General features: G+C 73.1%; 93 protein-coding genes, 2 tRNA genes, 1 pseudogene and 1 riboswitch (1 of these 97 only partly in view). Of the genes and pseudogenes, 41 read left to right on the top strand and 55 right to left on the bottom strand.

Going from position 1 to position 114,465, the window contains the following annotated elements:
- Both E7Z53_RS14125 and E7Z53_RS14120 read right to left on the bottom strand, forming a co-directional pair.
- Positions 1–177: the 5' portion of a DMT family transporter gene (locus E7Z53_RS14125; protein WP_017832153.1), read on the bottom strand. It extends 171 nt beyond the left edge of the window; only the first 177 of its 348 coding nucleotides appear in the window; its start codon is at positions 175–177; its stop codon lies beyond the left edge, outside the window.
- A 3-nt stretch (positions 178–180) separates the two neighbouring features.
- The gene (locus E7Z53_RS14120; RefSeq protein ID WP_035926976.1) at positions 181–711 is read right to left on the bottom strand and encodes a TetR/AcrR family transcriptional regulator; all 531 of its coding nucleotides are present in this window, start codon (positions 709–711) and stop codon (positions 181–183) included.
- Positions 712–887: 176 nt separating this feature from the next.
- Here E7Z53_RS14120 and betT point away from each other — a divergent pair, with 176 nt between their 5' ends.
- The 3 genes from betT to E7Z53_RS14105 all read left to right on the top strand — a co-directional run bounded on the left by betT (position 888) and on the right by E7Z53_RS14105 (position 6,237).
- A complete protein-coding gene (gene betT, locus E7Z53_RS14115; RefSeq protein WP_176338011.1) occupies positions 888–3,029 on the top strand; it encodes a choline BCCT transporter BetT in 2,142 nt (713 codons plus the stop codon).
- Positions 3,026–4,519: an aldehyde dehydrogenase family protein gene (locus E7Z53_RS14110; RefSeq protein ID WP_176338010.1), complete on the top strand. Its 1,494-nt coding sequence runs from the start codon at positions 3,026–3,028 to the stop codon at positions 4,517–4,519. The genes betT and E7Z53_RS14110 overlap by 4 nt, the downstream gene beginning before the upstream one ends.
- 131 nt (positions 4,520–4,650) lie before the next feature.
- Positions 4,651–6,237: a GMC family oxidoreductase gene (locus tag E7Z53_RS14105; protein ID WP_109268819.1), complete on the top strand. Its 1,587-nt coding sequence runs from the start codon at positions 4,651–4,653 to the stop codon at positions 6,235–6,237.
- 93 nt (positions 6,238–6,330) lie between these two features.
- On the opposite strand, the gene E7Z53_RS14100 is transcribed toward E7Z53_RS14105, so the two are convergent.
- Positions 6,331–9,456, bottom strand: a complete 3,126-nt coding sequence (locus tag E7Z53_RS14100) for a hypothetical protein (RefSeq protein ID WP_176338009.1) — start codon at positions 9,454–9,456, stop codon at positions 6,331–6,333.
- Between the two features lie 127 nt (positions 9,457–9,583).
- On the opposite strand from E7Z53_RS14100, the gene E7Z53_RS14095 reads away from it, so the two are divergent.
- The 5 genes from E7Z53_RS14095 to purU all read left to right on the top strand — a co-directional run bounded on the left by E7Z53_RS14095 (position 9,584) and on the right by purU (position 18,879).
- Positions 9,584–12,946: a DEAD/DEAH box helicase gene (locus E7Z53_RS14095; protein WP_109222535.1), complete on the top strand. Its 3,363-nt coding sequence runs from the start codon at positions 9,584–9,586 to the stop codon at positions 12,944–12,946.
- Positions 12,947–13,154: 208 nt separating this feature from the next.
- Entirely contained in the window at positions 13,155–14,567 is a 1,413-nt protein-coding gene (locus tag E7Z53_RS14090) for a TY-Chap domain-containing protein (protein ID WP_035926964.1), read from the top strand.
- A 188-nt stretch (positions 14,568–14,755) separates the two neighbouring features.
- Positions 14,756–15,994 (top strand): benzoate/H(+) symporter BenE family transporter, encoded by a 1,239-nt coding sequence (locus tag E7Z53_RS14085; protein WP_176338008.1) that lies wholly within the window; start codon positions 14,756–14,758, stop codon positions 15,992–15,994.
- A gap of 253 nt (positions 15,995–16,247) precedes the next feature.
- Positions 16,248–17,393 carry a VIT1/CCC1 transporter family protein gene (locus tag E7Z53_RS14080; RefSeq protein ID WP_035926957.1) on the top strand — a complete coding sequence of 382 codons (1,146 nt, stop codon included), beginning with the start codon at positions 16,248–16,250 and terminating at the stop codon, positions 17,391–17,393.
- Positions 17,394–18,012: 619 nt separating this feature from the next.
- Positions 18,013–18,879, top strand: a complete 867-nt coding sequence (purU, locus tag E7Z53_RS14075; RefSeq protein WP_017832143.1) for a formyltetrahydrofolate deformylase — start codon at positions 18,013–18,015, stop codon at positions 18,877–18,879.
- A gap of 34 nt (positions 18,880–18,913) precedes the next feature.
- On the opposite strand, the gene E7Z53_RS14070 is transcribed toward purU, so the two are convergent.
- The 4 genes from E7Z53_RS14070 to E7Z53_RS14055 all read right to left on the bottom strand — a co-directional run bounded on the left by E7Z53_RS14070 (position 18,914) and on the right by E7Z53_RS14055 (position 23,116).
- Positions 18,914–19,978, bottom strand: a complete 1,065-nt coding sequence (locus tag E7Z53_RS14070) for a Gfo/Idh/MocA family protein (protein ID WP_017832142.1) — start codon at positions 19,976–19,978, stop codon at positions 18,914–18,916.
- Positions 19,979–20,063: 85 nt separating this feature from the next.
- Complete coding sequence (locus E7Z53_RS14065) at positions 20,064–20,948, bottom strand: ATP-binding cassette domain-containing protein (protein ID WP_370658532.1); 885 nt, start codon at positions 20,946–20,948, stop codon at positions 20,064–20,066.
- Positions 20,949–20,957: 9 nt separating this feature from the next.
- Positions 20,958–22,058: an ABC transporter permease gene (locus tag E7Z53_RS14060; protein WP_017832140.1), complete on the bottom strand. Its 1,101-nt coding sequence runs from the start codon at positions 22,056–22,058 to the stop codon at positions 20,958–20,960.
- A gap of 29 nt (positions 22,059–22,087) precedes the next feature.
- Positions 22,088–23,116 (bottom strand): substrate-binding domain-containing protein, encoded by a 1,029-nt coding sequence (locus E7Z53_RS14055; protein WP_109268824.1) that lies wholly within the window; start codon positions 23,114–23,116, stop codon positions 22,088–22,090.
- A gap of 191 nt (positions 23,117–23,307) precedes the next feature.
- On the opposite strand from E7Z53_RS14055, the gene E7Z53_RS14050 reads away from it, so the two are divergent.
- The 5 genes from E7Z53_RS14050 (at position 23,308) to E7Z53_RS20025 (ending at position 27,054) form a co-directional block, all read left to right on the top strand.
- Positions 23,308–24,048: a GntR family transcriptional regulator gene (locus tag E7Z53_RS14050; protein WP_176338007.1), complete on the top strand. Its 741-nt coding sequence runs from the start codon at positions 23,308–23,310 to the stop codon at positions 24,046–24,048.
- Between the two features lie 65 nt (positions 24,049–24,113).
- Positions 24,114–25,031 (top strand): 5-deoxy-glucuronate isomerase, encoded by a 918-nt coding sequence (iolB, locus tag E7Z53_RS14045; RefSeq protein WP_176338006.1) that lies wholly within the window; start codon positions 24,114–24,116, stop codon positions 25,029–25,031.
- 8 nt (positions 25,032–25,039) lie between these two features.
- Complete coding sequence (locus E7Z53_RS14040) at positions 25,040–26,527, top strand: MFS transporter (protein ID WP_176338005.1); 1,488 nt, start codon at positions 25,040–25,042, stop codon at positions 26,525–26,527.
- On the top strand, positions 26,524–26,676 hold the full coding sequence (locus E7Z53_RS20030; protein WP_217905808.1) for a hypothetical protein: 153 nt from the start codon (positions 26,524–26,526) through the stop codon (positions 26,674–26,676). The genes E7Z53_RS14040 and E7Z53_RS20030 overlap by 4 nt, the downstream gene beginning before the upstream one ends.
- 12 nt (positions 26,677–26,688) lie before the next feature.
- On the top strand, positions 26,689–27,054 hold the full coding sequence (locus E7Z53_RS20025; RefSeq protein WP_369597992.1) for an aldo/keto reductase: 366 nt from the start codon (positions 26,689–26,691) through the stop codon (positions 27,052–27,054).
- Between the two features lie 78 nt (positions 27,055–27,132).
- On the opposite strand, the gene E7Z53_RS14030 is transcribed toward E7Z53_RS20025, so the two are convergent.
- A complete protein-coding gene (locus E7Z53_RS14030) occupies positions 27,133–28,140 on the bottom strand; it encodes a sugar phosphate isomerase/epimerase family protein (protein ID WP_176338004.1) in 1,008 nt (335 codons plus the stop codon).
- Positions 28,137–29,315 carry a Gfo/Idh/MocA family protein gene (locus tag E7Z53_RS14025; protein WP_109268829.1) on the bottom strand — a complete coding sequence of 393 codons (1,179 nt, stop codon included), beginning with the start codon at positions 29,313–29,315 and terminating at the stop codon, positions 28,137–28,139. The genes E7Z53_RS14030 and E7Z53_RS14025 overlap by 4 nt, the downstream gene beginning before the upstream one ends.
- Positions 29,316–29,507: 192 nt before the next feature.
- Here E7Z53_RS14025 and E7Z53_RS14020 point away from each other — a divergent pair, with 192 nt between their 5' ends.
- A complete protein-coding gene (locus E7Z53_RS14020) occupies positions 29,508–30,515 on the top strand; it encodes a LacI family DNA-binding transcriptional regulator (protein ID WP_109268830.1) in 1,008 nt (335 codons plus the stop codon).
- Between the two features lie 102 nt (positions 30,516–30,617).
- Here the strand turns inward: E7Z53_RS14020 and E7Z53_RS14015 are convergent, their stop codons facing one another.
- From E7Z53_RS14015 to E7Z53_RS13985, 7 genes are all read right to left on the bottom strand, one after another.
- Positions 30,618–31,655 (bottom strand): Gfo/Idh/MocA family protein, encoded by a 1,038-nt coding sequence (locus E7Z53_RS14015; RefSeq protein ID WP_017832130.1) that lies wholly within the window; start codon positions 31,653–31,655, stop codon positions 30,618–30,620.
- Between the two features lie 89 nt (positions 31,656–31,744).
- Positions 31,745–33,280: a CoA-acylating methylmalonate-semialdehyde dehydrogenase gene (locus E7Z53_RS14010; RefSeq protein ID WP_176338003.1), complete on the bottom strand. Its 1,536-nt coding sequence runs from the start codon at positions 33,278–33,280 to the stop codon at positions 31,745–31,747.
- A 12-nt stretch (positions 33,281–33,292) separates the two neighbouring features.
- Positions 33,293–35,248, bottom strand: a complete 1,956-nt coding sequence (gene iolD / locus E7Z53_RS14005) for a 3D-(3,5/4)-trihydroxycyclohexane-1,2-dione acylhydrolase (decyclizing) (RefSeq protein WP_176338002.1) — start codon at positions 35,246–35,248, stop codon at positions 33,293–33,295.
- Positions 35,245–36,183, bottom strand: a complete 939-nt coding sequence (locus tag E7Z53_RS14000; protein WP_035926938.1) for a Cgl0159 family (beta/alpha)8-fold protein — start codon at positions 36,181–36,183, stop codon at positions 35,245–35,247. Before E7Z53_RS14000 ends, iolD begins: the two co-directional genes overlap by 4 nt.
- Positions 36,180–37,166: a 5-dehydro-2-deoxygluconokinase gene (gene iolC, locus E7Z53_RS13995; RefSeq protein WP_035926933.1), complete on the bottom strand. Its 987-nt coding sequence runs from the start codon at positions 37,164–37,166 to the stop codon at positions 36,180–36,182. Before iolC ends, E7Z53_RS14000 begins: the two co-directional genes overlap by 4 nt.
- The gene (locus E7Z53_RS13990) at positions 37,163–38,089 is read right to left on the bottom strand and encodes a sugar phosphate isomerase/epimerase family protein (protein ID WP_176338001.1); all 927 of its coding nucleotides are present in this window, start codon (positions 38,087–38,089) and stop codon (positions 37,163–37,165) included. Before E7Z53_RS13990 ends, iolC begins: the two co-directional genes overlap by 4 nt.
- A gap of 34 nt (positions 38,090–38,123) precedes the next feature.
- Entirely contained in the window at positions 38,124–39,083 is a 960-nt protein-coding gene (locus tag E7Z53_RS13985; RefSeq protein WP_052132931.1) for a sugar phosphate isomerase/epimerase family protein, read from the bottom strand.
- A 277-nt stretch (positions 39,084–39,360) separates the two neighbouring features.
- Between E7Z53_RS13985 and E7Z53_RS20835 the strand changes: the two genes are divergently transcribed.
- Positions 39,361–39,753: a tautomerase family protein gene (locus E7Z53_RS20835; protein WP_109222522.1), complete on the top strand. Its 393-nt coding sequence runs from the start codon at positions 39,361–39,363 to the stop codon at positions 39,751–39,753.
- A gap of 98 nt (positions 39,754–39,851) precedes the next feature.
- Here the strand turns inward: E7Z53_RS20835 and sucD are convergent, their stop codons facing one another.
- Positions 39,852–40,769 carry a succinate--CoA ligase subunit alpha gene (gene sucD / locus E7Z53_RS13975; protein ID WP_031282624.1) on the bottom strand — a complete coding sequence of 306 codons (918 nt, stop codon included), beginning with the start codon at positions 40,767–40,769 and terminating at the stop codon, positions 39,852–39,854.
- A 39-nt stretch (positions 40,770–40,808) separates the two neighbouring features.
- Positions 40,809–41,978, bottom strand: a complete 1,170-nt coding sequence (gene sucC / locus E7Z53_RS13970; RefSeq protein ID WP_017832728.1) for an ADP-forming succinate--CoA ligase subunit beta — start codon at positions 41,976–41,978, stop codon at positions 40,809–40,811.
- A gap of 262 nt (positions 41,979–42,240) precedes the next feature.
- On the opposite strand from sucC, the gene E7Z53_RS13965 reads away from it, so the two are divergent.
- Together E7Z53_RS13965 and E7Z53_RS13960 are read left to right on the top strand one after the other, a co-directional pair.
- Positions 42,241–42,990: a hypothetical protein gene (locus E7Z53_RS13965; RefSeq protein WP_035926927.1), complete on the top strand. Its 750-nt coding sequence runs from the start codon at positions 42,241–42,243 to the stop codon at positions 42,988–42,990.
- Between the two features lie 239 nt (positions 42,991–43,229).
- Positions 43,230–44,678, top strand: coding sequence for a sugar porter family MFS transporter (locus E7Z53_RS13960; RefSeq protein ID WP_017832730.1), 1,449 nt, complete (start codon positions 43,230–43,232; stop codon positions 44,676–44,678).
- Between the two features lie 179 nt (positions 44,679–44,857).
- On the opposite strand, the gene pcrA is transcribed toward E7Z53_RS13960, so the two are convergent.
- The gene (gene pcrA, locus E7Z53_RS13955) at positions 44,858–47,326 is read right to left on the bottom strand and encodes a DNA helicase PcrA (RefSeq protein ID WP_176338000.1); all 2,469 of its coding nucleotides are present in this window, start codon (positions 47,324–47,326) and stop codon (positions 44,858–44,860) included.
- A 55-nt stretch (positions 47,327–47,381) separates the two neighbouring features.
- Positions 47,382–48,110, bottom strand: coding sequence for an integrase (locus E7Z53_RS13950; RefSeq protein ID WP_109222567.1), 729 nt, complete (start codon positions 48,108–48,110; stop codon positions 47,382–47,384).
- Positions 48,111–48,259: 149 nt separating this feature from the next.
- Between E7Z53_RS13950 and E7Z53_RS13945 the strand changes: the two genes are divergently transcribed.
- Positions 48,260–48,934 (top strand): hypothetical protein, encoded by a 675-nt coding sequence (locus E7Z53_RS13945; RefSeq protein WP_176337999.1) that lies wholly within the window; start codon positions 48,260–48,262, stop codon positions 48,932–48,934.
- A 95-nt stretch (positions 48,935–49,029) separates the two neighbouring features.
- Here E7Z53_RS13945 and E7Z53_RS13940 read toward each other — a convergent pair.
- A tRNA-Arg gene (locus tag E7Z53_RS13940) sits at positions 49,030–49,102 on the bottom strand.
- 62 nt (positions 49,103–49,164) lie between these two features.
- Here E7Z53_RS13940 and E7Z53_RS20830 point away from each other — a divergent pair.
- Positions 49,165–50,556, top strand: a complete 1,392-nt coding sequence (locus E7Z53_RS20830) for a DUF4031 domain-containing protein (RefSeq protein WP_369597991.1) — start codon at positions 49,165–49,167, stop codon at positions 50,554–50,556.
- Here E7Z53_RS20830 and E7Z53_RS13925 read toward each other — a convergent pair.
- The 4 genes from E7Z53_RS13925 to E7Z53_RS13910 form a co-directional block, all read right to left on the bottom strand.
- Positions 50,474–50,740: a hypothetical protein gene (locus E7Z53_RS13925; RefSeq protein WP_017832735.1), complete on the bottom strand. Its 267-nt coding sequence runs from the start codon at positions 50,738–50,740 to the stop codon at positions 50,474–50,476. The genes E7Z53_RS20830 and E7Z53_RS13925 overlap by 83 nt on opposite strands.
- A 131-nt stretch (positions 50,741–50,871) precedes the next feature.
- Positions 50,872–51,765 carry a C40 family peptidase gene (locus tag E7Z53_RS13920; RefSeq protein ID WP_176337998.1) on the bottom strand — a complete coding sequence of 298 codons (894 nt, stop codon included), beginning with the start codon at positions 51,763–51,765 and terminating at the stop codon, positions 50,872–50,874.
- A gap of 271 nt (positions 51,766–52,036) precedes the next feature.
- On the bottom strand, positions 52,037–52,702 hold the full coding sequence (locus E7Z53_RS13915) for a C40 family peptidase (protein ID WP_035926910.1): 666 nt from the start codon (positions 52,700–52,702) through the stop codon (positions 52,037–52,039).
- 5 nt (positions 52,703–52,707) lie between these two features.
- A riboswitch (cyclic di-AMP (ydaO/yuaA leader) is annotated at positions 52,708–52,857 on the bottom strand.
- A 358-nt stretch (positions 52,858–53,215) separates the two neighbouring features.
- Entirely contained in the window at positions 53,216–53,902 is a 687-nt protein-coding gene (locus E7Z53_RS13910) for a metal-dependent transcriptional regulator (protein WP_109222516.1), read from the bottom strand.
- 234 nt (positions 53,903–54,136) lie between these two features.
- Between E7Z53_RS13910 and serC the strand changes: the two genes are divergently transcribed.
- Positions 54,137–55,276 carry a phosphoserine transaminase gene (serC, locus tag E7Z53_RS13905; protein ID WP_176337997.1) on the top strand — a complete coding sequence of 380 codons (1,140 nt, stop codon included), beginning with the start codon at positions 54,137–54,139 and terminating at the stop codon, positions 55,274–55,276.
- Here the strand turns inward: serC and E7Z53_RS13900 are convergent.
- From E7Z53_RS13900 to E7Z53_RS13890, 3 genes are all read right to left on the bottom strand, one after another.
- A complete protein-coding gene (locus tag E7Z53_RS13900; protein ID WP_017832740.1) occupies positions 55,273–56,493 on the bottom strand; it encodes an MFS transporter in 1,221 nt (406 codons plus the stop codon). The two genes, serC and E7Z53_RS13900, sit on opposite strands and share 4 nt — an antisense overlap.
- 53 nt (positions 56,494–56,546) lie before the next feature.
- Entirely contained in the window at positions 56,547–57,104 is a 558-nt protein-coding gene (locus tag E7Z53_RS13895) for a DUF3027 domain-containing protein (RefSeq protein ID WP_052132930.1), read from the bottom strand.
- A gap of 81 nt (positions 57,105–57,185) precedes the next feature.
- Positions 57,186–57,569 carry a cold-shock protein gene (locus tag E7Z53_RS13890; protein WP_017832742.1) on the bottom strand — a complete coding sequence of 128 codons (384 nt, stop codon included), beginning with the start codon at positions 57,567–57,569 and terminating at the stop codon, positions 57,186–57,188.
- Between the two features lie 154 nt (positions 57,570–57,723).
- Here E7Z53_RS13890 and E7Z53_RS13885 point away from each other — a divergent pair, with 154 nt between their 5' ends.
- From E7Z53_RS13885 to E7Z53_RS13865, 5 genes and pseudogenes are all read left to right on the top strand, one after another.
- On the top strand, positions 57,724–57,975 hold the full coding sequence (locus tag E7Z53_RS13885) for a hypothetical protein (protein WP_109222514.1): 252 nt from the start codon (positions 57,724–57,726) through the stop codon (positions 57,973–57,975).
- 3 nt (positions 57,976–57,978) lie between these two features.
- Positions 57,979–60,117: a helicase-associated domain-containing protein gene (locus tag E7Z53_RS20825; RefSeq protein ID WP_176337996.1), complete on the top strand. Its 2,139-nt coding sequence runs from the start codon at positions 57,979–57,981 to the stop codon at positions 60,115–60,117.
- Positions 60,105–61,781 (top strand): annotated as a pseudogene (locus tag E7Z53_RS13875) (DNA repair helicase XPB). Before E7Z53_RS20825 ends, E7Z53_RS13875 begins: the two are co-directional and overlap by 13 nt.
- Before the next feature lie 36 nt (positions 61,782–61,817).
- The gene (locus E7Z53_RS13870; protein WP_017832745.1) at positions 61,818–62,540 is read left to right on the top strand and encodes a response regulator transcription factor; all 723 of its coding nucleotides are present in this window, start codon (positions 61,818–61,820) and stop codon (positions 62,538–62,540) included.
- A 12-nt stretch (positions 62,541–62,552) separates the two neighbouring features.
- Positions 62,553–64,019: a sensor histidine kinase gene (locus E7Z53_RS13865; protein WP_017832746.1), complete on the top strand. Its 1,467-nt coding sequence runs from the start codon at positions 62,553–62,555 to the stop codon at positions 64,017–64,019.
- A gap of 9 nt (positions 64,020–64,028) precedes the next feature.
- On the opposite strand, the gene E7Z53_RS13860 is transcribed toward E7Z53_RS13865, so the two are convergent.
- The 7 genes from E7Z53_RS13860 to E7Z53_RS13830 form a co-directional block, all read right to left on the bottom strand.
- Positions 64,029–65,051, bottom strand: coding sequence for an RNase H family protein (locus E7Z53_RS13860; protein WP_176337995.1), 1,023 nt, complete (start codon positions 65,049–65,051; stop codon positions 64,029–64,031).
- Between the two features lie 60 nt (positions 65,052–65,111).
- Complete coding sequence (locus E7Z53_RS13855; protein ID WP_369597990.1) at positions 65,112–65,819, bottom strand: MgtC/SapB family protein; 708 nt, start codon at positions 65,817–65,819, stop codon at positions 65,112–65,114.
- A 150-nt stretch (positions 65,820–65,969) separates the two neighbouring features.
- Positions 65,970–67,601, bottom strand: coding sequence for a chaperonin GroEL (gene groL, locus E7Z53_RS13850; protein WP_035926880.1), 1,632 nt, complete (start codon positions 67,599–67,601; stop codon positions 65,970–65,972).
- Between the two features lie 250 nt (positions 67,602–67,851).
- Positions 67,852–68,451 carry a GNAT family N-acetyltransferase gene (locus E7Z53_RS13845; protein WP_095650833.1) on the bottom strand — a complete coding sequence of 200 codons (600 nt, stop codon included), beginning with the start codon at positions 68,449–68,451 and terminating at the stop codon, positions 67,852–67,854.
- A gap of 111 nt (positions 68,452–68,562) precedes the next feature.
- Positions 68,563–68,781, bottom strand: coding sequence for a hypothetical protein (locus E7Z53_RS13840; RefSeq protein ID WP_017832751.1), 219 nt, complete (start codon positions 68,779–68,781; stop codon positions 68,563–68,565).
- Positions 68,778–69,128 (bottom strand): DUF3263 domain-containing protein, encoded by a 351-nt coding sequence (locus tag E7Z53_RS20820; RefSeq protein ID WP_369597989.1) that lies wholly within the window; start codon positions 69,126–69,128, stop codon positions 68,778–68,780. The genes E7Z53_RS13840 and E7Z53_RS20820 overlap by 4 nt, the downstream gene beginning before the upstream one ends.
- Positions 69,129–69,142: 14 nt before the next feature.
- The gene (locus E7Z53_RS13830) at positions 69,143–69,850 is read right to left on the bottom strand and encodes an SDR family oxidoreductase (RefSeq protein WP_017832753.1); all 708 of its coding nucleotides are present in this window, start codon (positions 69,848–69,850) and stop codon (positions 69,143–69,145) included.
- A 110-nt stretch (positions 69,851–69,960) separates the two neighbouring features.
- On the opposite strand from E7Z53_RS13830, the gene E7Z53_RS13825 reads away from it, so the two are divergent.
- From E7Z53_RS13825 to E7Z53_RS13815, 3 genes are all read left to right on the top strand, one after another.
- Entirely contained in the window at positions 69,961–71,058 is a 1,098-nt protein-coding gene (locus tag E7Z53_RS13825) for a YihY/virulence factor BrkB family protein (protein WP_109268840.1), read from the top strand.
- Positions 71,059–71,121: 63 nt separating this feature from the next.
- Positions 71,122–71,799 carry a uracil-DNA glycosylase gene (locus E7Z53_RS13820; protein WP_176337994.1) on the top strand — a complete coding sequence of 226 codons (678 nt, stop codon included), beginning with the start codon at positions 71,122–71,124 and terminating at the stop codon, positions 71,797–71,799.
- A gap of 30 nt (positions 71,800–71,829) precedes the next feature.
- A complete protein-coding gene (locus E7Z53_RS13815) occupies positions 71,830–72,765 on the top strand; it encodes a siderophore-interacting protein (RefSeq protein WP_035927159.1) in 936 nt (311 codons plus the stop codon).
- Positions 72,766–72,875: 110 nt separating this feature from the next.
- Here the strand turns inward: E7Z53_RS13815 and E7Z53_RS13810 are convergent, their stop codons facing one another.
- Entirely contained in the window at positions 72,876–73,076 is a 201-nt protein-coding gene (locus tag E7Z53_RS13810) for a hypothetical protein (protein ID WP_176337993.1), read from the bottom strand.
- Between the two features lie 5 nt (positions 73,077–73,081).
- On the opposite strand from E7Z53_RS13810, the gene E7Z53_RS13805 reads away from it, so the two are divergent.
- The gene (locus tag E7Z53_RS13805; RefSeq protein WP_176337992.1) at positions 73,082–74,830 is read left to right on the top strand and encodes an HNH endonuclease signature motif containing protein; all 1,749 of its coding nucleotides are present in this window, start codon (positions 73,082–73,084) and stop codon (positions 74,828–74,830) included.
- Positions 74,831–74,929: 99 nt separating this feature from the next.
- Here the strand turns inward: E7Z53_RS13805 and E7Z53_RS13800 are convergent, their stop codons facing one another.
- Together E7Z53_RS13800 and E7Z53_RS13795 are read right to left on the bottom strand one after the other, a co-directional pair.
- Complete coding sequence (locus E7Z53_RS13800; RefSeq protein ID WP_109243237.1) at positions 74,930–76,888, bottom strand: threonine/serine ThrE exporter family protein; 1,959 nt, start codon at positions 76,886–76,888, stop codon at positions 74,930–74,932.
- A gap of 64 nt (positions 76,889–76,952) precedes the next feature.
- Positions 76,953–78,035 carry a lipid II:glycine glycyltransferase FemX gene (locus E7Z53_RS13795; protein ID WP_017832760.1) on the bottom strand — a complete coding sequence of 361 codons (1,083 nt, stop codon included), beginning with the start codon at positions 78,033–78,035 and terminating at the stop codon, positions 76,953–76,955.
- A gap of 303 nt (positions 78,036–78,338) precedes the next feature.
- On the opposite strand from E7Z53_RS13795, the gene murJ reads away from it, so the two are divergent.
- Complete coding sequence (gene murJ / locus E7Z53_RS13790; protein ID WP_035926867.1) at positions 78,339–79,889, top strand: murein biosynthesis integral membrane protein MurJ; 1,551 nt, start codon at positions 78,339–78,341, stop codon at positions 79,887–79,889.
- Positions 79,890–79,901: 12 nt separating this feature from the next.
- Here murJ and E7Z53_RS13785 read toward each other — a convergent pair whose 3' ends face one another.
- The 6 genes from E7Z53_RS13785 to E7Z53_RS13760 form a co-directional block, all read right to left on the bottom strand.
- Complete coding sequence (locus tag E7Z53_RS13785) at positions 79,902–81,104, bottom strand: ATP-grasp domain-containing protein (RefSeq protein ID WP_176337991.1); 1,203 nt, start codon at positions 81,102–81,104, stop codon at positions 79,902–79,904.
- 141 nt (positions 81,105–81,245) lie between these two features.
- A complete protein-coding gene (locus tag E7Z53_RS13780; RefSeq protein WP_017832764.1) occupies positions 81,246–81,524 on the bottom strand; it encodes an HPr family phosphocarrier protein in 279 nt (92 codons plus the stop codon).
- A gap of 81 nt (positions 81,525–81,605) precedes the next feature.
- The gene (gene ptsP / locus E7Z53_RS13775; RefSeq protein WP_031282639.1) at positions 81,606–83,306 is read right to left on the bottom strand and encodes a phosphoenolpyruvate--protein phosphotransferase; all 1,701 of its coding nucleotides are present in this window, start codon (positions 83,304–83,306) and stop codon (positions 81,606–81,608) included.
- A 69-nt stretch (positions 83,307–83,375) separates the two neighbouring features.
- Positions 83,376–85,499, bottom strand: a complete 2,124-nt coding sequence (locus E7Z53_RS13770) for a PTS fructose transporter subunit IIABC (protein ID WP_035926860.1) — start codon at positions 85,497–85,499, stop codon at positions 83,376–83,378.
- Positions 85,500–85,568: 69 nt separating this feature from the next.
- Positions 85,569–86,543 (bottom strand): 1-phosphofructokinase family hexose kinase, encoded by a 975-nt coding sequence (locus E7Z53_RS13765; protein WP_017832767.1) that lies wholly within the window; start codon positions 86,541–86,543, stop codon positions 85,569–85,571.
- Complete coding sequence (locus E7Z53_RS13760; protein WP_017832768.1) at positions 86,540–87,331, bottom strand: DeoR/GlpR family DNA-binding transcription regulator; 792 nt, start codon at positions 87,329–87,331, stop codon at positions 86,540–86,542. Before E7Z53_RS13760 ends, E7Z53_RS13765 begins: the two co-directional genes overlap by 4 nt.
- Before the next feature lie 227 nt (positions 87,332–87,558).
- Between E7Z53_RS13760 and E7Z53_RS13755 the strand changes: the two genes are divergently transcribed.
- From E7Z53_RS13755 to E7Z53_RS13740, 4 genes are all read left to right on the top strand, one after another.
- Positions 87,559–89,292, top strand: coding sequence for an ABC transporter ATP-binding protein (locus tag E7Z53_RS13755; RefSeq protein WP_176337990.1), 1,734 nt, complete (start codon positions 87,559–87,561; stop codon positions 89,290–89,292).
- Entirely contained in the window at positions 89,292–91,250 is a 1,959-nt protein-coding gene (locus E7Z53_RS13750) for an ABC transporter ATP-binding protein (protein ID WP_115162338.1), read from the top strand. Before E7Z53_RS13755 ends, E7Z53_RS13750 begins: the two co-directional genes overlap by 1 nt.
- Positions 91,237–91,692: a DUF3817 domain-containing protein gene (locus E7Z53_RS13745; protein WP_035926853.1), complete on the top strand. Its 456-nt coding sequence runs from the start codon at positions 91,237–91,239 to the stop codon at positions 91,690–91,692. Before E7Z53_RS13750 ends, E7Z53_RS13745 begins: the two co-directional genes overlap by 14 nt.
- Positions 91,693–91,794: 102 nt before the next feature.
- Positions 91,795–92,397, top strand: a complete 603-nt coding sequence (locus E7Z53_RS13740) for a TIGR03085 family metal-binding protein (protein ID WP_017832772.1) — start codon at positions 91,795–91,797, stop codon at positions 92,395–92,397.
- A 70-nt stretch (positions 92,398–92,467) separates the two neighbouring features.
- Here the strand turns inward: E7Z53_RS13740 and E7Z53_RS13735 are convergent, their stop codons facing one another.
- The 7 genes from E7Z53_RS13735 to E7Z53_RS13705 all read right to left on the bottom strand — a co-directional run bounded on the left by E7Z53_RS13735 (position 92,468) and on the right by E7Z53_RS13705 (position 101,674).
- Positions 92,468–94,660, bottom strand: a complete 2,193-nt coding sequence (locus tag E7Z53_RS13735; protein ID WP_176337989.1) for a L,D-transpeptidase family protein — start codon at positions 94,658–94,660, stop codon at positions 92,468–92,470.
- A 20-nt stretch (positions 94,661–94,680) separates the two neighbouring features.
- On the bottom strand, positions 94,681–95,328 hold the full coding sequence (locus E7Z53_RS13730; RefSeq protein ID WP_035930308.1) for a hypothetical protein: 648 nt from the start codon (positions 95,326–95,328) through the stop codon (positions 94,681–94,683).
- Between the two features lie 156 nt (positions 95,329–95,484).
- Positions 95,485–96,540 carry a glycoside hydrolase family 26 protein gene (locus tag E7Z53_RS13725; RefSeq protein ID WP_176337988.1) on the bottom strand — a complete coding sequence of 352 codons (1,056 nt, stop codon included), beginning with the start codon at positions 96,538–96,540 and terminating at the stop codon, positions 95,485–95,487.
- A gap of 231 nt (positions 96,541–96,771) precedes the next feature.
- Positions 96,772–99,210, bottom strand: a complete 2,439-nt coding sequence (gene opgC, locus E7Z53_RS13720; RefSeq protein WP_176337987.1) for an OpgC domain-containing protein — start codon at positions 99,208–99,210, stop codon at positions 96,772–96,774.
- A gap of 283 nt (positions 99,211–99,493) precedes the next feature.
- Positions 99,494–100,114 carry a hypothetical protein gene (locus tag E7Z53_RS13715; protein ID WP_176337986.1) on the bottom strand — a complete coding sequence of 207 codons (621 nt, stop codon included), beginning with the start codon at positions 100,112–100,114 and terminating at the stop codon, positions 99,494–99,496.
- 444 nt (positions 100,115–100,558) lie between these two features.
- Positions 100,559–100,635: transfer RNA gene (locus E7Z53_RS13710), tRNA-Thr, on the bottom strand.
- Between the two features lie 175 nt (positions 100,636–100,810).
- Positions 100,811–101,674, bottom strand: a complete 864-nt coding sequence (locus E7Z53_RS13705; RefSeq protein ID WP_035930298.1) for a DsbA family protein — start codon at positions 101,672–101,674, stop codon at positions 100,811–100,813.
- A gap of 165 nt (positions 101,675–101,839) precedes the next feature.
- On the opposite strand from E7Z53_RS13705, the gene E7Z53_RS13700 reads away from it, so the two are divergent.
- From E7Z53_RS13700 to E7Z53_RS13690, 3 genes are all read left to right on the top strand, one after another.
- Positions 101,840–103,342, top strand: coding sequence for an alpha,alpha-trehalose-phosphate synthase (UDP-forming) (locus tag E7Z53_RS13700; protein WP_440941485.1), 1,503 nt, complete (start codon positions 101,840–101,842; stop codon positions 103,340–103,342).
- Positions 103,342–104,148 (top strand): trehalose-phosphatase, encoded by an 807-nt coding sequence (gene otsB / locus E7Z53_RS13695; protein WP_035930291.1) that lies wholly within the window; start codon positions 103,342–103,344, stop codon positions 104,146–104,148. Before E7Z53_RS13700 ends, otsB begins: the two co-directional genes overlap by 1 nt.
- A 135-nt stretch (positions 104,149–104,283) precedes the next feature.
- A complete protein-coding gene (locus tag E7Z53_RS13690) occupies positions 104,284–105,423 on the top strand; it encodes an ABC transporter ATP-binding protein (protein ID WP_109222497.1) in 1,140 nt (379 codons plus the stop codon).
- 80 nt (positions 105,424–105,503) lie between these two features.
- Here E7Z53_RS13690 and E7Z53_RS13685 read toward each other — a convergent pair whose 3' ends face one another.
- Complete coding sequence (locus tag E7Z53_RS13685) at positions 105,504–105,707, bottom strand: hypothetical protein (RefSeq protein ID WP_035930283.1); 204 nt, start codon at positions 105,705–105,707, stop codon at positions 105,504–105,506.
- 168 nt (positions 105,708–105,875) lie between these two features.
- Positions 105,876–106,697, bottom strand: a complete 822-nt coding sequence (locus E7Z53_RS13680) for a MurR/RpiR family transcriptional regulator (protein ID WP_017832782.1) — start codon at positions 106,695–106,697, stop codon at positions 105,876–105,878.
- Between the two features lie 161 nt (positions 106,698–106,858).
- On the opposite strand from E7Z53_RS13680, the gene E7Z53_RS13675 reads away from it, so the two are divergent.
- On the top strand, positions 106,859–108,061 hold the full coding sequence (locus E7Z53_RS13675; protein ID WP_095650815.1) for a DUF4032 domain-containing protein: 1,203 nt from the start codon (positions 106,859–106,861) through the stop codon (positions 108,059–108,061).
- A 22-nt stretch (positions 108,062–108,083) separates the two neighbouring features.
- Here E7Z53_RS13675 and E7Z53_RS13670 read toward each other — a convergent pair whose 3' ends face one another.
- Together E7Z53_RS13670 and E7Z53_RS13665 are read right to left on the bottom strand one after the other, a co-directional pair.
- Positions 108,084–108,659 (bottom strand): TetR/AcrR family transcriptional regulator, encoded by a 576-nt coding sequence (locus tag E7Z53_RS13670; protein ID WP_095650814.1) that lies wholly within the window; start codon positions 108,657–108,659, stop codon positions 108,084–108,086.
- Between the two features lie 36 nt (positions 108,660–108,695).
- The gene (locus E7Z53_RS13665) at positions 108,696–110,954 is read right to left on the bottom strand and encodes an HAD-IB family phosphatase (protein ID WP_017832785.1); all 2,259 of its coding nucleotides are present in this window, start codon (positions 110,952–110,954) and stop codon (positions 108,696–108,698) included.
- A 147-nt stretch (positions 110,955–111,101) separates the two neighbouring features.
- Here E7Z53_RS13665 and E7Z53_RS13660 point away from each other — a divergent pair, with 147 nt between their 5' ends.
- From E7Z53_RS13660 to E7Z53_RS13650, 3 genes are read left to right on the top strand one after another with little or no spacing between them, the layout of a single operon-like run.
- A complete protein-coding gene (locus E7Z53_RS13660) occupies positions 111,102–111,890 on the top strand; it encodes an SDR family NAD(P)-dependent oxidoreductase (RefSeq protein WP_176337985.1) in 789 nt (262 codons plus the stop codon).
- Positions 111,887–112,672 (top strand): lysophospholipid acyltransferase family protein, encoded by a 786-nt coding sequence (locus E7Z53_RS13655; protein ID WP_017832787.1) that lies wholly within the window; start codon positions 111,887–111,889, stop codon positions 112,670–112,672. The genes E7Z53_RS13660 and E7Z53_RS13655 overlap by 4 nt, the downstream gene beginning before the upstream one ends.
- A gap of 40 nt (positions 112,673–112,712) precedes the next feature.
- Entirely contained in the window at positions 112,713–114,386 is a 1,674-nt protein-coding gene (locus tag E7Z53_RS13650) for an FAD-binding oxidoreductase (RefSeq protein ID WP_176337984.1), read from the top strand.
- Positions 114,387–114,465 lie beyond the last annotated feature (79 nt).

Raw genomic sequence — 114,465 nt, 5'->3', positions numbered from 1 at the left:
GTAGGCGACCCCCACCGGCATGCCGCGGCGCAGCACGGCCGCCAGGAGGGTGAACGCGGCGAGGTAGCCGGCGACGACGAGCGCGTACCAGGCGGGCTCGTCCAGAGCCGCCTTCAGCGACAGTGTGGCCGCCACCTCGGCGAGCACGGCGGCGAGCAGCAGCAGCCGGCGCAGCACGGCTCAGCCCTCCAGGAGCTCGTCGGCGACCGCCCTGACCCGGGCCCGTTCCTGCGGGTCGGGGGCGAAGACGCCCGCGGCGTCGGCGAACCACACGCCGTCGGCGAGCAGCCGCACGGCCAGCAGCCGGCTCCGGCGCTCGGCGGGCAGGTCCGCGGGCAGGTGCACCCACGGCTCCACCCGCGCGACCCAGCGCTCCTTGAGCGTGGCGCGCAGCCGCTGGTCGGTGAGCATCACGAGGTCGGTCTCGTCGACCTCCCCGGACAGGCACCAGTCGAGGTAGGCGCGCAGCCGTTCCGCCGCGGGCACCTGCTCCGGGGGGCCGGGCAGGCGGCGGGCCATCTGCGCGTCCCAGCCGTCCATCACCCGGTCCACCAGGGCGAGCATCAGCGCCTCCTTGGTGGGGAAGTGGTACATCACCCCGGGCTTGGTCAGACCCGCCTGCCGCGCGGCCGACGCCAGGGAGACCGTGCCGCCGCCCCGGATCAGCTCGAGGGCGCCGTCGAGGATGCGCTCGCGGGAGGAGGTGCTCATGAGAAAGAACTTTACCAACCGGAAGGGTGGTGACACGATGTTGAGCATCCCCGGGGCGCGGGTTTCGGCCGCCGCACCGGTCCGCGGGCACGACGACGTCCCGCCCCTGCCCGGTCCGCGCTGGACCCGGCAGGTGCTCCCCGACCCGGATCACCACTTCCAGGAGGACTCGTCCCATGACTTCCGCCCTGCACCAGTCACCGCCCGAGAGCGGCACCCCACCCGCCGGGCGCTCCCGGCCGGCCGTGAACCGGACGGTCTTCGCCGGCTCGGGCATCACCATCGTCCTGTTCTCCCTGTGGGCGATCCTCGCCCCCGACCAGGCCTCCGCGGTGATCAGCGCCGTGGTCGGCTGGATCGCGACCAACATGGGCTGGTTCTACGTCCTGACGGCCACCGTGGTGACGGTCTTCGTCCTGGTCGTGGCGTTCTCCCGCGAGGGGACCATCAAGATGGGCCCCGACCACTCGAAGCCGCAGTACAACCTGTTCACCTGGACCGCGATGCTCTTCGCCGCCGGCATCGGCATCGACCTGCTGTTCTTCTCCGTGGCCGAGCCCGTCACCCAGTACTACGGCCCGCCCGCCGGGGAGGGCGGGACGGCCGAGGCCACCCGCATGGCCGTGGTGTGGACGCTGTTCCACTACGGCGTCACGGGCTGGGCGATGTACGCGCTGATGGGCATGGCCTTCGGCTACTTCGCCTACCGGTGGAACATGCCCCTGAGCATCCGCTCGGCCCTCTACCCGCTGATCGGCAGGCGGGTGCAGGGGCGCACAGGGGACGTCGTGGACATCGCGGCGCTGCTGGGCACGATCTTCGGCGTGGCCACCTCGCTGGGCATCGGCGTGGTGCAGCTCAACTACGGCCTCTACCTGCTCTTCGGGATCGAGGAGGGGACCGCGGCGCAGATCGGGCTGATCGTCGTGGCCGTGGTGATGGCCACCGCCTCGTGCGTCTCCGGCGTGGACAAGGGCATCCGCAGGCTCTCCGAGCTCAACGTGCTCATGGCCGTGGCGCTGATCGTCTGGGTGCTCGTGGCCGGCCGGACCTCGTTCCTGCTCGACGCCACGGTGCAGAACCTCGGCGACTACGTCTCCTCGCTGCCGGGGATGACCATGGAGACGTTCGCCTACACCGGTGCGGCGGAGTGGATGGCGGGGTGGACCCTCTTCTTCTGGGCCTGGTGGATCGCCTGGGCGCCGTTCGTCGGCCTGTTCCTGGCGCGGATCTCCCGGGGCCGCACCCTGCGCGAGTTCGTGATCGCGACCCTGACCGTGCCGTTCCTGTTCATCCTCATCCTGGTCTCGGTCTTCGGCAACAGCGCCCTGGCGATCGTCACGGGCGGGGACGACGCCTTCGGCCAGGCCGCCATGAACACCCCCGAGCGGGCGTTCTACTCGCTGCTCGAGCAGTACCCGGGCGCGCCGGTGCTCATCGCGCTCGCCTCGCTGGCCGGGCTGCTGTTCTACGTCACGAGCGCCGACTCGGGCGCGCTCGTGATGTCGACGTTCACCTCGACGATCCAGGACCCCACCCAGGACGGGCCCAAGTGGCTGCGCATCTTCTGGGCCGCCGCCACCGGGCTGCTGACCCTGGCGATGCTGCTGGTGGGCGGGGTGCCGACCCTGCAGGCCGCCACGCTGATCATCGGCCTGCCCTTCTCGATCGTGATGTACCTGGTCATGATCGGGTTCTGGAAGGCCCTGCGCGCCGAGCGCTCCCAGCGCGAGGGGCGCAGCTCCACCCGCCGCTCCGCGGCCGCGTCCCGCATCCCCGGCCCGGACAGCCACTGGCGCCGGCGGCTCTCCCGGACCGGCTCGTTCCCGGGCCCGAAGGCCGTGCGCCGCTACGAGGACGAGGCGCTCGTCCCCGCCCTCGCGGAGGTCGTCGAGGAGTTCCGGGCCCAGGGCCTCGACGCCGAGCTCACCAGTTCGGTGGTCGGCTACCAGGACCTGTCCGAGCACACGCTGACCGTGCGGATGGGCGAGGACCGGGACTTCTGCTACCAGATCTATCCGGTGGCCACGCCCGTGCCGGCCTTCGGCGGGTTCCGCACCAACCCGGACTCCGACCTGTACTACCGCCTGGAGGTCTTCAACGAGACCGGCTCCCAGGGCACGGACGTCATGGACTGGAGCCACGAGCAGGTCATCAACGACGTCCTCGACAGCTGGGAGGCGCACCTGGCCTTCCTGAGCATCCACGACGGGCCGTCCGTCATCCAGGACGGCGAGCAGGGCCACCCCGACTGGTCCACCGACATCCACGACGTGCCGACGGGGCAGATCCCCGCGGCGAAGGAGGCACACCCGTGAGCAGCACCTTGTTCATCGACGGCCAGTGGCAGGCCGCCGCCGAGGGCGGCACCCGCACCATCGTCTGTCCCGCCGACGGCGCCGAGGTCGGCACCGTCGCCGAGGCGACCGCGCAGGACACCGAGCGCGCGATCGCCGCGGCCCGCCGCGCCTTCGACGACGGCCGCTGGTCGTCCGTGCCGGCGCCGGAGCGTGGGGACCTGCTGCTGCGGGTCGCCGCCCGGCTGCGCGAGCGCAAGGACGAGTTCGCCCGCGCCGAGTCCCTCGACACCGGCAAGCGGCTGGTCGAGTCCGAGATCGACATGGACGACATCGCCGCGTGCTTCACGTACTTCGGCAAGGCCGCCGCGGAGCAGGCCGGGCGCGTCGTCGACGCCGGGGACCCCACCGTGGTCTCGAAGGTCGTCACCGAGCCCGTGGGCGTGTGCGGGATGATCACGCCCTGGAACTACCCGCTGCTCCAGGCCGCGTGGAAGATCGCCCCGGCGATCGCCGCCGGGTGCACCTTCGTGCTCAAGCCCGCCGAGCTCACCCCTCACACGGCGATCCTGATGATGCAGGTCCTCCAGGAGGTCGGCCTGCCCGACGGCGTGGCCAACCTCGTGCTGGGCGCCGGCACCGAGGTGGGCGCGCCGCTGTCCTCCTCCCCCGACGTGGACCTCGTCTCCTTCACCGGCGGCGTGCTGACCGGCCGGCGGATCGCGGCCGCCGCCGCGCCCACCGTGAAGAAGGTCGCCCTGGAGCTCGGCGGCAAGAACCCCAACGTGGTCTTCGCGGACGCCGACTTCGACGCCGCCGTGGACAACGCCCTCAACGCCGCGTTCGTGCACTCCGGGCAGGTCTGCTCTGCCGGGGCGCGCCTGGTGGTCGAGGAGCCGATCGCCGAGCGCTTCGTCGACGAGCTCGTCCGCCGGGCCGAGCGGATCCGCCTCGGCGGACCCTTCGACGAGCAGGCCGAGACCGGGCCCCTCATCTCGGCGGCCCAGCGCGAGAAGGTGCACGCGTACGTGGAGCGCGCCCGCGAGCAGGGTGCGCGCGTCCGCACCGGCGGCGAGCACTCCACCGGGACGTCCGCCGACGGGTCGCTGGACCTCGGACGGGGCTTCTTCTACCCGCCCACCGTGATCGACCGCTGCACCCGCGAGATGGACTGCGTGCACGACGAGGCCTTCGGCCCCACCGTCACGGTCGAGACCTTCCGCACCGAGGACGAGGCCGTCGAGATCGGCAACGACACGATCTACGGCCTCGCCGGGGCCGTGTGGACCGCGGACGCCGGCCGCGCCCACCGCGTGGCGGGCCGGCTGCGCCACGGCACGATCTGGATCAACGACTTCCACCCCTACCTGCCGCAGGCGGAGTGGGGCGGGATGAAGCAGTCGGGCGTCGGGCGCGAGCTCGGCCCCACCGGCCTGGGCGAGTACCAGGAGCTCAAGCACGTCTACCAGAACACGGCCCCCGCCGTGACCGGCTGGTTCGCCGCACCCTGACCCGCGCCCGCCCGGCGTCGTCGTCGCCCGCACGACGACGACGCCGGCGCGCCCCCGACCCCGCACGTCCCGAGAACCGCCACGCCCCGAAAACTTCCCGAGACCTTCCCGAGACCCTCCCGAGGAGAGACATGACCACGCCCAGCACCACCCCAGCGCCAGAGACCCCGCAGGAGTTCGACTACCTGGTGGTCGGCGGCGGCTCCGCCGGCGCCGTCGTCGCCGCCCGCCTGTCCGAGGACCCGTCCGTGAGCGTCGGGCTGATCGAGGCCGGACCGCACGACCGGGACATCGACGAGGTGCTGACCCTCAGCCGGTGGATGGAGCTGCTGGAGTCCGGCTACGACTGGGACTACCCCGTCGAGGAGCAGGAGAACGGCAACTCGCACATGCGCATGGCCCGCGCCAAGGTGCTGGGCGGCTGCTCGTCGCACAACTCGTGCATCGCGTTCTGGGCCCCGGCCGAGGACCTGGACGAGTGGGAGGAGGTCCACGGCGCCGAGGGCTGGAACGCCGAGACCGCCTTCCGGCTCTACCAGAAGCTCGAGACCAACGACGACGAGGGCGCCCACCACGGCCACGACGGGCCCGTGCACCTGATGCAGATCCCGGACGACGACCCCTGCGGCGTCGCCCTGCTCGAGGCCTGCGAGCAGGCGGGGATCCCGCGCACCACCTTCAACACCGGCAAGACCGTGGTCAACGGCGCGAACTTCTTCCAGGTCAACCGCCGCGCCGACGGCACCCGGGCGTCCTCGTCCGTGTCCTACCTGCACCCGGCCGCCGACCGGGACAACCTCACGGTCCTGCACTCGACCCAGGCCAAGCGCGTGGTCGTCGAGGACGGCCGGGCGACCGGCGTCGAGGTGGTGGACAACGCCTTCGGCACGTCCCGGACCGTGCGCGCCCGCCGCGAGGTGGTCGTCTCCGCCGGCGCCATCGACACCCCCAAGCTGCTGATGCTCTCCGGGATCGGACCCGCCGAGCACCTGCGCGAGGTCGGCGTGGACGTGCTCGTGGACGCCCCCGGCGTCGGCGAGCACCTGCAGGACCACCCCGAGGGCGTGCTCCAGTGGGAGGCCCGCCGGCCCATGGTCACCGAGTCCACCCAGTGGTGGGAGGCCGGGATCTTCACCCAGGTGGACCCGGACACCGACCGGCCGGACCTGATGATGCACTACGGCTCGGTCAACTTCGACCTGCACACCTACCGGCAGGGCTACCCCACCTCGGACAACGCCTTCTGCCTCACCCCGAACGTCACCCACGCGCGCTCCCGCGGCACGGTGCGCCTGCGCTCGCGGGACTTCCGGGACAAGCCCCGGGTCGACCCCCGCTACTTCACCGACCCCGAGGGCTACGACCTGCGCATCATGACCGCCGGGATCCGCAGGGCCCGGGAGATCGTCGCCCAGTCGGCGCTGGCCGAGTGGGCCGGTGCGGAGCTGTTCCCGGGCCCGGACGTGCAGACCGACGAGGAGATCGCCGACTACGTCCGGCGCACCCACAACACCGTCTACCACCCGGCCGGGTCCTGCCGGATGGGACCGGCCGACGACCCGATGTCCCCGCTGGACCCGCAGCTGCGGGTCAAGGGGGTGGCGGGCCTGCGCGTGGCCGACGCCTCGGTGATGCCGGAGCTGACCACGGTGAACCCCAACATCACCGTCTACATGATCGGGGAGCGCGCGGCGGAGCTGATCGCCGCGGACGCCTGAGCGCCTCCCGCGCAGCACCCCCGCCGCCGGACCGGGCGCGGACGGGCCCCGGGTCGCACACCGACCCGGGGCCCGTCCGTACCGGCCGCCCGCTCAGCTCATGAGCTTGTCCACCAGGGCCTGGGCGAACTCGGGCGTGACGTCCCCGTAGTTGAGCGAGAAGTCCTCGTCCACCTTGGCGGGCAGCAGCCCGGAGCACAGGACGGCGGCGCGGGCGTAGAGCCCGGCCAGCTCCGCGCCGATGGGCACGGAGAGCAGCTCCAGCTCGGGGTCGTAGGAGACGATCGGCACCCCCGCCTGCCGGGCCGCGAAGTGCTTGCCGATGCCCGAGGCCACGAACCGGGCGTGGCCGGACTCGACGTCGGCCGGGGTGCGGAACGCGTACCGGGTCCGGTGGTGGTGGTTGATCCGGTACAGCCCCGGGCGGTTCCGGTCCTCGGTGAGCTCCCACGTGGCGTCCTCGGGGACGAAGCGCTCGGCCACCCCGTTGTACTGCATCTCCGCGCGCCGCAGCTGCTCCTCGACCTCGGACAGCGGGGGCAGGGTCTCCAGCATCGCGGGCCCGGCGTCGAAGACGACGTCGCACAGCCCCACCGGCAGCGCCTCCTGCAGCGTCCCGAGGTCCACGTCCTGCAGCAGGGTGGTCCCGTGGTCCTCCGGGGAGAGCACCACCACGGACGCGTCCTGGGCCGCGGCAGCCTCCGCGACCACGGCCTCCTTCTCCGGCGTCCAGCCGCCCGTGAGCAGCACGGAGCCGTCCACGAGCTGGGTGAGGGAGGGCCCGCAGACCTGCCAGCGCCGCACGGTCCAGTGCTCGTCGCGGACCACCTCGAGGAAGCCGAGGGCCTGCAGGTGGCCCACGAACCACTCCTCGAACCGCTCGGAGTCCTCGAGCTGGCGGGCCACGATGGACAGGCTCGAGCGCTTCCCGCCGCCCAGGAACGTGAGGGCGTCACGGAACGGCGCCCAGGACGTCGGGTACTCCCCCTCGTCCGGGCCGATGAAGCGCAGCGCCTCCACGGAGCCGGTGGAGGTGAGCGCGGAGGGCTTCGTGAGCCGGCCCGGATAGCGCTTCTGCAGCCCGCACTGGGCGCACTGCCCGAAGATCCACGGCGCCTTCGCCTTGGGCTCCATGGCCGGCAGCACGATGCGGTGCCGGCCGGTGGCCAGGCAGGAGCGCCCCTCCGGCTCGGGCAGCGCGTTGGTGCGCTCGAGCAGCAGCTGCCCCTCCGAGGAGTGCCAGCCCGGGGCGCCGGGGACCTCGTGGTCCCCGGCCGCCTCCCGTGCGGGCAGGTTGTCGAACGCGCCCTGCACGTACCGCTCGGGCAGCTCCGCCACGATGCCCGCGGTGACGGGCCACAGGGGCTCCTCCTCGACGTGCACCATCTCGCCCTCGTAGCCGAGGGAGCGCTGGGTCAGGTGGAAGGACGAGTCCCGGAGCTTGAACTCACGGCGCTGCCGGACCGTGCGCCCCGCCTTGAGGACGAGGGTGTAGTCGTTGGGCTTGAGGGTCCGGTCCGCCCGCGCCATCGGCGTGCCGTGCAGCGAGATCTGGAACGGGGGCACGCGCCCCTCCACGAGCTTGGCCTTCTCCAGCTTGAAGGAGTGCGGGTTGCGCCACTCGCACTCCACGGTGAGGGGCGCGTCCGTGTCCGAGGTGATGGTCACCTGCGGCGGGCGCAGCGCGGACCAGCGCACCACGTCGCCGGGGATCCGCAGCCCGCCGGAGAGGGTCACGGCGGGCACGAGACGGGGCACCAGGCCGGAGAAGTTGTCGTTCGCGGTCAGCTCCGGGTTGCCCGCGCGCAGCACCTGCACGTCGTCGAACATCACCCACCCCTCGGCGAGGCCGTGGCTGCCGGCCTCCACGAAGCGGTAGTCCGGGGAGGCGGAGTCGTCGAGGATCCGCTTGATCTGGGCGATCCACTCCGGCTCGTCCCGGACCATGATCCGGCACGGCCAGGCCGCGGGGATGTGGTCCACGGAGATGAAGGTGTCCGAGAACCCGTCCTTCGCGAAGATGACGACGGGGCGCGGGTGGCGCTCGAAGCGCACGTCCCCGGCGCTGAGCTGCAGGGTCCCGCCCAGCAGCGTCCCCGGGTCCATCCGCGCGGTGTAGGCGGAGACCCCCAGGAAGGCGTCCCCGATGAAGGACAGGAACACGGTGCGGGGCCCCGCCGTGGTCTCGAGCTCCACCTCCCGGCCGGAGAGGAAGCGCTTGGGCACCACGAAGCCGAGCTCGAACACGGGGTTGCCCACGTAGTCGGTGCTGTCCGTGAGGGACAGCGAGCAGGACTTCACGGCGCTGCGGCCGGGCCCCCGGCCGTTCGCGCGGACCTCGGCGCGGGCCTGCTCGCGGGACTGCTCCCAGACCGCGAGCTCCGCCAGCGCGATCTCGAGACCGGGCTCGCGGGTGAGGGGGTTCGCCCAGACCTGCTTCATGGCCTTGGACGCCTTCGTCTCGGCCATGTCGAGCCAGAAGTCGAGGTAGACCCCGAGCTCGGCGGCGGAGAGCCCCTGCGCGGTGGTCATCCCCAGGTCCTCGAACATGCGGTGCAGCTGGCGCCGCTCGGCCTCGCCGAACATCGTCTGGGACAGCGCGAGCCCGACCGGCCGCTGGTTCACCGCGTACGCCGTGGGCAGCCCGATCTCGCCGTTGCGCAGCTCGAGCCAGTAGCGCAGCGCGTCCCAGTACGCCTCGGTGTCCTTCTTGAAGGAGGACTCGAGGGCCTTCGTGTTCTCCGGGCCGGCCTGCAGGAGCACGGTCAGGGGCAGGAAGAACGTGGAGACGGACTTGTTGCCCGTGCGCGCGGCCAGGGTCGACATGTGCCGCCCGGCGAGCGCGAACAGGGCGAGCAGCGCGACGACGGGCGGCGGCGGGATCTCCGCGATGGAGTCCAGGCTGCGGCGGGTGGCGCGGTACCACTGGCCGTTGAGCCGGTTGAAGACGTCGAACACCGAGCGCCGCCCGTCCTCGGTCACCAGCAGGGGCGTCACCGAGTCGGCGAGCGCCCGCAGGGTCGAGGGCCCGTCGAGGCCGCGCTCCTCGCCGATCGCGGCGAGCGTCTTGTCGTCGAGGTCGAGGTAGATCAGCTCTCCCGCCCGGTCCGGGCCGAAGAACGCCGCGCAGACCGCGTCGTTCCAGCGGAGGTAGGCGAGCTCCTCGGCACTGTCGGCAATGGCATGGTCTCCGAGGCGGAGCCCAGCAGTGTCGGGCACGAGTCCTCCGTCCGCGGCCGCACGTGGGGCCGCTGTCGTCGTTCGAGGGGTCGCCTCGATTATAGAGAGCCCGCGGGGCCGCTCCGCACGCGCGGCGCCCGGCGCCCCGGCCCGATACGGTGGGACGATGCACTCCCCTCCCGGTCCCCTCGTGGACTCCCGGCGGCTCGTCGCCGCCTCCGGGCCCGCCGTCTTCCGCCGCGGCCAGGAGTACTTCCGCACCGGACGTGTGCGCGCCGTGCGCTGGTCCCCGGGCGCCGAGGGGTCCGGCAGCCTCTCCGCCGAGGTCGAGGGCTCCGGGTCGGTGTACTCGGTCTCCGTGCGGGTCGGGGCCGGCGGCGCCCCGGGACCGGCCTGGTGCAGCTGCCCGGCCGGCGGGTTCTGCAAGCACGCCGTGGCCACCGTGCTGCGCCACAACTTCGAGACCGCGGTCCGGGCCCACCAGCAGGGCGGGACCGCGGCGCCGTCGTCCCCGGCCGGCGCCGCGGCCCCCGAGGGTGCCGCCCCCCGGGCGGGCACCGCGCCCGGGCGACGCGGCGGGGCGCCCGACTGGAAGGACGCCCTGACCGAGATACTGGGCGGGCCGGACGCCGCGGAACCGCCCGCGGAGGAGCCCGAGGGGGTGGCCCTGGAGTTCGACCTGCGCCGGGAGCCGTACCGCTACGTGCACGGCACGGGCCGGGCGGGCTCGCCGTGGCACCTCTACGTCCGCCCGGTGCGCCGGGGCCGGCGGGGCGGGTGGATCAAGGGCGGGCTGGACTGGGAGAGCGTCACCGCCGACGCCGGCCGGTGGTCGCTGAGCCCCGCCCAGGTCGACTGGTTCGACGAGCTCCGGGCGCTGAGCGCCACCCGCTCCCCCTACGCGGTGCACGACCGGCACTGGATCCGGCTCGACTCCTACGCCTCCCCCCTCCTGTGGGGCATCCTCGCCCGGGCGGAGACCGCCGGGATCACCCTGGTCGGCCGGGAGCACGGGCTGCCCGTGACGGTCGAGGAGCCCGGACGCTTCCACGTGGACGTGCTGCGCGGGCCCGGGAAGGACCTCGAGCTGCGGCCCACGGTGGACAGCGGCGGCCGCCGGATCGCCCTGGGCACCGCCCGGATCATCGGGGACCCCGGGCACGGGCTGTTCGCCCCGGACGGGGACCCGCAGGACGTCGCCGACACCGAGGACCTCAACGTCTTCCCGCTGCGCCTCGTGCCCCTGGCCACCCGGCTCACCCGCGAGCAGCGGCGGTTCCTGGACACGGCGGGCGGTCTGCGGATCCCCGAGGACGAGGTCGAGGAGTTCTTCGACCGCTACTTCCCGCGCCTGCACCGCAGCATGGACGTGGACACCGGGGACGGGTCCATCGAGCTGCCGCAGGTCGCGGACCCGGAGCTGGTGCTCACCCTGGAGCACCAGGAGCTCACGATCCGCGCCCGCTGGGAGTGGGAGTACCAGAAGGGCCGCGACCGGATCCTGCTGCCCTTCCGCCCCGAGGACCCGCTCGCCGACGAGCCCGTGCACCGCGAGTCGTCCTGGGAGACGGCGGTCACCGCCGCCGTCCGGCACCGGGCGCCGGGGGTGGACTTCCGCCGCTCGAGCTACGTGGCGCAGGACGCGCTGGTGCTCGTGCGGGAGTGGCTGCCCGCTCTCGAGAAGGTCCCGGACCTGCGGATCGAGCACACCGGTGGGCGCATGGCCTACCAGCAGATCGCCGACCCGCCCACCATCACCGTCAGCACCGCCGCCACCGAGCGCCGCGACTGGTTCGACCTCGGGGTCACGGTCAAGGTGGGCGAGTTCTACATCTCCTTCGCCGATGTCTTCCGCGCCCTCGACCTCGGCCAGGACGTGATGCTGGCCCCGGACGGGTCCTGGTTCTCCCTGGACCGCCCCGAGTTCGACCGGCTGCGCGAGCTGATCGCCGAGGCCCGCTCGCTGCAGGAGAGCCCCGAGGGGCCGCTGCGCATCCACCGGCACCAGGCCGGGCTGTGGCAGGACTTCGAGGACGTCGCGACGGACACCGACCAGGCCGAGGCCTGGCGGGAGGGGGTGCGCTCCCTGCTCGAGCTCGAGACCCTCGAGGCGCCCCCCGTGCCCGCGACCCTGCACGCCGAGCTGCGGCCGTACCAGCGCGACGGCTACTCGTGGCTGAGCGTGCTGTGGGACCACGGCCTGGGCGGGATCCTCGCCGACGACATGGGTCTGGGCAAGACCGTGCAGGCCATCGCCCTGATCTGCCGCGCCGTCGAGCGCGACCCGGACCTCCCCCCGTTCCTGGTGGTCGCCCCGACCTCCGTGGTGCCCAACTGGACGGCGGAGATCCGCCGCTTCGCCCCGTCCCTGCCGGTCGTGGGCGTGACCGACACCCAGGCCAAGGCCGGCACCGATCTCGTGGACGCCGCCGCCGGCGCCCGTGTGGTGGTGACCTCCTACACCCTGCTGCGCCTGGACGAGGCCGCCTACCGGGGGATGTCCTGGGCGGGGGTGCTCCTCGACGAGGCGCAGTTCGTGAAGAACCCGCGGACCAAGGCGCACCGGGCCGCGAAGGACCTGGACGCCCCGTTCAAGCTGGCGATCACGGGCACCCCCCTCGAGAACAGCCTCGTGGAGCTGTGGGCGCTCCTGTCCCTGACGGCGCCCGGCCTGTTCCCGTCCCGGCGGAAGTTCACGGAGACCTACCAGCGCCCCATCGAGCGCGGGGAGGACGCCGCCGCCCTCGCCCGGCTGCGCCGCCGCGTCAAGCCCCTCATGCTCCGCCGCACCAAGGAGTCCGTGGACCTGGAGCTGCCCCCCAAGCTCGAGCAGACCATCGAGGTGGAGCTCTCCCCCGCGCACCGCCGCATCTACGACACGCGCCTGCAGCGCGAGCGGCAGAAGGTCCTGGGCCTGCTGCGCGACCTCGACCGCAACCGGTTCACGATCTTCCAGTCCCTGACCACCCTGCGCCTGCTCAGCCTCGACGCGTCCCTCGTGGACCCCACGGCGGACGTCTCCTCGAGCAAGCTCGACCTGCTCTTCGAGCACCTGCCCGAGATCGTGGCGGAGGGCCACCGGCCCCTGGTGTTCAGCCAGTTCACGAGCTTCCTCAAGAAGGCTGCGGCCCGCCTGGACGAGCTGCGGATCCCCTACGCCTACCTCGACGGCTCCACGACGGACCGGGCCAGGGTGCTCGAGCGGTTCACGTCCGGGCAGGTCCCCGTGTTCCTGGTGAGCCTCAAGGCCGGCGGCTTCGGGCTCAACCTCACCCAGGCGGACTACTGCTTCCTCCTGGACCCGTGGTGGAACCCCGCCACCGAGGAGCAGGCCGTGGACCGGACCCACCGGATCGGTCAGCAGAAGAAGGTCATGGTCTACCGGCTCGTGGCCCGGGACACGATCGAGGAGAAGGTCATGGAGCTCAAGGAGCGCAAGGCCAGGCTGTTCACCGCCGTGCTGGACGACGACAGGATGTTCTCCAGCGCCCTCACCGCCGAGGACATCCGGGGCCTGCTCACGCCGTGACCTGCGGGTTCGTCCACCGGCCGTTGCTGGACGCGTCATCAGGGGGTCACATTCCCCCGCACGCGCGACGACCGGGGAGCAGGCACTAGCATCGGAAGTGCGTGGTGTCGTGCGGCGGCGTGGTGTCGTACGGCGGCGCGGCCCCCTCGGCCCGGGCGCCTTCCCCGAGCCGATCCGACCATCTGACCATCCGACCGGAGGATCCTCCATGCCTCATGCCGTGGCGGGTCTCGCAGCCTTCGTGCAGCGCTATGGCTCCCTGATCCACGCGATGGCCGACCGCGGGATGACCCGCGGCCAGGTGCGGATGCGCTTCCAGCTGCTGTTCCCCGAGGAGTCGACCGCCCTGCTGGACGCGGCGATCGCCCACCTGGGCGAGCGCTTCCCGCGGGACGCCTCCGCCCCGGACCTCAACGACGGCGCGGTCGGCGCCGGCGTGTGGCTGGTCATGGCCCAGCACCTCGGCCTGGCCCCGGCCCCCGACTACGCGGCGCTGAACCTGAGCACTGCCCTGGTCCGCGACGTCACGGGGCTGCTCGCGGCGTCCGACGCCGACGGCTCGCTCACCCGGCGGACCCTGGGTCTGATCGGGGCCGCCCAGCAGCACTGCGCCGAGAAGGCCTCCTGCCGCCCGCTCAGCGCGCACAGCTACGAGATCGCACGGCTGGGCCTGTGCACGGAGTCCGACTTCCTGTGCGTGCTCGCCCACCACTGGCCCGTTCCCGAGCGCACCGTCTCCCAGCGCCTGGGCGGCGGGCGGTGGGACGTGGCGCTCGAGCGGATCGGGCTGCAGGCCGGCGCGGAGCCCGCCCTCGAGCACGTCTTCACGGAGGAGGAGTACGCGACCGCCGTGACGGCGTTCCTCTCCCACTGCCGCAGCACCGGCCACCACCCGACCACCGCCCGCTACGGCCGGTGGGTCGTCGAGCAGGAGGCGGGCAGCACCCGCCGCCCCTACTTCGACGGCGTCCGCCGCTTCTTCGGCTCATGGGAGGAGGCCATGCGCTTCGCCTCCGCCCGCCAGCCGGCCGGGGAGCCCGCGGGGGACGGCTTCGCCGACACGAGGACCTGGTCCGACCTGGCCACCCCGGAGGCCCAGGAGATGCTGGGCCGCGCCGGCATCGGCGTGGTCCTGCCGGACGCGGCGGCCCCGGTGGCCGGCGAGGACGTGTGGGAGGACCTGCGCCGGCTCATCGCCACGGTGCTCGCCCGGCTGCCCTGGAACGACTTCCTCGTCGTGGAGTACGAGCGCGACGACGACCGGTCGGAGGCGCCCGTCGCGTGGGCCGGGGTCGGCCCGCACGGCGTGGAGTGCGCCGTGCTCTCGGGCGGCCAGCTCGCGCACGCGGCCTGGCCCGTGGACGCCACCTTCTTCCACGAGGACGAGTGGAACGAGCCCACGGGCTGGGACCAGCCGTGGACCACGGCCCCGCTTGACTTCCCGGAGGCGGCGCAGAAGCTCGTCGAGGGCCTGCGCTTCGGCTGGGGCTGCGCCGATCCGTACCGCTTCCACTGGGGCGTGGGCTCCTTCCCCGCGGAGACCCGCGACGAGGCCTCGGTCATCGCCCCCGAGCGCCGGCAGTGGCGCACCCCGGCGGCCCCGGACACCGTCGACTCCTGACCCCGCCCGCCCACTCATATGCCGGGGGCGAAGAATCATGCAGGATCGATATTTATCCCCGGGTGAGCGGCGTCCTAGGCTGGCACGGTCCGCTGTTCCGCCACCGGGTGGCGCCGTCCGGTCCTGACGCCGCCGTCCGGTCCTGCGGCCGGACGCCGTCATCCGACCTCGCCACCCAGGAGCACCCCATGAGCCGCCACGTGCCGATCACCATCCGGCAGGACGGGCAGCCTGCCCGCGGCCTCCGGCGGGACTGGTCGGCGTCGGCGGCCCTGGCGGGTTTCGTGGCCGTCGTCGTCTCCTACTCGGGGCCCGTGCTCGTGGTCCTCGAGACCGCCCGGGCGGGCGGGCTCAGCCCGGAGCTCACCTCCTCCTGGCTGTGGGCCGTCTCGGTCGGCTCCGGCGTCACGTGCGCCCTCATGAGCCTGTGGACGCGCCAGCCCGTCATGGTGGCGTGGTCCATCCCGGGGGCGGCGCTGCTCATCACCTCGCTCGGCAGCTACTCCTTCTCCGACGCGGTGGGCGCCTACGTGGTCACGGGCGTCCTGGGCCTGGTCCTGGGCGTGACGGGGCTGATCGGCCGGATGCTGGCCGCCGTGCCGAAGCCCATCACCGCTGCCGTCCTGGCCGGCGTGCTCTTCCCCTTCGCCATCAAGGTGGCGGCGGCCGTCGTCGAGAACCCGTGGGTGGCGGGCGCCCTCGTCCTCGGCTACCTCCTGGGCCGGCGGTTCTTCCCCCGCTACGCCGTCTTCGCCGCGCTGGGCCTGGGCGTGCTGACGGCTCTCGTCCGCGGCCGGATCGAGCCCGTGGCCCTGGACCTGTCCCTCACCCAGCCGGTGCTGACCGTGCCCACGTTCTCGTGGGAGGCGATCGCCGGGATCAGCATCCCGCTGCTGATCGTGACCGCGGCCGGGCAGAACGCCCCGGGCCTGGCCATGATGCACACGGCGGGCTACGCCGCCCGCGACCGCCTGCTGCTCGGCGCCTCGGGCGTCGCGTCGGTCGCCTTCGCGCCCTTCGGCAGCCACGCCCTGAACCTCGCGGCCGTCACCGCGGGCATCGCGACCAGCCCCGAGTCCCACCCGGACCTCGGCCGCCGCTACGTGGCCGGCATCTCGTGCGGGGTCTTCTACGTCCTCTTCGGCCTGTTCGCGGACACCCTCGTCGCCGCGTTCGCGGCGATCCCCCCGGGGATGATCACGGCCCTCGCGGGGGTGGCCCTGCTGGGCGCCCTGCAGGGGTCCTTCTTCGACAGCATGCACCCCGGCCGGCACCAGCCGGCCGTCATCGAGGCGGCGCTCATCACCCTGGTGGTCACGGTCTCCGGCATCGCCCCCTACGGCATCGTCTCCCCGTTCTGGGGCATGCTCGCGGGCATCGGGTCGTACGCGATCCTGCGCCGCCCCGCGGCGGCCGCCACCCGCTGAGCACTCCCGCGCGGCTTCGGCGCACCGAATCCCGGGGCCGGCGCCCCGGGGTCTACACTCGTCGGGAAGCGAAGGGGAGTAGTTCCCGGGTGCCGTGCACCCGTCGGTCTGTCGCCATCCCGGTCTCGACGAGGAGTCCCGGCAGCCCACCCGTGCCCGCGGGCGAACGAGACCTTCCGGACGACACCGCACCCCGGTCGGACCCCGCGCGCCCCGTGCCGCCCCGGGCCGCGCCGGGCCCGAGGAAGGCCGCATGACACCCGCACCCGACGCCCACGCCCCCACGCCCCGGGGAGACCCCGCCCGCCCGGCCCGGCCCGAGCGCGGACAGATCCGCCGCTGGCGCAAGTACCTCGCGGAGGAGCGCGCCGAGGCGCGGATCTACAGCCTCCTCGCCGCCCGCAGCACCGGCCGGGAGCAGGAGATCCTGCACCAGGTCGCCGAGGCCGAGCAGCGCCACGCCGAGCACTGGGTCCGGCTGCTCGGCCCCCACGCGGAGGCCGAGGCCCGGCCGTCCCTGTACTCCCGGCTGCTGATCTTCCTCGCCACGCACTTCGGCTCCGTCTTCGTCCTGGCCCTGATCCAGCGCGCCGAGAGCCGCTCCCCCTACGACCGGGAGGAGGACGCGTCCGACGCCATGGCGGCCGACGAGGCGGTGCACGAGGAGATCATCCGCGCCCTCGCCACCGAGGGCCGGCACAAGCTCTCCGGCAACTTCCGGGCAGCGGTCTTCGGCGCCAACGACGGCCTCGTGTCCAACCTCGCGCTGGTCATGGGCGTGGGCGCCACCGGCACCTCCCCCGGGATGGTGCTCTTCGCGGGCATCGCCGGCCTGCTCGCGGGAGCGCTGTCCATGGGGGCCGGGGAGTTCGTGTCCGTGCGCTCGCAGCGCGAGCTGCTCGACGCCTCCCAGCCGACCCAGGTGACGCTGCACGTGGCGCCGAACCTGGACCTGGACGCCAACGAGCTCGTGCTGATCTACCGGGCGAGGGGCATGAGCGAGGAGGCCGCCGAGCACCGTGCGGCGGAGCGGCTGGGCTTCTTCGAGTGCGACTGCGATCCCTCCCGGTCGTTCCGCGACACCGTCGAGGACGAGCCGGCGCCGCACTCCACCGTGGCCCTCGGCACCGACCTGGGGGCCGCGGCGTCGAGCTTCTGCTTCTTCGCCTCCGGCGCGATCATCCCGATCCTGCCGTACCTGGCGGGCCTCACCGGGGTCCCCGCGATGCTCGTGGCCCTCGTCCTCGTGGGGCTCGCCCTGCTGGTGACGGGCGGCCTGGTCGGGCTGCTCTCCGGGGCCTCACCCTGGAAGCGCGGGCTGCGCCAGCTGGCCATCGGCTACGGCGCCGCCCTGGCCACGTATCTCCTCGGCCTGCTCTTCAACACGAGCGTCGCCTGACCGGTCGTCACGAAGGCAAACCGAGGCTGTCCTCACTTGAGGGGACATCCCGGGCGGCCGGTGGAGCCCCCGGCTCCGCAGCCGTCCGCGAAACCCCTGGTCGGAGCGGATTCCCTGCCGATTCCGCCGCCCCCGCGCCCCGCCGACGGGCCCACGTTCCGGGGGCGGCCGGCGGCTCAGGGCCCGCCCCGCGAATTCCCCGCGGAAACCGGGTGCGGACGCGGCACCGCGTCGGATAAGGTTGCGATCGTGGTGAGAACCACAGCAATGGGGGAAATTGCACGGATCGGACCGATTCGGACGCACTGGGGGGTGCACCGTCTGCGGCATCCGTGTTCTGAAAGCCGCTCAGCCCACGGCTCTCCTCTGTTGAGGCGTTCAACGCCTGCCGATGGCCGCGGGTCCTCCATGGGAGGCGCATCTCTCCCCGCGCCGGGCGGACTCCTACCGCCCGTTCCCGCGGCCATCGGTCTACACCGCACCACCTCCGCCCCGGTCGTCCCGCTCCGCACGCCGTCCCGGCGCCCTGCCCGCTGGGGCTAGTATCGTAGGGCCGCGCCCGCCGTCGTCGAGACCGGACCGCGCGGCGCACCCGTCATCAGCGCCGAGGAGCCCGCCCATGCCCGCCCAGGGGACCGTCGAACACGTCCTGACCGTCCACTGCCCCGAGGCCCACGGGCTCGTGAGCGCCATCACGTCCAACCTGACGCAGCAGGGCTGCGACATCTTCGACGTGAAGCACTTCTCGGACCGTTTCACCGACGAGTTCTTCATCCGCTGCCACACCGTCAGCGAGGCCGGCACCGCCACCGTGGAGTCCCTGACCGAGGGCTTCGCCCCGGTCGCGGAGCAGCACGACATGCGGTTCCGGCTGGTCTCCGTGCAGCGCCGGACCCGGGTGCTCGTCATGGTGTCCCGCTTCTCCCACTGCCTCACGGACCTGCTGCACCGCACCAGGATCGGCGAGCTGCCCATCGAGATCGTGGCCGTGGTCTCCAACCACCTCGACCACAAGAGCCTCGTGGAGTGGCACGAGGTCCCCTTCCACCACATCCCCGTCACGGCAGCGACCAAGCCGCAGGCCGAGGGCCGGCTGCTCGAGCTCGTGGACCGCTACGACGTCGAGCTGGTCGTGCTGGCCCGCTACATGCAGGTGCTCTCCGACGAGCTGACGCGGGAGCTGTCGGGGAAGTGCATCAACATCCACCACTCCTTCCTGCCCTCGTTCAAGGGCGCCAAGCCCTACCACCAGGCCTACGCCCGGGGCGTGAAGATGGTGGGGGCCACCGCCCACTACGTGACGGCGGACCTCGACGAGGGCCCGATCATCGCCCAGCGCGTCATGCCCGTGGACCACGCCCACACCCCGGCGGACCTCGTGGCGGTGGGCCGCGACGCCGAGATGCAGGCGCTGTCCCGCGCCGTGAAGTGGCACGCCGAGGGCCGCGTGGTGCTCTCCGGCAACCGCACCATCGTCCTGGTCTGACCCGGCCCCCGCGCCCCGGGGCGGCCGGGCGCGCTCATGCGCGGGCGGGCCGGCGGACCGGCGGCGCCGAGCCGTCGGACGCCCCGAGAGGCTCCACCCGGACCGGGGCGCCCGTCTCGAGCGAGTGCTGCGCGGCGTCGGCCACCCGGGAGGCGGCCACGGCGTCGCGGGCCGTGCAGGGGCTGGCGATCTCCCCGCGCACCACCCGCACGAAGGCCGCCATCTCGCGGCGGTAGGCCTCGGCGAAGCGCTCGTGGAACGTGGTGTGCGGGGGCCCGGCCGGGAACCCGACCCCGGGCTCGGCCGAGCGCATCGCCATGTGCTCGTCCATCCCCACGGCCACCGAGCCCTTCGAGCCCTGCAGCTCGAGCCGCACGTCGTGGCCCGCGCCGTTGTAGCGGGTCGCGGCCACGGTGGCCACCGTGCCGTCGTCGAGGGTGAGCACGGCCAGCGCGGTGTCGACATCGCCCACCTCGCCGATCCGGGGGTCCCCGCGGTTGGACCCGCGGGCGTACACCTCGACGACCTCGCGGCCGGTGATCCAGCGGAGGACGTCGACGTCGTGCACGGAGCAGTCCCGGAACAGCCCGCCCGAGGTCGCGAGGAACTCGACCGGCGGCGGGGTCATGTCACCGGTCATCGCGCGCACGGTGTGCAGCCAGCCCAGCTCGCCCGCGGCGTACAGCTCCCGGGCCCGGACGTAGCCGGGGTCGAAGCGGCGCTGGTGACCGATCTGGACCACGCCCTGCACGCGCTCGATCTCGTCGAGCAGGGGCAGCGCCTCCGCCACGGACAGCGCCACCGGCTTCTCGCAGAAGACCGGCAGCCCCGCGGCCAGACCCGTCCGGATCAGCTCCGGGTGCGTGGCCGTGCCGGTCGCCACGACGAGGCCGTCCACCCCGTCCTCGAGCAGCGACTCGACCGTGGGCTGCGGCACCGCCCCCGTCCGGCCGGCCACGGCGGCCGCCTGCTCGGGCACGGCGTCCACGATGCTCAGCCGCACCGCCGGCTCACCCCCGGGACCGCGCAGGGCGGCGAGGTGGGCGGCGTGCATGGCGCCGATGCGGCCGGCGCCGATCAGTCCGATCCGGACGGTCATGGCGGGGAGTCCTTTCGACGGGGAGGGGTGCGGTGGGACCGACCCCGCGCCCGGAGTTCTCCGGGGGCGCGGGGCCGGGGTCCGGTCAGGCGCGGGGGCGGGCCTGAGACTCGGCCATGTCGGCCTGGACCTGCTGCATCTGCGAGGTGTGCCCGCCGAGCTGCTCGAGCTCGTGGGTGAGCTCCTCCAGCTCGGCGCCGCCGGCCATCTGGGCGGTGAGGTCCCCGAGCAGGATGTCCTTCTTCTCGTAGTAGCCGATGGACCGCCCGCGCTTGAGCAGCAGGAACCGGTCCCCCACGGGGTAGGCGTGGTGCGGGTTGTGGGTGATGAACACCACGCCCAGGCCGCGTTCCTTGGCCTGGAGGATGTAGCGCAGCACCACCCCGGACTGCTTCACGCCCAGGGCCGCGGTGGGCTCGTCCAGGATCAGCACCTTCGCCCCGAAGTGCACCGCGCGGGCGATGGCCACGCACTGGCGCTCCCCACCCGAGAGGGTGCCGATGGGCTGGTCCACGTCGCGCAGGTCGATGCCCATGTCGGCGAGCTCCTGCTTGGTGGTCTCCTTCATCCTCGCCACGTCCAGGCGCTTGAACGGCCCGAACCCGGTGGTGAGCTCGGAGCCCAGGAAGAAGTTGCGCCACACCGGCATCAGCGGGACCACGGCGAGGTCCTGGTACACGGTGGCGATCCCGGCGTCGAGGGCCTGCCGGGGCGAGGTGAAGGTGGTCTCCTCCCCGCCGACCCGCAGGGTCCCGTCGGTGTGCTGGTGCAGTCCGGCGATGATCTTGATCAGGGTGGACTTGCCGGCCCCGTTGTCGCCGAGCACGCAGGTGACCTTCCCGGCGTCGACGGTCATGGTGACCTCGCGCAGGGCGATGATGTTGCCGTAGCGCTTGCCGACGTCCGCGAGCTCCACCAGGGGCGCGGCGGTGTCGGTGGTGGTGCCCGTGGGCGTGTTCTGCGTCGACACGGTGGTCACCTACTTCCTCTCGACGCGCTTGCGCACGTACATGTTCACGATGGTGGCCAGCAGCAGCATCAGGCCCAGGAAGAACTTGAACCAGTCCGGGTTCCACTCGGCGTAGACGATGCCGCGGGAGGCGATGCCGAAGATCAGCGCGCCCAGAGCGCCGCCGATCGCGGAGCCGAAGCCGCCGGTGAGCAGGCACCCGCCGATCACCGCGCCGATGATGTAGAGGAACTCGTTGCCCACGCCCTCCCCGGACTGAACGGAGTCGAAGGCGAAGAGGTTGTGCATGCCCAGCAGCCAGCCGCACAGGCCCACGCCCATGAACAGACCGATCTTGGTCTTCGCCACCGGCACGCCCACGGCGCGGGCGGCGTTCTCGTCCCCGCCCACCGCGAAGATCCAGTTGCCGATCCTCGTCTTGAGCAGGATGAACGTGGCGACCGCCACCAGGGCGATCCAGTAGAACACCGTGATCCGCACGTTCACCCCGGCGATGGTCACCGAGGAGGCGAAGATCGCCTTGGCGGAGTCGAAGCCGTCCATGGTGCTGATCGAGGGCGAGGAGACCGAGCCGCCGATCAGCCGGGTCAGAGCCAGGTTGAGCCCGGTGAGCATGAGGAACGTCGACAGGGTCACGATGAAGGAGGGCAGCTTGGTGCGCATCAGCAGCCAGCCGTTGATCAGCCCGATCGCCAGCGAGGTCAGCAGGGCGATGCCCACCCCGACCCAGACGTTGACGGCGAAGAACCAGCTGAACATCGAGGCGGCCAGCGCGGAGGTGATCACGGCCACCCCGGTGGAGAGGTCGAACTCCCCGCCGATCATCAGCAGGGACACCCCCACCACCATGATCCCGATGGTCGAGGCCCCGTACAGCACGGTGGAGATGGACTGGGCCTGGGTGATCGAGGGGGCGGCGACGGCGAAGAACAGCGCCACCACGATCGCCCCGACCAGCGCCCCGATCTCGGGGCGGGCCAGGAAGGTGCCCAGCAGGCCCTTGGTCTGGATGCGCTCGTCGGCCGGAGCCGCGGCGGTGGGCGTGGAGGGGGCTCCGGAGGAGCCGCGGTCCGGCGCCGGTGCGGCGGCCGGTGTACGGGTGGAGGTCATGGTCTTCTGCTCCTGGTTCCCGGGCCCGCTCAGCGGATGCCCTCGTTCGCGTACTCGAGGACGTCCTCGGCGTTCGACGAGTCCACGACGGCGGGACCCGTGAGCGTCGCCTGGCCGCCGCCGATCTTGAAGGCGCCCCGGTGGTTCTGCCACAGGGAGTCCACGGACAGGTAGCCCTGCAGCCACGGCTGCTGGTCGATGGTGAACAGCACGTCGCCGTCGACGACGGCCTGGGCGAGGTCGCCGTTCATGTCGAAGGACGCGACGGTCGCGTCGCTGCCGGCCGACTCCTTCGCCTCGAGCAGGGTCATCGTGTAGGGCGCGCCGAGCCCGATGATCGAGTCGGCCTCCGTCGAGGCCTGCAGCTTGGCCGTGGCGGTCGAGGACACCTGGGTCATGTCCGTGCCCTGCACGTAGAGGATCTCCGTCTCCGGCAGCGCCTCCTTGACGCCGGCGCACCGGGCCTCGAGGCCCACGTGGCCCTGCTCCTGGATCACGCAGATCGGGTGCTGCAGGCCCTCCTCCTTGAGCCGCTCCCCCGCCGTCTGCCCGGCCAGCTGCTCGTCGGACCCGAAGTGCGCGAACGCGCCGAGGTCCTCGAACTCGTTCTCGCCGGCGTTGAGGGTCACCACCGGGATGCCGGCCTCCTCGGCCTGGGCCAGCACGTCCCGCAGGGCGTCGGGCTTGGCCAGGGTCACGGCGATCCCGTCGACGCCCTGGTCGATGTACTGCTGCACGAGCTGGGCCTGGCGCCCGCCCTCGGGATCGGAGGCGTAGAGGAACTCCACGTTGTCCTTCGCCGAGGCCTCCTCGGCGCCCGCGCGGATCCGGTCCCAGAACGTGTCGCCCGGGGCGGCGTGCGTGATCATGGCGATCTTGATCTGCTCGGTCTGGGCCGCCTGGCCGCCGCCGCCCTCGCCCGCGGCGGTGGTCTCCCGGCCGCCCTCGGACGAGCAGCCGGCGAGCGCCATGGCGGGGACCAGCAGGGCGGCGGCCGCCAGGAGACGCCGGGGTGCCCTGGGCCGCAGGTTCTCGGGGGAAGGACGTCGTGCAGTCATGGGATGTTCTCCTCGTGTCGATGCGGGGCCTCGCGCCTCCGGGCGCCGCCTCGGCCGTCCGCTTGGGGATCATCCTGGGTGACCCGGATCACAGATGTCAATAGAATGTATGGACATATTCACATCTCGCCCTTCACAATGGAGGAAGTCGGCGGTCCCGCCCGCTCGGTTCCACTCCTTGGAGGTCCACCATGTCCTGCCCACTCCGTCTCACGGTCGACAAGACCTCCCCCGTGCCCCTCTACCACCAGGTGGCGCAGGGGCTCGAGGACGCGATCCGCAGCGGTGAGCTGCCCCCGGGAACCAAGCTGGACAACGAGATCGACCTCGCCAACCGGCTCAACCTGTCCCGGCCCACCATGCGCAAGGCCATGGACCAGCTCGTGCGCGCCGGGCTGCTGGTGCGCAAGCGCGGTGTGGGCACCCAGGTGGTGGGCAGCCAGGTGCGCCGCTCGCTCGAGCTGACCAGCCTGCACGAGGACCTCCAGCGCAGCGGGGGCAGTCCCAGCACGGACGTGCTGGACTTCGCGCGGATCCCTGCCGACGACGAGGTGGCGCTGCTGCTGGGCATCGCGCCGGGCGACGAGGTCTACCACCTCGTGCGCCTGCGCGGCACGGACGGCGAGCCGCTGGCCCTCATGGAGAACTGGATCCCCTGCGCGCTGTGCGAGCTCACGCGCGAGCAGCTCGAGCAGGAAGGGCTGTACTCCCTGATGCGCGGCCAGGGCGTCAACTTCCAGCTGGCCCACCAGCGGGTGGGCGCCGTCTCGGCCGACGCGTTCCAGGCGGAGCAGCTGGGCGTCGAGCCCGGCGCCGCGCTGGTCAGCATGCACCGCACCGCCATGGACGACCTCGGCCGGCAGGTGGAGACCGGCCGGCACGTGTACCGGGCCGACAAGTACACCTTCGAGCTGACCCTCGTCCAGCGCTGAGCGCCGGACCACCGCCGCGGCCCGAGACCACCGCACGACGACGACACCGGAAGGCACACCGACCCATGCACACCGACAGCCCCCGCCCCGAATGGGTCCACCCCAAGGACTCCGCCGCCCAGGACGGCTGGTTCGTCTCCCTGGGCGGCCACGACTCCGCCGCCGAGGTCCCCGGCTGGGCCCACACGGGCCTGCGCGTGGCCGACCTCTGCCCGGGCGGACGGATCCGCCTGGACGCCGCCGAGGAGGAGCGAATCGTGGTGCCCCTGGCGGGGAGCTTCACCGCCGAGACGAATGGTGAGAGCTACGACCTCGCCGGCCGGCCGTCGGTCTTCGCCGGCCCCACCGACGTCCTCTACACCGGGATCCGCCGGGACCTGACCGTGTCCACCGCCACCGGCGGCCGGGTGGCCGTGGCCTCGGCGCCCGCCCGCGCGGAGCACCCGACGCGGCTCGTGACCCGCGAGGAGATCCCGGTGGAGCTGCGCGGGGCGGGGAACTGCTCGCGCCAGGTGCACAACTTCGGCACGCCCGCCGCGCTGGAGGCCGACCGGTTCATCGTGTGCGAGGTGCTCACCCCGGCCGGCAACTGGTCCTCCTACCCGCCGCACAAGCACGACGAGGAGAAGGACGGGGAGACCGCCCTGGAGGAGATCTACTACTTCGAGACGCAGCTCGCCGAGGGCATGCCCGCCCCGGAGTCCGGCGGCACCGACCCGATGGGCTACCAGCGGGTCTACGCCTCGGACGACCGCCCCATCGACGTCAGCGCCGAGGTGCGCTCCGGCGACGTCGTCCTGGTGCCCTACGGCTGGCACGGGCCCGCCATGGCGACCCCCGGCTACGACCTGTACTACCTCAACGTCATGGCCGGGCCGGGCCGGGTGCGGGAGTGGCTGATCAGCGACGACCCCCACCACGGCTGGATCCGCCGGACCTGGGACGAGTCGGCCGTCGACCCCCGGCTGCCCTTCGGCCGCTGACCGGTTCCGTGCCGATCCGTCCGGGCGACCGCACCCGGACTCGTCCCCCGGACGACGGGACCGCCCGCACATGGAGCCGCCGGCTCGCGCTGCTCGTGTCCACCGTGCTGTTCATGGAGCACCTCGACGGCACGATCCTCGTCACCGCGGCGCCGAGCATCGCGGCCGATCTCGGCGTCGGCAGCGCCGAGATCGGCCTCGCGATGACCGTCTACCTCGTCACGGTGGCCACGTTCATCCCCGTGGGCGGCTGGCTCGCCGGCCGATTCGGGCCCCGGTGGGTGTTCTGCGCATCCATTGTCGTCTTCACGCTCGCCTCCCTCCTGTGCGCTGCCGGCAGCAGCCTCCCGGCACTGGTGGCGGCGCGGGTCCTTCAGGGCCTCGGCGGGGCCATGATGGTCCCGGTCGGGCAGCTCATCGTCCTGCGCGCCACGGACCGGCGCGATCTGCTGCGGGCCATCGCATGGATCACGTGGCCGGCGCTGCTCGCGCCCGTGCTGGCCCCGCTCGTGGGCGGGCTGCTGACCTCCTGGGCGAGCTGGCACTGGATCTTCCTGATCAACGTCCCGGTGGGCGCGGCGGCCCTCGTCGCGGCGCTGCGGCTCGTCCGCGACACGGAGACCGAACGCCGGTCCCTCGACGTGCCGGGGCTGCTGTGGTGCACGGTCGCCGTGTTCGGCCTGGTCGCCGGTCTGCAGCTCGTCCCGCACGCCGGATGGGCCGGCGCCGCGGTCGGGCTGCTGTGCGTCGCGGCCCTCAGCGGAGCCATCGCCGTGCGCTGGCTGCTGCGCGCCGCGAACCCCCTGCTGGACCTGCGGGTCTACCGGATCGCCGGCTACCGGGCGGCGAACTCGGGCGGCTTCGTCTACCGGGCGGTCGTCAGCTCGGTCCCGTTCCTGCTGCCGCTGCTGCTCCAGGACGGATTCGGCCGGTCGCCCGTGGAGTCCGGTCTGCTCGTCACCGCCGTGTTCCTCGGCAACGTGGGCGTCAAGCCGGCCACCACCCCGCTGCTGCGCCGGTTCGGGTTCCGCACCGTCCTCATCGCCTCCGTGTCCGGCGGTGCGGTCTGCATCGCGACGTTCCTGCTCCTGGCTCCGGGCACGCTCCTGTGGCTCGTCACCCTGCTGCTGCTGGCCAGCGGGGCGCTGCGCTCGATCGGATTCACCGCCTACAACTCCCTGCAGTTCGCCGACGTGGAACCGGCGCAGATCTCTTCGGCGAACACCCTGTCCGCCACCAGCGCGCAACTGGCCACCGGGCTGGGGATCGCCGTGGGAGCCCTCGTCCTGCAGCTGGCCTCGGCCGCTGCCGGAATTCTCCCCGAGGCCGGAGACCTGCTCCCGTACCGGGCGGCCTTCGCCGTCATGGCAACCCTGCTCCTGCTGCCCCTGGTCAGTGCGCTGCGGCTCCCACCCTCGGTGGCCGAGCACGTCAGCGGGCACGCCACCACCGTCCCGGCGCCACCCCGCACCCCTTCAGGAAAGAGGACACCATGACCGCTCTTCCCGAACGCCTGCTCAGCGACGCCACGACCCTGCCGGCCCTCGGCTTCGGCACCTTCCCGCACGAAGAGGCGGACTCCGCCGCAGTCACCGAGCACGCCCTGGACCTGGGCTACCGGCTGCTGGACACCGCCCTGAGCTAGGAGGCCACCGGGGTGACTCCGGTGGTGAACCAGATCGAGATGCACCCCTATTTCGGACAGCGCCCGCAGCGACAGTTCCACGCCGAGCACGGCATCCTCACACAGAGCTGGAGCCCGCTCGGGCGGGGCGGGGCCCTGCTGGCCGAACCGGCGCTGGAGGAGATCGCCCGCGCCCACGGCGTCGAGACCGGTCAGGTCGTGCTGCGCTGGCACGTCCAGCAGGGGGTCGTCCCGATCCGCACCTCCGCGAACCCGGAGCGACGCCGCGTCAACCGGGAACTGGATTTCGAGCTCAGTCCCGAGCAGATGGCCGCCGTCGACAGGTTGGAGCAGGGTCGCATCTGGGGCCAGGACCCCGAGGAGTACGAGGAGTTCTGAGCCCCCGCTCCACCGGCCCAGGTGCGCGACAGGGCCCCCTCCACCCGGAGGGGGCCCTGTCGTCGTCCGTGGACGGTGTCAGCGCAGGGCGCCGACGGACGCGGCGGCGCCCTTCAGGACGCCGGCGGCGATCTCGAGGCCCTCGATCCGGCCCAGGGAGACGTCCTCGTGCTCGATGTTGACGGCCATGTCCGGGTCGACCTCGTGCAGCGCGGTGAGGAACTCGGCCCAGTAGGCGGTGTCGTGGCCGCGGCCCAGTGCCACGAAGTCCCACGCGGAGTCCTTCGGCCACTCGTTGGCCCACTCGTCCCCGCCGAGGTTGGTGCGGTCCTCCTCGGCGGAGAGGCGGCGGAAGCTGTTGTCCAGCACACCGTAGAGCGCGGCGTTGTCCTGGTTGATCCGCACGTCCTTCGCGGCCGCGTGGAGGATCAGCGAGCCGAGCTCGCGGACCACGGCGACCGGGTCCATCTGCTGCCAGAACAGGTGCGAGGCGTCGAGCTCCACCCCCACGTGGGTGGCCCCGGTCAGCTCGATGAGCTTGCGGACGTCGGCGGTGTTGAAGACGACGTTCTGCGGGTGCAGCTCCAGGGCCACCTTCACGCCGTGGTCGGCGGCCATCCGGTCGGTCTCCCGCCAGAAATCGGCGACGAGACCCCACTGGTAGTCCAGCACGTCCAGGGAGGCGGAGTTCCAGGCGTTGACGACCCAGTTGGGCACGGTGGCCCCGGGCTCCCCGCCGGGCAGCCCGGACATGGTGACCACCCGGGTCTGGCCCAGCCGCTCGGCCAGCCGGATGGAGCGGCGGATGTCCTCGGCGTGCTTCTCCCCGATGGCACGCTTGGGGTGCAGCGGGTTGCCGTTGCAGTTGAGGCCGGCGATCGAGACGCCGGTGCCCTCGAAGACGGCCAGGTAGTCGTCGCGGGCGGCGTCGCTCTCCAGGATCTGGTCCATGTCCGGGACGTGGACGGCCGGGAGGAATCCGCCGGTGTTGATCTCGATGCCGGTCAGGCCGAGATCGGCGACGACCTTCAGCGCCTCCGGGAGCGGGCGGTCGTGCAGGATCGCGTTGTAGACACCGAGCTTCACAGGACGACCTTCTTTCCGTGATGGGTGGCCGACTCCACGGCCGCCTGCAGGATCTCCATGTTGTGCACGCCGTCCGCGAAGGAGGCGTTGCGCGGCAGTGAAACGGACTCGTCGAGACCTGCGACCTCCTCGAGGAAGGCGCGGGCCTGGTAGCCGAAGGCGTCGTTCTGGCCGAAGCCGACGCCGGGGGCGTCCATGGCCAGTCCCTGCGACAGGTAGGGGTGGCCGGGGCCGAGGTTGACGGTGCGGTAGCCGTTGGTGGCCTCGGGCCCCTCGCGGAGGAACAGCTCGATCTCGGCCGGGCGCAGCTGGTTGAACCGGGCCGCACCCTTCTCGCAGAACACCTCGAAGGTCAGCGTGTTGGGGTGCCCGGCCGCCACCCGGGAGACCTCGAGGCTGCCGGCGCCGGAGGCGAACTCCGCGGAGTAGGCGGCGTAGTCGTCGTTCTCGACCGGCTCGTGGACGTCGCTGACCTCCACCAGGTGGTGGCCGGTCACCGCGCCCAGGGGCAGGGGGCGTTCGGTGATGGTGGTGGCCAGGCGTCCGCCGGACACGGAGGCGATGTCGCCGCAGAGGAATTCCGCGACGTAGGCCAGGTGGCTGCCGACATCGGCCAGCGCACCGGAGCCGGGGCCGCCCTTGTAGCGCCAGCTCATCGGGGCCTTGGGGTTGAACCCGTAGTCGGTCCAGTACCGGCCGCTGAAGTGCAGGACCTTGCCCAGGGTGCCGTCCTGGATCAGGTCGCGGATCGCGGCGATGCCGGGGGTGCGCCGGAAGGTGAAGCCGATCCGGGCGACGGACTCCGCCTGCTCGGCGGCGGCGGCCATGGCGCGGGCGTCCTCGAGGGTGTCGCTGAGCGGCTTCTCGCACAGCACGTGCTTGCCCGCCTCCAGCAGGCCCTCGACCGCCCGGCGGTGGAAGCGGTTCGCGATGACGACGCTGACCACGTCGATCTCCGGGTCCTCCGCGACCGCCTCCCAGGAGCCGACGGCCTTCTCATAGCCGTAGCGGCGGGCCACGTGGCCACCGAGGGTCTCGTTGACGTCGCCGATGGCGACGTAGCGCAGCGGGGGCAGGACGGGGTCGTAGAGCGTGGGGGCCACGCGGTAGGCGGCCGCGTGGGCCTGGCCTGCCATGCCGGCGCCGATGACGGCGATGCCGATGCTGTCGGTCATGTTTCTCTCCTGGACTGGGGACGGGACGGGGACGGTTCGGGAAAGGGGACGAACACGCACGAAGAGCGGCCGTCGCTCCGGGCCCTGTGGCACCGGTCACGATTGGAGCGCTCCAACGAGCGTAGGATCTTCTGCGGACCGGGTCAAGAGATTTGTCAGGACAAATTCGGGAGAGCGATCGGGGACAATGCTGTGGTGAACACTCGACCGCCCACCATCTACGACGTCGCCCGGAGCGCGGGCGTCTCCAAGTCCTTGGTGTCCCTCGTCCTGCGCGGCTCCCCCAGCGTCTCCGAGGCCCGGCGGACCGCCGTCCTGGAGGCGGTGGAGCGGCTGGGCTACCGCCCCAGCCAGGCCGCCGCGGCGCTGGCCGGGGCGACGACGCGCACCATCGGGGTGGTCATCGACGACTGGCGGAACCTGTGGTTCGTGGAGCTGCTGCGCGGTCTGCAGGAGGGCCTGGCGCCGCACGGACTGCGGATCGCGGTCGCCGACCACACGCTCAACGCGCACGTGGAGGCGCACCCGCTGGACGGCTTCCTGTCGATGCGCGTCGACGGGCTGGTGATCGCCACCGAGCCGACCGGGGCCATGCGCGTGCCCGAGGGACTGCCCGTCGTGGTGGCCGGCCACCGGGAGGGCGTGGTGCCGGGTGCCGAGGTCGTCGCCAACGACGACCGGCTCGGCGCGCGCCTGGCGACGGAGCACCTGATCGGCCTCGGCCACCGCGGCATCGGCCACCTCACGGGCGGCGGCGGAGCGGCCCGGCTGCGGGCGGAGGGCTTCGCGGCGGCGATGGCCGCGGCCGGCCTCGAGCCCCGCACCGTCGCCGGGCACGGTGCCACCACGGAGGAGGACGGCTACGCCGCCGCGGTGCGCCTGCTCGACGCCGCTCCGGAGACCACGGCGGTCTTCGCCGCCAACGACACCATGGCCATGGGGGCGCTCGCGGCGGCCGGTGAGCGCGGGCTGCGCGTGCCGCATGAGCTCTCGGTGGTCGGCTACGACGACTCCCCCATCGCCTCCACCCATCTCCTGCGGCTGACCACCGTCGACAGCCGCAACGCGGAGATCGGCGCGGTGGCCGCCGAGCGGCTGGTGGCCCGGATCGGCGGGGGCCCGGACACGGGGGCGGCGGTCCTGCTCGAGCCGGAGCTGGTCGTCCGCGGCTCCACGGCGGCACCCCGCGCGACCGGGTGACGGCGGGGCCCCGCGAGCGCCCCGCCGCCGCGCCGGGGAAACGGGTCAGGGCGCGGCGGGGCCCTCGCCCCGCCGCGCCCTGACGCCGGCCCCCGCTGCCACTCAGGCGCGGGCGGCCACCGGTGCCGTGCTGTAGAGCTCCGGCTTCGGCTGCATCCGCACGGGCACGATCTCCCCGCTGGCCTGCGCCCGGACGCCGGCCTCGCAGCACGCGGCCGTGGCGTAGCCGTCCCATGCGGAGGGCCCGCCGATCTGCCCGCGCGCGGCGGCGTCGACCCACGCCTGGATCTCGCGGTCGTAGGCCTCGACGAAGCGCTCCTCGAAGCCCGGGGTGACGCTGCCGCCCCAGGTGCCGGCCGTGCGGACGTAGGGTTCGGTGTCGCCGCCGATGCCCACCACGCCGGTCTCGAAGGACGCCTGCGTGGCGACCTGGTAGCCGAACTGCGCGTTGACGTAGGCCTCGACCTGGGCGAGGATCCCGGACTCGGTCTCCATGAGCACCAGCTGCGGGTCCTTCTGGCCCTCCGGGGCGTTGCGGGTGGAGCGCCCGATCCGGACCTGGACCGAGGTGATCTCCTCCCCGGTGAAGAAGCGCACGGCGTCGAACTCGTGCACCACGGAGTCGTTGATGATCATCTCGTTGGTGAACCCGGGCGGGGTGGTCGGGTTGCGGTGCTGGTGGTGCAGGGTCAGCAGCTCCCCGTAGGTCTGCTCCTCGATCATCCGGCGCAGGGCGAGATAGCCCGCGTCGAAGCGGCGCATGAAGCCGACCTGGATCAGCTGCCGGCCGGCGGCGACCTCGGCCTCGACCACGCGCCAGGAGGACTCCGCGTCCGGGGTCAGCGGCTTCTCGCACAGCGTGGGCAGCCCGTGCTCGATCGCGGACAGCAGCACCTGCTCGTGCAGGAACCCGGGAGTGGCGATGAGGGCGGCGTCGATGTCGTCCCGGTCGAGCACCTCCTGGAAGTCGGTGTGGGCCACCGCGCCGGGGATGTGGGCGATGGCGGCCTCGGCCCGGGCCCGGTCGATGTCGACGACGGCGGCGATCTCGGCGCCGTTGATCCGGCGGTGGATGCGCTCGATGTGGTCGGCGCCCATGCGGCCGGCTCCGACGACGGCTACGCGCAGCGGGGTGTTCATGGTGTTCTCCTTCCGCCGCCCCTGCGGGGCGGGATGTGCGGGGCGCTCCCGCCGGTCCGGGGACCGGCGGGAGCGGGGTGGCGTGCGGGTCAGTGGTCGGACGAGGACGGGAAGGCGAAGGACGCCCCCGAGGCGTGGTGCGGCTCGGGCCACCGCTCGGTGACGGCCTTGCCGCGGGTGTAGAAGCGCACGCCGTCGGGCCCGTAGATGTGGTGGTCGCCGAACAGCGAGGCCTTCCAGCCGCCGAAGGAGTGCCAGGCGACGGGCACGGGGATCGGGACGTTGACGCCGATCATGCCCACGGTCACCTGCCGCTTGAACTGGCGGGCGTAGGCGCCGGAGGAGGTGAAGATCGCGGTGCCGTTGCCGTACGGGTTGGCGTTGATGACCTCGATGCCCTCGTCCAGGGTGTCCACGCGCAGCACCACGAGGACGGGCCCGAAGATCTCCTCCTCGTAGGCGGCCATGTCCTTCCGGACCCTGTCCAGGACGGTGGGGCCCACGAAGAAGCCGTCCTCGTGGTCCTTCACGATCAGGTCGCGGCCGTCCACGACGACGGCGGCGCCGTCCTGCTCGGCGGCGGTGACGATCCGGCGCACGCGGTCCCGGGACGCGGGGGTGATGACGGGGCCCATGTCGGAGGAGGCGTCCATGCCGTTGCCCACGGTGATGTCCTTGGCGCGGGCGGCGAGCTTGTCCACGAGCAGGTCCGCGGCCTCGCCGACGGCCACGGCCACGGACACGGCCATGCAGCGCTCCCCGGCGGAGCCGAAGGCGGCCGCGGTGAGGTTGTCGGCCGCGGAGTCCATGTCGGCGTCCGGCAGCACGATCGCGTGGTTCTTCGCCCCGCCGAGGGCCTGGACGCGCTTGCCGTGCTTGGTCGCGGTCTCGTGCACGTACTGGGCGATCGGGGTGGAGCCCACGAACGAGATGCCGTCCACGTCCGGGTGGGTCAGCAGCCCGTCCACGGCTTCCTTGCCGCCGTGCAGCACCTGGAACACCCCGTCCGGCAGTCCGGCCCGCTGCCACAGCTCGGCGATCAGCAGGGCCGGGGAGGGGTCCCGCTCGGAAGGCTTGAGGATGAAGGCGTTGCCGGTGGCGATCGCCACCGGGGCCATCCACAGCGGCACCATGACGGGGAAGTTGAACGGGGTGATGCCCGCGACCACGCCGAGGGGCTGGCGGAAGGAGTAGACGTCGATGCCGGTGGAGAACTGGTCGGAGTACTCCCCCTTGAGCTGCTCGGCGATCCCGCAGGCGAACTCGACGACCTCGAGGCCGCGGCCCACCTCGCCCTTGGCGTCGGAGAGCACCTTGCCGTGCTCGGCGGTGATCAGGGCGGCGAGGTCGTCGGTGTGGGCGGCCACGAGCTCGCGGAACTTGAACAGCACGGCGGTGCGCTTGGCCAGGGACACGTCGCCCCACGAGTCGGCGGCCGCCCGGGCCGCGGCCACCGTGGTCTGCAGGTCCTCGTCGGTGGCCAGGTGCAGGATGCCGGACACCTGCCCGGTGGCGGGGTTGTAGATCTCCTGGGTGCGGTCACCGGTGCCGGGCGTGCGGGCCCCGGCGATGAAGTGCTCGACGTGCTGGATCTGCTGGTCGGTCCTGTCGATCTGCTGGGTCATGGGACTCCTCCTTCAGTTCCCCAGCAGCGGACGCTGCCGGGCCTTGTGCTGCTGGTAGACCTCGTAGGCCTCGTTCGTGGACTCGAGGGTGGCGGTGCCCGTGACGGGCACGTCCCACCAGGACTCGGAGCTGGGCGCGTCGATCAGCGGGTCCGACTCCACGTGCACGAGCACGGGACCGGAGCCCTCGGGCACGGCCTTGGCCTCGGCCACGCACCGCTGCAGCCGGTCGATCACGCCCTCGCCGGGCTCGACCCGCAGCACGCGCACGCCGAGGGACTCGGCGTTCGTGGCGAGGTCGATCGGCAGCGTCGAGCCGTCGTCGAAGCTGTGCCGCTGCCCGTCGAGGTAGCGGTACTTCGTGCCGAAGCGCTGGGACCCCAGCTGCTCCGAGAGCGCGCCGATCGAGGCGTAGCCGTGGTTCTGGATCAGCACCACCACGAGCTTGAGCCCCTCGGCCACGGCCGTGACGAGCTCGGTGTGCATCATCAAGTAGGAGCCGTCCCCGACCATGACGACGACGTCGCGCGCGTCCTGCGGCGTCCCGGCCCGCTGGGCCTCGGCCACGGCGGCCCGCTTGACCCCGAGCCCGCCGGCGATCTCGTAGCCCATGCAGGAGAACGCGTACTCGACGTGGTAGCCGAAGGCGTCCTTGACCCGCCACATCTTGTGCAGGTCACCGGGCAGCGAGCCCGCCGCGCACACGACGACGTCCCGGTCGTCCATGGCCTCGTTGACGGCCCCGATGATCTCGTTCTGGCTGGGCAGCGGCAGGTGCCGCTCGGAGAACGCCGCGTCCACGGTCGCGTCCCAGCGCTGCTTCTCGGCTTCGACGGTCGCCGCGAGGTCCGCACCGACCCGGTACCCGCCCAGCGCCTGCGTCAGCGCGACGAGCGTCTTGCGGGCGTCGGCGACGACCGGCACGGCGGTGCCCTGCTTGTAGGCGTCGAACGCCGCGACGTTGATGTTGACGAAGCGCACGTCCGGGTGCTGGAACGCGGTGCGGGATGCGGTGGTGAAGTCCTCGTACCGGGTGCCGATGCCGATCACCAGGTCGGCGTCGGCGACCACGGCGTTGGAGGCCGTGGAGCCGGTGGAGCCGACGGCCCCGAGGCACAGCGGGTGGTCCCAGTCCATGACCCCCACGCCCGCCTGGGTGTAGGTCACGGGGATCCCGGTGGTCTCGGCGAACTCGGCCAGCGCCTCGGTGGCGAAGGAGTAGTGCACCCCGCCGCCGGCGATGACCACGGGCCGCTCGGCCGCACGGATCGCCGCGACGGCCGCGCGGACGTCCTCCTCCTCGGGCGCCGGCCGGCGGATCCGCCACTCCCGGGGGGCGAGGAACTCCTCGGGCACCTCCAGCGGCTCGGCCTGCACGTCCTGCGGGAGCGCGATCGTCACGGCGCCGGTCTCGGCCGGGTCCGTGAGCACCCGCATGCCGTTGAGCAGCGCCGAGAAGAGCTGCTCCGGCCGCCAGACGCGGTCGAAGTAGCGGGACACCGGCCGGAAGACGTCGTTGACGGTGATGTCGTTGGCGTCGGGGCGCTCGAGCTGCTGGAGAACCGGGTCCGGGCGCCGGGAGGCGAACTGGTCCGAGGGGAACAGCAGCGCGGGCAGCCGGTTCGTGGTGGCCAGGGCGGCGCCGGTCACCATGTTGGTGGCGCCGGGGCCGATCGAGGTGGACACCGCGAAGGTGGCCCGGCGCCGGGTGTGCCGGGCGTAGCCGACGGCCTGGTGCACCTGGGCCTGCTCGTTGCGGCCCTGGTAGTAGGGCATCAGGGCGGGGTCCTGGGCCTGGTACTGCTTCAGGGCCTGGCCCACCCCGGCCACGTTGCCGTGCCCGAAGATGCCGAACATGCCCGGGATCGTGCGCTGCCGGTACTCCTCGGCACCGATCCGGTCGACGGTCCACTGGTTGGCCAGGAACTCCACGAGCGCCTGGGAGACGGAGAGGGTGCGGGTGCTCATCGGGCGGCTCCTTCCTCGACGGTGTGCCCCTTAAGCAGGGACGCGGCGGTGGCCACGGCGCCGGCGACGTCGCCGTCCTCGGGATAGAGGAGGGTGCGGCCGACGGTCAGGCCCTGGACGCCGGGCAGCGCGAGGGCGGCCTCCCAGGTCGCAAAGACCTCGTCGGGCCGGCCGCTCGGGTCGCCGCCCAGCAGGACCGTGGGCAGGGTGGTGGCCGCCATGACGCGCTCCATGTCCTCGACCACGGGCAGCTTCATCCACGTGTGCGCGGAGGTTCCCCCGAGCCCCTGGGCGATCGCCACGGACTGGATCACGGCGTCGGCCGAGAGGTCGTTGACGATGCCGGTGCCGGTGATCCGGGAGATGAACGGCTCCACCATCGCGATGAGGCCGAGGGCGGCGAGGGAGTCCACCGCCCTGGCGGTGTTCTCCAGGACGGAGGTGGTGTGCGGGTCCTCGAAGCAGATGCGGGTGAGCATCTTGCCGCCGTCGGCGCCGATCCGGTCCAGGGCCTCGGCGGTGTGCCCCGTGAAGCGGTCGTCGATCTCGTTGACGAGGCCCGGCAGTCCGCCGCGGTTCATGGAGCCGAAGACGAGCTTGCCCTCGAGCGCCCCCAGCAGCAGCAGGTCGTCCAGCACGTCCGGGGAGGCGAGCACGCCGTCCACCTGGGGGTCCGCCAGGGCGATCTGCAGCCGGTCGAGCAGGCTGCGCCGGTCGGCCATGGCGTCGGCCTCGCCGCGCACCCGCAGGGCGCCGCGGGCCGCGTGGTCGGCGGCGACGACGAAGTTCTGCCGCCCGTGCACGGGTCCGGGGTGACGACGGCGGGAGTCGGCGGCGCGCTGGACGGCGCGCGGGTCCTCCAGCCGGACCCGGGTCAGGTGCTCGTAGCGGCGGGGGTCCGCCGTGTCGAGCTCGAGGGGGGTGGTCGTGGTCATCGGGTGGCTCCTTCGGGTACGGCGCGGCCGCGCTCGCGCAGCAGCTGGAAGACCTCGGCGGGGGTGGGCATGGCGTCGGAGCAGGAGATCTTCGAGGCCACGATCGCGCCTGAGGCGTTGGCGTAGTCGAGGACCTGCTCGAGGCTCCAGCCCTGGTTGATGCCGTGGCAGAAGGCCCCGCCGAAGGAGTCGCCGGCGCCGAGGCCGTTGACGGTCTCCACCGGGACGGGGGCCGAGACCACGCGCTCGTCGCGGGTCTTGGCCATGACCCCCTCGGGGCCGAGCTTGACGACGGCGATCCGCACGCCGGCCTCCAGCAGCCGGTCGGCCTGCTCGTCGGGGGTGCCCTCCCCCACGGCCACCGCGCACTCCTTGTCGTTGCCGATGGCGATGGTCACGTGGCCGAGCAGCTCGTGGACCTGCGCGCGGGCGTCCTCCTCGGACTCCCAGAACATGGGCCGGTAGTCGAGGTCCAGGATCGTGTGCTGGTCGGCCCGCAGCTGCTCGCGGGGACGGGCCTCGTGGGCGGCGAAGTGGGCCGCCCGGGACGGCTCCTGGCACAGGCCCGTGACGGTGGACCACAGGATCCGCGTGTCGGCCACGACCTCGGTGTCGATCTCCTCGGGCCGGATCTGCAGGTCCGGGGCCGTGGGGAAGCGTCCGTAGAAGTACAGCGGGAAGTCCTCGGGCGGGCGGATCGCGCAGAACGTGGCGGGGGTCTGCAGCCCCGGCACGGCGCTCACGAACCGGTCGTCCACGCCGTAGCGGGTGAGCTCGCGGTGCAGGAAGGTGGCGAACGGGTCGTCGCCGGTGCGGGTGATCACCGCGGTGGACTCGCCGTGGCGGGCTGCGGCGACCGCCACGTTCGACGGCGATCCGCCGAGGTACTTGCGGAACGTGGTCACGTCCTCGAGTCCGACGCCGATGTCGTCGGGGTAGATGTCGACGCTGATGCGTCCCAGGGTCACGACGTCGTAGCTCACGCGTGGGCCTCCGTCCTCTGCTCGGTGTGCTGCGGGGTGCCGGCGGCGGCCTTCCGGGCCGCCTCGGCGCGCTCGGTCATCTGCTCCAGCTGGTAGCGGGAGACCTCCATCGCGCTCTCGTCCTCGGCGAAGACCGAGGAGACCATCACGGAGTCCGCCCGGTCGAGGAAGCCGTTGGCGGCGAGGCCGCCGAAGAACTCGTCCCAGTCGACGTCGCCGTCGCCGATCTTCAGGTGCTGGTGCACCCGGGCGGCGTTGCCCGGGGGGTTGGTGATGTAGCGCAGCCCGTGCGAGCGGTGGTGGTCCATCGTGTCCGCCACGTGCACCACGCGCAGGCGGTCGCCCACCGCGGCCATGATCTCCAGGGGTGCGTCCTCCATGTGGAAGGTGTGCGGGGCCACGTAGGCGAAGCCGAGGTTCGGGGAGTTCACGCCCCGGATCACCCGCCACGCCGCCAGGCCCTGCTCCACGAAGTCGTCGGGGTGCGGGTCGATGGCGATGTGCACGCCCTCCGCCTCGATGAGGGGCAGGAGCTCCTCCATGGAGCGGTAGAACGCGCGCTCGGACTCCTCGGAGAGCTCGGGCCGGCCGGAGAACTCGGTGTTCATCTGCTGCACCCCGAGGTCCACCGTCATCCGGACGGCGCGCTTCCAGTACCGCACGGCGGCCTCACGGGCGTCGGGGTCCGGGGAGGACCAGCGCAGCACGGGCAGCACGGAGGCGATCTGCACCCCGGCGGCACGGCAGGCCGCCCGCAGGTCCGCGACGAGCCGGTCGTCGGCCTTGGGGTGGCCGAAGAAGGGCAGGAAGTCGGCGTGCGGCGTGAGCTGCAGGTGGTCGTAGCCCAGGTCCGCGGCGAGCTGCGGGAACTCGAGCAGGGAGTGGGTGGAATGGAACGGGGTGGGATCGAGGGCGATCTTCATGGGCGGATCTCCAGGTCTGTGGTGCGCGGACGGGTCAGCGGACGCGGGTGCGGGAGCCGCAGCCCAGCAGGTAGGAGCGCGTGCGGGTGGCGATGGGCAGCGGGACGTCGAAGGAGGAGACGGGGTACATGTCCTGCTCGACGATGCCGAAGACCGGCCGCTCCAGCTTCTCCACCTCCGCGATGACCTCCGCGAGGTCCGGCAGGCCGGCGGGCGGCTCGACCATGACACCGGCGAGGTTGGCCGCGGCCCAGGTCAGGTTCTCCCGGCGCACGCGTTCGAGGACCACGGGGTCGATCTGCTTCAGGTGCAGGTAGCCGATCCGCTCGGGGTAGCGGCGGATGAGGTCCACGGAGGACGCTCCCCCGTACTCGGCGTGGCCGGTGTCCAGGCAGAGGGTGACCAGCTCGGGGTCGGTGCGCTGCAGGAAGGTCTCGATGTCGGGCTGGCCGCACACGTGGGAGTCGGCGTGGGAGTGGAACTGCTGCTGCAGACCGAAGTCCTCGCGCAGCACCTTCCCCAGCCGGTCGTGGCCCTCGCACAGCGCGTTCCACTGCTCGGTGCTCAGGTGCTCGTTCTCGAGCGCCTGGCCCGTCACGTCGTCCCGCCACATGGCCGGGATCACCACGATGTGCTCGCCGCCCATGGCTGCAGTCAGCTCGGCGACCTTCCGCGCGGGCTCCCACGCCTCCTGCCACTGACCGGCGCCGCGATGGAACGCCGTGAAGACGGTGCCCGCCGAGACCTTCAGGCTGCGCTGGGCGAGCTCGTCGGCGAGCCGGGCGGGGTCCGTGGGCAGGTAGCCGTAGGGACCCAGCTCGATCCAGGAGTAGCCCGCCTCGGCGACCTCGTCGAGGAAGCGCTCCCAGGGGGTCTGCTTCGGGTCGTCGGCGAACCACACGCCCCAGGAGTCCGGGGCGGTGCCGATGAGAACGGGGTTCTGCTGCTGTGCCGCCGCGCCGGCGGTCGTGGAGGTCGCGCTCTGCTGCGCCATGGTGACCTGCTTTCTGGTGCTGGACCGGCGTCACGGTGCGGATCCCGTGCGCCCGGCCGATCAGTGGTCCGGATCACAACCAGAATACGACATCAGGTCAGTTTGTAAAGACATACCGTCTAACTGCGCGCCCAGCGATCCCCGAGACCCGATTCGGGGCCACCGGAGGGGGCAAGGGACGCCCATCAGGTCTTTTCTTTGTCGTAATGTCTTGACATACTTTCGAGCACGGTGGAACAGTCATCCACCACGTGCCATCCACCGGAAGGACCCACCCGTGCCCCTCGTGCGCATCGACGTCACCGAAGACCGTCGAACCCCCGAACAGCTCCGCGAGCTCGCCGACACCGTCCAGGACGTCATGCTCGACACCTTCGCGGCCCCGCCCCGCGACCGCTACCAGATCATCACCGAGCACCGGCCCGGCCAGATCATCGCCGAGGACACCGGCCTCGGCTTCACCCGCACCGACGACCTCGTCATCGTCCAGGTGGTCCAGCAGGGCCGCAGCGAGGCCCAGAAGCAGGCCATGTACCGGGCCCTGGCCGACCGCCTCCGCGCCCGCACCGGGCTGGACCCGCAGGACCTCATCGTCTCCGTCACCGAGAACACCCGCGAGGACTGGTCCTTCGGCGAGGGCGTCGCGCAGTTCCTCGAAGGCCGGCTCTGACTCCTCGGCCGGCTCGGCGCACGGGAAAGGCCCCGTCCACGGTGTTCGCGGACGGGGCCTTCCCCGGGTGCTGGGTCGACGGGCCGGAGCCCGCCGGATCACTTCGTCTCGAAGATCTCCCGCATCAGCTGGGCGGTCTCGGACGGGGTCTTGCCGACCTTCACGCCCGCGGCCTCGAGGGCCTCCTTCTTGGCCTGCGCCGTGCCCGAGGAGCCGGAGACGATGGCGCCGGCGTGGCCCATGGTCTTGCCCTCGGGAGCGGTGAAGCCGGCGACGTAGCCGACGACCGGCTTGGAGACGTTCGCCTTGATGAAGTCCGCGGCGCGCTCCTCGGCGTCGCCGCCGATCTCGCCGATCATCACGATGGCCTCGGTCTCGGGGTCCGCCTCGAACGCCTCGAGGGCGTCGATGTGGGTGGTGCCGATGACCGGGTCGCCGCCGATGCCGATGGCGGTGGTGAAGCCGATGTCGCGCAGCTCGTACATCATCTGGTAGGTCAGGGTGCCCGACTTGGAGACCAGGCCGATCTTGCCCTTGCCGGTGATGTTCGCCGGGGTGATGCCGACGAGCGACTCGCCCGGGGTGATGATGCCGGGGCAGTTCGGGCCGATGATGCGGGTGGTCTGCTTGCCGTCCGCACCGGTCCTCGACTTCGCGTAGGCCCAGAACTCGGCGGAGTCCTGCACCGGGATGCCCTCGGTGATGACGACCACCAGCGGGACCGAGGCGTCGATGGCCTCGATCACGGCGTCCTTCGTGAAGGCCGGCGGCACGAAGACGATCGACACGTCCGCGCCGGTCTTCTCGACGGCCTCGGCGACGGTGCCGAAGACCGGCAGCTCGACGCTGTTGCCGTCCTTGTCCTGGTGGGCCACGGTGGTGCCGGCCTTGCGGGCGTTGACGCCGCCCATGACCTGCGTCCCCGCCGCGAGCATGCGGCCGGTGTGCTTGGTGCCCTCGCCGCCGGTGATGCCCTGAACGATGACCTTGGAGTCCTTGTTCAAAAAGATTGACATTGCTGTTCGTTCCTTAGAAGTGTTCGTCCGGTCGGCGGATCAGTTGGCGGCGTGGGCGAGCTCGGCGGCCTTGTCCGCGCCCTCGTCCATGGTCTCGGCGAGGGTGACGAGCGGGTGGTTGGCGCCGGCCAGGATGCGCCGGCCCTCCTCGACGTTGTTGCCGTCCAGGCGGACCACGAGCGGCTTGTCCTCCTCGTCCCCGAGGATCTCGAGGGCCTTCACGATGCCGTTGGCCACGGCGTCGCACGCGGTGATGCCGCCGAAGACGTTGACGAACACGGACTTCACCTGCGGGTCGTTGAGGATCACGTCCAGGCCCGCGGCCATGACCTCGGCCGAGGCCCCGCCGCCGATGTCCAGGAAGTTGGCCGGCTTGACGTTGCCGTGCTTCTCGCCGGCGTAGGCGACGACGTCCAGGGTGGACATCACCAGGCCCGCGCCGTTGCCGATGATGCCGACCTCGCCGTCGAGCTTGACGTAGTTGAGGTCGTGCTCCTTGGCCTTCTCCTCGAGGGGGTCGGCGCTGGACTTGTCGGCGAGGGAGGCGTGCTCCGGCTGGCGGAACTCCGCGTTCTCGTCGAGGGTGACCTTGCCGTCGAGAGCGATGACCTGCCCGTCGCCGGTCTTCACCAGCGGGTTGACCTCGACGAGCGTGGCGTCCTCCTTCTTGAAGACGTCCCACAGCTTCACGAGCACGGGGACCACCTTCGCGGCGGTCTCGTCGTCGAACTTCGCCTCGCGGACGATCTCCTGGGCCTTGGCCTCGGTGATGCCCTCGGTCGGGACGACCTCGACGCGGGCGAGGGCCTCGGGCCGCTCGACGGCGAGCTGCTCGATCTCCACGCCGCCCTCGACGGAGCACATGGCCAGGTAGGAGCGGTTGGCACGGTCCAGCAGGATCGAGAAGTAGTACTCCTCCGCGATGTCCGCGCCCTGGGCGATCATGACGCGGTGGACGGTGTGGCCCTTGATGTCCATGCCGAGGATCTGCTGGGCGTACTCGTAGGCCTCGTCGGCGGTCTTGGCGACCTTGACGCCGCCGGCCTTGCCGCGGCCTCCGACCTTGACCTGCGCCTTCACGACGGTGACCCCGCCGATCTTCTCGGCGGCGGCCCTTGCTTCTTCGGGGGTGGTCGCGACGATGCCCTGGAGCACGGGGACGCCGTGCTTCTCGAACAGGTCGCGTGCCTGGTATTCGAACAGGTCCACGGGTGAATGCCCTTCTTCGTCGAAGTCGTGGGCGGCGGCGACCCGGGCAGTGTGCGGGTCGTCCTCCGACCTGGTGGTGAACGGAGCACTGCGCATCCTCCCGGCCGGGGCCGGCAGGATGCGTCCGGGCCGTTCCGCGGAGCCGTTCCGGGCGCGGGACGTACCGGTGCACTCCCTGTACGAGACTGTAGTGCATGCTGAAACTGCGGCCACAACCGGGGGCGCGCGCGTGCGGCCCGGCGATTCTTGATTGACTGGCCCCATGAGCTCTGTCGACTCCCCCGAGAACCGGGCGTTCGCCCCTGCCGATGCCGGCTTCCTCGTCTCGATCGCGACCTTCGCGTTCGTGGCCCTCGGACTGGAGGCCGTGGTCGACGGCACGGTGCTCACCTTCACCGGCGGGATCCCCGACGTCTACCCGCTGGGCTGGCAGGTCGTCACCTGGCTGACCCTCGGCGCGGCGTGGCTCGCGATCCAGCGGGGCCTCGTGGCGTGGCTGCGCCACCGGGCGGCGGACCCCGCGGTCCCTGCGCCCTCGGACCCCGCCCCCTCCTCCGCGGTCGACCACCGGCGGACCACCACGGCCCTCGTCGTCTTCGTGCTGGCCGTCCTGCTCGGGGTGATCCTGCCCGTCTTCCTCGTGGGCGAGTGGCGCGTGCAGCCGATCCAGCTCTACCTGGACCTCTACGCGGAGTACGGCGCGGGCGCGTGGCTCGGCATGGTGGGCTTCGCCGCCTACCACGTGGGGCGGGCCCTGCTCCTCGCACTGGTCCTGACGTGCGTGCAGCGGGCCGCGGAGCTGCGCCGGCCGGCCCCCTGGGCACGGGTCGCCCCGGTGGGCGGGCTCGTCCTCGGGCTCCTGCTCGCCCTGCCCGGGCTGGTCCTGGGCGGCTGGGCCTCCGTCGCCACGGCCGTGGTCTGCTGCACGCTGCTGGGCGTGGTGCACAACCTCACCGGCAGGTCGCTGCGCTGGACGGCCCCCGCGGCCGTGGCGGTGCTGCTGTTCGTCTAGCGGCGTCGGCCGGGGCCCCTGTCGCCGTGCGCCCCTCCGGCTCCGACCCGGGCAGGACCGTGGCGGAGAAATGTTGCGGCGATCACAAGAATCTGCCCGCCGGGGTTCCCCACCCCGGCCATATGTCCTAACATAATGACATCAGGACCACTGAGACGTGCGTCACGCACGGAGTGACCCGTCCGACCCGTCAGCACCGTGCAGAGCGCACCGGTTGCGTCCGAGCAAAGGAACTCCCGATGGCCACCTCCTCACCCCGGGAAGCAGCAGCCACGCTGCCTCCCCTCACGTCCGGGCCGCATCGCAAGCGCCTCGGTCTCATCTCCGTCGTCGCCTGCTTCGGCGGCCTGCTCTTCGGCTACGACACCGGCGTGATCAACGGCGCGCTCCGCCCGATGTCGGAGGAGCTCGGCCTCACCCCGTTCACCGAGGGCGTGGTCACCAGCTCGCTCGTCTTCGCCGCCGCCGTCGGCGCACTGTCCGGCGGACGACTCTCGGACGCCTGGGGACGCCGGAAGACCATCCTCCTGCTGGCCGTCCTGTTCTTCGTCGGGACCCTGGTCGTCGTGCTCACCCCCAACTACGAGATCCTCGTGCTCGGGCGCGTCCTGCTCGGCCTGGCGGTGGGCGGCGCCTCGGCGGTGGTGCCCGTCTTCCTCGCGGAGATGGCCCCGTACGAGATCCGCGGCTCGATCGCCGGACGCAACGAGGTGGCCATCGTGATCGGCCAGCTCTCCGCGTTCGTGATCAACGCGATCATCGGCAACGTCTTCAGCGACGTCACCGGCGTCTGGCGGATCATGTTCGCGATCTGCGCGCTGCCGGCCGTGGCGCTGTTCATCGGCATGCTCCGGATGCCGGAGTCCCCGCGCTGGCTCGTCGAGAAGGGCCGGCACGCGGAGGCCCTCGAGGTGCTCAAGACGGTGCGCTCCGAGGACCGTGCGATCGCCGAGCTCGGCGAGGTCGAGCACATCACCGAGGAGGAGCGCGCCGAGAACCGGATCGGGCTGGGCGCGATCCTGACCAACAAGCACCTGCTCCGCATCCTGCTCGTCGGCATCGGCCTCGGCATCGTCCAGCAGTTCACCGGCATCAACTCGATCATGTACTACGGGCAGATCGTGCTGATCGAATCGGGCTTCGAGGCCGGCGCGGCCCTCATCGCCAACATCGCCCCCGGGGTGATCGCCGTGGTCGGCGGCTTCATCGCGCTGTACATGATGGACCGGCTCGACCGGCGCAAGACCTTCATGATCGGTCTGAGCCTCACCACCACGTGCCACCTGCTGATCGGGATCGCCGCGATGACGATGACGGTGGACAACCCGCTGCGGCCCTGGGTGATCCTGGCCCTCGTGGTGGCCTTCGTCGGCTCCATGCAGACCTTCCTCAACGTCGCGGTCTGGGTGTACCTCTCCGAGGTGTTCCCCCTGCACATGCGCGGCTTCGGGATCGGCGTGTCCGTCTTCATGCTCTGGGTGGCCAACGGCGTCCTCGCGCTCTACTTCCCCTCCCTGGTCGACGCGGTCGGGATCACCGGGACGTTCTTCCTCTTCGCCGGGTTCGGCGTGCTGTCCCTGATCTTCGTCTACACCCAGGTCCCGGAGACGCGGGGACGCACCCTCGAGGCGCTCGAGGAGGACGTCTCGACCGGCGCGATCTACACGGTGAAGGCGAAGTCCTCCTAGGGAACAAGCCCGAGAGGTCAGCGGCGGGGACGCCCTGACCCGAGGAGAGCCTCCGGCCGGACGTGGTCCCTGACCACGCTCCGGCCGGAGGCTCTTCGCACGTCCCGCCCCCGCTCCGGCACGGGACCGGAGGCGGGACCACCGGTACCACCACCGCGGGCGGGCGGAACCGGGGCGGCTCAGCCGACCTTCGTCAGCGGCGCGTAGCGCAGCAGCAGCCGCTTCTCGTCGGCCCCGAAGCGCACCTTCGCCACGGTCTTGTCGCCGGCGCCCTCGAGGGACACCACGGTGCCCTTCCCGAACGCCGTGTGGTCCACGGTGTCGCCGACCGTGAGGCTGGGGATCTCCTTGTTGGGCTGGACCCGTCCGGCCGTGGTGGCCCGGGACGGTGCCATCCGCTCGAAGGCCGCGTTCGACGCCGCGGCGGCGCCCCAGTAGGAGCCCCGCATCGGGTCCCGCTGCCCGGAGCCGCCGTGCAGGGAGGAACCCCAGGACGCCGGGGCCGAGGACCCCTCGCGCTTCCAGTCGAGGAGCTCCGCCGGGATCTCGTCGAGGAACGGGCTGGCCGGGTTGTACTGGGACTGCCCCCACATGGAGCGGAACTCGGAGCGGGTGAGGTAGAGGCGCTCGCGGGCCCGGGTGAGCCCCACGTAGGCGAGCCGCCGCTCCTCCTCCATCTCCTTCTCGTCCGTGAGGGAGCGCTGGTGCGGGAACAGCCCGTGCTCCATGCCGGTCAGGAAGACCACGGGGAACTCGAGGCCCTTGGCGGTGTGCAGGGTCATGAGCGTGACCACGCCCTGGGCGCGCGCCTCGGCGACCTCCGCCGCGATCTGCTCGGCACTCGGGCCGCCCTCGGTGCCGGCGGCGGGCCGGTTCGGGATCTGGTCGGCGTCGGCCACGAGGGAGACGTGCTCGAGGAACTCGGGCAGCCCGGCGTCGGAGTGGTCCCGCTCGAACTCGCGGACCACGGCCACGAGCTCCGCGAGGTTCTCGACCCGGGACTCGTCCTGGGGGTCCTGCGACTGGCGCAGCGCGGCGAGGTATCCGGACTGCTCCAGGACGGCCTCGAGGACCGTGGCGGCCCCCGAGCCCTCGGCGACCGAGGCGAGGTCGTCCATGAGCTGGACGAAGGCCTTGACCGCGTTCAGGGAGCGGGTGGCCATGCCGGGCGCCTCGTCGGCGCGGCGCAGCGCGGCCATGAAGGAGACCCGCTCGCGCTCGGCGAGGGCCGCGGCGGCGCCCTCCGCGCGGTCGCCGATGCCGCGCTTGGGCTCGTTGACGATCCGGCGGACGTTGATGTCGTCGTCCGGGTTCACGATCGCGCGCAGGTAGGACAGGGCGTCCTTGATCTCCTTGCGCTCGTAGAAGCGGGTGCCGCCCACCACCTTGTAGGGCAGGCCCACGCGCATGAGGATCTCCTCGAGAGAGCGGGACTGCGCGTTGGTGCGGTAGAACACGGCGACGTCGCCGGGGCGGTACCCGTCCTCGTCCTGGAGACGGTCGATCTCCTCGGCGATGAAGCGGGCCTCCTCGTGCTCGTTCTCGGCGGCGTAGCCGGTGATCTTCTCGCCGCTGCCGGAGGCCGTCCACAGCCGCTTGTCCCGGCGGCCCTTGTTCTTGGCGATCACCGCGTTGGCCGCGGTGAGGATGTTCTGGGTGGACCGGTAGTTCTGCTCCAGCAGGATGGTGCGGGCCTGGGGGTAGTCCTGCTCGAAGTCGACGATGTTGCGGATGTCGGCCCCGCGGAACGCGTAGATCGACTGGTCCGAGTCCCCCACGACGGTCAGCTCGGCGGGCGGCACGGGGCTCGCCCCCGGCCCGGTCCCGGCGTCCGCCCCCGTCCCGACGAGCTCCCGGACCAGCGCGTACTGCGCGTGGTTGGTGTCCTGGTACTCGTCGATGAGCACGTGCCGGTACCGCCGCCGGTAGTACTCGGCGACCTGCGGGAACGCTCGGAGCATGTGCACGGTCTGGGCGATGAGGTCGTCGAAGTCCATGGCGTTGGCCGCGCGCAGCCGCTCCGTGTAGCCGCGGTAGACCTGGGCCACGGCGCTCTCGAAGGGGTCGGTCTCGGAGACCCGGGACAGGTACGTCTCGTCGTCGACGAGCTCGTTCTTCAGCGCGGAGATCCGGTGCTGGATGCTCTTGGGGGCGAAGCGCTTCGGATCGAGGTCGTGCTGCTTGGCCACGAGGGTGAGCAGCCGCAGGGAGTCGGCGGAGTCGTAGATGGAGAAGGTCGACTTCAGGCCCACGCTGGCGGCCTCCCGCCGCAGCACGCGCACGCAGAAGGAGTGGAAGGTGGAGATCGACATCGACCTCGCGGAGTCCCCCACCAGCTCCACCACGCGCTCGCGCATCTCGGCGGCGGCCTTGTTCGTGAACGTGATCGCCAGGATCTCGCCCTGGTGGGCGCGCCCGGTGGCCAGCAGGTGCGCGATCCGGTGGGTCAGCACCCGGGTCTTTCCGGAGCCGGCGCCGGCGACGATCAGCAGCGGTGAGCCGGAGTGCTCCACGGCTGCCCGCTGCGGGTCGTTGAGCCCCTCCACCAGGGCCTCGGCGGAGACGGTGCCCCGCCGCGGACGGGCGTCGGTGCCGGGGCGGGCCACGGAGGCGGAGGGCAGGAGCGGGTTGTCGAAGAGGTAGTCCATCGTGGACCCAGTCTACCGAGGCCCGGTGACAGCCGGGCCGGCCGGGGAACGGCCCTCAGACGAAGTGCAGTTCGAGCCGGTGCCGGCCGTTGTCGTCCTCGACCCACAGCTCCGAGTCGGCGACCGTGACCCGGACGGGCCGCTTCAGCTCGATGTCGTCGTCGAACTCGACGGAGCCCTCGGTCCCTCCGCCGTAGACGGTGTCGAGCTCCCGGCTGGCCGGGTCGAGGTGCCGGATGGCGTCGTTGCCGGTGTCGGCGATCACGATGGAGCCGTCGTAGAGGATCTGCAGGTCCTCGGGGTGGTCCAGCTGGGCCACGTCCGCGGGCCCGTCCGCGAACCCCGCGCCCGCCCGGCCGACCACGGTGCAGACCTGCGGGGAGCCGTCGGGCTTGTCGGTGTCGATCTCGATGCAGCGCAGGGACGAGGAGTCCCGGTCGATGAGCCACAGCGTGCCGTTGCCGTCCTCGGTGATGGAGACGGTCGCGGCGAACTTCGCCTGCGCCGCCTTCCCGTCCCGCCGCCCGGACTCGCCCGTGCCGGCGAACTCGTACAGCACGTCGGTGTACGGGTCCCAGCGGAAGAGCCGGTGCAGGGAGGGCACCGCCACGATCACGGCCGAGAGCTTGTGCGACCACACCATGTCGGCGATGGGGGCGCCGCCGAGGACGGAGCAGTCCACCGTGCGGCGCACCGTCTCGTGGTCCTTCTCGAACAGCGTCAGCACGTTGCCCTCGGTCAGCCGCATGAGCAGGCCGTCCGGGAGTCCGATGGACAGTTCCATGACCGGCACCTCCGTGTCGTCCTCGTCGAGCGCCCGGTCGTCGTCGGCCGGTCCGCCCCCCGTGCGGCCCGTCAGAGCCGGTGCGGGTGGCCTCAGCCTACCCCGCGGTCCCGGCGTTGGGCGGCGGGCGCGCGCCGGATAATGGGGGCATGGGACTGACACGCGCACAGAAGGCACGCAAGCACGGCGGCACCGCGGCACCCCCGGGACCGGCCCGGGGCACCCGCCTGCACGAGGCGGCTCCCGGTGAGCTCCGCCCCGAGCCCACGAGGTCGAGCTCGGGCCTCGTGGTGAGCGTGGCCATGTCCGTCTCGGCGCTCCTGTGGCTCTGGGTGCACGCCGGGGTCCTCCCCCGGTTCGGCGCCGCCGCGGCCGGCGGGCTGACCCTGCCCGAGTGGATGCCGGGCGGTTTCGACCAGGCGCACGCCCAGCGGCTCGCCGCGGCGCTGGGCGAGGAGGGACTCGCCCAGTACGAGGCGGTGCACGGCTCCTCCGGGCTGCTGGCGCCGCTGTTCGTGGGGCTGGCGTGGCTGCTGTTCGTGGCGGTCAACACGCAGTCCCGCGCCCGGCGGTGGCTGCGCTCGGCGGTGGTGCTCGGCTTCGCGGCCGTGTCCCTGGCCGGCAACGCGGCCATCGACGCCGCTCTCGCGGACCCCGGGGACGGCGCCGCCGTGACCACGGCGTCCGTGCTGGTGATCGCCCGCTGGGTGCTGCTCGTGCTGCTGCTCGCCGTGACCGGGGCCGTGGCCGTGGAGGCCCTGCGGCGCCGGTCGAGGACCGCCGGCGCCCCGCGGCAGGACCCGCGTTCCGGACAGCGGGGGTGAGCCCGGCTCCCGGTCGCGCGGAGGCCGCCCGGCCCCGCCGGTTCCGTTCCGGACAAAAGGACGCCCCGGACCGTGCGGTCCGGGGCGTCCGTGCGTGCCCCCGATTGGATTCGAACCAACGACACCGGCTTTAGGAGAGCCGTGCTCTATCCCCTGAGCTACGAGGGCGACGCGAACAGTCTAGGGGGTCCCCCGGACCCCCGCTAACCGGCCCCGTTAGGATCGGTCGCATGCCCGTCTACATCGATCCGCCGCTCTGGCCCGCCCACGGGACGCACTTCTCGCACCTGGTCTCCGACACCTCCTACGAGGAGCTGCACGACTTCGCGGACCGGCTGGGCGTGGCCCGGCGCGCCTTCGACCGGGACCACTACGACGTACCGGAGAACCTGTACCGGCGGGCGGTGGCCGCGGGCGCGGTGCCGGTCGACGGGCGGCAGCTCACGCGCCTGCTCGTGCGCAGCGGGCTGCGCGTCCCGGCGCGGGCGCGCCCGGACCGGATCGCCCGGGTCCTGCTGCGGCGGTGGACCGCCCGCTTCCCGGGGCACCCGGCGCTGGGCGAGGAGCTCGTGGACCGGTGGAGCGAGCCGCACCGGCACTACCACGGTCCCGCCCACCTGCTGGCGGTGCTCGAGGCCGTCGACCTGCTGCGGCCCGGCGTCGACCTCGATCCCGACCGGTCCGCCGCCCTGGTCCTCGCCACGTGGTTCCACGACGCCGTCTACCGGGGCCGCCCCGGGGCGGACGAGCGGGAGTCGGCGGAGCTGGCCCGCACCCGGCTGGGCGCCGCCGGCTTCGCCGCGCCGCTCGTGGCGGAGGTCGAGCGGCTCGTCCTGCTCACCCTCGGGCACCGGGTCCCCGAGGGGGACGCCGCCGGACGGGTGCTCCTGGACGCCGACCTCTCCGTGCTCGGCGCGGACCCGGACGGGTACGCCGCCTACGCGGCGGGCGTGCGGAAGGAGTACGCGCACGTGCCCGGACCGGAGTTCGCCCGGGCCCGTCTGGAGGTGCTGGAGGACCTCCGGGGCCGGTATCCGCTGTTCCGGACCGCCGCGGCGCAGGACCGGTGGGGTCCGGCGGCGGCCCGCAACCTCGACGAGGAGATCGGCCGGCTGCGCGCGGCCGCCGAGGTGTCCCCGGACGCTCCCCCGGCGGACGCCGAGGTGCTGACCATCACCGCCGTGTGCCTGCGGGACGACGACGGGGCGCTGCTGACGGTGCGCAAGCGGGGCACGGAGCGCTTCATGCTGGTGGGCGGCAAGCTCGACCCGGGCGAGTCCCCGGCGGCCGCCGCCGTGCGGGAGACCGCGGAGGAGGTCGGGCTGCGGCTGGACGCCGCCCAGCTGCGCCCGCTCGGGGTGTTCGTGGCGCCGGCCGCGAACGAGGCGGGCACGTGGGTGCGGTGCACCGTGTTCACGGCACCTCTCACGGGGCGGCCGGTGCCGCTCGCGGAGATCGAGGAGCTGCGCTGGCAGCCCGTCGACGAGGACTCCCCCGGCGCGCTGCCCGCGGACCTAGCCCCGCTGCTGCGGGAGCACGTCATTCCGGCGCTGCGCCGCGCTCCCGGCGGTCCTCGGTCACGGCCGCAGCGTGCCGCCTCCGGTGGAGCAGGATCCCGGTGATCAGGCCGAGCACGATCCCGATGCCCCCGAACACCGAGAGCCACATCGCGGCGTGCCCCACGAACGCGGCGACGACGAAGCCGGCCACGATGCCTGGCACGGCGCCGCCGATCATGCCGTAGGCCATGTAGGCGTACTCGCGGTCCAGGCTCGTGCGGGCGTTGCGGCTGTAGTCGGTGGACATGGGGCCAGTCTATCGGCCGCCGCCGGGGCGCCGGGGTGGCCGGCGCGGTGGGCGCCGGGATGACAGCGGGTGCGCGGTTCCCGTCTGGCCGACCAGGAACCGCGCACCCGAAGCGGTGCTCTCGCGTGCGGTCAGCGCACGCGGACGTAGACGGGGCCGGAGCCCACGTTGACGCTGTCGATGACGGTCGTGCCGCCGTTCCAGCCGCCGTGGACGGCCTTGCCGCCACCGATGTAGACGCCGATGTGGGCCGCACCCATGCCGCCGTCGGCGTAGTAGACGAGGTCGCCCGGCTGCGCCTGGCCGGCGGAGACCTGCGTGCCGAGGCTCAGGTAGGAGGCCGGCCAGCCGTGGTGGTTGATGCCGGCGGCGCGCAGCGCGTTGGTGACGAGCGCGGTGCAGTCCTGGCCCACGCCGAGCTGGCCCATGGCGGCGGAGGAGATGGTCGCGCCCTTGCCGGAGGCCGAGCTCTGCGGGGTGACGGTGCGCTGGGCGGCCGGAGCGGCCTGCACGGCCGGCTTCGGGGCGGGCGCGGCGGCGGGCTTCGGGGCCGGAGCCGCCTGCACGGCCGGCTTCGGCGCGGCGACCGGTGCGGGCTTCGGGGCCGGCGCGGCGGCGGGCTTCGGGGCCGGAGCCGCCTGCACGGCCGGCTTCGGGGCGGCGACCGGGGCGGGCGCGGCGGCGGCCTTCGGCGCCGGAGCGGCCACGGCGGGAGCCGCGACGACCGGGGTCTCGACCTTCTGCCGCTCGGCCTTCTTCTCGACCTTCTTCTCGGACTTCCGGTCGGACTCGACCTTCTGCACGTGGGCGACGGGCTCGAGGGACACGGCGGGCGCCGCGGCGGGGGTGGCCGCGGCCACGGCGGACAGCGGGGCGTCGGCGGAGGCGTCCTGGGCCGGAGCGGCCTGCACGGAGACGGTGGTGGCGAGGGCCAGCCCGGAGAAGGCGGCCACGGCGGCCACGGTGCGGGCCTTGCCGGAGAAGAGCGAGCCGATGCCGTTCGAGGAGGTCAGATCACGGGTCATGAGGAGTTCAGACGACTTTCTTTCGGAGCCGGGCCTGCCGGAGGGCGCGGGTGACAGCACGGATCGCCCCGGGCAGTGCGCGGGGTGGGCCGGTGTCCGGCAGGGGTGCGTTCCGGGATCGGGAACGACGGCCGGCGAGCGGAGGAGGGGGCGCCGTCCGGTCGGACAGCAGGCACCGCCGGGAACCGGGAGAGCGGTTCTCGGCGTGCGGGGTGGGGGGTGATCGGGTGCCGCCCGCGACGAGCGGGGTCGTCGCGGGCGGCGGACCGGATCAGAAGGTGTAGTAGCCGTCCAGCTGCATGGCGTTGACGGAGTGGACCTGGGTGCCCTGGGTCGGGTTGAGGGCGGAGATCATCTTGCCGCCGCCGATGTAGATGCCCACGTGGGCGCCGCCGTTCTGCGAGACGAGGTCACCGGGCTGCGGGTTGGCGGTGGGGGTGCCCGCCGCGAACTGGGACCAGGTGGTCCGGGGCAGGTCGATGCCGTTCTGGGCGAAGACCCACTGGGTGAAGCCGGAGCAGTCCCAGGCGCCGTAGGCGGTGCCGCCGTAGACGTAGCCCGCACCCTGCGCGGACATCGCGGTGCCCACGACGCCGCCGGCGGCCGGGGCGATCTCGGTGGTGGCGGTGGACTGCGGGGTGACGCTCGAGGTGGCGGCGGTCTGCTGCGGGGCCGGGGCCGGGGCCTCGTAGGCGGGAGCGGCGGGCTGCGCGGCGACCGGGGCCTGGTAGGTGTACGAGGAGTACTCGGCCAGCGAGGCGGAGGCCGGGGCCGAGTAGGCCGCGCCGGTCTCGACGGGAGCCTGGGCGAAGGCCTGGGCCGGGGCGACGGAGCCGATCATCGCGGCGCCGGCAGCGGCGGCGATGGTGGTGTTGCGCACGACGTGCGAGGTGGTCTCGGCACGGTGGCGGGCAGCGTTCAGCGTGAAAAGCGACATGGTTGAGTTCCTCCCTTTGCCTACGAGGTGAGCTGTCGGATTCGGGTGGGAGACACCCGGCCGCAGAACGCACGCGCTCTGACGACTTAACCCCAAGGACCCGGATCACCGGGACCGAAAGTGGTTCCCCCGCTTCTGCCAAGCAGTTTCTGTGTAGAGGCCACGGGCACCGGCAGAATTCGGCGATGTGCTCCGAGGGCGCCGATCCGACCAGTGATCGGCACGCGTTGAACAGTACATGACAGATTACGGAAGTGTCACGTTTTGATCACGACAGATAACAGCCGGACAACGCCGCGGGTCTCAATGAGTAGTTATTGAGAGGAAAGGTCGAATCAATTCGCACCTGTGACGAGCTGTGCAGTGTCTTCGAGCGCCCTGGGAATCCGCCTGTCACCAGGGAAGCCGCGCCTCCGGGGTCCGGCTCGGGCCGGACTGGCCGAAAGTGGCTTGTGAACGTCCCCACACCCGGGAAGAACCGTTCGCCGCCCCGCTCCGGGAGACGGCGGCGCCTCAGGGAGCGAGGACGCGGATGGCCGCGGCGGTGCGCAGGTCGATCTCCGCGGACCGCCCCGTGGCCGCCACCTCGATGCGCACGATCTGACCGTCCACCCGGGCCATGACCTCCGCCCCGGTGAGCACTCCCACGTCGCTCAGCACGCCCAGGAGGTCCGCGTCCGCCTGGACCACCTCCGGCAGCAGCGCCACGGTGTGCGACCCGTCCGGGTCGTGGCGGGCGGCGTCGAGCAGGGAGGGGTGCGCCGCTGCGGGGCTCTCTTCGACCCCGAGGGCGGCCAGACCGGGGATCGGCGTGCCGTACGGCGAGTACCGGGGGCTGTGCAGCAGGTCCACGAGCCGCCGCTCGACCTGCTCGCTCATCACGTGCTCCCACCGGCACGCCTCGTCGTGCACCTGGGCGAGGTCCAGGCCGATGACGTCGGCGAGCAGCCGCTCCGCCAGCCGGTGCTTGCGCATCACCTGCACCGCACGCTCACGGCCGGCAGGGGTGAGCAGCAGCGACCGGTCCTGGCCCACCGTCAGCAGCCCGTCCCGCTCCATCCTGGACACCGTCTGCGAGACCGTGGGCCCGGAGTGGTCGAGGCGCTCGACGATCCGCGCCCGCATCGGCGTGATCCCCTCCTCCTCGAGCTCGAGGACGGTCCGCAGGTACATCTCCGTGGTGTCGATCAGGTCGCTCATGCCTCAGTCATCCTTCGTCCGGCCGTCCCGGCCCGGGGATCCCGCCCGGTCCGGTCTTCCCGCACGAGCTTAGTGCGCGAGCCCTCCGGCCGCCCGGAGGGAGGAGGCGCCCGCGGGGCCCGCCGTCCGCGGGTGGGGCAGAATGGGCCGAGTCGCGAACGGCGCGAGCGGCCTCCGCGGCGGCCGTGCCCGTCGCGCACCACCCGCCGCACGTCACCCACGAGGGAGCGCCCGTTGCCCGCACACGTCACCATCCCCCAGCACCTGCTGCCCGCCGACGGCCGCTTCGGCGCCGGCCCCTCCAAGATCCGTCCGGCACAGGTCGAGGCCGTGTCGCGCGCCGGGGCCGGCCTGCTCGGCACCTCCCACCGCCAGGCGCCGGTGCAGGAGCTCGTGGGCTCGGTGCGGGAGGGCCTCGCGCAGTTCCTCGGCCTGCCCTCCGGCCACGAGGTGCTCCTGGGCCTGGGCGGGGCCACCGCGTTCTGGGACGCCGCCGCGTTCGGGCTGGTCGAGCGGAGGGCCCAGCACCTGGTGTTCGGGGAGTTCGGCGCGAAGTTCGCCCAGGCCACCGACGGCGCACCGTTCCTGGAGCCCTCCTCGATCGTGGAGTCCGCCCCCGGCACCCGCCCGGACGCCCGGGCGGAGGAGGGCGTGGACGTCTACGCGTGGCCCCAGAACGAGACCTCCACCGGTGTCGCCGCGCCCGTGCACCGGCCCTCCGGGATCGCGGACGACGCGCTGGTGCTGGTGGACGCGACCTCGGCCGCCGGGGGGATGGCCGCGGAGGTGGCCGCGGCGGACGTCTACTACTTCTCCCCGCAGAAGAACTTCGGCTCGGACGGCGGACTGTGGCTGGGCGCGTTCTCCCCCGCGGCGATCGAGCGGATCGAGCGGATCGGCGCCTCCGGGCGGTGGATCCCCGACTTCCTGCAGCTGACCACGGCGCTGGAGAACTCCCGGAAGAACCAGACCTACAACACCCCGGCCCTGGCCACGCTGGTGATGCTCGACGAGCAGGTCCGCTGGCTCAACGACCAGGGCGGCATGACCTGGGCCGCGGCCCGCACGAAGGCCTCCTCGGACCTGGTCTACGGGTGGGCCGAGGCCTCGTCCTTCGCGTCCCCTTTCGTGGCCCGCCCCGAGGACCGCTCCACCGTGATCACCACCGTGGACTTCGACGCCGCCGTGGACGCGGCCGCCGTCGCGGCGGTCCTGCGCGTCCACGGCGTGGTCGACGTCGAGCCCTACCGCAAGCTGGGGCGCAACCAGCTGCGGATCGCCACGTTCGTCTCCATCGAGCCCGAGGACGTCGCCCGGCTGCTGGCCTGCCTGGACCACGTCGTCGAGCAGCTCCGCGGAGGAGCCGGGCGCTAGCCGGAGTTCTCGGGCGCGGAGCGCTCCGCGCGCAGCCGCAGCCAGACGACGAAGCCCACCAGGGCCCCGCCGAGTCCCGCCGCCACGGCGACCCCCATGCCCCAGCGGGCCCCGAGGGCATCGGTGATCCAGCCGACGACCGGCGCCCCGATCGGGGTGCCGCCCATGAAGATGGCCATGTAGAGGCTCATGACGCGTCCGCGCATCACCGGCGAGGTGGTGGACTGCACGTACGCGTTGGCGGTGGTCATGATGGTCAGGGAGGACAGCCCGCAGGGGACCAGCCACAGCGCGAACAGCGGCAGGGTGGGCGCCGTCGCCGCGCCCAGGCAGCTGAGGGCGAAGACGGCGCTGCCCCCGTAGACGTAGCGCAGCCGGGCGCTGCGGCGCCGGGCCGAGAGCAGGGCCCCGGCCACCGTGCCGACCGCCAGCACCGAGTTGAGCAGCCCGAAGGTCTCCGAGCCCCGGCCGAACTCGGGTCCGGCCATGGCGGCCAGGAAGACCGCGAAGTTCAGCCCGAAGGTGCCGATGAGGAAGATGGTCACCAGCACCGCCACGATGTCGGGGCGGCCGGCCACATAGGCCAGCCCCTCCCGGATCTGGCCCCGCCCCCGGCCGGAGCGCGGCATCCCGCGCAGCTCGTCGGCGCGGATCGCCAGGACGGCGGCGAGCATCGCGCCGAAGGTCAGCGTGTTGAGGAGGAACACCCAGCCCGAGCCGATGGCGGCCACGAGCACGCCGGCCACCGCGGGCCCGATCATCCGCGCGGCGTTGAACGAGGTCGCGTTCAGGGCCACGGCGTTGGAGAGGTAGGCGTCGTCGACCATCTCCGAGACGAAGGTCTGGCGCACGGGGGCGTCGAGGGTGGAGACGACGCCCAGGGCGAGGGCGAAGCCGTAGACGTGCCACAGGGTGGCCGCGTCGGCCAGGACCAGCGCCCCCAGACCGGCCGCCAGCACCGCCATGGCCGTCTGGGTCCACAGCAGCAGGCGCCGCCGGTCGAGCCGGTCCGCGAGCACGCCGGCCCAGGGCGCGAGGAAGAGCTGGGGCAGGAACTGCAGGGCCGTCACCACGCCCATGGCGGTGGCGTCGTGGTCCGAGAGCTCGTCGAAGACCAGCCACGACTGGGCCGTGCGCTGCATCCACGTGCCGATGTTGGACACGAGCGCGCCCAGGAACCACAGCCGGTAGTTGCGGAACCGGAAGGACCGGAACATCCCGCGCGCGGGCTCCGGGGCCTCGTCCGTCCTCGCGGTCCCCGGCGGGACGGTCAGAGCTCCTCGCCCTCCTGCGGCGGGACCGGCATGTCCTCGGCCCGGTCACCGGACGCCGGCTCGCCGTCGGGGGCGCCGCCGGAGCCCTCGGGCCCGCCGGCCGCCGCGGTCTCCCCGGCCTCGTCCTCGGCCCGGTCCTGCTCCTCCTGGGCCTTCTCCTCGGCGCTGACGCGGGCGGACCACGGGACCCACTCGGGCGCTAGCAGGGCATCCTCCCCCGGCAGCAGGCCGACCTCGCAGACCGTCACCGCCTTGCTGCGCGGGGCGCGGGCCAGGCTCGCGAACCAGTTCCAGCCCCGGTACCCGGGCAGGGTGCACTCGAAGTGGTGGACGACCAGCCGGTCCTCCTCCACCGTCACCCGGTGACCGGCGCCGATCTGCGAGGGCTCCGCGATCTGCTCCACCCCGGCGCGAGCCGTGGCGACGTCGGCCACGAGCAGGGGGTCCTGCTTCGGGGCCCGGCGACGACGGGGCGCCGCCGCCACCGGTGCCGCCTGCTCGGGCGCCGGCGGCACGGCCTCGGCGGGCGCGTCCTGGACGGTCTCCTCGGTCACTGCTGGTCTCCCTCGGGTGGGTGCCGGCGGGGGCCGGCGGGTGGTTGCTCGGGATCGGTGGACGGCAACGGCGCGGCGGCCTCAGACGTCCAGGTTGTCGGCCACCGTGCGCAGGATGGCCGCGATCTTCTTCCCGTGCGCTGAGTCGGGGTAGCGGCCCCGGTGCAGCCCGTTGGACATCTCGTCCAGGAGCTTGATGAGGTCCTCCGTGATGACCGCCATCTCGTCGGCGGGCTTGCGGACGTTCTTCGCGACCGACGGGGTCCGGTCGAGGATCCGGACGGAGAGCGCCTGCGCGCCGCGCCGACCCTGGGCCACCCCGAACTCCATCCGCGTGCCCGGCTTCACCGTGGTGGCACCGGAGGGCAGCGCCGAGGAGGGCAGGAACACTTCCTGGCCGTCGTCGGCCGCCAGGAAGCCGAAGCCCTTCTTCGCATCGAACCACTTGACCTTGCCGGTGGGCACGCTGTCTCCCTCGTCCTCGTGTTCGTGGAGGGGCGGCCCGTCGGTCCCTGCCGCCGAGCCACCCTGTGGAACCTCCCATTCTAGCCCTGCTCCGGGGGCGGGGACCGCCGGGGCGCGGTCAGCGGCACACCGTTGCGCTCGGTACCCTGGAGCCATGCCTGCCTCCGACGACCGTGCGCCCGCGCCCCGCACCGCCCGACGCCCCGGGATCGACGTCCTCGGCGTCTCCGCGGTCGTGCTCGGCCTGGTGTGCGCCGTGTGCCTCGCCCTGCTGCTCGTGCTCACGGCCGTCGGAGCGGACCCCTGGGACGGGCTCACGGTGGTGCCGTGGTTCGCGTTCCCGGTGGCCTTCCTGCTGTTCTGCGCGGTCCTCGTGCGCTCCCTGCTGCGCCGCCGCCGGGCCTGATCCGTGCTCCCGGACGGGCTGCTCCGGGATCTCGCGTCCCGCTCCCCCGCCGAGCTGGGCGAGCTGCTCGCCGCCCGGCCCGACGCCGCGCGCCCGGGCACGGGGTCCCTCGAGGACCTCGCCGAGGCCCTGCTGTCCCGGGCGGGGCTGCGCCGGGCCCTCGACGCCCTCTCCCGGCCCGAGCTGGACGCCGTCGAGCGCGCCGTGCTGCTGGGCCCGCCGGAGGATCCCGCCGCGCGGCTGCTGGCCGGCCCGCCCTGGGACCGGCTGCACCGTCTGGGCCTGGTCCACCGGGACGACGACGCGCTCCGGCTCGTGCCCGGCCTGGCGGAGGCCCTCGGCCGCTATCCGGCGGGCCTGGGCCGTCCGCGGCCGGTGCTCGCCGCCCTCGCCGCCCGGCTGCGCGGCGGGGCGCCGGACGCGGCGGGGGCCGCGGCCCTGCCGCGCACCGCCGAGGACCTCGCGCAGTGGCCCGCCCCCGCGCGGGAGGTCCTCGAACGGTTCCGCTCCCGTCCCGTGGGCGCTCTGCCGGACGCCCTGCGCCGTGTCGACCCGGCCGTCGACGCCGGCGCCCGGCCCGTCGACTGGCTCCTGGCCCACGGCATCCTCCTCCCCGTGGACTCCCGCCACGTGGAGCTCCCGAGGGAGGTCGGGCTGCTCCTGCGCGGGCCCGACCCGTGGGCCGCGACCTCCCCGGAGCCGCCGGTCGGGCCGGCCCTCCGGGTGCCCGACCGGCTGCGGGACAACGCCGCCGCGGCGGCGGTCGAGCAGCTGCTGCGCCGGACCGCGGCCCTGCGCGCCGAGCTGCGGGCCCGCCCGCTGACCACCCTGCGGGCGGGCGGGATCGGCGTGCGCGAGCTGCGCCGGCTGCGCTCCGCCCTCGGGATCGAGCACTCCGAGCTCGTCCGGCTCCTCGGTCTGGGCGAACTGGCCGGGCTCGTGCGGCTGGACCCGGACACCTCGGCCTGGCGCCCCGCGCCGGCGCCCTTCGAGGACGCCGAGCGCGCCGACCAGTGGTGGCACGTGGTCCGGTCGTGGCTGGCCTCCGACGTCGTCCCCTCCGCGGTGGGCCTGCCCCTCGCGGACGGCACGGTCGTCGGGGTCCTCACCCGCGGCACCCACGCCCCGGAGGCCCCGGTGGTGCGCCGGGCGCTGCTCGCCGCCCACGCCGAGCTCGCCGAGCGGGCGCCGGGGGGCCACGGCCCCGAGGACGTGCTGGCGCTCGCCCGCTGGCGGCGCCCGCGCCTGGCCCGCGCCCTGGACCGGTGGGGCCCGGGGATGCTGACGGAGGCCGCCGAACTCGGCCTGGTGGGCGCCGACGCCCTGACCGAGCCCGGCCGGGCGCTCGCGGAGGACCGGCCCGAGGACGCCGTCCGCTCCGTGGCCGGGTGGCTGCCCGCGCCCTCGCGGACGGTGCTGCTGCAGAGCGACCTCACGGCGACGGCCACGGGCCACCTCGCCCCGGACGTGGCGCGCGCCCTCGACCGGCTCGCGGAGCCGGAGGGCCACGGGGCGGTCCCGCGGCACCGCTTCAGCGAGCGCTCCCTGCACCGGGCGCTCGACGCCGGCTGGACCCCGCCCTCGATCCTGACCTGGCTCGAGGAGCACGGCCGGGGCCCGGTGCCCCAGGCCCTGGCCTACCTGGTCGAGGAGGCCGGCAGGGGCCACGGGCGGATCCGGATCACCCGGGCGGACTGGGTGCTCACCGGCGAGGAGGAGCTGCTGGAGGCGCTCGCCGGCTCCCCGGACCTCGCGGGGCGGCGGCTTCGCCGGCCCGCCCCCGGCGTGCTCGTGGTCGACGCCGGGGAGGAGGCCCCCGGCCGGCGCCGGGGACCCGCCGGCCGGGAGAGCGGGCTCCGGGAGCTCGCGGCGGCCGTCCGGGCCACCGGCACGGAGCCGGCCCTCGACGTCGCCCCCGCGGAGCCCGCGCCGCAGGCCCCCGCCGCGGACCCGACCCTGCTGCTCGAGGTGCCCGCCCCGCGCCTGCCCGTCCCCTCCGCGGAGGAGATCGAGGACCTGGTGGACCGGCTCACCGGCCGGGACCGCGCGCGGTGCCCGCCCGAGGACCCGCCCGACGACCTGGCCGAGGACCTGATCGACGACCCGACCGACAGCGGAGGAGCCGCCCCGTGGGACCCCTGATCGTCCAGAGCGACCGGACCGTGCTGCTCGAGCTCGACCACGAGGACGCCGACGACGCCCGGCGGGAGCTCGCGGCCTTCGCGGAGCTCGAGCGCGCCCCGGAGCACGTGCACACCTACCGCATCACCCCGCTGGGCCTGTGGAACGCCCGGGCCGCCGGGCTGGACGCCGAGCAGGTGCTCGACGTCCTCCTCACCCGCTCCCGCTTCCCGGTCCCCCACGCCCTGCTCCTGGACATCGACGAGACGATGTCCCGCTACGGCCGCCTGGTGCTCGAGCAGGACCCGGTGCACGGGCTCGTGCTGCGCTGCCACGACGCCCCCGTCCTGGAGGAGATCGCCCGGCATCGGAAGATCGCCCCGCTGCTCGGTCCCCGCATCGACGGCGCCACCACGGTGGTGCACGCGAGCGCCCGCGGCCAGCTCAAGCAGCTGCTGCTCACCGTGGGGTGGCCGGCGGAGGACCGGGCCGGCTACGTGGACGGCACGCCCCACCCGGTCGCCCTGACGGAGACGGACCCCGTGACGGGCGAGGCCTGGGCCCTGCGCCCCTACCAGCGCCACGCGGTGGAGAACTTCTGGGCGGGCGGCAGCGGCGTCGTCGTCCTGCCGTGCGGCGCCGGCAAGACGCTGGTGGGTGCCGGGGTGATGGCCGCGAGCTCGACGACGACGCTCGTCCTGGTCACGAGCACGGTCTCGGCGCGGCAGTGGAAGGCCGAGCTGCTGCGCCGGACCACCCTGACGGAGGACGAGATCGGCGAGTACTCCGGAGCCGTCAAGGAGGTCCGCCCGGTGACGATCGCCACCTACCAGGTGCTGACGGCGCGCCGCGGCGGGATCCACCCGCACCTCGAGCTGCTCGACGGGCACGACTGGGGGCTGATCGTCTACGACGAGGTGCACCTGCTGCCCGCCCCCGTGTTCCGGATGACCGCCGAGCTGCAGGCGCGGCGCCGGCTGGGCCTGACGGCCACCCTGGTGCGCGAGGACCACCGCGAGGGCGAGGTGTTCTCCCTCATCGGCCCGAAGCGCTACGACGCGCCGTGGCGGGAGATCGAGGCCCAGGGCCACATCGCCCCCGCCGACTGCGTCGAGGTCCGGGTGGAGCTGCCCCTCGCGGACCGGATGGCCTAAGCCTCCGCGGAGGACGCCGACCGGCACCGCCTCGCCTCGTCCTCCGCGCACAAGCTCGACGTCGTGGCCCGGCTCGTGGCCCGCCACCGCGGGGAGCCGGTGCTCGTGATCGGGCAGTTCCTGGACCAGCTCGACGAGCTGGGCGCGCTGCTGGCCGCCCCGGTGCTCAACGGCAGCACCGGCACGGCCCGGCGGGAGAAGCTCTTCGCCGCGTTCCGGGCCGGGGAGCTGCCGGTGCTCGTGGTCTCCAAGGTCGCGAACTTCTCGGTGGACCTGCCGGAGGCCTCGGTCGCGGTGCAGGTCTCGGGGGCCTTCGGCTCCCGCCAGGAGGAGGCGCAGCGCCTGGGCCGGCTGCTGCGGCCCAAGCACGACGGCCGCCCGGCGACCTTCTACACCGTGGTGGCCCGCGACACCGTGGACGCCGACTACGCGGCCCGGCGCCGCCGCTTCCTCGCGGAGCAGGGCTACGCCTACCGGATCGTCGACGCCGCCGCCGTCGAGGCCCCCGGCGAACTCCCCGAGGACCGGTGAGCGCCGTTCAGGCGGCGTTCAGGGTGTTCCGAGAAAATGGGCGGCGTGAAGAACGACAACCCCGAAGCGAAACTGCTCGTCGTCGACGACGAGCCCAACATCCTCGAGCTGCTGGCCACATCCCTGCGCTTCGCCGGCTTCGAGGTGGTCACCGCCGCCAACGGCCGTGACGCCCTGGCCAAGGCGGAGTCCGAGAACCCGGACCTCGCGGTGCTCGACGTCATGCTCCCGGACATGGACGGCTTCACCGTGACCCGCAAGCTGCGCGCGTCCGGGCAGCACTTCCCCATCCTCTTCCTCACGGCGAAGGACGAGACCGAGGACAAGGTCACCGGTCTGACCGTGGGCGGCGACGACTACGTCACCAAGCCCTTCAGCCTCGACGAGGTCGTCGCCCGCATCCGCGCGGTCCTGCGCCGCACGCAGCCCGCCGAGGAGGACGACTCCCGGCTGCGCGTGGACGACCTGGTCCTCGACGACGACGCGCACGAGGTGTTCCGGGGCGAGCGGGAGATCGACCTGTCCCCCACCGAGTTCAAGCTGCTGCGCTACCTCATGCTCAACCCGAACCGCGTGCTGTCCAAGGCGCAGATCCTCGACCACGTGTGGGAGTACGACTTCAACGGGGACGCCTCGATCGTGGAGTCCTACATCTCCTACCTGCGCCGGAAGATCGACAACGACCCCGAGCTGCCCCCGCTGATCCACACCAAGCGCGGCGTCGGCTACCTCCTGCGCTCCCAGCACAAGAACCACTGACCCGGCCCCGGGATGCACACCCTGTCCTCCCGGTGGCGCTCGGCATCGCTGCGCTCGCAGCTCATGGTGCTCACGGGCCTGCTCCTGGCGCTGTCCATCCTGGTGACGAGCTTCGTGGCGATCTCGGTGCTGCGCACCTCGCTCCTGAACGACATCGACCGCGGGCTGCGGGACTCCGTCCGGCCGGTCTCCACCGTGCTGGTCGCCGACATGGGCGGGGCGCAGGGCGTCCAGGTGCCGCACGCCGGGTTCCTGCTCGACGCCGACGGCGAGACCCTCGCCGAGGCGGTGCACACCCCGGAGGGCGTGCTCGAGCGGCGGCCGGACCTGTCGCAGGTCGACCTCGAGCACGTGCGGGAGAACCCCTTCGAGCCGACGACCGTGGGCTCCGTGGACGCCCCGGACCGCCGGTGGCGGGTGGTCGCGGCCGAGACGGAACGGCTGAACCTCGTGGTGGCGGTCGCCGAGCCGCTCGACGACATGAACGCGATGCTCAGCGCGGTGACCCTCCTGACGCTGAGCTTCGGGGTGGCGACCCTGTTCGCGGCCATGGCGGTCGGCTGGATCCTGGTCACCCGGGCGTTCGCGCCCCTGCACCGGGTGGAGCAGACCGCCGCCCGGATCGCCGAGGGCGACCTCTCCCAGCGCATGGAGGGCTACAACCGGCAGACCGAGATCGGCCAGCTCTCGGCGTCGCTCAACGCGATGCTCGGCCACATCGAGGACGCCTTCGACGCCCGCACCCGGTCCGAGACCAAGCTCCGGCGGTTCGTGGCCGACGCCTCCCACGAGCTGCGCACGCCCCTGGTGACCATCCGGGGCTACTCGGAGCTCTACCGGCACGGCGCCCTGCAGGAGCCCGAGGACGTGGCCGGGGCGATGTCCCGGATCGAGTCGGAGGCGAAGCGGATGACGCAGCTCGTGGAGGACCTGCTGATGCTCGCGCGCCTCGACGAGCGGCGGCCCGCGGAGAACGTCGACGTGGACCTGCTCCACCTCGCGTTCGACGCGGCCGGGGACGCCCGCGCCTCCGCCCCCGACCGGCGGATCGAGGTGGGCGGCCTGGGGGGCGGGGGCCCGGTCTCGGCATGGGTGCACGGCGACGAGTTCCGGCTGCGCCAGGTCGTGGCGAACCTCGTGACCAACGCCCTGCGCTACACCCCGGAGGGCACGCCGATCGAGATCGCGGTGGGCGTGGAGCGCTCGGTCGACGACTCCTTCAACGCCGTCCTGCAGGTGCGCGACCACGGCCCGGGCATCCAGGGCGAGGACGCGGAGCGCGTCTTCGAGCGCTTCTACCGGGCCGACTCCTCCCGCACGCGCGAGACCGGCGGGACGGGGCTGGGGCTGTCCATCGTGGCCGCGATCGTCCAGCAGCACGACGGCACGGTGCGGCTCACCGAGACCCCCGGCGGCGGGGCGACGATGACCGTGCGCGTGCCGGGCATCGAGCCCGCCGACGACGCCCCGGAGGTGTGAGCGGGCCCGTCAGGACTCGTAGGTGCCCTGGTGGAAGCGCAGCTGCCAGGGCCCCAGCTCGTTGCAGGAGTCCTCCCGGACCCACAGGGAGCTGCGCAGGCTCGTGCGGTCCCCCGCCGTGAGCCGGTAGACCAGGTGCACGGCCGCGGCGCCGAGTTCGGTGGCCTCCAGCACGTGCACGTCCACCGCGCCGAGCCCGGGTTCGCGGGGCAGCCGGTCGAGGACGTCCGCCCGGGAGCGCCACGACCCCGAGGCCCCGACCTCGGCGAAGGCCTCGTGCAGCAGCTGGCCCAGCCGGCCCGGGTCCGACCTGACCTCCGGGCGGAGCAGGTCCCGCTCGAGCTCCTGGACGGTCTCCCCCGCCGTCCGGCCGCGGGCGAGCTCCTCCTCGTGGGCGAGCAGCTCGCTCAGCAGATCGGGGTCGTGCCGGTCCTCGAACGCGCCGGGATCCGTGTCCTCCCCCGGCCCTGGGGCCTCCACCAGTGGCGCGGCGTCCACCGGCTCCGGGGCGTCCAGCAGCTCCCGGGCCGGGGTCCGGGTGCCCGCTCCGTCCGGGTGCCGGGCGGCGCCGTCGAACCCGGGTCCCTCGGGCGCGGGGCGACCGGTCTGGAACGCGGTGGCCACGGCCCGGGCACGGATGTCGGCGGCCTCGTTGAGCTCGTGGCCGGCGTGGCCCTTGACCCACTCGAAGCGCACGTCGCGGCCCGCCATCGCGGCGTCCAGGGCCTTCATGAGCTCCACGTTGAGGACGGGCTTGCCGTCCCTCTTCTTCCAGCCCTTCTTCTTCCAGCCGGGCATCCACTTCGTGATCGAGTTGATGACGTACTGGCTGTCGCACAGCACCCGCAGGGGCTCGTCGGGGCGGTGTGCCGTGGCCTCGAGCAGGTCCAGGACGGCCTTGAGCTCGCCCATGTTGTTGGTGCCGTGCGGCCACCCGCCGGCCCGCCAGGTGTTGTCGTCGATGTACCAGGCCCATCCCGCGGGACCGGGATTGCCCAGCGCGGAGCCGTCGGCGGCAGCAGTGATCGTCATGGCACTCATCTTTTCACGGCGCCCGGACGCCGTGCGCCACGGGTCCTGTGCGCCTACGGCTCAGTCGCCGGGCTCCTGCTCGAGCTGCTGCTGGGCGACGTCGCGCACCCCGGCGACCCTCGAGAGCTGCACGGCCGCCGTGCGCAGGTCCGTCTTGCCCTCGAGCCGCAGGAGCAGCTCCACCTCGGTGCCCTCGGACCCCTCGACCGTCCGGCTCGAGACCACGGACGCGCTCAGCTGCAGCTCGTCGACCACCGTCAGGACCTCCCTCAGCACGCCGTGCCCGTCCTCGTAGCGCAGCCGGAGTCCCTGCGGGGCCACCATCCCGGGCAGGCGGCGGGAGAGCGGGGTCAGCACGATCGCGGAGACGAAGTGCAGGCCCGTGGCGACGACGGCGAGCGGCACGAGCCCGGCCCCGCAGGCCATCCCGATGGCCGCGGAGAGCCAGATGCTCGCGGCCGTCGTCAGGCCGTGCACCACGTCCCGGTTCGTGAAGATCACGCCCGCGCCCAGGAAGCCGATGCCCGTGATGATCTGGGCCGCCACGCGGGAGGGGTCGGGACCGGCGTCGATGCCGGGCAGGACACCGAAGCCGTAGGCGGACACGAGGGTGAACACCGCCGACCCGGTGCCGACCAGGGCGTGCGTGCGCAGCCCGGCGCTCTTGCGCCGCAGCCGCCGTTCGAGGCCCACCAGCGAGGTGAACCCGAAGGCGATCAGCACGAGCGCGACCTGGACGGGGACCGCGTCCCACACGACGACGTCCACGGCTCCTCCTCCGGCAGCTGGTGCTCACGATTGAACACCACTTCCGGCCCCGCGGCACCACGTGCGGGACGACGAGGGGCCGGGCACCTCCGCGAGGTGCCCGGCCCGTGCCGGATGCGTGCTGGGCACGCTCGACGGATCAGCCGTCGATCACATCATGCCGCCCATGCCGCCCATGCCGTCGTCGGCACCGGCGCCGGCGCCCGCGGGCTCCGGCTTGTCGGCGACGACGGCCTCGGTGGTGAGGAACAGCCCGGCGATGGACGCCGCGTTCTGCAGCGCGGACCGGGTCACCTTGACCGGGTCGTTGATGCCGGCGGCCATCAGGTCCTCGTACTCGCCGGTGGCGGCGTTGAGGCCGTGGCCCTGGGCCAGACCGCGGACCTTGTCCACGACCACGCCGGCCTCGAGGCCGGAGTTGATCGCGATCTGCTTCAGCGGGGCGTCGATGGCGACCTTCACGATGTTCGCGCCGGTGGCCTCGTCGCCGGTGAGCTGCAGCTTGTCGAACGCCTTCTGGCCGGCCTGGATCAGGGCCACGCCGCCGCCGGCGACGATGCCCTCCTCCACGGCGGCCTTTGCGTTGCGCACGGCGTCCTCGATGCGGTGCTTGCGCTCCTTGAGCTCGACCTCGGTGGCGGCACCGGCCTTGAGGACGGCCACGCCGCCGGCCAGCTTGGCCAGGCGCTCCTGCAGCTTCTCGCGGTCGTAGTCCGAGTCCGAGTTGTTGATCTCGGCGCGGATCTGGGCCACGCGGCCCTCGATCTCCTCGGCGGTGCCGGCGCCGTCGACGATGGTGGTCTCGTCCTTCGTCACGACGACCTTGCGGGCCTGGCCCAGCAGGTCCACGGTGGCGGTCTCGAGGGAGAGCCCGACCTCCTCGGTGATGACCTGGCCACCGGTGAGGATGGCGATGTCGGCCAGCTGCGCCTTGCGGCGGTCGCCGAAGCCGGGGGCCTTGACGGCCACGGACTTGATGGAGCCGCGCATCTTGTTGAGCACCAGCAGCGCCAGGGCCTCGCCCTCGACGTCCTCGGCGATGATCAGCAGGGGCTTGCCGGCCTGCATGACCTTCTCGAGCACGGGGACCAGGTCCTTGACCGCGGAGATCTTGGAGTTGACCACGAGGATGTAGGGATCCTCGAGGACGGCCTCCTGGCGGTCGGCGTCGGTGACGAAGTAGCCCGAGAGGTAGCCCTTGTCGAAGCGCATGCCCTCGGTCAGCTCGAGGTCCAGCCCGAAGGTGTTGGACTCCTCGACCGTGATCACGCCCTCCTTGCCGACCTTCTCCATCGCCTGGGCGATGAGGCGGCCGATCTCGGGGTCGCCGGCGGAGATCGACGCCGTGGCGGCGATCTGCTCCTCGGTCTCGACCTCCTTGGCGGAGGCCAGCAGCTCCTCGGTGACCGCGGCGACGGCCTTCTCGATGCCGCGCTTGAGGCTCAGCGGGTCGGCGCCGGCGGCCACGTTGCGCAGGCCCTCCTTGACGAGCGCCTGGGCGAGCACGGTGGCGGTGGTGGTGCCGTCGCCGGCGATGTCGTCGGTCTTCTTGGCGACCTCCTTGACGAGCTCGGCGCCGATCTTCTCGAACGGCTCGTCGAGCTCGATCTCCTTGGCGATGGACACGCCGTCGTTGGTGATCGTGGGGGCGCCCCAGGCCTTCTCGAGGACCACATTGCGGCCGCGCGGGCCGAGGGTGACCTTGACGGCGTCGGCCAGGGTGTTCAGGCCCCGCTCGAGTCCGCGGCGTGCCTCTTCGTCGAAAGCAATCATCTTTGCCATGTGACTTCGTCCCTCCTGGACGGTAGACAAACGGTCGACCTCCACGGTGCCCGCGACGGACGGCGCGCACGACGGCGGACTCTTCCCGACGCCGTGCGGCACCTCACCGTGGTGGTTGAGGTGTCACTCCTGTGCCGGTGGCTGCCCGGGTCGGGCCGGGGACCGAGCCATTAGCAGTCCACACGACTGAGTGCTAATCGCAATCTTGGCACTCGTCCCCGGAGAGTGCAAACCCCTGAGCCGATTCCGCTCAGCCCTGCCACTCCTCGCGCAGGACGCCGTAGACCATCCGGTCGTAGTACTCGCCGCCGACCCTGCGGGCCCGGCGGATCCTGGCCTCCTCGGTGAAGCCCAGCTTCACCGCCACGCGGCACATGCCCGCGTTGCCGCTCCACGTCTCCAGGTCGAGGCGGTGGGAGTCGGAGTGGGCGAAGAGGTAGTCGATCCACAGGCGCATCGCCTCGGTGCCGTAGCCGCCGCTCCAGTGCTCCGGGGAGTACACGGTGATGCCCAGGGAGCGCAGCGGCAGCAGGTGCGTGCCGTCACCGGGGTCCTCGGTGGGCTTCTCCGACCAGTACCAGGACACCTGCCCGATGAACCGGTCGTCGGCGGCGTCGGCGATCACCATCGTCTCGCGCGGGTCCGGCCAGTCCCCGGCCGTCACGTGCTCCCGGAGGGTGCCGAGCCAGCGCTGGGCGCCCTCGGCGGTGAAGTTCGGGTAGAACGGGCCGTCCGTGCGCTGCCACTCGTGCTCGCCGCCGCCGGCGGGCGGCATGATCCACGCCTCGTAGTCGACGAGGTCCTCCTCGGTCCAGTCGCGGACGCGGACTCGGCTTCCTTCGATCTGCACGGTGGTTCCTTCCGGTGGCGTCAGGGGTGGACGACGTCGTGGTGAACGGCGTCGGAGCGGTCGGGCTCCGGGATCGGAGCCGATGGGGGACGCCTCGAGGACCGGGCCGGCTCAGGACCCCGTGGACGTGGCGCCCGGCGCCGGGGCGGCCTCGCCCGGGGCGTTGAGGAACGAGAACACCCCGACGCCGAGGGTCAGCACCCCGGCCAGGACGATGGCGGTGAGCTCCCGGGCGCCCACGCGGACGGTCGGCCGGACACCGCGGTGGGCGCCCTGGCGGGGCCCGTCCTCGGGGACGTCGTCGAACTCGTCGTGCGGGTACTGGGTCATCCGTGGTCTCCTCGCTGCCGGCGCAGCCTGGCCACGAGCATCGGGTCGTGCTCGAGGGCGGCGCGGGTGTCGATCAGGACGTTGAGCCGCTGGTAGTAGTGGGTGGGCGAGAGGTTCAGGCGGCGGCGGATCTCCATCTCCTTGGCCCCCTGGTACTTCCACTGCTGGTTCTCGAGCGAGAGGATCTCGCGGTCCACGGCGTCCAGGCCGGTCCCCTCGCCGGGGTCTTCCCCGCCGGGGGCGGCCTCCCCGTCCGGCACCGGCTCCGCGCCGGGTGCAGCCTCCTCGGCCGACACCGGCTCCGCGCCGAGGGCGTCGTCGTCGTCGGGCCGGGCGACCTCGGGCACCGCGTCCTCGCCGGTCACCGCGACTCGGCCCGCGGCCGCAGGGAGAGGGTGGTCAGCTGCGCGTCCTCGCCCGCGTCCACGACGGCGCGCACCGCCGCGGCCACGGACTCCGGCCGGAGGTAGCGCTCCGGGACGTACTCGTGGCCCAGGCCCGCCTGGATGTCCCGCTGCATCTGCGTGTCGACCGGGCCGGGGTGCACCGAGCTGACCACGACGCCGTCGGCCTCGACCTCCTGGCGGAGCGAGTCGGCGAGCGCGCGCAGGGCGAACTTCGAGGCGGCGTAGACGGCGTCCCCGGCGCGGGCGTTGAGCCCCGAGCCGGAGTTGAGGAACACGACCTTCCCCCGCGCCGCTCGCAGGGCCGGCAGCAGGAGCCGGGTCAGCTCCGCGGGGACCACCACGTTGAGCTCGAGCTGCGCCCGCCAGTCCGCCACGGAGGCGGCCTCCACCGTGGTGCGCCCGGCCACGGCCGCCGAGTGCACCAGGACGTCGACCCGGTCCAGGCCGGCCACCACGGACGGCAGGGCCGCGACGTCGGTCAGGTCGGCGGCGCGGACGGTGACGTGCGGGAGGCCGGAGAGCTCGGCCAGCCGGCCGGCGTCGCGGCCCAGGGCCAGGACGTCGTGGTCGCGGGCGAGGTCCACCACGCACGCGCGGCCGATGCCTCCGGTGGCCCCGGTGACGACGGCGAGGGGTCGGGTCTCGGTGGAGGAAGCGCTCATGCGCCCACTCTAGCCAGTCCGCCGCCGGTCCCGCCCGACCAGGACGGAACGGGCCGGGGCGGTGGCGGCCCCGGTATCCTGGCCCGCAGCCGACCACGCGGAGGAGCCCCATGGCAGCCGACCCCCACGCCGCGGGAGATCCCGCGGCGGACCCGGACAGCGCGGAGAAGCCCTCGTCGCCGGCGCAGATCACGAGACCCTCCTGGGGCTACATCCTGCGCCGGACCGTCCACGAGTTCCGCCGCGACGAGTGCACGGACTCGGCGGCGGTGATGACGTTCTTCGCCGTGCTGTCCATCTTCCCGGGGCTGCTCACGGTGGTGTCGATGCTCGGCGTCGTCGGTCAGGCCGAGGCGACCACCAGGACCCTGCTGCGCCTGCTCGACGAGTTCGGGGTCCCGGAGGGGGCCGTGGCCGTGCTCGAGGGCCCGATCGGCGAGCTCACCGGCTTCCCGTCCGCGGGCCTGGCACTGGTCACCGGTCTGGTCGGCGCCCTGTGGACGGCCTCGGGCTACGTGCGGGCCTTCGGACGGTCCATGAACCGGATCTACGAGGTCGAGGAGGGCCGCCCCGTCTGGAAGCTCTACCCCCTGATGATCGCGGTGACGCTGTCCCTGGTGGTCCTGGTGGTGGGCATGATGCTGCTCCTGCTGCTCTCCGGGCCGGTCGCCGAGCGGCTCGGCGGGCTGATCGGCCTCGGCGAGGCGGCGCTCCGGCTCTGGCAGGCCGCCCGGATCCCGGCCCTGCTGCTGCTGCTCGTCTTCGTGATCGCCCTGCTCTACTACGCCACCCCGAACATCCGGCAGCCGAGGTTCCGGTGGCTCAGCATCGGCTCGGTGGTCGCCATCCTGGTCATGAGCGCTGCGACCACCGGGTTCAGCTTCTACGTGTCCAACGTCAACGACTACAACGCCACCTACGGTGCCATCGGCGGAGTGATCGTCCTGCTGCTGTGGATCTGGATCATGAACATCGTGCTGCTCGCGGGCGCCGAGCTCAACGCCGAGATCGAGCGCGGACGCCAGCTCCAGGCCGGGATCGAGGCCGAGGAGAACCTGCGGCTGCCGCCGAGGGACCTCCGGGGCGTGCGGCGGATGCAGGCGAAGGAGCAGGAGCTCGTCGAGGAGGGCCGCGCGCTGCGCCGTCGGCACGCCGGTCCCGACCCCACGGAGCACGCCCGCGCCGGGGACGGCACGGCACCGGCCTAGAGTGGTGCACGGCGCACCCGTTTTCGCACCCGCATCGACCCCGCACCCGCACCGAGGAGCACCGTGAGCGAGACCCAGCCCCTGGACAGGATCATGGCCCCCGACTGGGCGGAGGCCCTGGCCCTGGTGGAACCGCAGATCCGGCGGATGGGGCAGTTCCTGCGCGAGGAGCACGCCGACGGGCACCGCACGCTCCCGGAGGGCCCGGCGGTCCTGCGGGCGTTCCAGGAGCCGCTCGAGCAGGTCAGGGTGCTGGTCGTCGGGCAGGACCCCTACCCCACTCCCGGCCACGCCATGGGCCTGTCCTTCTCCGTGCAGCCCCACGTGCGTCCCGTGCCCCGCTCCCTGCAGAACATCTACAAGGAGCTGCGGGACGACCTCGGCGTCGACCCCCCGGAGCACGGGGACCTCTCCGCGTGGTCCCGGCAGGGCGTGATGCTCCTGAACAGGGTCCTCACCGTGCGCGAGGGGGCCCCGGCCTCCCACCGGGGCAAGGGCTGGGAAGCGGTCACGGAGCGCGCCATCAAGGCCCTCGCCGGCCGCGGGACCCCGCTGGTGGCCATCCTGTGGGGCCGGGACGCGCGGAGCACTGCCGCGTGGCTGGACGGCTTCCCCACGGTCGAGTCCGCGCACCCGTCCCCGCTGTCCGCGTCCCGGGGCTTCTTCGGGTCCCGGCCGTTCTCCCGCACGAACCAGCTCCTCGAGCAGCAGGGCGCGGAGCCCGTCGACTGGCGGCTGTGACACCAGGAGGCCTCCGTTAGGGTGGGCGGCATGACGACGACCCCCGGGGCCCGGCCCGCCAGACCCCGCAAGCCGCAGCTGAACCTGACGGTGCGCTCCCGCGAGCTGCTGTCCCCGTCGATGGTCCGGGTGGTCCTGGGCATCGACGAGCCCGAGCGCTACGCGGACATCGTCCCGCCCGAGAAGTACGTGAAGCTCGTCTTCCTCCGGCCCGGCACGGGCGAAGCCGGCACCGCGCTCCCCGGGACTTCGATCCCCGGCACGGACGCTCCTGACGCCGAGACCACAGGCTCGTTGCGGCCGGGGGCGGAGCCTGGCCGGAACCCCGACTACTGGGAGCTCAAGGAGACCCTGCCGGGCGACCGGCAGCCCGTCACCCGCCACCTCACCATCCGCCGGTACGTGCCGGAGCGGCACGAGCTGTGGATGGACTTCGTGCTGCACGGCGACGACGGCTTCGCCGGCCCGTGGGCGGCCCGCGCCGAGCCCGGGGACCGCATCATCGCCCTCGGCCCCGGGGGCAGGTGGACGCCGGCGCCGGACGCCGCGTGGACCCTGATCGCCGCCGACGACGCCGCGATCCCCGCCGCCCTCGCCGTCCTGGAGACCCTCCCGGCCTCCGCGCAGGGCGAGGTGCTGCTGGAGGTGGACACGCCCTCCGACGTCCAGCCGGTGTCCGCCCCGGCCGGGATGGCGGTGCGCTGGGTGTTCCGGGCGGACAGCGGTCCCGGAGAGGACCCTGCCCTGGTGCGGGCCGTGCGCGAGGCCGGGTGGCCCACCGACCCGGAAGGGGTCCAGGTCTTCGCCCACGGCGAGCGGGAGGTCATGAAGGCCCTGCGTGAGGAGCTGTTCACGCGCCGTCGGCTGGAGCGGGACCAGGTCTCGCTGTCCGGCTACTGGGCGAGGGGCCGCACCGAGGACGTGTTCCAGGCGGAGAAGAAGCTGCCGGTCGGCCAGATCCTCTGAGCCGGACCCGCGAGCGGTGATCCTTCGGACTGCGCGGCGCTGAGCTGCTCGTCCCGAGATCGGGCACCGGTTCTCGGACGCGCCCGGAAGCCGGGCCGTCCCTCCGCGTCTCACGGCCGCTCCTCCCCGCCCCAGGGCATGGCCCCGGCCCGGGCCACGGGCTCCGTCTCCGTCTCCGTCTCCGTCTCCGTCTCCGTCTCCGTCTCCGTCTCCGTCTCCGTCTCCGTCTCCGTCTCCGTCTCCGTCTCCGTCTCCGTCTCCGTCTCCGTCTCCGTCTCCGTCCTTATGGTGTCGGATCCGGTGGGGATCATGAGACATGACCACTACCGCCGGCCGGCCGCGGAGCCCGGAGGAGGTCCTCGGGGAGGACACGGCCGTTGCCGACCGTGAGTACGCCGGTGCTGTGACGGAGCTGGTCGAGGACGCCCGGGCGGAGGCACGGGCTGCGGGCCGGCAGCTGCGGGTGATCCACCGGATGTGGCAGCTGCAGGAGCAGGCGCACGATCGGCGACGGGCGGCCCGGGCACGCTGGTCGAACGAGCGAGCCCGCAGTCGTGGGCAGCACGTCCCGGAACCGGAGAAGCGCACGGTGCTGGACGTGGCCGACGAGATCGGCCCGGCGCTGCGGCTGCCGGCGGGTACGGCGGTGCGCCGTGTGGAGAACGCGGTCCTGCTCGCCGAGAGCCTGCCCCGGGTCCTGCAGGCCCTCGAGTCCGGGGCGATCGCCCCGCGCCAGACCGAGGTGATCGTGGACCTGTGGCGGGACCTGGTGGGTGTGACCGGTCGGCCGCCCGAGCAGCGGCCGCTCGGCGAGGCCGTGTCCCGTGTCGTGGACGAGCTGCTGGAGAAGGCCCCGACGGCCACCGCGTCGCAGCTCCGGGCGCTGGCCCGGAGGCGGCGGGCCTGGCTGCTGGCCGGGTCTCAGGAGGACCGTCACCGGCTGGCCCGCCGGGGGCGCAGGGTGTGGATAGAACCCGAGGAGGACGGCATGGCGCGGCTGTGCGCGCTCCTGGACGCGGCCACCGCCCACGCGGTCCACGCCCGTCTCGCGTCCATCGCCGCCCGTGTGGATCCGCACAGCCCGTCGTCGGACTTGGCCGGGTCCGCGTGTGGCGGCCAGGGCGTCGCCGAGGGCCGGGGCCCGGACGACGACCGGAGCTGCTGGGAGGACGGGCCGCGCACGGCAGGGCAGCTGCGCGCGGACGTGCTCGCCGCACTGCTGCTGGACGGCGAGCCCTCCTGCATGCCGGAGCACCTGCGCGGGATCCGCGGGCAGGTCACGGTCACCGTTCCCGTGCTCTCGCTGCTGGAGCACAGCGCACAGACTCCCGGCCGCGGATCCTCCGGCCGGTCGCCCGACGGAGACGGGCTTCCCGGCCGATCATGCAGCGCCGGCGGAGCCACCGGCCGCGGCGGGCCTGCTGGGAGCCCGGGCTGCGCGGAGCTGGCCGGCTACGGGCCGATCCCGGTGAGCGTGGCCGAGCGGATCGCCGCCGGCGCCGGGTCCTGGTCGAGGGTTCTGACACATCCGGTCACCGGCACCGTCCTGGACCACGACCGCACCACGTACGCCGTGCCGGCCGATCTCAAGCGCCGGCTGCGAGCGAGGGACGGCACCTGCCGGTTCCCCGGATGCCGGCGCCGTGCCGAGCGCTGCGACCTCGACCACACCGTGGCCTGGGTCGAGGGCAGGCCGACCGCCGCGGACAACCTCGCCCATCTGTGCCGTCACCACCACGTCCTCAAGCACCGGGACGGCCCGCTCGGGCGCTGGCGGGTCCGGCACCGCCGCCGGGAGTCCCCGGAGGGCGTCCTGGAATGGACCTCACCGGCAGGACGCGTCCACGTGACCTACCCCCAGCAGCACCACCACCCCGTGCTCTCGCCGCTGCGGATCGCCGACGACCTGCCCGTCGACGGCGGCCCCCCGGCAGAGCAGGCACCGGACGAGCCGTCACCGGCTGCGGTCCTGTGGACACCCCGCAGGACCGTGCCCTCCGGCGCCCGGCCTCACCAGGTCCGCCCCCACGGGGTCCGGCAGGACGACGACCCGCCTCCGTTCTGAGCCGCACCGACGATCCACCCCGGCGATACCCCGGCCCACAGCCCACCACGGTGCCGGCCCGGCCCACAGCGCCCTACGGTGCTGACACTGGTCAGCGTGTCAGCGGCGCCGGTTGCGCCGGGAACTGGTGCCGTTGAGGTGCCCCACGAAGGGCCGCATGAGGTACTTGCCGAGCACCACTCCGGAGGCCAGGGCCACGATGGAGGCCATCGCGTTGACGAGCCCCACGATCCCGGGGCCGTAGGTGTCCGTCTCCACGGTGATGGTGTACATGCCGCGGAAGATGGACAGCCCGGGCAACAGGAAGGTCATCGCGGGGATCGCCAGGACCAGCTGGGGAATCCGGTGCCGGGCCGCCAGCACGGTCGCCACGCACCCGCTGGTGATCGCCGCGAGCGCCGTGTCCAGGCGGGAGCCCAGGCCGGCGGCCATGCCGGTGTGGTAGACCACGAGACCGCCGAGGGCGGCGGCCACGGTCGAGAGCACGTGACGGGGCTTGGCCTGCATCGTGACCGCGATGAGCCCGGTGGCGATCAGCATGAACACGGAGTTGGTCAGCGGGCCCACCGGGTCGAAGGCGCTCTGCGAGACGTCGACCCGGGGCATGCCGGCGTAGCCGGCCACGGAGATGCCGCCGGCGATGCCGGCCACGATGCCGAGGAACGCCATGGACGTGGAGAGCAGCCGCCCGGCCGCCGTGACGGGGAACCCGTTGATCGCGTCCTGCATGGTGGAGACCATGCGGGTGGTGGGCAGGAGCAGGATGATCCCGCCCGCGATGACCCGTGCCGGGGACAGGTCGACACCGGCCCAGGACATCAGCAGGGCCATCGTGGTGAGGATCCCCGACTGGGCGGCCATGGTGAAGAACTCGGGGATCCGCCAGACGCCCAGCCGGTGCGCCACGACCTGGTTGACGACCGAGGACAGACCGGCCACGAGCGCACCCAGCACTCCCCCGCCGATGCCGACGGTGATGGTCATCGCCGCGGCGGCCGTGGCGGCCCGCACCATCCACCGCGGATAGGGCTTGGGCTTGGCGTTGATCGCCTCCAGGCGCCGCTCCGCCTCCCCGCGGGGCATCTCACCGCCCGTGATGTCCGCGACCAGCTGGTGCGTCTCGGCCAGCCCCGCGTAGTTGTCCGTCCAGGAGCGCACGACCCGCATGACCGTGTGGCTGTTGGTGTCCGGGTCGTTGAAGACGTCCTCGCGGGTCCGGGTGTCCCCGCCGTCCGGCTGGTCGTCGGCGATGTAGTTGATCGTCACGGCCTGGTTGGTGATGTCCACCTCGACGTTCTCGACCCCGTAGGTGGCGCACACGGCGATGATGGCGTTCTCGACGTCGAGGGCGTCCGCGCCGTAGTGGAACATGGTCTCCGCGAGCCGCAGCGCGAAGTTCAGGGTGCGCCGAGCCTGCCGGCTGGTGGACTCCCCGAACCGGCGCAGATTGGCGAAGGGCGAGGCGTTGAGCCGTTCCACCACGCGCATGGGGGCGGTCGGGGCGGCCTCCCCCTGCAGGATGGAGCGCAGCCGGGCGCGCCCGCCGGGCCGGGCCCCCTGCGCCCGGGTGGACGGGTAGGCGCCCCGCTGCATCCGGTCGGAGCTCTTGCCGGGAGCCGGGAGCGGTCCGATCGTCGTCGTCTCCGGGCGGGAGACGGGGACCGTGTCGGTGCCGGTGCGGCGCCGCCGGCGCGCCGACGCCGGCAGGGGCACGGTCTCGGCGGCGGAGAGCAGCTCGCGGCGCTTCTCCGGCTCGGGGGTGTCCCCGTGCCGGCGGATCAGGCTCGTGCTGAGCACGGGCAGCGCCTGCGGGGCGTCGGGCACGATGTCGAGCACGGTGGTCCCGGCGCGGCGCCGGGCGTGCTGGGCCTGGTCCTCGGTGGGGCGCACCGTGGGCAGGCCCGCGCCGTGCCGGGCGACCGGGCGGGCGGCGCCCGTGAGCGTCGTGTCCCCGCCGGGGCCGAAGGGCTCGACGACGTGGAGGTCGGGCTCCTCGGCCCCGTCCGACGAGGGGTAGGCGGCGAACGGGCGCAGGGGGGCGCGCTGGTCGGTCACCACGCGGCGTTCCTCCTTCCGGGGCGCGGGGGCGGGGGCCCGGCGGGCGGTCGGGGTCGGGGTCGGATCAGTAGAAGGGCTGGCCCGTGCGGCGGACCCACAGCTGGCGCTGGACCTTCTCGGCCACATTGGTCCACACCGCGTACTTGGCGGGGCTCAGGACCTGGTCGTGGACGCCCACGAAGTCGACCACGGTCTTGGTGAAGCTCGTCTTGAACAGACCCAGACCGTAGTAGGGGTGCTCCTTGTTCTTGAGCTGGTCGCTCGGCGGGGTGCCGCAGAAGTCGTACTCGACGATCCCGTGCTCCCGCATGAGGTCCGTGATCGCGGTCCACTGCAGCAGGTGGGAGTCACCGTACTGGCGGCGCCGGGGCTTCGAGCCGCCGTCCTTGTAGGTGCCCTTGGTGCCGTAGGCGATGACGTAGGCGCCCACCGAGGGCTCGCCGTCCTCGTAGGTGAAGTACAGCCGCCCCTGGCCGGCCTGCTCGAACGCCGTCCAGAACTTCGCGTAGTACTCGTAGGAGCGCAGGTTCACGTTCGCGTCCCCCTGCCCCACGGTGTCCATGAGCGCGTACATCCGGCGCATGTTCTGCTCGGTCAGCTCGACGCGTTCGACGGTGCAGCCCTCGCGCAGGGCCCGCCGGACGGCGTTGCGCCCGCGGGAGTGCAGCGACTTCAGCACGGCCTCCTCGTCCCGGTCGGTGTCGAGGACCGCCGTGGAGTCGTTGGGCTGGATGTTGAAGGACTTCTTCAGCCCGGCCCGCGCGAGCACGCCGCGGGCGTAGTCGGAGTCCAGGACGTCCGGCTCGATCTTGATCGCGAAGACGTTCAGCCGCTGCTCGGCCACGAGCCGGGCACTGGCCGCGGCGATCCCGGGGATGTCGTCGACGGAGGCGACGTCCGGGCCCTTGATCATGTACCAGAGCTTGCCGAGGGCGGGCACCGCCTTCTCGAGGACGAGGTTGTAGGACGCCTGTCCGCCGTCGGCGGGCTCGTGCACGAGGTGCAGGGGCCGCCAGCCGTGGTCCGCCTTGACGTCCGCGAAGGACGCCGACTGCAGCAGGTTGCCGCCGTGCGGGTTCGCCGTGACCTGGGTGTCCCAGGCCTCGATCTCCTGGGCGGTGGCGAAGCGTGCGGTGAACTCTCGCAAGGCTCTCTCAATCGTCGGGGTCGTCGGGGCCGGCCGGCCGGGGGTGGCCGGCGGGCCGGTGCGCCGGCGGGGGCCGGCCCCGGTCAGTCTAACCGCGCGGGCCTGAGGGGCCTCTGAGCTGTGCCGCTCGGGCGCCGCGCCGCCGTTCCCGTCCCCGCGGCGGGCCCGGGACGGGGCCGGGGCGGCACCGGGTGCCGCGCTGTGTATTCTGTTCAGGCGGTTCGCACCGGCAGGTCCGCGGCGCGCACCGGCAGGTCCGCTCCGATCCCCGGCGCGGTCCGGACCAGGGAGGTGGCGGGAGCCGTGGGTGGACCGGGCGGGCGCTGGAGCATCGCCCGCGCCGCGGTCCTCGTGACCGGACTGACCGCCGTCTCCACCGTGCTGGGATTCGCCCGGGACGTCGTCGTCGGCGCCGTCTTCGGCGCGGGCGCCGAGCTCGACGCGTGGCTGGTGGCCCAAGGCGTGCTGAACGTCGTCCTCGGCCTGATCGCCTGGGCGATGGCGCGCTCCGTGACCCCCGTGACCTCGCGGGAGGCCGCCCGGGAGCGCGCCGACGGCACGGGGTGCCGCGGCCACCGCGGCTTCGAGGTCTCCCTCACCGTCACCGTGGTCCTCCTCGGCCTGGCCGCCGTGGTGACGGGGCTGCTCGCGGAACCGGTGACGGCCCTGCTCGCCCCCGGGTTCGACGACGCCCAGACCGCCACGGCCGCCTCGCTCACCCGGATCGTCCTCGTCGCGACGGTGCTCGTGGCCGGCACGGACCTGCTGGCCTCGCTCGTCCAGGCCCACGGCCGTTTCGCGTGGTCCTCCCTGCAGGGCGTCCCGTTCAACCTCGTCATGATCGCCGCGGCAGGTCTGTTCGGGCCCCGGTACGGCGTCTCGGCGCTCGCCGTGGGCTACGTGGTGGGCTCGGCGGCGCGGCTGCTGATGCAGGTGCCCCCCGTGCGGGCGCTCGGCTCCCGGCTCCGGCCCCGGTGGGACCTGCGGGACCCGGGCTTCCGGGAGATCGCCCGGCTCGTGCCGCCCATGCTGGTGGGCAACGCCGTGGTCAACATCAACACCCTCGTCGACCGGGCGGTGGGCTCCACCCTCGAGGACGGCACGATCACGGCGCTGACCTACGGCTGGCGCCTGGTCGACCTGCCGGAGACCCTCGTCATCGCGGCCCTGCTCGTCCCCCTGTACCCGGCCCTGGGCGCCTCCGCGGACGACCGGCCCGAGCTGCGCCGGCTCGTCGACCGCGGGCTGTCCGTGGTCGTCACCGTGCTCGCCCCGGTGTGCGCGGTGTTCGTGGTCGCGGCCGGACCCCTCGTCGCCACGGCCTTCGGGCACGGCGCGTTCGACGACGGGGACGTCGCGGCGACGGCCACCGCGGTCGCCTGGTACGCGCCGGCGCTGCTCGCGCTCGGCTTCCGCCAGGTGGTGGTCCGCGCGTCCTACGCCATCGGCGACTCCCGCGGGCCCGTGGTCGTGGCGGTGCTGGCGATGGTCGTCAACGTGGTCGGCGACGTCCTGCTGGCCCCGGTGCTGGGCCTCGCCGGCATCGCCGCGGCCACGACCGCGTCCCTGGTCGTGGCGGCGCTGCTCAACGCGTGGCTGCTGCACCGGCGGCACGCCGGGCTGGACGCCAGGGCGACGACGGCACTGGTGGCGCGGGCGCTCGTGCTGGCGGCCGTCGCCGGCGCCGCAGGGCTGGGTGCGCGGGAGGCGCTGGCGGAGCTGCCCTCGTTCGTGCTCGCGGCGCTCTGCGCCGCCGTGGTGGGCGGGACGTACCTGCTCGGGCTCGTCGTGCTGCGGGCTCCCGAGCGCCTGCTCGTGGGCGAGACGCTGCGGACGCTGCGCCGGAGGCGCTGACGCGGCGCCGCCCTACCCGGAGCGGGCGCCGTTCCTGAGCCGCCAGGTGGCCAGGTGCCACGTGGGTCCGGGATCGCGCAGGTCCCACACGCTGTGCTGGGCGCCGCGGCCCCAGCGGAGGGTGTCGGCGACGTCCGCGGCCAGACCGCCGCGGCGCTCCACGGAGGCCCGCCGCAGGTCCCCGGCGAGCCAGGCGTAGCGGACCCCGGGGCGGGCGTCCGGCAGCTCCGGCACGGGCGCGCCGAGCACCAGCCGGCCCCACGCGTCGGCCAGCCCGGGGCGGGCGGCCTCGGCCAGGGCCATCGAGCCGAAGAAGCGGCCGTTGAGGTCGATGAGCTGCGGGACGCCGTCGTCCCCGGTGAGGAACTGCAGCTCCACGAGCCCCCACCAGCCCAGGTCGCGCAGCAGCACCTCGGCGCGCGCCGCGAGCTCCTCGTCGACGGGCACCGTCTGCGCACGGGCCGAGACGCCGTTGGGCGTGGGCCACAGCCGGGAGGTGGTCTGCTGCACCCGGCCGCGCAGGCGGCCGTCGTGGTGGACCCCGATGAGGGCCCCGAGGGTGCCGCGCACGGGCACCTGCAGCACCGGTTCGGCACCGGCCTCGCGGATCCGCCGCACCTGTCCGGCGGCGGCGGGGGCGTCCGGGAAGAGCTTGGCCTCGATGCGGTGGGGCCGGGTCTGCCCGGGCGCCCAGTGCGCCCGGCACTTGACGACGACCGGGCCGTCCCAGGCGGCGAGCGCCTCGTCCGTGGCCGCCAGCGTCCGGGGGGCGGCGAGGCCCGCCCGGGCCGCCCGGTCCGCGAGCCCGACCTTGTCGAGGGCCTCCGCGACCACGTCCGGGCCCGGGTGCGCCACCGCCGCCGGGAGGTGCTGGCGGTAGGCCGAGACCGCGGCCATCCAGTCGTCGCCGGCGCCGAAGACGACGTCGTAGGACCCCTCCGCGACCGCCCGGCGGACGCCGTCGATGAAGCGGGCGCCGTCCCCGCGCGGGCGGGGCACCTCGTGGCGGGCCGCGGCCGCCCGCGTGGCGCCGAGCATGCCCGGTCCGTCGGGGGTGCCGACGCCCACGTGCCAGCCCGCCCGTTCGAGGGCGCGCGCCGCCGCGAGGGCCCCCCGGTCCCGGCCCGTGCCCACGACGAGGGCCCGCCGCGGGGCCTGCGCGGCGCGCTCCGGCTCCCGGCGGCGGTGGTCGAGCGGTGGTCGAGCGGCGGTCATCGGTCCTCCATCGGAGTGTGCGGGCATCCCCTCCACGGTAGTCGGAGCACGTGAGAGGTCGGTGCGGCGGGTCGGCACGCGCGACGGCGCCCGCTCACCGTGCGGTGGGCGGGCGCCGTGACTGGACGGTGCGGCGGGGTCCTACTCGGCGTCGTGGTCCGTCTCGAGGATCTGCACGAGCGCGTCGAGCGCGTCGTCGGCGCCCGCGCCCTCGGCGCGGAGGACGACCTTGTCCCCCTGGCCGGCGCCGAGGGACATGAGCGACAGCACGCTCGAGGCGTCCATCGCCTCGTCCTCGGGCTCGCCCTCGGCGGCGATCGTGATGTCGAGGTCGTACTCCCCGGCGGCCTCGGCGAAGATCGCGGCGGGACGGGCGTGCAGGCCGACGGACGAGGCGATGGTGGCGGTGCGTTCTGCCATGGTGGTGCTCCTTCGGGTTGTGGGGCCCTGGGTGACGGGCCCCGGTGGTTGGGGTGGTGCGGAAACGGTGCGGTCGGTGGGTCAGAGGCCGAGCTCGGCGAGCACGCTGAGCTCGGTCCGCACGGCGGCGGCGGCCTCCTCCGCGCTGGGCTGCTCGATCGCGACCTCGGCGAGGGCCTGGGCGGTGGCGAGGTCGACGCTGCGCAGCACGGCGGCGACCGCGGCCAGTCCGCGGGGGCTCATGGACAGGGTGTGCACCCCGAGGCCCACGAGCACCACGGCGAGCGCGGGGTCGGCCGCGGCCTCGCCGCAGACGCCCACGTTGCGCGGGCCGGCGCCCTCGGACTCGGCCCGACGGGCGCCCTCCACGGTGTACCGGATCATGCGCAGCACGGCGGGCTGCCACGGGTTGTTGAGCTCCGCGAGGGAGCCCATCATCCGGTCGGCGGCCATCGTGTACTGGGTCAGGTCGTTGGTGCCCAGGGACACGAACTTGACGTGGCGCAGGATCTGGTCGGCGGTGACGGCCGCGGACGGCGTCTCGACCATGACCCCGGGCACCCGCAGGCCTGCGGCGGTCGCCATCACGGCGAAGTCCCGGGCCTCGGAGGGCGTGGCGATCATCGGCGCCATGACCCACACGTCGGCGTCCGTGGCCTTCTCCGCCAGCGCGATCGCCTCGAGCTGCCGGGCGAGCACGCCCGGCACGGAGCGGTCCGTGCGGTAGCCCCGGACCCCGAGCGCGGGGTTCGGCTCGGCGGTGTCGGTGAGGAAGGGCAGCGGCTTGTCCGCCCCGGCGTCGAGCGTGCGGACCACGACCTTCTTGCCGGCGAAGGACTCGAGGATCGCGGTGTACTGCTCCACCTGCTCCTCGACCGAGGGCTCCTTGTCCCGGCCCAGGAAGCAGAACTCGGTGCGCAGCAGCCCCACGCCCTGGGCCCCGGCCGCGGCCGCCGTGCGGGCGTCCTCGGGGGTGCCCACGTTGGCCAGCAGCGGGATCTCGGTGCCGTCCGAGAGCACGCCGCGGCCGTCGAAGGCCTCGCGCGCCGCGGCGCTGCGCACCCAGGCCTCCACGAGCTCCTGCTCGTCCGCGCCGGGCTCGGTGCGGATCTCACCGGTGGCGCCGTCCACGAACACGCGGGTGCCGTCGGCGAGCGCCTCGACGCCCCGGGCCGCCACGACCGCGGGGAGCCCGAGGTTGCGGGCCAGGATGGCCGTGTGGGACTGCGGGCCGCCGCCGGAGGTGACGAGGGCCAGGACCATCTCGGGGTCCAGGGTCGCCGTGTCGGCGGGCGCGAGGTCCTCGGCGGTCAGCACGAACGGGACGTCCCGCTGCGGCACGCCCGGCATGGGCAGCCCCTGGAGCTGGGACACGAGCCGCGCCCGGACGTCCTCGATGTCCGCGGCGCGCTCGGCCATGTACCCGCCCAGGGCGCGCATCTGGTCCGCGTAGTCGCTCGCGGCCTCCCACAGGGCGCGCTCGGGGGCGAGCCCCTTGCCGTTGACGAGCTTCGCGGCGTTCTTCAGCAGTGCCTTGTCCCCCGCCATGAGCGCGGTGGACTTGAGCACGTCCGCGGCGTCCTTCTCGGTCGCCACCTCGGCGCGGCGCTTGAGCTCGGCCTTGACCGCGGCGGCGGCCGTGTGCAGCCGGGCCACCGCCGCCTCGGGCTCCTCGTCCCGCAGCATCAGCCCCGCGGCCGGCTCGGAGACCGGCTCCGGCATGCTCACGAGCTCGCCGATGACGCGGCCCGCGCACACCCCCACGCCTGTCAGTGTCTGCATCGTGTTCCTCTTCCTCGAGAAGGCTCGGATCGGTGCGCACGGGCCCCGGTCGGGGCCCGTGCGCACCGCTCAGGCGGTGGTCGGCACAGCGGCGGCATCCTCGCGCGAGCGGGTGGCGTCGGCCACCCGGCCGTGCGCACCGCCCACGTGCTTGAGGGCGACGACGATGCCTGCTGTGACCACGGTACCGACAACCACCGCGAGCAGGAACATCAGCGGGTTGCCGATCACCGGCAGGATCCACACCCCGCCGTGCGGCGCGGCGGAGGTGACGCCCGTGGCCATGCTGATCGCGCCGGTCACGGCGCCGCCGACCATGGACGCGGGGAGCACGCGCAGCGGGTCGGCCGCGGCGAACGGGATGGCGCCCTCGGAGATGAAGGAGGCTCCCAGCAGCCACGCGGCCTTGCCGTTCTCCCGCTCGGCCACCGTGAAGTAGCGCTTGGCCACCGTCGAGGCGAGGGCCATGGCCAGCGGGGGCACCATGCCGGCGGCGATGACCGCGGCCATGATCTCCTGCGGGGCGGTGTTGGCGACGGTCGCGGCCCCGAGGCCGGCGGCGGCGAACGTGTAGGCGACCTTGTTGATCGGCCCGCCCAGGTCCGAGCCCATCATCAGGCCGAGGATCGCGCCGAGCGCCAGCGCACTGGCACCGGTCATGCCGTTGAGGACCTCGGTCAGCCACGCCATGAAGGTGGCGATCGGCCCGCCCAGGACCAGCAGCAGCAGACCCGCGGCGAAGATCGTGGCGAGCAGCGGGATGATCACCACGGGCATCAGCGAGCCCAGCCAGCGGGGCAGCCGGGGCTGCGCCAGCCAGTAGGCGGCGAGACCGGCCAGCAGACCGCCGACGATGCCGCCGAGGAACCCGGCACCCATGAAGTTCGCGACCAGGCCGGCCGCGAAGCCCGGGGCGATGCCGGGACGGTCGCTCAGGCCGTAGGCGATGTAGCCGGCCAGTGCGGGCACCAGCAGGCTCATGGCCAGGTTGCCCATCTTGAACAGGACCGCGCCGATGTACTGGGCGAGGGTGAACTCGCCGAGGTTCCAGATGGTGGAGCCGGTCAGCACGTCGTCGGCGATGTTGGCGATGTCCGCCCCGGCCACCATGAAGCCGAAGGCCATGAGCAGCCCGCCCGCGGCCACGAACGGGATCATGTAGCTGACACCGGTCATCACGGCCTTGCGGATGCGGGTCCCCCAGCCCTCGTTCGCGCCGCCGGTGGCGCCCTGGTCGGCGTCCCCGCCGGCCCCGCCCTGCACGCGCGGGGCGTTCGGGTTCCCGGCGTTGGCGAGGGCCTCCTCGATCATGACCTTCGGCTCGTCGATGCCGCGCTTGACCGGCGAGGCGACGAAGGGCTTGCCGGCGAACCGGGCGCGGTCCCGGACGTCGACGTCGGTCGCGAAGATCACCGCGTCCGCCGCGGCGATCGTGGCGGGGTCCAGCTTGGTGAAGCCGGCGGAGCCCTGGGTCTCGACCTGGAGGTCGACCCCCATGTCCTCGGCGGCGTAGGTCAGCCCGTCCGCCGCCATGTAGGTGTGGGCGATGCCGGTGGGGCAGGCCGTGACGGCCACGATCTTCTTGCCGGCGTGCGGGCCGGCGTCGCCCGCGGCCGGGGCGGCGGACGCCGGCGCGGCGCCCCCGTCCGCGGCCCGGGCGTCGACCGAGGCGGGCACCGCGGCGGCGGACGTGGCGCCGGCGGTCGCCGGGCCGGTCGGGGAGGCGCCCTCGGCGGTCCCGCCGAGCCCCAGCGCGTCGTCGACGATCCGGACGACCTCCTGCTCGGACCGCGCGGCGCGCAGGGCGGCCACGAAGTCCTTCTTCATCAGCGAGCGGGCGAGCTTGGCCAGCAGCTTCAGGTGCGTCTGGTCGGCGCCCTCGGGCGCCGCGATGAAGAAGACGATGTCGGCGGGGCCGTCCTTGGCGCCCCAGGGGACGCCCTGCGCGAGCCGGGCCATGACCAGGGTCGGCTCGGTCACGGCGGCGGAGCGGCAGTGCGGGATCGCGATGCCGCCGGGGATGCCGGTGGCGGTCTTGTTCTCGCGGGCGATGGCGTCCGCCAGCAGCCCGTCGAGCTGCTCGGCGCGGCCGGTGCGCTGCACCAGGGCGGCGAGCCGGCCGATGACGGATTCCTTGTCTGCTCCCAGGTCCTGGTCGAGCGAGACCAGGTCGGGAGTGATGAGCTCGGACACGATGTCCTCCTTGAGCGGCCGGGCCGGTGGCCCGGGTGGTTCGGATGAGGTGGGGTGGAGTGGTCCGGTTCAGCCGGAGACGGCGCGCGCGGGGAGCTCCCGCACGGTGACCGCCTCGGGGGTGGTCTCGGAGAGGGTGGGGACCCGGGTGCCCGGCAGCGCGGCCGCCGCGGACCCGGAGGCCACGGCCTGCCGCAGGCACTCCGGCGCCGCGTCCCCGCGCTCCTGGGCGATGAGGTAGCCCGAGAGCGAGCTGTCGCCGGCGCCCACGGTGGAGCGCACGGCCACGGGGGCGTGGACGGCGTGCCAGGAGCCCTCCGGGACGGTGAGCACGGCCCCGCCGGCCCCGAGGGTCGTGAGGACCGCGCCCAGGCCGCGGTCCACGAGCGCGGCGGCGGTGGCGGCCGCGAGGTCGGGGTCCGCCTCGAGCCGTTCGCCGTCGACCGTCCCGACGAGCTCGGCGAGCTCCTCGCCGTTGGGCTTGATGAGGTCGGGCAGGGCGTCGTCGCCGGACACGGCGCCCTGCAGCGCCGCCCCGGAGGTGTCCACGGCGAACAGGGGCGAGCGCTCCCCCAGGGCCGTGCGGACCCGGCGGACGATCCGGGCGTAGACGTCCTCCGGGGCGCCGGGCGGCAGCGAGCCGGCCAGGACCACCCAGGAGGCGTCCGCGCCGCGGTCCACCAGGAGCTCGACGACGGCGTCGACGTGCTCGGTGCCCAGCGGCGCACCCGGGGCGTTGATCTTGGTGGTGGTGCCGTCCGGCTCGGTGATCGTGATGTTAGAGCGGATCGGGGCGCCCACGGGGACCGCCTCGTAGGGGACCTCGGCCGCGGTGAGCTCCGCCAGCAGCGGATCGCCGGGGTCGCCCGGCAGCACGGCCAGGGTCGGGACGCCGCTTGCGCGCAGCGCCCGGGAGATGTTCACGCCCTTGCCGCCGGCGTCCTGCCGGGCGCCGTCGGCGCGCTGGACGGCGCCGCGGCGCAGCGGCGCCGGGAGCTCGACCGTGCGGTCGAGGGACGGGTTGAGGGTGACGGTGAGGATCACGCGATCACCACCTCGACGTCGGCCTCCTCGAGGGCGGCGGCCAGCTCGGGGCCGGGGGCCCGGTCGGTGATGAGGGTGTCGATCTCGTCGAGCGACGCGAAGCGCATGAGGGTCTCCTGATCGTGCTTGGCCGAGTCGCAGAGGACCACGACCCGGCGGGAGGTCTGGATGATGGCGGTCTTGACGACCGCCTCGATGGGGTCCGGGGTGCTCAGCCCGAACGCGGCGTGGATCCCGTTGCAGCCCACGAACGCGAGGTCCGGGCGCAGGCGGGTGTAGTGCTCCGCGGCCCGTCCGCCGGCGGCGGCCCAGGTGAGCTTGCGGACGCGCCCGCCGACGAGCTCGAGCCCGATGCCCGAGGCGTCGGCGAGCTTGGCGGCGATGTGCAGGGCGTGGGTGATGATGAGCTGCTCCTGCCCGTCCGGCAGGGTGGAGTCGGTGCGGACGATGAGGTCGGCCAGGGCCTCGACGGTGCTGCCGGCGTCGAGCACGACGGCCCCGGCCCCGCTGGTGCGCAGGAGGTCGAACGCCGCCTGCGCGATCCGCCGCTTCTCCGGGGTGTTCAGGTGCTTGCGGGAGGAGATGGCCTTCTCGTCGGACGTCGACTGGTCCGCGGAGACGGCGCCCCCGTGCACCCTGCGGAGCCTGCCCGCGGCCTCGAGGGCCGCGAGGTCGCGCCGGACCGTCTCCATGGTGACGTCGAAGCGGCGTGCCAGGTCCGCGCCGTTGACCCGGCGAGTCGTGAGCACCAGCTCGGCGATCTCGGCCTGGCGTTCTTCTGCGAACATGGCGTGCACCTCACGGACGGGAACGATGGACTGTCTTTGCGTTCCCTTGAGTTTATGTGAGTTCGTGTGGTTTTACCAGGGGTTGTAGTGATCCACTTCACGAAAGGCCACAATCGGCGGCGAGGCCCCGGCGGACCGGGCGGGGCACGGTGTCCGCGCCCCGGCGTAGCCTGGATCACGGACCGCCCGGTCCGCCCCGCCCGTCCCGCCACCAGGAGCGGACGCCCATGCTTCTCCGTCTCGTCCGGCAGCACACCGGCCGCTACCTGCCGTGGGTCCTGGCCGTCGTCGCGCTCCAGCTGGTCGCCACGATCGCCGCGCTGCTGCTGCCGAGCCTCAACGCCCGGATCATCGACGAGGGCGTCGTCCGGGGTGACACCGGCCTGATCCTGCGCGTCGGGGAGGTGATGCTCGGCGTGGCGCTCCTGCAGGTCGCGGCCGCCGTCGCCGCGGTGTACTGCGCGGCCCGGGCGGCGATGGGCACCGGCCGCGACCTCCGCCGCGCCGTGCACCGGCAGGTCGGCTCCTTCGGCTCCCGCGAGGTCAACGGCTTCGGGGCCCCCACCCTCATCACGCGGGGCACCAACGACGTCCAGCAGATCCAGATGCTCGTGCTCATGGGGCTCAACTTCATGGTGGCGGCGCCCATCATGTGCGCCGGCGGGATCGTGATGGCTCTCCGGGAGGACGCCGGGCTCTCCTGGCTCGTGTGGGTGTCGGTGCCCGTGCTCGGGATCGCGGTGGGCGTGCTGGTGGGCCTGCTCATGCCCCTCTTCCGGCTCATGCAGGGGCGGATCGACCGGATCAACGCGGTGCTGCGCGAACAGATCGTCGGCATCCGGGTGGTGCGGGCCTTCGTGCGGGAGGACCACGAGCGCCGCCGCTTCGCGGCCGCCAACCGGGAGCTCACCGACGTGTCGGTGCGCATCGGCTCCCTGTTCGTGCTGATGTTCCCGGTCATCACCATGATCCTGCACCTGGCCACCGCCGCCGTGCTGTGGTTCGGCGGCCAGCGGGTGGGGGCCGGGCAGATCCAGGTCGGCTCGCTCACCGCGTTCCTGCAGTACCTCCTGCAGATCCTGACGGCCGTGATGATGGGGACGTTCATGGTGATGATGGTCCCGCGCGCCATGGTGTGCGGCGAGCGCATCACCGAGGTGCTGCGCACCGAGCCCTCCCTGCGGGAGCCCGCCGAGCCCGTGGTCCCGGCCTCCCGGACCGGTGCGGTGGAGCTGCGCGACGTGACGTTCCGGTACCCCGGGGCGGAGCTGCCCGTGCTGGAGGGCGTGGGCTTCCGGGCCGGGCCGGGCCGGACGACCGCCGTCGTCGGCGCCACCGGGTCGGGCAAGTCCACCCTCCTGCACCTCGTCCCCCGGCTGCTGGACCCCACCGGGGGCACGGTGGAGCTCGACGGCGTCCCGCTGCCCCGGCTGTCCCACGAGCAGATCGCCGCCCGGGTGGCCCTCGTGCCGCAGCGGCCGTACCTGTTCTCCGGCACCGTGGCCTCCAACCTCCGGCTCGGGGACGCCGGGGCGACGGACGAGGAGCTCTGGGCCGCGCTGCGCACCGCACAGGCGGAGGACTTCGTCCGCCGGATGCCCGGGGGGCTCGAGGCCCCGATCGCCCAGGGCGGCGTCAACGTCTCCGGCGGGCAGCGGCAGCGGCTGTGCATCGCACGGGCGCTGGTGGCCCGCCCGGTGGTGTACCTCTTCGACGACTCGTTCTCCGCCCTGGACGTGGCCACCGACGCCCGGCTGCGCGCCGCCCTCGTGCCGGCGACCCGGGACGCGACCGTCCTGGTCGTGGCCCAGCGCGTGTCCACCGTCCGGGACGCGGACCAGATCCTCGTCCTGGACGCCGGGCGGATCACGGCGCGCGGGACCCACGACGAGCTGCTGGCCACCTCCGGCACCTACCGGGAGATCGTCGAGTCGCAGACCCGCGCGGAGGAGGTGGCCTGATGGCCGCGCCCGCCCCGCCGCGCAGGCCCCAGCGCTTCTGGTCCTCCGCCGGACGACTGCTGGGCCTGCTCGCCCCGCAGCGGCGGGCGCTGGTGCTCGTCCTCCTGGCCGGGACCGTGTCCGTGGCGCTCAACGTCTGGGCCCCGCTCGTCCTGGGCCGGGCGATGGACGTGATCTTCACGGGGGTGCTCGGCCGGGACATGCCCGCGGGCGCGACGCGGGCGGAGGTGGCCCAGGACCTGCGGGACCGGGGCGAGCAGAACCTCGCGGACCTGGTCTCCGCCGCGGACGTCGTTCCCGGGGCGGGGATCGACTTCTCCGCGCTCGCCCGGCTGATCGCGGCGGTGCTGGTCATGTACCTGGTGGCCTCGCTGCTGATGTGGGCGCAGGGCTGGCTGCTCAACCGCCTGGTCATGCAGGTGGTCCACGACCTGCGCAGCGCGGTCGAGGACAAGCTGAACCGGCTGCCGCTGGGGTGGTTCGACACCCGTGAGCGCGGCGACGTGCTCTCGCGGGTGACCAACGACGTCGACAACGTCCAGACGGCGCTGCAGCACTCCTTCGCCCAGCTGGTCCAGTCCCTGCTCACGGTGGTGGGGATCGTGATCATGATGTTCGTGGTGTCGTGGCAGCTGGCGCTCGTGGCCCTGGTCGCCCTCCCCCTGTCCGCGGGGGCCGCCGGGTTCATCGGGGTGCGCGCCCAGCGCCTGTTCACGGAGCAGTGGCGCGCCACCGGCGCCCTCAACGGGCACATCGAGGACTCGTTCTCCGGCCACGAGCTGATCAGGGTCTTCGGCCGCGAGCAGGAGATGGCCGAGCGCTTCGACGAGCGCAACGAGGAGCTGTACCGGGCGGCCTTCGGGGCACAGTTCGTCTCCGGCACGATCATGCCCGTCATGCAGTTCATCTCCTACCTCTCCTACGTGGGCATCGCCGTGCTCGGCGGGCTGCGCGTGGCCTCCGGGCAGCTGAGCCTCGGGGCGGCGACCGCGTTCATCCAGTACTCGCGGGAGTTCACCCAGCCCCTGTCCCAGATGGCGGGCATGGCCAACACCCTGCAGTCCGGGGTGGCCTCCGCGGAGCGCGCCTTCGAGCTGCTCGACGCCCCGGAGCAGCATGCCGACACCGCCCGCGCCCGCCTGCCCGAACGGTCCCCCGGCCGGGTGCGCTTCGAGCACGTCTCCTTCTCCTACGTCCCGGGGGCCCCGCTCCTCCAGGACCTGACCTTCGAGGCGCTCCCCGGCCGGACCGTGGCCGTCGTGGGGCCCACCGGCGCCGGCAAGACGACGCTCGTGAACCTGGTGCTGCGCTTCTACGAGCTCGACGCCGGGCGGATCACGCTGGACGGCGTGGACATCACCGACCTCTCCCGCGCCGAGCTGCGCTCCCGGGTCGGGATGGTCCTGCAGGACGCCTGGCTGTTCGGCGGGACCATCCGGGAGAACATCCGCTACGGACGGCTGGACGCCACGGACGAGGAGGTGCTCGAGGCCGCCCGGGCGACCCTCGTGGACCGCTTCGTGCGCGCGCTGCCGGAGGGCTACGACACCGTGATCGACCCGGAGGGCAGCAACGTGTCCGTGGGCGAGCGGCAGCTCATCACCATCGCCCGGGCCTTCCTGTCCGACCCCTCCCTGCTGATCCTGGACGAGGCGACGTCCTCGGTGGACACCCGCACCGAGGTGCTCGTGCAGCAGGCCATGGCCGCGCTGCGCAGCGACCGGACCTCGTTCGTCATCGCGCACCGTCTCTCCACCGTCCGCGACGCGGATATCATCCTGGTGATGGAGGACGGCCGGATCGTGGAGCGGGGCGCCCACGACGACCTGCTCGCCGCCCGGGGCGCGTACGCCGCGCTGCACGCGAGCCAGTTCGCGGCTCCGGCGGTCCCCGACGACGCCCCCACCGACCAGCAGCCCCTCGACGTGCAGGAGAGCACCACCCATGACACCCCGTGAGCTCTACGGCCGCTTCGCCCTCGCCGAGGCGGTGACCTGGACGCTGCTGATCCTCGGCATGGTCCTGAAGTACACGGGGGTCTCGGATGCCTTCGTGCCCGTCTTCGGCATGCTGCACGGGGTCGTGTTCCTCGGCTACTGCGTGGTGACCTGCTTCGTCTGGGTGGACCAGCGGTGGTCGGCGGGCTTCGGGGCCCTGGGCCTGGCCAGCGCGGTCGTCCCCTGGGCCACGATCCCCTTCGAGCGCCGCGCCGAGCGCACGGGCCGGCTCGACGGCGGCTGGCGCCTGGCCCCCGGCGGCGACCGTCCCACCACCGTGCCGGAGCGGCTGGAGGCCTGGTCCCTCCGCAGCCCATGGCTGGCCGTGGCGGCGGGCGCGGTCGTGGTGGCGGGCCTCACCTCGGTGCTCCTGTACCTGGGCCCGCCCGTCCCCCGCGGCTGAGCCCGGCCCGGCCGCGCCGGTTCCTGGCGGGCACGCACCCGGTATAGCGTGGACATCAGGACGGCCCCGCCGACCGACGGCGGCGCCACGAGGAGGATCCACGTGACCAATTTCGCCAACGTCGAGCGCCGGCACCTCGCCGCGCTCCTGCGCCGACTGGGCCCCGACGCCCCGACCCTGTGCGAGGGCTGGAGGACCCGCGACCTCGCCGTGCACCTCGTCGTGCGCTCCGGGCGGCCGGACGTCCTGGCCGGCCAGGTGCTCCCGCGGGTGCCCGTGCTGGGCGAGCGCGCCCGCCGCGCCGAGCAGGCCGTCGCCGGCCAGCCCTGGGAGGAGCTCGTGCGGAAGGTGGAGCACCCGCCGCTGTACTCGCCCGCGCGGCTCGGACCGGTGGACAAGCGGATCAACACCGTGGAGTACTTCGTCCACCACGAGGACGTCCGCCGGGCCCAGCCCGACTGGCACGAGCGCCCGCTGCTGCACGACGAGGAGCAGGCCCTGTGGCGGTCCCTGAGCCTGCTGGCCAAGGTGGTGCTCAAGGACGAGGAGGACACCGTGGTGCTCATCGCCCCGTCCTACGGCGCGGTGCGCGGCGGCCGCGGCAGGACGGGGACCGTGCGCGTGCTGCGCGCCGTGCCGAGCGAGCTGGTGCTGTGGGCCCTGGGCCGCCGGGAGCAGGCCCGGGTGGAGCAGTCCGTCGAGTAGCCCGTGACCCGCACCGACGACGGAGGGGGACCGCGCGCCGCGCGGTCCCCCTCCTGGCGTCCCCGGTCCGTCAGCGGAACAGGTCCGCCCGGACGCCCATGATGATCCGGTCACCGGGGCGCGCGGTGCGCATGTACCGGGCGACCTCGTGCTCGTGCAGGGCGATGCACCCCGCCGTGGGCTTCTTGTTCGCGTGCAGGAAGATCGCGAAGCCGTTGCCCTGGACGATGGACGAGTCGGGCGGGCGGTTGTAGTTGATCACCACGCCGAGCCGGTAGTCGCCGGACAGCGAGAAGTACCACATGTTCTCGTCCGGCCAGGTGTAGCCGGTGGACTCGAAGTACTTGTTGTAGAGCGTGCCCAGGCGGCCGCCCCACCGGGAGCTGGGGTTGAGCTGCCGGTAGGGCAGCGCGGTGCCCGGGTTGTAGACCCCGAAGGACTCCGTGACCGAGTACGAGCCCTGCGGGGAGAACAGGTACTGCGTGTGCCCCGAGGGCACCCCGGGCCGCTTGAACCCGCTGGCCCCCACGTAGGCGGACGTCCGCCACTCCTCGACGTAGCTTCCGCCGATCCGCACGCAGTTGACGAACGTGGCCTGCGAGCGCCCGTAGCCCTCGGCGATGGTCAGGGACACGCGCGCCGCGTTGCGGGTCGGCTGCACGGAGCGCCCCGTGTTGAGGTGGTGGCACTCGCCGCGGAACAGGTGCGTCCGGGCGCCGGTGGCGCGGCTCCAGGTGACGAGTCCCCGCTGGAACTTCTGGTGCACGGTGCCGGTGCCGACCTCGTCCGTGACGGGGTAGCCGAGCGACCCCCGCTCGCGGCCCGTGGCGATCCACCGCTGCCCGATCGCGCCCTTCGTCTTGACCGCCCGGGCCCCCGTCCCGGGGCTCCAGTAGATCGTGTGCGCCTTGGTGAAGGACTGACGGCACCCGCCCCCGGCCAGCCCGCAGACCTCGTCGGTCGTGGGGTAGCCGTAGCTCCCGGCCTCGCGCCCGCCGAGGACCCACTTGTGGCCGATCGCGCCCCGGGTGTTGACGGTCCGCGCCCCGGTGGACGAGGTCCAGTAGATCGTCCGGTCTCCCGCGAAGGACTGGCGGCACCCGCCGGCCGCCCCGCAGACCTCGTCGGTCGTGGGGTAGCCGTAGGCCCCGGCCTCGCGCCCGCCGAGCACCCACTGGTGGCCGATCGCCCCCCGGGTGTTGACGGTCCGCGCCCCGGTGGAGGAGCTCCAGTAGATCGTGCGGGTCTTCGAGAAGGACTGCCGGCACCCGCCGCCCGTCAGGAGGCAGGACTCGTCGTCCACGGGCCAGCCCAGCACGTCCACGCCGCCCGTGGAGCTCCACCGGTGCCCGATCGCGCCCCGCAGCTGCACGAAGTGCGCACCGTGCGCCTCGGACCAGAGGACCACGCCCCTCTGGTGCGGCCACTCCCAGCCCCCCTTCCAGGGGCGCATCTCCCCGGTCGGCTCCCCGGTCCTGGCGGACGCCCGGGCCGCGGCGGCCTCCAGGGCCTGCCGGACCTCGGCGGGCACGTCCGCGTTCTCCGCGGCGGCCGCGGCGGCGGTCTCCTGCGACTCCGGCCGCGGTGCGGCCGGCCGCTCCTCGGCGGGCTCCGCGCCCGGGGAGGGCTCCGTCGTCGGCTCGGCGCCGTCCGTCGGCTCGGCCGGGACCGCCGGTTCCGTCGGCTCCCCCGAGGCGGTGGGCGCGGCGGAGGCCCCGGGGGCCTCCTGGTCCGGGGCGACCGTGAGCACGGCCCGGGCCGCCTCGCCCCCGGCGCCCAGCACGGCGTAGGCCACCTCCACCGAGGCGGCGTCGGCGGGCCGGTCCGGAGCGGGCGTCAGGGCGAGGACCGGGTGGTCCGGGACCTCCCAGCCCTCGGGCAGGGCGTCGGGCTCCGTGTCCGGGGACACCACGCGCAGGGACCCGAGATCCGTGCGCAGCTCGTCGACGAGCTCGTCCTCGGCCGCGCGGGCCGCGGTGTCCACGAGCAGGAGCCGCACCGTCGCGGGGTCCTCGAGGCCGTCGTTGGCGAGGACGTCGACGAGCGAGGTCTCCCGCTCGGGCACGGTCGACTCGTCGTCCACCGGCTCGAGCCGCACGGTCGCCGCGACGGCACCCGCCGTGGGTCCGGGGGTCGTCGTCGGACCGGCCGAGACGCCGGGGGCGGGCGCGGACGGCGCCGCGGACGCCCCCGGGGCACCGGCGAGGACGACCGCGAAGCAGGCCGCGACCGCGGCGGGGATGCGCAGAGCTGAGATCTTCATGGGGGGTCCCTTGCTGGGCTTCAGTCGGTGAACTCGACGTAGTGGTCGGGGGTGGTGTTGTCGAAGACGCGGACGGCCAGGTCGGCGTCGTGCTCCGCGGAGAAGGCGACCTCGAGGGAGGCGCTCCCGCCGGGGGCGATGGTCGGGAAGGTCTCCATCGGCACGCCCAGCGAGTCGTCGAAGACGGGGGGCGCCGGGGCCTCGCCGTCGACGGCGACCGGGAAGGACCACGGCACGGCGTCGACCGGGGCGGCCCCGGTGTTGGTGAGGGTCAGCGTGAACACCTGCACCGGGGTGCCGGGGGCGGCCCGGACGGGGCGCTCGCCGGTGGTGCCGGGGCGGGGTCCCTCCACGACCGCCTCGAGGGAGTCGTCGAGCCGCTGGGCGGCGCCGAAGGATCCGGCGGCGTCCCGGGTGGCGGTGTCGTCGTAGGGGGCCACGTCGTTGCCCGGCGGGGCCGGGCTGTCGCGGGGCGTCTCCGGCGTCGTGCTTCCGTCCGCCCCCGACGCGGGCGCGGAACCGGCCGTGGCCGCCGGCGGGCTCGCGCTGGACGCCGCGGTGGTGCCGGTCCCCCGGTCCTCGGCGCAGCCCGCCAGCGCGACGACGAGCAGCGCCGCGCAGACGGGTCCGAGCCGGCGGCCGGGGGGCGGGGTGAGGGGAACTGCCATGGGGGGGACTCCTCGACACGGTCCTGGGGGGACCGACCGGCGCCGCGCCGCCTCCGGATGAGCGGTGGCGCGGTGCCGGTCGTTGGGGGTCACGCTACACGCGCGGTTTGCTTTTGTGATTCGCATGACCCGGTGTGGCGCGCGGCGCCGCGGTGCTCAGGGGCAGGGGCGCTTGGCGAGCTCGGCGGCCAGGGCCTGGGCCGAGGCGGTGGAGGAGTTGATCCGCCAGTCCACCTCCTTGTCGAGGTGGAACCAGACGAGCCCCGTGACGTCGGGCTGCTGCGCGAGGTAGTACACCAGGTGCGCGTTCCACTCGGCCTTGGACCCGCCGGCCTCCGCGGTGGCGGTCTCGGCGACGACGATCTCCTTGCCCGGGGCCAGGCGCCGCATCTCGGACAGGCCGTAGGCGAACAGGTCCCACGGCTGCTGCCAGCTGGACCAGCTCTGGGAGGTGCCCCAGTTGTAGCCGTCCAGGGCCACGACGTCGACGTAGTCGGCGCCGGGGTAGAGCCCGTCCAGGGGCGTGGACCCGTAGTACGGCACGTTCGGGTTCCAGACCCACTGGACGTTGTCGGCCCCCGCGCGGGTGAAGATGTCGTGGACGTGGCGCCAGGCGGCGACGTAGTCCCCGGCGCCGTTGCCGTTGACCCCCTCGGCCCACGGGTACCAGTTCCCGTTCATCTCGTGGCCGAAGCGCAGCATCACCGGGGATCCCCAGTCGGCCAGGCGGGTGGCCCAGTCGGTGATGTGGGCGTCGTGGGCGCCGGAGGCGATCGCGTCCAGGGAGTGGGCCGGCTGGTCGATCCCGCCGCCCCAGACCCACGGCTCCCAGGTCAGCAGGGTGGTGGCTCCGGCCGCGCGGGTCTGTTCGAGCTCCCAGGAGGGAACGGGCTGGGCGAAGTCCTTGTAGGAGAGGACGATCGACGGCTTCTCACCGGCCAGGGACGCCACCTCGGCGAGCTCGGTGGAGGCGGCGGGACCACCGGCCGTGCCGACGCCGAAGCGCAGCGGGCACGTGCGGACCTTGGGCTCGGCCGGCACGACGGCGGTCGTCCTGACCGGTTTCTTCGCCGGGGCGAGCGCCGCCGGTCCGGCCGGGAGGTGGGCCGAGGGCGCCGCGTGCGCCGCGGGCACGGCGACGAGCCCCAGGGCCACGGCGGCGGCGGCCGCGGTGAGGGAGCACAGGACACGTGGGGGAACGAAAGCAGGCATGGGGTTCTTCCGACGGGAGCGGGCTCCCCGCCGACGGCGAGCGCGCTGGGGGGTCTCGCACGGGGCCACGAGAATTAGCGAGCGCAAACTACCACCCGCGGGCGGCCGCTCCCCCACCCGCCCGCCGGCCGCGTCATACGTGCTGACCGGACGGGGGGTCCCTCCGTCACGGAACGACGCGGGCCGGCAGTGGACCACGGCCTGGGCCGGGCCGGGGCCGCCGGCTGCATCTCACCGGGGGACGAGCCGGAAGAGGAACCGGGTCCGGACCATGACCCACAGCAGGCCGAGGACCACCACGTAGGCGGCGGTGTTGAGCCACACGTCCCCCTGCTGGAGAGCGGGCACGTTGGCCACGGCCAGGATCAGGAACACGTGCACGATGAACACGTAGAGGGTGGCCCGTCCCAGCGGAACGAGGAACCACCCGAGCGCGCGCTCGAGCGGCCTCCAGTAGGCGCTGAGGACGGCGTAGCCGGCGATCACCACGAGGAGCACGTTCAGCAGCCGGCCGATCCCCAGGTAGGTCCGGCCGAAGTAGGCGTCGTAGACCGTGCGGAACGCCGGCTCCGGCAGCAGGGCCAGCCGGACGTCGTAGGCGCTGCTGGCGTAGGGACTCGACCAGGAGAACAGGGCGAGGGCGACGGCGAGCAGCAGGCAGGCGACGAGCAGCGGCCGGTGGCGCCGGTCGGCGAACCACGTGACGATCTGCCGCCGGTAGAACCCGGTGACCATGCCGAGCACGAAGAGCACCTGCCACACGAGCAGGGGGAACGAGTCCTCGAACTGGGAGGGCAAAAGGCGGATCCGGAAGACCGAGCCCGCGGCGTAGAGCCCGGCGCTGACCAGCAGGACCAGCCAGGCCCAGCCTCGGGCCAGGGCGGCGAGCACGAGGGGGCTCACCAGGAGGAGGATCACGTAGAGACCCATGATGTTGAACTGCCACGGGCCCACCTGCAGCAGCAGCACGGCAGGGATCAGCTGGGCCCGGACGGGGAACTCGAGGAGCCCGTCCATGCCCGCGTAGAGGTCGTACGTGGCGCCGGAGGCCCCCCTGCCGGCGGCGCCGGTGCCCTGGTCGGTGAACGTGGTGACGGCGCCCGCGTCCAGGAAGGGCAGCAGGCTGAGTCCGTAGACGAGCAGCACGACGACCAGCGCGGTGACGTAGAGCTTCCACGCCCGCGCGGCGGTGCGGTCGACGACGGTCCCCAGGTCGTCCTTCGTCCGGGGCCCGTAGACCATCCCCAGCACGGCCCCGGAGAGCAGGACGAACAGCTCGGCCCCCGAGACCACGCCCACGGTCTCCTGGGTCAGCAGCTGGAACAACGAGGTGAGGCCCACGTGGTTGACGACGACGAACACGATCGCGAGGCCCCGCAGCATGTCGATCCGGCTGTCGCGCGGGGCGGGCTCGGCGTACGCCCAGGCCCGGGCCGGCCCCCGCCGCGCCAGGAGCCAGAGGAGCGCGCCCGCGGCGAGCACGGCCGCCGCCGCGCCCCAGGCGGCCGGCCCCTCGAGGACGGCCCCCGCCGCCGCCGGACCGGCGCCCGGGAGCGGCGCCGCCGCCGTGACCGGCCCGCTGACCAGGGCGGAGTCCCGGAGCCGCTCGCCGACGGCCGCGGCCAGCCCGGGATCGGCCGTGATGCGCCAGTCGACGGTCACCGCACCGTCGTCGCGCTGCTCGACCGTCTCGTTCCACACGATCGCGCGGATGCGGTCGTGGTCGCCGGCGGCGACCGTCGCGAGCACCTGGTCCCACCAGGCCTCCTTGATGTCGCGCTCGGACGGGCCGTCCGTCCCCGGATCGTAGAAGGCGCCGGTCTCCACCATGAGCGGCTTCTCGCGGCCGACGGCGTACGCGGCGTAGAAGTCGTCCTGCCCCGCGGATCCGGCCGGCTCCCCGGAGCCCAGCATGGCGCCGAACGAGCCGGCCTCCGGCGGGACGTTGCGGGCCGGACCCGTGCCGGTCTCGTCGAGATAGGCCACCAGCCCCACCCAGTCGACCACGTCGTCGCCCGGGTAGTAGGGACCGTAGGGGTCGTCCTCCCGGTCCCAGACGCCGTCGGCGTTCGTGTCCGGGGCGGCCGGTCCACCGCTGCGCGCCGGGGCGCTGGACGAATCCCGGAAGGGGTAGTCCGTGCCGACCGTGGGCGACCAGACCATGACCGGGTCCGGGAGCTCGGCGTCGAGCGCGCTCGCCACCGTGCGGAACGCCTCCGTGTACGCCTCGGGCTGCTGCCCCCACGGCACCCAGGTGGTGTTCATCTGCGGGGCGAAGCGGACGAAGACCGTGCCGGGGAACCCCTCCGCGGCGTCCGCGAGCTGTCCTGCCAGGACCGCGGCCTGCGCCTGGTCCACCCGGTCCAGCGCGATCTCGGGGCGGACGGTGAGCAGGGCGTGGGCGCCCTGCGCGGAGACCTGGGAGAGGTAGTCCCGCAGGTGGCCCTGCTCCTGCTCGTCCATCGGCAGCGGGACGGGCCTGCCGTAGACGGCCGCCGGCGCGCCGAGACGCTCGGCGTGGCCGGCCGCCGTGTCCGTGCCCCAGTCCAGCAGGGCCCCCAGGTACGGGCCCTCTGGGCCCTCGTCCTCCGCGGCCCGGGCGGCCCCGGACGGCACGAGGAGGAGCGCGAGCAGGAGCAGGATCAGCGCCGCGGCGGCCGGGGGGCGCACGCGTCCTCGGACGATGGGTACCAGGGTGCCCTCCAGGGTCGGTCCGCGTGCGGCGTCGTCCGCTCGCAGGGGGGACCGTCGCCCGGGGGTGCCGAGGCGGCCGGGGGGCCTGCGGCGGACGACGGACGTCACGCGGGAGGACTCTCCCCGCGTGCGTCCACCGATATCATCACGGTGCGGCTCCGGATGCGCGGAGGCTCGGGCCGTGTCCCCGGAGGCTCCCCCTCAGGATCCCCCGGCTTCGTGCGGACCGCGCCGGCGGGATCCGTCGGTGCCGGGCCGCTCAGTGCTCGCCGTCGTCATCGCCCTTCTGGTGCGAGTGCTCGCCCTCGTCCTTCATGTCGTCGTGGTGCTTCCTGCTCCTCCAGTCGTCGTCGTCGTAGAAGTGCCACTTCTCGTGCTCTTCGCAGTACCACCAGTGGTCCTGGTGATCGCCGTCGTCGCGGTCGTACTCGTCGTCCTTGTCGTCCCGGTCGTACTTGCCGTCGTGGTCGTCCTCGTCGTCCCGGTCGTACTTGTCGTCCTTGTTGTCCTTGTCGTCCTTGTCGTCCCGGTCGTACTTGCCGTCGTGGTCGTCCCGGTCGTACTTGTCGTCCCGGTGCTCCCTGCGGTCCCGGTCGTCCCGGTCGCGCTCCTCGTCGCGACCCCGGTCGTCGTCGCCGTTGCCGCCGCGATGGTATGCGTACTTCCGCTCCTCGTCGTCACCGCGGTCCCTGCGATCCTCGCGGTCGCCGCGATCGCCGCGGTCGCCGCGGTCGTGACGACTTTCATGCGATTCACTGTGGTCTCCACGGCTCTTGCCGTTATCCTGATCTGACCCCGCGACCGCCGGGGTGGCAACCGTTCCTCCCACGAGGGCGGCGGCCATGGCCGCGCCGACGAGGGTCTTCCGCAGACTGCTCATTGCTGCTCCTGTGGAGAGGGCATGACATGGGGATCGTCATGCGATCGAGATGTTCCGAGACCTGGGCAAGAGGTCTCACCTATGAGATAGGTAGGAACACCGTAGGAGTGAGCTGAGTCACGGTTCAAGACTCCGGCCGGGGCGATCACGATCACGGTTCCGTCTCGTCGCATCCCCGGAGCGGCATGTCCTGTCCGGACCCTCGCCGGTGCGGTCCCGGCGCGGTCGGGCCGCCGGCAACCCCGGAAGCCGGACCGGCAGAATCCCCGTGACGGCGCGGATCTCCGGCTCACCCCTTGCCACCGCACATCTTCCGAGGGGGTCAGGAGCGAGTTCGCCGCAGCCCGGCCGGGACACGGACATCAGCATGCGCACACCCCGCACCGAGACCGCGGCGCAACATGTGACGTCATGAGCGGTCGCGAGTGCAACGTCGCGGACCGGTGGAGCCCCCTACCGGATTCGAACCGGTGACCCCCTGTTTACAAGACAGGTGCTCTGGCCAGCTGAGCTAAGGAGGCGGATCGGCCCTCGGGCCTCCGCACGGGTGCGGCCCCGGCGGCCGGTTCCCCAGGATATCGGACGCGTTGCAGGACCCCGAAATCCCCGGGCGCCCGGACGGTCCGCACAGCGCGACGGCGCCGTGCCCCGCGCGGGGGCACGGCGCCGTCGCGCTGCTCCGGCGGAGCGGGGACCCTACTCCTTGGCCTCCACGGCCGCGTCGAGGGCCTCCTGGAACGCCTCGTTGCCCAGCCGCTCTCCGTCGATGAAGACGGTCGGGGTGCCGGACACGCCGTTGGCGAGGGACTCCTGCGAGACGACGTTGACCATCGGCCGCCACGTGTCCTCCTCGAGCGCGCCCGCGATGTCGGCGCCGTGCGAGGAGGCGATCTCCACGAGCTGCTCGTCGTCCAGCCCACCGGTGCCCTGGTGGCTGAACACCTCCTCGACGAAGGCCAGGTACTGCTCGGCCGAGGACTGGTTGCCCACCTCGTAGGCGGCGGCCGCGGCCCGCGAGGAGTACTGCGTCGGCGTCGAGCGGTCGAGGAAGTTGAGGTTGCGGTACTCGAGGACGATGTCGCCGGAGGTCACGGCCTTCTCGAGCGCATCGGCGTTCTCGGCCTCGAAGTCGGCGCAGTGCACGCACTCGAAGTCCTGGAAGATCACGACCTGCACGGGCTCGCCGTCGCCCGAGGCCTCGACGCCCGGCGGGACGGCGGAGTCGTCCGGGGTCTCCGGGGCCTCGGGCACCTCGGCGAGGTCGCGCTCCTCGACCTCGGACTCGCCCGTGCGGATCCCGTCGGCCGTCAGCACCGTGCCGCCCCACTGGTTGGCGCTGGCGGGAACGGGCCCGGCCTCGGGGATCTGCTGGGCCCGGTTCTGCGCCACGACGACGCCGATCACCGCGACGATCACGAGGACCAGGGCGAGGATGCCCAGCTGCAGGATCCGGCGGGAGCGCTTGTCCTGCCGTGCGTGCTGGTCCGCGACCTGCCGAGCCCGCTCCCGGGCGGCGTCGCGGTTCCGGGGATCGGGGGTGGTGCTGCTGCTGGCTGCCATGGGTCCTCTTCGAAAGATCCTGGGGGGTGGACGGGGAGGTGTCGTCGCCCAGATTATCGGACCCCCTCCCGGGCCGCCGACTCAGGAGATCCCCAGGCAGAACCGTGAGCACGCTGATGAATAGACTGGGACGAGGACGACGACGACCTACCGGAAGGACATCCCGTGAGTGCAGAGCATCCCCCCACCGCCTCCTCGGCCGACCTGGAGGAGGTGCCGGAACCCCGGACGGACGTGCCGCAGGAGGCCGGTTACGACTTCGTCGTGGTCTCCAACCGGCTGCCGGTGGAGCGCGTCGTCGAGCACGGGCAGTCCTCCTGGCGCCGCTCCCCCGGCGGCCTCGTGGCCGCCCTGTCCCCCGTCATGGCCCGCAACGCCGGCGCCTGGGTGGGCTGGCACGGGGCCCCTGACGAGACGCTCGAGCGCTTCGACCACGACGTCTTCCACCTCGCCCCCGTGCCGCTGTCCGCCGAGGAGGTGCAGGCCTACTACGAGGGCTTCTCCAACGCGACCCTCTGGCCGCTCTACCACGACGTCATCGCGCCGCCGGAGTTCCACCGCACGTGGTGGAACAGCTACCGCCAGGTCAACCGCCGCTTCGCGGAGCGGACCGCCGAGATCGCCGCCGAGAACGCCACGGTGTGGGTGCAGGACTACCAGCTGCAGCTGGTCCCCAAGATGCTGCGCGAGCTGCGGCCGGACCTCACGATCGGGTTCTTCAACCACATCCCGTTCCCGCCCCTGGAGATCTTCGCGCAGCTGCCCTGGCGGCGGGCCGTCCTCGACGGGCTCTCGGGCGCGGACCTCATCGGCTTCCAGCGCCCGGGTGACGCCCAGAACTTCCAGCGCTGCGTGCGGCGGTTCCTGGACGTGCCGTTCAAGAACGGAGCGGCCCGGTTCGGCACGGACGACGACGCGTGGACCGTGCGCGCGGCGTCCTACCCCATCTCCATCGACGCGCAGTCGATCCAGGAGCTGGCCTCCCGGCCGGAGGTGAAGGACCGGGCCGGGGAGATCCGGCACGAGCTCGGCGACCCGGAGACCGTGTTCCTGGGCGTCGACCGCCTGGACTACACCAAGGGCATCCTGCACCGCATCAAGGCCTACGGCGAGCTGCTCGAGGACGGCAGGCTGACGGTGGGGCCGTCGGTGCTGATCCAGGTGGCGAACCCCTCCCGGGAGCGCGTGGAGTCCTACGTCCAGCTGCGGGAGGACGTGGAGGGCCTCGTGGGCCACCTCAACGGCCAGCACGACACCATCTCGCACACCGCGATCCGCTACCTGCACCACGGCTATCCGTTCGAGGAGATGGTGGCGCTGTACCTGGCGACCGACGTCATGCTCGTGACCTCCCTCCGGGACGGCATGAACCTGGTGGCGAAGGAGTACGTGGCGGCCAAGACGGACGGGTCCGGGACCCTGGTCCTCTCGGAGTTCACCGGCGCCGCCGAGCAGCTCAAGCAGGCGCTGCTGGTCAACCCCCACGACATCGACGGACTCAAGAACGCGATGCTGCGGGCCAAGGACATGCCCGCGCCCGAGGCGAAGAAGCGGATGCGCTCGATGCGCCGGCAGGTCCTGGGCAACGACGTCAACGACTGGTCCGAGGCGTTCCTGCGGGACCTCGCCCGCACCCGCCCCGGGACGACCGAGGAGGAGGAGCAGTGATGGCCCCGCACGACGACACCCGCCCGGCGCTCGAGGACGCCCTCGCCCGCGCGGCGGAGGCCGGGACCCTGCTGGTCGCCCTCGACTTCGACGGCACCCTGGCGCCCTTCACGGACGACCCGGACGACAGCCGCGCGCTGCCGGAGGCCCGGTCCGCGCTGGAGGAGCTCCTGACGCTGGACCGCACGTACGTGGCCGTCATCTCCGGCCGGCCGATGCGGTTCCTCCGCTCCGTGGTGGACCCGGACGGCCGGATGCTCCTCTCCGGCTCGCACGGGGCGGAGCTGCTCCTCGACGCCCTGGGGGACGCCGCCGCCGACACCGCCCTGCAGCTCTCCCCGGCCCAGCTGGAGCTGCTGGCACAGGCCACCGCGCTCGTGGAGGCACAGGTGGCCCGGTACCCCGGGTCCAGGCTGGAGCTCAAGCCGACGGGGGCCGCCTTCCACACCCGCACGATGGCGGACCAGAGCCTGTGCGCCCGCGCGGAGCAGGAGATGGTCGAGCAGTTCGAGCAGCTCGAGGGGCTGAAGATCACCCCGGGCCAGCACGTGGTCGAGTCCTCCGTGCACTCCGCGACCAAGGGTGAGGGCATCACGGCGTTCATGCAGGCCACCGGCGCCGACGTCACCCTGTTCGCCGGCGACGACGTGACGGACGAGAACGCGATGCGCGAGCTCGGCCCCGCCGATCTCGGCATCAAGGTGGGCACGGGGCAGAGCGTGGCCGCGCACCGGGTCGCGTCCCCGGAGGACCTGGCCGCGGCCCTGATCCGGCTGTCCGAACTGCGCCGGGGCGCGCTGCCGTGACCTCGGATGACGGCGCGCCGATGGCGGAGACGCCCCGAAGGTGATTAGGATCACTGTGGCCCCCATCACCTGAGGGGGCAGCTCTTCTCCTTCGGATCGTCCGGCACGTGCCTGCCGGGAAAGAGGCCTTGAACCATGTCTTCTGTGCGCTACGCCAATGTGACCTGCCAGTACCCCGGGGCCGAGCGGCCCTCGGTGACCGACCTGAACCTGGACATCGCCGACGGGGAGTTCCTCGTCCTGGTGGGCCCCTCCGGGTGCGGGAAGTCCACCACCCTGCGGATGCTCGCCGGGCTGGAAGAGGTCACCGGGGGCAACATCTACATCGGCGACCGCGACGTCACCGACGTCCCCTCCCGGGACCGCGACATCGCGATGGTCTTCCAGAACTACGCCCTCTACCCGCACATGACCGTGGCCGAGAACATGGGCTTCGCCCTGAAGATCGCCAAGATCTCCGCCGAGGAGCGCCGCCGCCGGGTCGAGGAGGCGGCGAAGATCCTGGACCTGACCGACTACCTGGACCGCAAGCCCAAGGCGCTGTCCGGCGGGCAGCGCCAGCGCGTGGCCATGGGCCGTGCCATCGTGCGCTCCCCGCAGGTGTTCCTGATGGACGAGCCGCTGTCGAACCTGGACGCGAAGCTGCGCGTGCAGACCCGCACCCAGATCGCCTCCCTGACCCGCCGGCTGGGGGTCACCACCGTCTACGTCACCCACGACCAGGTCGAGGCGATGACCATGGGCGATCGGGTCGCGGTGCTCAAGGACGGGCACCTCATGCAGGTCGACACCCCGCGGGCGCTCTACGACCGGCCGGCCACGGAGTTCGTGGCCGGGTTCATCGGCTCCCCGGCAATGAACCTCTTCCGGGTGCCCGTGGCGGGCGGGGCGGCGACCTTCGGCACCATGCGCCTGGAACTGACCCGGGAGCAGCAGGCGGCCCTGACCGGGGACAAGGTCACCGTCGGCATCCGCCCCGAGGACCTGCACCCGGCCGCCGAGGGCACCGGGCTGCCGATCGAGGCCGACGTGGTCGAGGAGCTCGGCGCCGACGCCTTCGTCTACGGCCACCTCGCCCCGGTCACCGCGGCGAACACGGTCGTGACGGTGGACCCGACCGGGACCGTGGAGGAGGACGCCGCCGGGGCCCACGAGATCATCGTCCGGGTCGAGGGCCGCACCCCGCCGAGGGCCGGGGCCACGATCTGGGTCGCCCCGAACCTCGACCACGTGCACCTGTTCGACACCGCCACCGGCAACCGCCTCCCCGACTGACCCCAGCGGCCGACCGACCGCACCGACGCCACGGCGCCCTCCCCCGACGGGGAGGGCGCCGTGGCGCGTCCGGGGCCGGATCAGCCGTCGGCGGGGTGAGCGGCGAGCACCTGCTCGACGAGGTCCGGGTCGGCGTCCTGCACGTCCCAGGTGCCGGTGCGGTCGTGGTAGTCCCGTGCGGCCGCCGTCACGTTGTAGCGACTGGCGTCGCGCGGCGGATCGGAGTGCTCCAGCACGTGGAGAAGGTGCGTCTCGGCCTGGGCGAGCGCCTGGGGTTCATGCATGGCGGGTTCCTCTCGGGACGGACCGGGTCGCTCAGGACCCGGAGTGATCAGCCAACTGACGAATTCTAGTGGATGTTCCGGGGCCGCGCACTGCCGACCCAGGGTCGGGCCGGGACCGCCGTGGTGGACGCGGCGCCCGGTGGCCCTTTCCTCGGCACCGCCGGGCGCTCAGCGCAGGTCCAGCTCCTCGAGCTCCTCGTAGAGCTCGGCGGTGCGGCCCACCCGTCGTCGCCCGTCCGGACCCGCGGCGGCCAGCACGCCGTCGGCGAGCACCGACACGAGGCTCATGGCCGCCGCGTAGGAGTCGAACGGGCCCACGCCGTCGAGGGGGCACTCGATCCACAGGTCCACGGCCGAGGCGTGGCGCCGGGCCGTGCTGTCGGCGACGAGCACGGTCCGCGCCCCCGTGGCCGCGCAGACCTCCACCAGGCGCTCGAACCCGCGGGGGCGCCGCCGGAAGCCCAGCAGGACGACGACGTCGCCCTCGCCCACGTCCACGAGCTCCTCGCCGAGGGTCTGGCCGGGCAGCGGGGCGAGCCGGACGCGGTCCCGCGCCTGCTGCAGCTGCTGCTTCAGGTGCAGGGCGACCGGGTAGCTGTTGCGCAGGCCCACGACCAGGACCGTTCCCGCGTCGGCGAGCGCGCGCACGGCCCGGGCCGGGCGGTCCTCCCCCGCCGGGTCCAGGACCTTGCGCAGGTTCTTGAGCTCCTGCTCCAGGTGCTGGCTCAGCTCCGGGTCCGCGTCGGGGCCGAGCGGCACGCCCTGCTGGCGCAGGGTGCGGGCCGTCTCCCGGAGGTCGGTGAAGGACTCGAAGCCCAGGTGCCGGTACAGCCGGGAGAGGGTGGCGCGGGAGACGCCGCTCATCTGCGCCAGCTCCGCCGAGCTGTACAGGGCGAGGTCGTCCAGGTGGTCCAGGATCAGGTCGGCGGCCCGCTGCTCCTGGGGCGAGAGCCCGGCGTAGTGCGCATGGATGCGCTGTTCGATCGACACCCTCCCCACCCTAGCGACCGCCGGGATCGGGCGCGGGAGGCCCCGCGGGGACTTCCGGCCCGTGCCGGTTGCTAGCATGACCAGGTATGAAGGGTTCCCTGGCCCCACACTTCCCCCTCGCACCCCAGGACGGTCCCGCCCCCGGCGGACGGTCCGGGAGCGTGTCCATCCAGACGGCCTTCCCGGACCCCGTGCTCCTGGAGCTGCCGTGGGACACCCCCCTCGAGCAGTGGCCGGAGGACGTCCTCGCCGCTCTCCCCCGCGGCATCTCCCGGCACGTGGTGCGCTTCGCCCACGCCGGCGAGAAGATCGTCGCCGTCAAGGAGACCGTCCCCCACTACGCCCGGCACGAGTACGCCACCCTGCGCCGGCTGCAGCGCATGGGCATCCCGTCCGTGGTACCGGACTCCGTGGTCACGGACCGGTACACGCCCGAGGGCGAGCCCCTGCCCGCCGCCCTGGTGACCGACCACCTGAGCTTCTCCCTGCCCTACCGGGCCATCTTCTCCGCCGGCCCCAGCGCCGCCACGGTCGAGCGGCTCGTGGACGCGCTGGCCTCCCTCATCGTGCAGCTGCACCTCTCGGGCTTCTACTGGGGCGACGTCTCGCTCTCGAACACCCTGTTCCGCCGGGACGCCGGCGCGTTCGCCGCCTACCTGGTGGACGCCGAGACCGGCGAGATCCACCCGGAGCTCACGCGCGGCCAGCGGGGGTACGACATCGAGCTGGCCCGCACCAACGTGGCCGGGGAGATCATGGACCTGCTCGCGGGCGCCGTCGAGGAGGGCCACGACATCGCGGACGTGGTGGACCCCTTCGAGGTCTCCGACCGGCTCGTGGCCACCTACGAGTTCCTGTGGCGCGAGCTGACGGTCGAGGAGACCTTCAGCATGGACGAGCGCTGGCGCGTGGTCGAGCGGGTGCGCCGCCTCAACGAGCTCGGCTTCGACGTCGAGGAGGCGTCCATGGACACGGTCGACGGGCGGATCCGGCTGCGCCCGCAGGTCGTGGAGCCCGGCCACCACACCCGCCGCCTGCAGCGGCTCACCGGCCTCGGCGCCCACGAGAACCAGGCGCGCCGGCTGCTGACCGACATCGCCCAGCTCGGGCAGGACCTCTACCCCGGCCTGCCCGAGGAGCTCGTGGCCCAGCTGTGGATGCGCGAGGTGTTCTCCCCGATCATGGAGGCGGTCACCCCGCCGATGCGCCGCAAGCTCGAGCCCGCCGAGATCGTGCACGAGGTGCTCGAGCACCGGTGGTTCCTCTCCGAGCGCGCCGGCAAGGACGTGGCGACGCACACGGCGGTCGAGGACTACGTGGCCTCGGAGCTGGCCCAGCGCCCGGACGAGCGGGAGGTCTTCTGAGCCGGGAGCCGGCCCGCACGGGTCAGGGCCGGTGCGCCTCGAGGACCCCGGTCAGGGTCCGGTGCACCCGCCGGGGCCAGTCGTCGCCCAGGCTCCCGTACCGGGCCACGTGCGAGTAGGCGGAGCCCAGCACGAAGTCCAGCACGACGTCGACGTCCAGGTCCGGGCTCAGCCGTCCAGCCGCCGTCTCCGCCGCGAGGAGCTCCTTGAGCCGCTCCACGCGCGGGCGGACCAGGTGCGCGCGCAGGATCCGGGACGTCTCCGATTCCGGGTCGCTCAGCAGGGAGACCGCCACCCCGATGCCCATGTCGTGGAGCAGGAAGTCCAGTGCCTCGGCGAGGCCCTCGTCCCAGCTCGCCGGGGCGCTCGGCCGTTGCGGCGAGTACGTGGCCACGGCGTCCTCGAGGGCCCCCTCGAGCATCTCCAGGCTGTTCGCGTAGCGGCGGTAGATCGACGTCTTGGCCACGCCGGAGGCCGCCGAGACCGCTTCGATGGTCACCCGGTGCGGTCCGCCCTCGCGCAGGAGGGCCAGTGCCGCCGCGGTGATCTTCTTGTCGGTGGTGACGGTCCGCGGATCGGTCCGGTCGTCGTCGCCCATCGGTGCCCTCCTGCTCGCCGTCCGCCGCCGGAGCGCTCAGGCGGTCTTCCAGTCCTCGATGGGCCAGTGGTTCTTCCGGGCCAGCCGGTACAGGGGCAGGTCGGGGTTGACCGTGTACGGGTGGCCCATGAGCAGCAGCCAGCTGGCGTCCGCGTGGGAGTCCCCGTAGCCGTAGGAGCGGGAGAGGTCGTAGCCGCCCTGCTCGGCGTACTTCTTGAGCCACTGGGCCCGCGCCTCGTCGACCAGGGGCGGAGCGGCGAGGTAGCCGGTCATCACGCCGTCGCGCTCGTCCATCCGGCCCGCCACGACCTCGTCGAAGAGGTGCGCGATCGGCTCCACGAGCAGGTCGATGGACCCGGTGACCAGCACCGTGCGGTGCCCCGCGGCGCGGTGCTCCTCGATCCGGCTCAGGGCCCCGGGGCGCAGCAGGCGCCGCATGTCCTCGCCGAGCGGCCCGGCCACCTGCTCCCGCACGGTCCCGGCGGGCACGCCCTGGTAGCGGCGCATGAACGCCCGGATGAACTCCCCCCGGTCCCGCTTCTCGGCCTTGAGGTAGGTCGGGGCGCTCGAGACGAGGTCGGCGACCTCCGCGGGCCACTTCGCCAGGTGCAGCGTCCGGCGGCGCAGCTGGAGGTACTGGCGGATGACCGTGGAGTCCAGGACGGTGCCCTCGAGGTCGAAGACCGCGAGCACGTCCGTGCCCTCGCTGAGACCCCGCCGGGTCGTGCCGCGCCGCTTGGACGCCGCCTGGAGCCGGCCGTAGGCCTTGGTCATCGTGGTCAGCGCCGGCAGGTGCACGTTCTTCCAGTAGTCGGCCCAGTCGATCGACCGGACGTCGAAGGTCCGGTCCTCCGGCGTGCCGGCGGGCAGCGAGTCGTTGAGCTGCCGCGTGCTGGCGTCGTCGAAGATCATCTCGGTGCGCGTGTAGGACTGGTAGAGGTCCACGTAGGTGCGCAGGGAGCCGAGGCCGGACTGCATCCGGTGCAGGGAGGTCGACCACTCCCGGGTGCGGGAGGTCGCGGGCAGCGCGGAGGTGATCCGGCCGCCCACGGCGGAGAGCCGCTCCTTGACCGCCAGCGAGCGCTCCACGGCGTTGTTGGCCGGGAACTTCCACTCGGGCACCCGGATGGGCTTGCCGTCGGCGTCCTCGAGCGGGTGGGCGAGGAAGAAGGAGCGGACGTTCTCGTACATCTGGTGGAACGGGAGCGGGTTCGAGGCGCCCGAGCAGACCTGGTAGTACGCGGGGGCGGGGTCCGCCTGCCCGTCGGGGGTGGCCGCGCCCGACGGGGCGCGGTGCCCGCCCGTGGCCAGCGCCACGATCGCGTTGACCACGAAGTCGACGGGGATGACGTCGAGCACGGAGTCCGGCAGCCCCGGGAACTCCGGCAGGGCGCCCTTGGCGTAGGCCATGATCAGCGGGTCGGCCACCTTGTAGCCGTCGATCCAGCCGGGGTACGGGTGGCGCAGCGCGGACTCGATGATGGAGGGACGCACCACGGAGAGGCGGTGGCCGGCGCCCGCCCACTTCTGCTCGGCGACCCGCTCGCCCAGGGCCTTCGTGAAGGTGTAGATGTCGGTCCAGCCGAGGGACTGCGCCCGGGTGCGCCCGTACTCGACGAGGCGGGTGCGGACCCACTCCTCGCGCGCGGCCTCCGCGGCGCGGGCCACCGACTTGGGCCCCTCCTTGCCGTGGTCCGCGGTGGCGGCGTCGATGATGGCCTGCAGCCGCTCCGGGGTGCGGGAGGCCATCTCGGCCTCCTCGCGCGCCCGCTGGGCGGCCTCGAACTCGGCGGCCCAGTCGACCTCGTGGTCCACGGCCGCCTCGGGGCGCAGGCCCTTCGCGATCCCGCCGACATAGCAGGTGGAGACGTGGATGACGTGCGGGTCCTGCCCGGAGGCCAGGAGCGCGTCGTAGAGACCGGTGGCGCCGCCGACGTTGGTGCTGAAGGCCTCGTGGATGGGCGGGTCGAAGGACACGGTGGAGGCCGAGTGGATCACCACGTCGAACGGCTCCGTGATGCCCGCGAGTGCCGACAGGTCCCCCTCGAGGACCGCGGTGCGCTCCGCGAAGACCCGCTTCGCCTCGTCGTCGCCCACGCTCTCCCGCCAGGTGCGGAAGGCGGGCTTGCGCAGCAGCTGCCGCAGCCGCTGCTCACCGCTGATGCTGCCCTTGGGACGGACGACGGCGGTGACGTGCACACCCTCGTGGGCGGACAGCAGCCGTTCGAGCACCGCCTGCCCGAGGAAGCCGGTGGCTCCCGTCAGCAGGACGCGCGTGGTGGGGGTCTCGGTCAACGGTGTTCCTCCGGTGGTGTGCTGGTCCGCCGCCGGTGCGGAGCGGGCGGGGGGCTGCGGGCGGGCCCTGCCCGGCGGGCGACGACGACGCCCTCGAGCGGACCGCACCCGGCTGCGCTACGGCTACCGTAGTGTAGCCTAGATCTCATGCTTACCGCTCTCGTGACCGGGGGGACGTCCGGCATCGGCGCCGCGTTCGCCGAAGCCCTGGCCCGCCGGGGAAATGCACTCGTCCTGGTGGCCCGCGACGCGGACCGCCTCGAGCAGACGGCCTCCAGGCTGCGCTCGGAGCACGGCGTGCCGGTCGAGGTCCTGCCCGCGGACCTCTCCGACCGCACCGACGTGGACCGCGTCGCCGCCCGGGTCGAGGACCCCGAGCGACCCGTGGACGTGCTCGTGAACAACGCCGGGTTCTCCGTGAAGACCAGCTTCGCCGATCCGGACACCGGCGCCCACGACCGCGCGTTCGAGGTCATGTGCCGGGCCGTCCTGGTGCTCTCCTCGGCCGCGGCACGGGCGATGACGGCGCGCGGCTCCGGCTGGATCATCAACGTCTCCTCCACCGCGGGCCTGGTCACGATGGGCTCGTACTCGGCGATCAAGACGTACACGACCGCGTTCACCGAGGCCCTCGCCGTGGAGCTCCACGGGACGGGCGTCCACGTCACCGCCCTGCTGCCCGGCTGGGTGCGCACCGAGTTCCACGAGCGCGCCGGCATCAGCGGCTCCTCGATCCCCTCCTTCATGTGGCTCAGCCCCGAGCGCGTGGTCGAGGAGGCCCTCGACGACGTCGCGCGCGGCAAGGTGCTCTCGATGCCCACCAAGCGCTACCGGCTCCTCGGGTTCGCCCTGCGGCACCTGCCGCGCTCCGCGGTGCGCCGGATCTCGGGGCTCGTCGCCTCGGCCCGCCAGAAGGAACGGGCGGCCGGCTCGTGACCCGCCGCGACCCCCAGGACCCGGTCCCGGTCCAGCGCTCCATCGACGGCGGCAGCGCCGGCTCCTCTCCCGAGGCCGCGCCGGAGGCCCCGCCCGCGTCATCCGCGCAGCTGAGCCCCGACCGCTTCCGTGACCCGCGGCGCCGCCTCGCCCGCCGGATCGCCCAGCGGGTGTTCCTGCAGGGCCTCGCGTACCGCACGGTCCGCCGGACCGTGGTGACGCACCCCGCGGCCGACGCCCTGGACGGGGCGTGCATCGTGGTGGCCAACCACTCGAGCCACCTCGACGCGCCGCTCGTCCTGGGCTCGGTGCCCCGCCGCATCCGCCGGGACCTCGCCACCGGGGTGGCCGCGGACTACTTCTTCACCGCCCCGCACAAGCGCATGTTCACCGAGCTGATCTTCAACGCCTTCCCGGTGGACCGGACGGGCACCGGAGCGAACCGGGGGCTGTCCAAGCAGCTGCTGAAGGCCGGCGTCCCGCTGCTGATCTTCCCGGAGGGCACCCGGTCCCGCACGGGGAAGATGGGGTCCTTCAAGATCGGTGCCGCGGGCCTGGCCAAGGCCGTGGGAGTGCCGGTGGTCCCCGTCGCCCTGATCGGTGCCTACGAGGCGATGCCCCGCGGCGCCCGCTGGCCGCGCCGCGGCCGCCCCCGCGTGGTGGTGGCCGTCGGCGAGCCGCTGGTCGCCCGGGAGAAGGAGCCCACCTCGTCCTTCAACGACCGCATCGAGGCCTCGGTGCGGGCGCTCTACGCCGAGCACCGTCCGCGCATCGACGCCTGAACCACCGTCACCCCCCGAGAACCAGGAGAGTACTGCGCAGATGGCACACGTGAAGCACATGAAGTGGTGGGGGTGGGGCGAGGAAGGCGTGCACTTCGAGTACGCGAACAAGCCCGCCTTCGCCCCGTTCGTCAAGAACGCCCTGGACGTGGACCTGCGGCCCCGGCAGCGCGACACCATCGACTTCTCCACGGTCAGCGTCCCCGCCTCCCGCGCCGGGGAGCCCCTCCTGGAGGCGCTGGCCGCCATCACCGGCGCAGAGCACCTGACCCTCGACGACGAGCTGCGGATCGTGCACTGGGCCGGCAAGTCCGTCACCGAGCTGCTGCTCACCCGGGCCGGGGACTTCGCGCGGGTGCCCGACGTGGTCGTGTACCCCGGCACGGAGGATGAGGTCGCCCAGGTGCTGCGGCTCGCGGTGGAGCGCGACCTCGTGGTCATCCCCTTCGGCGGCGGCACGAGCATCTCGCGGAGTCTCCAGCCGGATCCCCATGAGGAACGAACGATCGTTTCCCTCGATCTGGGCCGGATGAACCAGGTCCTCTCGCTCGACGAGACGTCGGGGCTGGCCACCATCCAGGCCGGCGTGCTGGGCCCGGACATGGAGGAGCAGCTCAACGCCCGCGGGTGGACGCTGGGCCACTTCCCGGACTCCTTCACGCACTCGACCCTCGGCGGCTGGGCCGCCACACGCTCCTCGGGGATGCAGTCGGACAAGTACGGGGACATCGCCGACATCGTGCGCGGGCTGCGCGTGGTGCGCCCGGGCGGCACCGTGGTGCTGCGCCCCCTCCCCTCGACCTCCACGGGTCCGAGCCTGCGGGAGATGATGATCGGCTCCGAGGGCAGGCTGGGCGTGATCACCCAGCTGGACGTGCACGTGCACCGCATCGCCGAGCACCGCGAGGTCATCGCGTACATGTTCCCCACGTGGCAGCAGGCGCTCGTCGCGATGCGCGAGATCGCCCGGTCCGGCATCAGCACCACGTTCGCCCGCGTCTCCGACGCGCACGAGACCGCGTTCTCGCTCTCCACCCAGAAGGCCCCCGCCACGCTGAAGAAGAAGGTCACGGCCAAGGGCCAGGACGTGCTGTGGGAGCTGATGCGGCGCCGCGGCTGGGACACCGACGCCATGTGCATCGCCTACGTCTGCTTCGAGGGCGCCAAGCCCGAGGTGGAACGCCGGAAGAAGGCCGTGGCCGGCATCGTCAAGAAGCAGCACGCCCTGGTGCTCGGTGCGGGCCCCGGCGCGCTCTACGACCAGAAGAAGTTCGACACCCCGTACCTGCGCGACTTCCTGCTCGAGCAGAACACCATCGGCGACGTCTCCGAGACCGCCGCACCGTGGTCCAAGCTCACCACGGTGCACCAGGCTGTCTACGACGCCGCGCACCGGGCCTTCGAGGCGCAGGGCAAGACCGGGTGGATCATGTCCCACATGTCCCACTCGTACCACGCCGGCGCCTGCCTCTACTTCACCTTCGGCTACGAGATCGGCGACGACCCCCACGCCGAGTACGCCGTGATCAAGAGCGCGATCCAGCAGGCGTTCATCGACGCCGGCGCCACGCTGTCCCACCACCACGGGGTGGGACTCGAGCACAGCCCCTGGATGGAGCAGGACGTCTCCCCCGAGGGCGTGCAGCTCCTGCGCAGCCTGTTCGCCGCGGCGGACCCGGGCGGCAACTTCAACCCCGGCAAGATCGTCGGCTGACCCTCCCGGGTCCGTACAGAGCAGAGCAGGCCCCCACCGTTGCCGGTGGGGGCCTGCTCTGTTGTTGTTCGGAGCGTTA

Origin of the sequence: Kocuria salina (assembly GCF_013368965.1) — a bacterium.
GTDB classification, from domain to species: Bacteria; Actinomycetota; Actinomycetes; order Actinomycetales; family Micrococcaceae; genus Kocuria; species Kocuria rosea.
Note: the sequence above shows the minus strand (reverse complement) of the source record. Positions and strands in the feature narration are given on the sequence as shown.

Coding starts and splice junctions, on each gene's coding strand:
- E7Z53_RS13690 (WP_109222497.1), top strand. CDS start 104,284: ATGTCTTCTGTGCGCTACGCCAATGTGACCTGCCAGTACCCCGGGGCC.
- E7Z53_RS13985 (WP_052132931.1), bottom strand. CDS start 39,083: ATGGCGCAGCAGAGCGCGACCTCCACGACCGCCGGCGCGGCGGCACAG.
- E7Z53_RS14025 (WP_109268829.1), bottom strand. CDS start 29,315: ATGACCGACAGCATCGGCATCGCCGTCATCGGCGCCGGCATGGCAGGC.
- iolB (WP_176338006.1), top strand. CDS start 24,114: ATGCACACCGACAGCCCCCGCCCCGAATGGGTCCACCCCAAGGACTCC.
- E7Z53_RS13920 (WP_176337998.1), bottom strand. CDS start 51,765: ATGACCCGTGATCTGACCTCCTCGAACGGCATCGGCTCGCTCTTCTCC.
- purU (WP_017832143.1), top strand. CDS start 18,013: ATGCCCGCCCAGGGGACCGTCGAACACGTCCTGACCGTCCACTGCCCC.
- E7Z53_RS14080 (WP_035926957.1), top strand. CDS start 16,248: ATGACACCCGCACCCGACGCCCACGCCCCCACGCCCCGGGGAGACCCC.
- pcrA (WP_176338000.1), bottom strand. CDS start 47,326: ATGGACTACCTCTTCGACAACCCGCTCCTGCCCTCCGCCTCCGTGGCC.
- E7Z53_RS13840 (WP_017832751.1), bottom strand. CDS start 68,781: ATGACCCAGTACCCGCACGACGAGTTCGACGACGTCCCCGAGGACGGG.
- E7Z53_RS14060 (WP_017832140.1), bottom strand. CDS start 22,058: ATGACCTCCACCCGTACACCGGCCGCCGCACCGGCGCCGGACCGCGGC.
- E7Z53_RS13915 (WP_035926910.1), bottom strand. CDS start 52,702: ATGTCGCTTTTCACGCTGAACGCTGCCCGCCACCGTGCCGAGACCACC.
- E7Z53_RS13805 (WP_176337992.1), top strand. CDS start 73,082: ATGACCACTACCGCCGGCCGGCCGCGGAGCCCGGAGGAGGTCCTCGGG.
- E7Z53_RS13780 (WP_017832764.1), bottom strand. CDS start 81,524: ATGGCAGAACGCACCGCCACCATCGCCTCGTCCGTCGGCCTGCACGCC.
- E7Z53_RS13825 (WP_109268840.1), top strand. CDS start 69,961: ATGGCAGCCGACCCCCACGCCGCGGGAGATCCCGCGGCGGACCCGGAC.
- E7Z53_RS14070 (WP_017832142.1), bottom strand. CDS start 19,978: ATGACCGTCCGGATCGGACTGATCGGCGCCGGCCGCATCGGCGCCATG.
- sucD (WP_031282624.1), bottom strand. CDS start 40,769: ATGTCAATCTTTTTGAACAAGGACTCCAAGGTCATCGTTCAGGGCATC.
- E7Z53_RS14105 (WP_109268819.1), top strand. CDS start 4,651: ATGACCACGCCCAGCACCACCCCAGCGCCAGAGACCCCGCAGGAGTTC.
- E7Z53_RS13810 (WP_176337993.1), bottom strand. CDS start 73,076: ATGATCCCCACCGGATCCGACACCATAAGGACGGAGACGGAGACGGAG.
- E7Z53_RS13945 (WP_176337999.1), top strand. CDS start 48,260: ATGGGACTGACACGCGCACAGAAGGCACGCAAGCACGGCGGCACCGCG.
- E7Z53_RS13755 (WP_176337990.1), top strand. CDS start 87,559: ATGCTTCTCCGTCTCGTCCGGCAGCACACCGGCCGCTACCTGCCGTGG.
- E7Z53_RS13900 (WP_017832740.1), bottom strand. CDS start 56,493: ATGTTCCGGTCCTTCCGGTTCCGCAACTACCGGCTGTGGTTCCTGGGC.
- E7Z53_RS14050 (WP_176338007.1), top strand. CDS start 23,308: ATGTCCTGCCCACTCCGTCTCACGGTCGACAAGACCTCCCCCGTGCCC.
- E7Z53_RS13865 (WP_017832746.1), top strand. CDS start 62,553: ATGCACACCCTGTCCTCCCGGTGGCGCTCGGCATCGCTGCGCTCGCAG.
- E7Z53_RS13815 (WP_035927159.1), top strand. CDS start 71,830: ATGACGACGACCCCCGGGGCCCGGCCCGCCAGACCCCGCAAGCCGCAG.
- betT (WP_176338011.1), top strand. CDS start 888: ATGACTTCCGCCCTGCACCAGTCACCGCCCGAGAGCGGCACCCCACCC.
- E7Z53_RS13965 (WP_035926927.1), top strand. CDS start 42,241: ATGAGCTCTGTCGACTCCCCCGAGAACCGGGCGTTCGCCCCTGCCGAT.
- E7Z53_RS14085 (WP_176338008.1), top strand. CDS start 14,756: ATGAGCCGCCACGTGCCGATCACCATCCGGCAGGACGGGCAGCCTGCC.
- E7Z53_RS14010 (WP_176338003.1), bottom strand. CDS start 33,280: ATGACCCAGCAGATCGACAGGACCGACCAGCAGATCCAGCACGTCGAG.
- iolD (WP_176338002.1), bottom strand. CDS start 35,248: ATGAGCACCCGCACCCTCTCCGTCTCCCAGGCGCTCGTGGAGTTCCTG.
- E7Z53_RS13910 (WP_109222516.1), bottom strand. CDS start 53,902: ATGAGCGACCTGATCGACACCACGGAGATGTACCTGCGGACCGTCCTC.
- E7Z53_RS14090 (WP_035926964.1), top strand. CDS start 13,155: ATGCCTCATGCCGTGGCGGGTCTCGCAGCCTTCGTGCAGCGCTATGGC.
- E7Z53_RS13685 (WP_035930283.1), bottom strand. CDS start 105,707: ATGCATGAACCCCAGGCGCTCGCCCAGGCCGAGACGCACCTTCTCCAC.
- E7Z53_RS14055 (WP_109268824.1), bottom strand. CDS start 23,116: ATGACTGCACGACGTCCTTCCCCCGAGAACCTGCGGCCCAGGGCACCC.
- E7Z53_RS13990 (WP_176338001.1), bottom strand. CDS start 38,089: ATGAAGATCGCCCTCGATCCCACCCCGTTCCATTCCACCCACTCCCTG.
- E7Z53_RS13660 (WP_176337985.1), top strand. CDS start 111,102: ATGCTTACCGCTCTCGTGACCGGGGGGACGTCCGGCATCGGCGCCGCG.
- E7Z53_RS14015 (WP_017832130.1), bottom strand. CDS start 31,655: ATGAACACCCCGCTGCGCGTAGCCGTCGTCGGAGCCGGCCGCATGGGC.
- E7Z53_RS13650 (WP_176337984.1), top strand. CDS start 112,713: ATGGCACACGTGAAGCACATGAAGTGGTGGGGGTGGGGCGAGGAAGGC.
- ptsP (WP_031282639.1), bottom strand. CDS start 83,306: ATGCAGACACTGACAGGCGTGGGGGTGTGCGCGGGCCGCGTCATCGGC.
- E7Z53_RS20030 (WP_217905808.1), top strand. CDS start 26,524: ATGACCGCTCTTCCCGAACGCCTGCTCAGCGACGCCACGACCCTGCCG.
- E7Z53_RS14000 (WP_035926938.1), bottom strand. CDS start 36,183: ATGACCACGACCACCCCCCTCGAGCTCGACACGGCGGACCCCCGCCGC.
- E7Z53_RS13745 (WP_035926853.1), top strand. CDS start 91,237: ATGACACCCCGTGAGCTCTACGGCCGCTTCGCCCTCGCCGAGGCGGTG.
- E7Z53_RS13715 (WP_176337986.1), bottom strand. CDS start 100,114: ATGAGCAGTCTGCGGAAGACCCTCGTCGGCGCGGCCATGGCCGCCGCC.
- E7Z53_RS13860 (WP_176337995.1), bottom strand. CDS start 65,051: ATGACGATCACTGCTGCCGCCGACGGCTCCGCGCTGGGCAATCCCGGT.
- E7Z53_RS13870 (WP_017832745.1), top strand. CDS start 61,818: ATGGGCGGCGTGAAGAACGACAACCCCGAAGCGAAACTGCTCGTCGTC.
- E7Z53_RS13885 (WP_109222514.1), top strand. CDS start 57,724: ATGCCTGCCTCCGACGACCGTGCGCCCGCGCCCCGCACCGCCCGACGC.
- E7Z53_RS20830 (WP_369597991.1), top strand. CDS start 49,165: ATGCCCGTCTACATCGATCCGCCGCTCTGGCCCGCCCACGGGACGCAC.
- E7Z53_RS13760 (WP_017832768.1), bottom strand. CDS start 87,331: ATGTTCGCAGAAGAACGCCAGGCCGAGATCGCCGAGCTGGTGCTCACG.
- E7Z53_RS13670 (WP_095650814.1), bottom strand. CDS start 108,659: ATGGGCGACGACGACCGGACCGATCCGCGGACCGTCACCACCGACAAG.
- E7Z53_RS14120 (WP_035926976.1), bottom strand. CDS start 711: ATGAGCACCTCCTCCCGCGAGCGCATCCTCGACGGCGCCCTCGAGCTG.
- E7Z53_RS13730 (WP_035930308.1), bottom strand. CDS start 95,328: ATGGCAGTTCCCCTCACCCCGCCCCCCGGCCGCCGGCTCGGACCCGTC.
- E7Z53_RS13950 (WP_109222567.1), bottom strand. CDS start 48,110: ATGGAACTGTCCATCGGACTCCCGGACGGCCTGCTCATGCGGCTGACC.
- E7Z53_RS13705 (WP_035930298.1), bottom strand. CDS start 101,674: ATGGCAGCCAGCAGCAGCACCACCCCCGATCCCCGGAACCGCGACGCC.
- E7Z53_RS13925 (WP_017832735.1), bottom strand. CDS start 50,740: ATGTCCACCGACTACAGCCGCAACGCCCGCACGAGCCTGGACCGCGAG.
- E7Z53_RS13785 (WP_176337991.1), bottom strand. CDS start 81,104: ATGACCGCCGCTCGACCACCGCTCGACCACCGCCGCCGGGAGCCGGAG.
- otsB (WP_035930291.1), top strand. CDS start 103,342: ATGGCCCCGCACGACGACACCCGCCCGGCGCTCGAGGACGCCCTCGCC.
- E7Z53_RS14095 (WP_109222535.1), top strand. CDS start 9,584: ATGCACTCCCCTCCCGGTCCCCTCGTGGACTCCCGGCGGCTCGTCGCC.
- groL (WP_035926880.1), bottom strand. CDS start 67,601: ATGGCAAAGATGATTGCTTTCGACGAAGAGGCACGCCGCGGACTCGAG.
- E7Z53_RS13725 (WP_176337988.1), bottom strand. CDS start 96,540: ATGCCTGCTTTCGTTCCCCCACGTGTCCTGTGCTCCCTCACCGCGGCC.
- E7Z53_RS13735 (WP_176337989.1), bottom strand. CDS start 94,660: ATGAAGATCTCAGCTCTGCGCATCCCCGCCGCGGTCGCGGCCTGCTTC.
- E7Z53_RS13830 (WP_017832753.1), bottom strand. CDS start 69,850: ATGAGCGCTTCCTCCACCGAGACCCGACCCCTCGCCGTCGTCACCGGG.
- E7Z53_RS13750 (WP_115162338.1), top strand. CDS start 89,292: ATGGCCGCGCCCGCCCCGCCGCGCAGGCCCCAGCGCTTCTGGTCCTCC.
- E7Z53_RS13960 (WP_017832730.1), top strand. CDS start 43,230: ATGGCCACCTCCTCACCCCGGGAAGCAGCAGCCACGCTGCCTCCCCTC.